Origin of the sequence: Actinacidiphila bryophytorum (genome assembly GCF_016916835.1) — a bacterium.
In the GTDB taxonomy this organism is placed as follows: Bacteria; Actinomycetota; Actinomycetes; order Streptomycetales; family Streptomycetaceae; genus Actinacidiphila; species Actinacidiphila bryophytorum.
In genome coordinates this window covers 1-115,343 of the sequence record NZ_JAFFIX010000012.1, presented here as the reverse complement: position 1 = coordinate 115,343, position 115,343 = coordinate 1, and the positions used below count along the sequence as shown (strand labels likewise).

The following is a 115,343-nucleotide window of genomic DNA, read 5'->3' as shown; positions in this document are numbered from 1 at the left end:
CGACGGCCAGGCGCGGATCGAACCGGTCGGCCAGCTCCGGGACTTCGCGGCCGACGGAGTCGGCCAGAAGGCTCAGCCGCTCCCGCATCTCGTCCTCCCGGTCGCGCAGTGCCTGCACGACGGCTGCCGTTCCACGAACTTCGGCGGGCCGCCGGACCGGGGGAACCGGTGCCTCCCGCAGCCGGTCCAGGCCGCTGTCGGCGATCAACCGCCGTACGAGCGCAGGCGTCGACTCCGCTGATGGCGTCGAGAGTTCTCTGAACGCCTCACCCATCAGCCGCTCGGTCATCAGGTCGGCCAGCGCCTCCACGGGGATGCTCAACGACGCCGACACGCTGGTGGTCAGGCCGCGCCGGCCCAGGCCCGACGGCGACGGAGCGGCGTGCCGTACGCCGTTGTCGAGGAAGGAGTCCGCGAAGGTCCGCCACGTGTCGTACGCGTCGTCGGGTGCCTCCCCGCCGATCAGTGACATGACCAGCGAGACCGCCGAGCGGCGTACGTCGGCACTCGTGCCGCCGGGCGGGCGGCCGAGCAGGAAGGCGGTGGGCATGGTGCCGACCCGCATACGGAGCGGGTGCCCTCCGGGGTGGCGGATGGTGAGCTGCTCGGGGTCGTCGTCGAGGTCGTCGGACGCGGGGGCGTTCTGCCAGTCGACCAGGTCGGCCAGGTCCAGCAGGGCGCGGGCGCCGTTGAGTTCTGCTTCGCGCCCGCCGCCCGCCTGCGGCGGGAAGGCGGACGGCATGACCACCAGCGGGTGGATGCGCAGACCGGGGAACCGGCGCTTCGCGAACTCCTCGCCGATCAGGTGCAGGTAGTCCACGAAGAGCCCGGCGCCCGTGCCGCCCGCGACGGAGAACGCGACGAAGACGTCGCACCCGGTGATGTGCCCGCCGCCGATCTCCCGCAACTCGGCTGCCGAGCGTGCGATCGCGTCCACGGCGGCGCCGAGCGCCTCAGCGACGGCCGTCGGGCTCTGCTGCATGGTCGAGAAGAGCGACGCCCGCGCCACGGTGGGAAGCTGTCCGGAACCGCGGGTCAGCGGCAGCACCCTCGGTTCGTCGTCGGCGGGAGGCAGCCAGCGGAGGTCCGCGTCAGGCAGCCGCCGGAGCCGGCGAGTGGTGTCCGACGAGTCGGAGTCCTCGGGAAAGCTGTCCGGGCTGATCCGGGACGTGGAGGCGTACGCCCCCCGCGGCACCGTGCCCGGGGTGACCAGCGGCAAGTCGGCCAGGCTGCCCTGGTCCAGGTCCGCGTAGACGAACTGGACGCAGTCCGGCAGCTGGTACGGCAGTCGGCCCCGCGACCCTGACAGGGCGCGGCCGTCGGGGCCGCACAGCTCGTCGCGCAGCCGACGCTCCACCTCCGCTCCGATGGCGACGCCCGTACCGCCCAGGCCGACGAACATCATCGGCTGGCTGAGGACGCGGCCCTGAACGGTGGGCAGTTGGCGAACGGAGACCGGCGGAGGCAGGGGCGGCTGCGGGACGGCGGGCGTGGACGACACGGGGCCGGCCGCCGTACCCTCCCGCGCCAGGCCCGCCGTGAGGGCCGCGGCCATCCGGCGGTACTCGCCGCCGAGCCCGGCCAGCGCGGTGGCGGCGATCCGGGCGAAGGGCAGGCTGCCCTCGGGCAGCCGCCAGTCGCCCTGCGCATCAGCCGCCGGGACGAGCGCCCGGAAATTGAGGCTCCCGCCGAAGCGCTCCGCGACCCGCCCCGACACCCGGCCGAGTACGTCGAGGACGCGCAGCGTCTCCCGCCGGGTGAGGGTGCCCATCAGCGCGTCGCGCACCCCCGGGAGCAGGTCGTACATCCGCAGGTCGTCGTGCACACCGGCCCGCGCCCGGCCGTGCGCGCTCTCGTACGCCGGCGGGTGCGGGTCCTGCTGCTCCTCCAGGAGCAGCCCTGACAGGAAGAACTCCGCGAGGTGCGCCCCCGTCGACGCCGGGAGCATGACCCGCTGGACGAGGCGGATCACCGGGAGGACGAGGGGCACCGCCGAGAGGTATCCCGCGAGCTCGAACGCCTCCGGGGACGCCTCGCCCCGGAAGCGCTCGACCAGGTCCGCTGCCGCGGGCGCGTGCCCGGCCGCCGGGCCGGGCGCCGCTGCCGCGAGTGCGGGCAGCTCGCCGCCGGTGGGAAAGGCGAGCAGCGGTGTCCAGCCGGGTGCGGTGCCCGCGAGCAGGCCCGCCCAGGGCGCGATCCAGTCGGCCCGCAGCTCCAGCATCGGCACCCAGCCGCCGTGGCGCGGGCCGCCCGCCCCGCCGGACAGGGTCTCCTGGCGGAAGCGCGGCACCGTGCGGCCCGCCGCCGGCGGCCGGGCCAGCACCCGGGAGGGCACCAAGGCGGTGCGGTGCCATAAGCGTTGCGGCAGGACCTGGAGCACGGCCACCGGCTGAGCCCGCGACCACCGGGTGATCGCCGCGTGCAGCGCCGCGTTCCGCCACAGCGGCCCGACGCCGTCGGTGAGCAGCAGCACGATGCGGCGGCCCGAGGGGTCCCGCAGCTGGTCGAGGGAGAAGGTCCGCGCCCCTGCCCGCGGCATGCGCGGGAAGGCTGCCAGGCGCGGCACTTGGGTTGCGGAGTCCAGCGACCACACGCGGGTCATCCGGAAGGCGCTCTGGCCCAGCAGGCTGTGCATCTCGGCGGCGAGCTGCTGCCACACTGCCATCGACGGTCCCGAGTCCACCACGAGGTCCACCGAGAACAGGCTCTCGGTGTGCGGCAGCCACGCGGGCGACAGCAGCGACGCCTCGCCGGACGCCCGGGCCGTCGCCTCCTCGTCGAGCCGGAGCGGCCCCGGCGCACCGACCCGCCGCCGCAGTGGGCGCAGGGCGCGCGAGATCGCCAGCCGGTCGTGCAGCGCGCCCTCCCGGGGCACGGGAACGACCCTGGCGGGGGTGCTCTTCGGCGTGCCGCCGAGGCGGGACCCGACGGGGTCCGGCTCGCCCTGGGCCGCGGCGGACACGGCGTGCAGCGGTACGCCGACCGGCCCGTCGCCGCCGGCGGGCGGCACCACCGGGGCCGGGGCCTCGCGGGCGGGGTCGCCCACGAGGCCGGGGGCTGCCGCCTGCGGCGGCTCAGGCTCCGCAGGCGGCCCGGCGGGCTCGGCGGCACCGTCGGGTGCCTGCGGGGCCAGACTCCGCCCGGCGAACCGCGCCACCCACAGCAGATCAGCCAGATCCGCGGCGGAAGCCCCACCCGGCCCGTCGAGCAACCGCCCGAGGCTGCGCTCCAGCCCATCGAAGTCCCCCTCCTGGGCGGGCGGTTGACCACTCCGGGGTTCCTCGTCCACGTCCTCCTCATCCTTCGCTTCTTGCTTGTTCGGTCTTCCTCCTCGCGGCCTGCGCGGACGGCCTCGTGCCTCGGCCGGCCAGTCGGGGTGCTTGCTCGTCAGCCCTCGCTTTTGTTGTTCGGTCTTCCTCCTCGCGGCCTGCGCGGACGGCCTCGTGCCTCGGTCGGCCACTCCGGCCGCTCGCTCGTCAGCCCTCGCTTTTGTTGTTCGGTCTTCCTCCTCGCGCCCTGCGTGGACGGCCTCGTGCCTCGGCCGGCCACTCCGGCCGCTCGCTCGTCAGCCCTCGTTGAGCGGGCGTAGGGCATGCTCCGATATCAGGTCGTAGCCCTCCGGGGTGTCCCATATCTGGCGGGCCAGTTGGACCGCGTTGAGGAGTTGGTCGTTGGCCAGGTCGGCGCCCTCCTCGTCCTGTTTGCGGAGGAAGGTCGTGATCAGGTCCTCGCGGACGGCGGAGGCCGCCGCGTCGGCCGGGGGGAGGTGGGCCGCCAGGAGGCGGGCGAGTTTGCGGCGGTCGGGGCGGCGGATCTCCAGCCGGATGCAGCGGCGAAGGAAGGCGGGCGGGAACTCGCGCTCCTCGTTGCTGGTCAGGATGACGAGCGGGAATTCGTGGCAGCTCACCCGCCCGTGCTCCAGGGTGACCCGGCCGCCGTCGTCGGCGGTCATCACCTCGGCGGTCGGCCGGTGCAGCCGGGCCAACTCCGGGACGGTGAACTCTCCTTCCTCGAAGACGTGCAGCAGGTCGCTGGGGAAGTCGACGTCGCTCTTGTCGATCTCGTCGATCAGCAGCACCCGCGGCACCCGCCATGGGAGCAGTGCGGTGCCGAGCGGCCCGAGCCGCAAGTAGCGTCCGATGTCCGGGAGTTCGGGGTGGGCGCCCTTGGTGGGCGGGTGGGCAGCGGCGGCCCGTTCGTGCAGGCCGACGTCCTGGAGGCGGCCGATCGCGTCGTACTGGTACTGCCCGTCCTGGAGGGTGGTGCGGCTGGTGACGGACCAGCGCAGCACCGGGCCGAGCCGGAGTTCGCGCGCGATGCTGTAGGCGAGCGTGGACTTGCCCAGGCCCGGGCGCCCGGTGACCAGCAGCGGGCGGCGCAGCAGCAGGGCCATGTTGACCAGGTGGATCTCCTCCCGGTCCGCCTGGTAGCGGGACGCGCGCACCGCCCGCCGCCGGTCCGCGGCCCCGGGGGCGGGGCGCTCCAGCAGCCCAGCGGGCGGTGTCCCGTCGGTGAACGAACGCCAGGGGGGTGCCTCGGGCAGCCGGTCGATACCGTCGTGCGGTTCCGCCGCCCCGCGGTAGATCCACCAACCGGGGACGTCCTGGGTCGAGTTCCCCGGCCCGTCACCGTCACCGCCCTCTGACGAGGGCCAGTCCCATGGAGCGACCCGCTCAGGACGGGGCACCCCGGGCGGGGGCCACGGGGAGTCGGGCGCCGGGGCCGCGTCGCCGTCCCCGGGGGCCGGCCACGCCGGGGGCGGCGTGGGGCGGGGCGTGGCGTCGTCGGGGGTTGTCACTGGTCACGGTCCTTCCGGCCGGGCGGGGTCATCGCCCGGGGGCTTCGGCGGTCGGTGCTGCCAGCGGGGTCTCCCGGAAGACGCATTCGGGGTCGTCCCAGAGCAGCGTGAGCTGGTTGTCCATGGCGGTGGCGTCGTCGCGGGCGGCGGCGCGGCGCCAGATGCGCAGCCGGGCCGGGAGTACCGCGAAGTCGTCGGGCACGTCGGCGAGTTCGGCGAGGCGGTGGGCGAGTTCCGCGGGGTCGCCGTCGTCGCGGCGCCATACGGCGACGGGTACGCCCTCGCAGATGGCCTCGCGCAGGCCGAGCGCGCGCCGGGGGTTGGCCGCATCGTAGGCGAAGGCGAGGCCCAGGCCGTGGGTGCCGGGGTTGCGGTCGAGCCAGGCGCGCACCTCGCCGTCCCGACCGCGCAGGTGCAGGACGCCGCCGTGCGGTGTGAAGGACGGGGGCGCGGCCTCCAGCGACAGCCAGCCGATGCCCTGCCGGGCGGCGGCAGGCCCGGTCCGGTGCAGGGACCGCCAGCGGTGCGCCCAGTCCCGGTGCCAGGCGGGCTGTTCGAGCCGGTCCAACGACCGTACGACGACGGGGTATTTGTGCCCGACGAGGTAGGCGTGGCCGTCGGTCAGCCAGCGTTCCACCGGGTGGTCGAGCAGGGACCAGGGGAGCAGGAACTCCACCCGCACCTGGTCCGCGTCGTCCAACCGGGCCGCCAGGTCGGCCCAGTCGACCAGGCAGGTGCGGCCGACGTCCCGCAACTGCCGCAGGGCGACCGGACTTCCGACGGCCCGGCGGCGGGGCCGGGCCAGCCCTGCCGCGGTCCGGTCGTAGAGGGTGCCGTCGAGGGCGTATTCGTGCTTGCCCGGCGCGGTCTCGCGCAGCCGTATCTGGAGCACCCGGCTGTCGGGCGGTGCCTCGGAGGCCTCTTCCGCCAGTTCGGCGCCGGGCTGTCCGCGGTGGGCGAGGGCTTCCCGCGTGGCGCCGTCGATGCCCAACTCCTCGGCGATCCGGGCGACATGGCCGCGCAGGACATCGCCTGCCTCCGGGGGCAGCACCGCTGCCAGCTCGGCCAGGAAGCGGAGCACCAGCGGGTCGGCGTCGGCCGGGTCCGCGCCAGCGCCGTCCTGGTCGCCGGGCGCGGGGGAGCGGGCGTCGCTGAGCCGGAGCACCATCTCCGCGACGGTCTCGGTGCCGCGCAGCGCGGCGGACTCGCCGGGTCGTACCGCCCGCCGCAGCGACTGGTCGGCCGCGGACACCGGCACCCGGGCGCGCATCCCGTCCAGGTCGCGCAGGACGGCGCGCAGCCGGGGGCCGGGCAGTCGGCCGGGGGGTGCCAGCCGGGCGGCCACGTCGAGGAAGGCCGCGACGGCCGCCTCGTCGCCGCGCAGCCCCGCCAGCGCGTCGGCCAGCGCCCGCAGCGCCGCGTCCGGGTCGCGGTGCCGGTCCACGGCTTCGACGAGCGCCCAGATCCTGGAGCGCGGGTGCGCGTGGTAGGCGACGGGGAGCGGCGTACCCGCGTCGTCCAACTGCCGCCCGGCGAAGGCCAGCACCTGGTCGAGGAATTCGGGACGGTGCAGGTCGGCGACGGCGGTGAGCGCCCGGAAGAGTTCGGCTGACTCCGCGGGCGTCCAGTTCCCCGGGGGCGGGGGCGGGGGCGGGGGCGGGGGCGGGGGAGCCGACCCGGCGGCGGGTGGTGCCGCCGCGGCGCCACGCCCGGACTGGCGCACCCGGCCGAGCAGCATCCGCACCACACCGCCGGGCGGCGGGGTGCGGCCGTGGCCGGCCTCCGGGGTCACCGTGGATCCCCGACGATCCGCCGCAGTTCGACCGTCGCGGCCTCGTCGGGGCGCAGCAGCACGACCGCGGCGAGGAAGGCGCCGAGTGCCGCGGGGGCCGCCGCGTGCGTACGGCAGCGCTCGACGATCTCCACCAGGTGATCGCGGGTGGTGGCCCGGTAGGCGGCGGAGAAGCCCCATTCCGGGGCGAGGCGCTGCCGCATCAGGTCCACGACCTGTAGCCGTACGTCCGGGTCGTCCATGCCGGTGATCCGCTCTGCGGCGGCGACGACCCGGAGGGTGTCGGGGAAGGAGTACGCGGCAGCGGGCCGCACCGCCTCCCGCGAAGGCGCGGGCGCGGGCACAGGCGCAGCCGCGGGCACGGCTGCGGGTGCCGACGCAGCCAGGGGCGCGGGCGCAGAAGCAGGCGTCACCGGAGCGGCAGGTGGCGGCACTTCCCGCACCTCCAGCTCCGCCCGGATCAGCCGCTTCAACGTCCGGTACACCCGATGGTCGGGCGAGTCGGGCCGGGCTATCGCCCTGTGGTCGCCCGGCAGGACGGCCGCGTCCGGGAAGACGCTGCGGGCGGAGGCGGGCGGCACGACGCGGTCTGTCTCGCCGGCGTAGACGGAGAAGGGGATCGGGCACGTGCGGTCGGTCACCGCCGTCGCGTTGACCACGTCGCGGATCACGATGCGCTGCGTGTCGGTCACCTGCTCGGTCAGCGGCCTCAGCTGCCGCTCCTGCGGATTGCGCCTCAGCAGGCCCCGGCGCAGGGACAGCGCGATCTGCGAGCCGTTGTTGGGGCAGGCCAGCAGCACCACCCGCGCGACCGCCGCCAGGTCGCGGCCCCGCCCCTCGGCGAGCATCCGGGCCAGCCAGCGCTGGACGACGAGGCCGCCCTGGCTGTGCGCGACCAGCACAAGGCGGCCGTACTCCGCCGCGTGCGTGTCGAGGTACTCCTTGAGGCTGTCCGCGACCGTGTCGAGGGTGGGCAGGGCGCGGTGCGGCGCCGGCATGAACAGGCCGGTGGCGTACCCGAAGGGCAGCGTGTCGACGCCGGCCAAGTCGCTGTCGGCGGTGATGAGATGCTGCAGCGGCTGCCACATCTGCGGCCCGGATATGAACCCGTGGACCAGCACGACGCCGAGCCGCGGCTGCGGTTGGGACGACACCAAGCCCCGCTCCTCCCCCGGAGAGTTCCCTCCCGGTTCACGCTACCGAACGCGACCTCACCGCGGACGCGGAATCGCGCGTCGGCGGATCCCGGCGAGCCCTCGTCTCAACTGCCGTACGCCGGCGGCGCATCCCCGGGCGAGGCGGCGACGACGTCCACATCCGTCCGCGCGGTCAGCGCGGCGAGGGCGGATGCGCCCGCCGCGATGCCCGCCCAGTGCGGGTCGACGTCGCTGGTGAAGCACCACCGGTGGTCCGCGGGCCATGCGAAGGCGGGCGGCGGGCAGGGCCGGCCGCCGCCGAAGTGCTGCTCCCAGCGGTCGATCTCCGCCAGCGCGCCGGCGAACAGCACGTACCGCCGGTGCGGCAGCACGACGAGCGGGCCGCGGGTCAGCTCCGGGTCGAGGAAGGAGCCTGAGTAGCCCTCCCACACGCAGAAGTAGCACGGCTCCGCCGGGTCGCCCAGCTCCCGCAGCACGGTCCGCGCCTGCGCGATGTCGGTGGGGTGCCCTTCGGGCAGGACGACGTCGGCCTCGGCCGTCCCCGGCCCTTGCGGGTCGGGGACGTACCGCAGCCTGCCGTAGGCGGCGAAGCCGGGCGGGCCGTACGTGATCAGGCGCATCGGCTCCGCGGGCGATCCGGTCAGCCAGTCCGCCGCCGACAACTCCGCCACGCGCTGCATCGGTTCCTCCCGGGAGAGCCCTGCGCCGTCCTGTCCGGGCAGGTCAGGCCGCCGAGGCCCACCACTGCTGCTCGGGGCCGCCGGAGGACGACCACTGGACGACCTGCGCGCCCGCGGTGGTGCTGCCGCCGCCGGAGACGGACAGGTACTTGCCGTTGCCGTTGGACCAGTTGCCGGTGTGGGGATGGTACGTCCACTGCTGCTCCGGACCGGTGTTGCAGGTCCACTGGATGATGTCGGCGCCGTCGGCGGTGCTGCCGCCGCCGGATACCGAAAGGCACTTGCCGCTCTTGGTGTTGACGAGCCGGCTGCCGTCCCACCTCCACTGCTGCTCGGGGCCGCCGTTGCAGGTCCACTGGATGATGTCGGCGCCGTCGGCGGTGCTGCCGCCGCCGGATACCGAAAGGCACATGTCGCTCTTGGCGTTGGCGTACTGCGGGTGGTCCAGGGCGTGGTTGTAGCGGTAGGGGGTGAAGCCGTTGGCCGTGAGGTAGCTGCGGGCGTACTGGGCCACGCGGGCGTCGGTGCCCGGGTGGGCCTCTTCGAGGACGGTCGCGGTGGTGTGGGAGGAGTCGGTCCACGCCTTGAAGAGCACCACGTGCTGCATGGTGGCGGTATTGGTGTCGATCATGTCGCCGGGCTGGAGCACGTCGAGGCTGCTCAGCCGGGTGGAGACCGCGGGCAGCGTGTAGGTGGTGCGGCTGGTGTCCAGGTGCCAGGCCATCGAGACGAAGCCGGAGCAGTCCTGCCGGTAGGTGCCGTTGGAGTCCGTCCAGTACGCGGTCTCGCTGTACGGCACGCCCTCGCTGATCCACTGCTGTGCCCGCGCGATCATCTCGGCGCGCGACAGGGCGCCGTTCGTGGCGCTCTGCGGCAGCACCGCACCCGCGGACGGCGCGGTGGTGTGCGCGGCCGGGGGCGCGTCGGAGGGCGGGGCGGCGGCCAGTTCTGCGGCGGTGGCCGTCGCCGGGTGGGGCACGGTCGGGGTGACGGCGGTGCTGTACGGGGTGCTGCCGCCGGGGTCGGACGCCGCGGCGGCAGCCGCTGTCGCACCGCCGAGTACGGCACCCAGGAGTGCGATCACGACCGCACCATTGCGGACGGCCGCACTGCGGCCCGTTGTCCTGCGCACGTGCATCTCCTCTTGTCGGACCAGCCCGGACGGACCCGTCCTGTGCGAACGGCGAGCCCACACCGGCGATATGACGGAGAAAATATATGCGCAGCATATGATGTGGGTGAACGGGAAGCGGCCGTCGGACGACGGGACGGCCGTACACCGGCTCGAAGCCGCCCCGAAGCCAGGGCAAAGCCGGCTCGAAGCCGCCCCGAACCTCAGAGCCGCCCGGACCGGGCCAGGACCGCACGGGCCAGCGAGACGCGGGAGCGGGCGGAGAGCTTGCGGTAGGCGCGGGTCAGCGCCGCCTCGACCGTCTTGACGCTGATCGTGAGGTGGGCGGCGATCTCCCGGTTGCTCGCGCCCTGCGCGACCAGCAGGGCGACGCGGTGCTCGGTGGGCGTGAGCGCGTCCAGGCCCGGCGCCGCCGCGGATGCGGGCGCGGGAACGTCGAGCCGGTCAAGGGCGCCGGTCGTGACGGCCAGCCAGGGGTGGGCGCCCGCACGGGTGAAGAGGCGTGCGGCCTCGGCCAGCGCGGTGCGGGCCGCCCCCGTCTCACCGCGGCGGGCCTGCACCTGGCCGAGCGCCAGGTGGGTGCGGGCCTCCTCCAGGCGGTAGGGGAGTGCCGCCAGCCTGGCCGCGGCCTGCCCGAGCCGGACGGCGGCCGCAGCCGGGTCGCCGTGCGCCTCGGTGACGAGGGCCGCCGCCCGGTCCAGCACGGCCAGCAGCCCGTTCCTGCCCAGCCTGGCCGCCTGCGCCCGGGTCTCCGCGAGGAGTTCCGCCGCCTCGTCCGCGCGGCCCGTGGCGACCAGCGCCTCGGCGAGGTCGGACTGCCAGCGGCGTACCGCGGGATCGCCCTGGCCCTGCCCGGTCTCCAGCAGGCGTACCCGCTGCAGCGCGTGCACCGCGGCGTCCGGCTCGCCGCGCAGCAGCCGCACGTGGCCCTCGGCGTGCAGGGCGCGCGGCAGGAACAGCTGGTCGTCGTCGTCCTCGCTGTGCCGCCTGGCACGGTCGGCGGCGGCCAGCGCCCGGTCCGCGGCGCCGCCGGCCGCCTCGGCGAGCGCGACCGCGTACCAGGCGGGACCCTGGCTGAGCCCGGCCTGCTCGGTGACGCGCAGCGCCTGGTGGGCCAGGTCCATCGCGGCCTCGCAGCGCCCGCGCAGGATCTCGACCTGCGCGAGGCCCGACAGGCAGTGGCACAGGCTCTCCGCGGAACCGCGGTGCCGCACGGTGTAGACCAGCGCCCGCAGTTCGGTCCTCGCGTCGTCCAGCCGGTCGTGCAGCAGGTGCCTGCGGTGCTTGAGGAAGACCGGCCCGTTGTGGTCGAAGAGCACCCGCGGGTCCTGCGGTGCGGCCAGTGCCCGCCGCAGTGTGCCCTCGGCCGCCGGGCGGCCGAGGTAGAACTCCAGGGCCGACTGCTGGGTGAGCGCCAGGAGTTCGGTCCGCCGGTCGCCGGCGTGCAGCGCCAGTACCGCCGAGCGGGCGGCGTGCGTCAGCGCGGCGGCTGCCGAGCCCTCCACCAACCAGGAGCGCCAGCTGAGCCGGTAGTGCAGCCGGGCCAGCAACTCCGGGTCGCCGCTGGCGTCTTCGAGCGCACGCGGGAAGACGTCCGTGACCTCGGCCATGGCCTGCCCGCTGGAGTCGAGCACCACGATCCAGGCGCGCACCCGGTCCGCGGGGCGGGCCGCCCCTGCCAGCACCTCGTGCGCGATGCCGCGGGCGAGCGGGTAGTCGCCCGCGGCCAGCGCGTCCTCGGCGGCGGTGAGCCGGAGTTCCGCGTCGGCGGCCGGGTCGCCCCACGGGGTGCGGTCGGCGGCGAGCTGGCCGAGCCGGGCGGCGACAGCGGGTGCGCCGCGGCGCCGGGCCGTGGCGGCTGCCGCGGTGAGCGCTGCGGCGGTCTCCGCGCTTCCGCCGGGCGACAACGACGCGAGGTGGTGGGCGCGTTCGACCGGGTCGTCGGCCGCCTCGGCCAAAGCGGTGTGCACGTGCCGCAGTTCTGCGCGGTCGGCCGCCTCGTACACCACCCGCGGGGTCAGCGGCTGCGTGAACCGTACGGTTCCGGCCGCCGACGGCTCCACCAGGCCCAGCCGCACCGCCTCGTGCACGTCGGCCTGCGCGGTGCCGCAGCCGGCCCTGCGCAGCAGCGCGACGGTGGGGCGGGCGGCGGCGCTCGCGGCGAGCAGGGTGCGGCGGGCCTGCGGGCTCAGCGGGGCGAGCCGGCCGAGCAGCAGCCGGCGCAGGGCGGGCGGGACCGGCAGCGGTCCGCCCGCGGGGTCGCGCCCGGTCCTGCGGACCTCGTCGGCGAGCGCACGGGAGAGGGCGACGGCGGTGTACGGATTCCCTCCGGACGCCGCCTGCAGCCTGGCAAGCACCGGCTGCGGCCACGCGGGACCAGGCTGCCCGGAGAGCAGAGCCGCGACCTCCCGCCCGGTCATCGGCGGTACGTCCAGGGCCAGTACGCGCCCGGGGCACAGCGCCTCGCCGCCCACCGGCTCGGCAGGGTCGTACGGAGTGCGCCAGGACACGGCCGCGGTGAGCGGCAGCCGCCGGACACGCCGGGCCACGAAGGCCAGCGCATCGGCGCTCGGGCGGTCGAGCCACTGGGCGTCGTCCAGCGCGAGCAGGACGGGGGAGCGCTCGCACAGCGCTGCCAGTGCCCCGAGCAGCGCGATCCGCAGGGCCAGGACGTCCGCGTGCGGGCTCCCGTACGCCGCCCGGCGGGCCTGGCCACCCGCGCCGGGGCGGTGCAAGGCGGCGCGGAGCACGGCCCGTTCGTGCGGCGGGAGTACGGCGAAGGCCGCGTCGTCCACCTCGGAGAACAGGTCGATGAGGCCGAGGAGCGGCAGGCGCCGGTCGGCCTCGGCGGGTGCGCAGCGCAGCACCAGGGTGCCCGGCCGCTCGGCGGCGAGGGCGGCCAGCACCGTGGAGCGGCCGATGCCCGGCTCGCCGGTGAGCAGGACGCTGCCGCCGGCGTCCAGCGCGGCCCCGGCGGTGGTGAGCAGCGCGCCCCGGCCGGTGTGCCGCGCGTCTGAGCGGGCCTTTCCCATCCCTCTGACCATGAACCTGCCAACCTTGGGGCGGAACCCCAGTGTCGGAACACCCGCCCCTGCGGTCAATCCCGCCTCCCGCCCGCCGGGATCCGCCCGGCGCCCGCGGAAAGCGAACGGCGGGGGCAGGCAGCGGAAGCGGCGGCGGGTGCGCCCCACCGCGAAGGGAGCGCACCCGCCGTTCTCCAGGCCCTGAGAAAGCCTGCAGCCGGACGGTTACCCGTCGATCCGGTGCGTACTCCAGAACGACGTGAGATCCGTCGACGTGGCCGCCTGCGCCGCCGCCTTGAACTCGGCGGTGGTGGAGACCCCGTACCAGTGGGCCTGCGCGTAACTGCGCATCAGGGACGTCATCGCGCTGTCGCCGATGAGCCGCCGCAGGTCGTGCAGCGCGCACTTGCCGTAGCCGTACACCACCGTGGAGTACCGCGACGAGTGCGCGTCCCAGTACGCCATCGAGTTGGTGATCTTCTCGGCCGACGACGCCCACGACACGCTGCTCCAGCAGTTGGTGCCGGTCTTGCCGAGCGCGAGGTCCGTGGAGTAGTCGGTGAAGGCCTCGTCCAGCCACGGGCTGTTGTACTCGTCGTCCCCGACGATGCCGTACCACCACTGGTGGCCCAGCTCATGGGTGAGCGCGGTCTTGTCCACCAGGTCGAGCACGAAGCCCGGGTACTCCATGCCGCCGAACCAGAAGTTGTTGTCCAGCACCGCGTCCACCTCGCCGTACGGGTAGGCGCCGAAGCGGCCCGCGTGCGCGTCGATCGCCGAGATCGACGTGGTCAGCATCGACTGGGCGCTGGTCGAACTGATCCCGCTGACCGCGTAGACGTTGACCTTCACGCCGGTCGCCGAGGTGCCCGAGACCTTGCTGAAGGCGCCCGCGCCCCACGCGAAGTCCCTGACCTTGGTGGCGGTCGCCGTCGTCACGGTGCGGCCCGAGGTCCCCGGGGTGTCCACCGACGTTCCGGTGGCGGGCACCAGCAGGCTCGTGGGGTGGTCGAGGGTGACGTGGAAGTCCGCGGCCAGGGAGTAGAAGGACTCGCCGTTGTTGGTGTACGGGTCCAGGTGCCAGCCCGCCGCGTCGCGTACGGCGAGCACCGGCAGCGCGTTGCCCACGAAGGAGAAGGCGCCGTCGTGCCCGAAGCGGTCGGCGCCGCTGGGCACCGCGATCCGCAGGTCGAACCCGACGGTGCCGGACTGCCCCTGGGCCAGTGACGCGGGCAGCGTGACCGGCAGGGCCGTGCAGCCGACCGACAGCGCGCCCGCGGTCCCGCCGGTCACGTTGCTGACGGTGATCGGCGTGGTCGGGCAGGAGCCGTGGTAGTTGTCCCACAGCCGCAGGTAGACCTCGTTCAGCGGGGTGGCCGAGGCGTTGGTGAAGGTCACGCTCTCGTGACCCGTCCAGGTCACTCCCGTCGCGTCACTGCTGAGGCTGACGGTGTACGCGGGCGAAGCCGGCGTCCGCGTGGAGTCGGCGGGCGGCGTGGTGGGAGGAGTCGTGGGCGGGGTCGTCGGGGGAGTGGTCGGCGGGGTGCCGTCACCGGAGGTGGTCAGGCTCACGTCGTCGATCACGAAGCTGGTCTGCAGCCCGGAGTCCTCGGCGCCGCTGAAGGCCAGGCTCACGTTCTGCCCGAGGAAGGACGACACGTCGAAGGTCCGCTGCACGTACCCCGTCGCCGCGTCGAGGTTGGAGTACGTGGCCAGGGTGCTGCCGCCGAGCTTCGCGGTGAGCTTGTCGTACGCGGTGGACGCCGTCGTCTCGGCGGTGTCGATGTGCAGCCAGAAGGTGAGCGTGGCCGTGCCGCAGCCCGCGGGTATCGCCAGCGACTGGCTGAGGGTGTCGGTGTGCGTGGAGCCGTAGCCGTCCAGCCAGGCGAAGCCGTTGCCGCCGTGGGCGCTCTGGCCGCCGCCGCTGGTGATCACGCCGCTGGAGGCCGTCCACGGCGACGTCCCGTTCTCGAAGTCGCCGTTGGCGACCACCTGGGTGGGCGTGCAGGCCGCGAGCGCCGCGCCGGGAGCGCCGGCGCCGGACCCGGGGGCCGCGGCCGCGGTCGCACCGGTCGCCCCGGCCACGCCGAGGCCCACCGCGGCGGCGAGCCCGGCCGCCCCGAAGCCGGCCATCAGGGAGAGCAGTCGTTTCCTCATCTACTCATCGGTCCTCTCGGAGGTGGGGGGATGAGCCGGCAAGTGGCGCTGCCGTAGGGGGAGTCTGAGCACGACCGCTCCCCGCGGGTAAGACCCGGCAGGCAGCGATAGGGATATCCCTATGCGCTGCCTGTGTGTCGCCGATGCCCGGCGCCGCTGCGGCAGTTCGTGCATCCGGTGCGGCGGCGGTGGGCATCCTGGACCTTGCGCGACCGCACGGGACCGCACCGGACCGCACAGCACCGCACGGAACCGCACAGCACCGCACCGCCCCACCCGTACGGGCGGCGGCCTCGCCATTCCCGCCGCCCGGGAGCACCGGCACGACCCCGTACGCCCGCACGACCCCGCGCCACCTCGACGTACGCACCTACTCGAAGGAGAAAGGGCCGACGATGACCGCACACCCTCCCAGGAGCCGGCCGACCTCCGCGCTGCGGCGCTGCCGCCGCGCCCTCACCGCCTTCGCCGGGACGCTCGCCCTGGCCGCGGGGCTGCTGCTCGGCTCCACCGGCCCCGTGCACGCGGCCGGTTCCCTGCCCTGCGACATCTACGGCGACACCGGCACCCCCTGCGTGGGCGCCTTCAGCACCGTACGCGCGCTGTACTCCGGCTACGGCGGCAGCCTCTACCAGGTCACCCGGGTCAGCGACGGCGCCGCCCGCGACATCGGCCTGCTCGCGACCGGCGGCTACGCGGACGCGTCGGGCCAGAACTCCTTCTGCACCGGCACAGCCTGCGTGATCACCCGGATCTACGACCAGTCGCCGCGGCACAACGACCTGGCCGTCGCCGGCGCCGGCACCGCGGGCGCCGCCGACGTCGGCGCACTGGCCAACGCGCTGCATGTCACCGTCGCGGGCCACCCGGTCTACGGGGTCTACGTCCAGCCCGGCATCGGCTACCGGCACGCGGTGGGCACGGGCGTCGCCACGGACGGCCGCCCCGAAGGCATGTACATGGTCACCAGCGGCACCCACACCATCCACGACTGCTGCTTCGACTTCGGCAACGTCGAGGCCAAGGAGGAGGACACCGGGGCCGGCCACATGGACGCGCTCAACATCTCCCCGGCGCGGGCCTGCGACCCCTGTACGGGCAACGGCCCGTGGGTGCAGGCCGACCTGGAGAACGGCATCTTCCAGGCCGACACCAACGCCCACAGCCGCAACGGCGGCAACAGCACGCCCTTCGTCACCGCACTGCTGAAGAACGACGGCCAGCACACCTTCGCCCTCAAGGGCGGCGACTCCCGCGGCGGCGGCCTGACCACGTGGTGGAACGGCGCCCTGCCGCCCGGCTACGCGCCCATGCAGCAGGAGGGCTCCATCGTCCTGGGCACCGGCGGCGACAACAGCAACCGCGCAGGCGGCTCCTTCTTCGAGGGCGCCATCACCGCCGGCTACCCCACCGACGCGGCCGACGACGCCGTGCAGGCCGGCATCGTGGCGGCCGGCTACGCGGGCGACACCGCGGGCGTCGCCCCCGCCACCGTCGGGGCGCCCGGCGGCAAGTGCGTCGACGTCTCGGGCGACGACGTCGGCGGCGACCGGGCCGCGGTGCAGATGTGGGACTGCCAGGGCGCCGCGGCCGACCAGCACTGGACGCACGAGCCGGACCGCTCGCTGCGCACCCTGGGCCGCTGCCTTGACGTCAACGGCAACGGCACGGCCCAGGACACCCAGGTGGAGCTGTGGGACTGCAACGGCGTCGGCGGCCAGAAGTGGGTGCAGCGCCCCGACGGCTCCCTGTTCAACCCGCAGTCCGGGCGCTGCCTGGACACCCCCAGCGGCGCCACGGCCAACGGCAGCCGCCTGCGCATCCACGACTGCAACGGCACCGCGGCCCAGAAGTTCACCGTGAACGGTGGCGGTGCCATCGCGGGCCCGGCAGGCAAGTGCGTCGACGTCTACGGCGACGACAACGCGGGCGACGGCGCTGCCGCCCAGCTCTACGACTGCCAGTCCTACGCCCTGGACCAGCACTGGGTCCACACCTCGGCCAACGCGCTGCGCACCCTGGGCCGCTGCCTTGACGTCAACGGCAACGGCACCGCCCAGAACACCCCCGTCGAGCTGTGGGACTGCAACGGCGTCGGTGGCCAGGTCTGGGTGCAGCAGGGCGACGGTTCGCTGCTCAACCCGCAGTCGGGCCGCTGCCTCGACGCCACGGACGGCGCCACCGCCAACGCCACCCGGCTGCAGATCCACGACTGCAACGGCACGGCGGCCCAGAAGTTCGCCCTGAGCTGACCCGCCCGGGCTCCGCGCCCGCGGTCTCCCCGCGTACCGTTCGCCGCTCGGACGGCGCCGTGCGCCAGGAGGCTGCGGACGCAAGTCCGGGACGGTCTCCGCGGCGGGCCGGGGCCGCCGGCCCAGCGCCTTGCGGGCATCTCGGCACCCAGCTGACGCCAGTCCACGCCCGCACGGGGGCGGGCGGCGACGGTGAACCAGCCGAGCAGTTCGGTGACCTGCGCCACGCCCCGCACGGGGGCGGGCGGCGAAGCCCGGCCGCGACGCCTGGTCGCCCTGACCCGGCGCCTCCCGCCCGGCGAACGCCGGAGGCGCCCCGCGGCAAGTAGTCGGTGAGGCCGCGTGAGCCGGCCGGGAATCGAGGGCCGATGGAGGGGATCCGCCATATGCGGTGGCGACGGGGCGGTGCGCCGGAAGGTCCGGGTGACGGGGACGAGGCGCTGGTGCGGTCCGCGAGGGACCCGGCGGCCTTCGAGCCGCTTGTCGCCCTGCACTCGGCAGCGCTGCACGGGTATCTGGCACGGCGGGCGCCGGCGGTCGCCGACGACCTGCTGAGCGAGGTCTGGCTGCGGGCCTTCGCCGGGCGTGCCGGGTTCGACCCGCGGCGGGGGACGGCACGGACATGGCTGTTCGGCGTCGCCCGCCATGTGCTGGCCGCGTACTGGCGCACGTCCGGCCCGGGCCCGGGCGGCAGCTTGCCGGAGGCGGGCGCGGCCGACCCGTGGCAGGCGGTGGACGAACGGCTCGACGCCGAGGCGGTCGCCCCGCTGATCCGCCGCACCTTGCAGCAACTCCCGCCGGGGGAGCGGGAGCTGCTGCTCCTGGTGGTGTGGGAGCAGCTCAGCCCCGCGGAGGCCGCGGCAGCCCTCGGGATACCCGCGGGCACCGCCCGCTCCCGGCTGCACCGCGCCCGCGCCGCCCTGCGCGAAGCGCTGACCCCGGTGGCCGCCCCGCAGCCCCGCACCGACGCCGTGACGGCAACGACATCAGGAGACACCGCATGAAGACGAGCAGCACCGGGCGGGGTACGTCCGGCACGGACCTGCAGGACCTCGGCCTCGACCTGCCGGGTATGGGCACCCTGGCCGCCGCCGGGCGCGTACCGCCGCCGGAGCAGCGGGTCGTCGCGGGAGCACTCGCCGCCGTACGCGCCGCGGGTGAGCGGGAGAAGGCCGCGCCCGGGGGAGTACGGGTGCGCCGCCCCCGCCGGCGTACGGTCGCGGTGGCGGTGGTCCTCGCAGGTGCCGCGGCGGCGGCCGTCCTGCCCACCGTCGACTTCGGCGGCGGCAGGCCCGGCGCCTCGGCGCAGGCGGCCGAGTTCCTGACCTCGATGGCGGCCAAGGGCGGCGCCCCCGGCCTGGGAGGCGCGCCCTACTGGAAGGTGGCCACCCTGGTGGGCGGCGACCAGCCGCCGAGCGCGGTGAACGCGTACTACAGCCGGACCACGTTCACCCTGGAGATGGCCACAGGTCTGGCCGCCAAGCCCTGGGCACGCAAGACCGCCCACGCTCAACCCGGCACGTCCACCCTGCTGTTCGGCGACGCGACCAACGCCGTCCACTGGGACGACCTGGCGGCTCTCCCCACCGACCCGGCGGAGCTGGCCCGGCGGCTGGAAGGCGACTGGTCCGACGGCATCGGCACCTTCCAGGTCGTCAGCGAGGCGCTGGGCAGCGCACCCGTCTCCCCGCAGGTCCGCAGCGCCCTCTTCCAGGTGCTCGCCCGCATGCCCGGCGTGCGGCTGGTCGGCACCGCGCACGACGCCACGGGCCGCACCGGCACCGAGCTGTCCCTGACGGCCCACGCCGGCACCGCGAACGCCGGCACGGTCACGATCGTCGTCGACCCGCGCACGGGCCGGCTGCTTCAGCAGGAGCTGGTGGACAGCCGGCAGGACCTGCGGGTCACCTACCTGTCCGCGGGGCCTGCGGCGCGTATCGGCTGACGCCCGGCGGGCGGCGGGTCAGCGGCCGGTGGCGGGGTCCGCGGCGAGCTGGACGGGGAGGGCGCCGCTGGAGATCGCCGCGGCGAGCTCCTGCGCCTGCTCCTTCGTGTAGCGCCCGGTGATCTGCGCCTTGCCGCCGGTGATGGCCGAGTTGACGGCGGGGGCCGACATCACGTGGTCGTCGATCACGATGGCGAACTGGTCGGCCGGCGGGGTGTTCTGCGACAGAGTGCCGGTGACCTTGGTGAAGGTGGCGCTGCCCGCCGGGCTGAAGTCCAGGTCGACCAGCCATCCGCTGCCGCTGACGGAGTCGAAGGCCGCCGTCGCGCTCTCCACGTCGGAGCCGCCGAGGCCGGTCGGCGCCAGCAGGTACTTCTGGCCGGTGGAGGGGTCGCATCCGACGGTGGGCCGGTCCGGCTGCGAGGGCGTCGCCCGGGTGGTCTTGTCGCAGACCATCGCGTCGTACTGCTGCCCGAGCCCGTACTTCGCGGCCTGCGCCGGGTCGAGCACCGGCCGGAACTCCAGCACGGCCGTGGCCGTCACGCGCTCCAGCCGCTCGGCGCTGCTCTGCGGCGCCACGACGGTGAGGACGGTGCCGGCGACCGTCACGTCGGTGTCCTTGAGCCCGAGGGCCGCGGCGCGCTTGCGCAGCCGGTCGGCGGTCACCTGCATGTCCACGGCGGTGGGCGTGCCGGAGTCCGCGAGGCTCGCGGTGTACGTCGTGGTGGTGCGCGCGGCGGCGTGCTTGTCCAGCGGCGAGGACCCGGCGAGGTCACCGGAGTCGGAACATCCGGAGACCGACGCCCCGAGGGCGAGCACGACGACGGTGAGCACGGTGGCGGACGCCTTGCGGTGAGGAAGCATGAACCCAGTGTGGCTGGTTGTCGCGGCCCGGGTGCGCATCCCCGGCAGCCCGCCGGGCTTCGGCGCATGCTCCCGGTGGAGTACCGGCCGGTGGGCCGGGGTCCACCGGGAGCATCCGGCGGTCCGGTCGGCGCGGCGGGCCGGACCGTCAGGCGGGTGGCGTCGCCGCCACCCGCACCTCTTCCGCCGTGCCGTCGGGGAAGACGACCGCGGGGCACGGTGGCCGCGGGCACCCCCTTCGCGCTGCGCGACAGCGGCGGCGACCAGGTGCCGCTGCAGTCCTGGCCGCTGGCCTACTGGCCCGACGGCGGGCACGAACTGCTCGCCGCGGCCTGGCTCGACCTGGTGCTGCCGGCGGGGGAGCCGCGGTGACCAGGACCGTGGTGCTCGCCGGCGCCTCCGGCCACGGCCGCACGCACCTGGCGGAGATCGCCGCGCTGGAGGCGGCCGGCCTGGTCAGGCTGGCCGGGGTGTGCGACGTCCGGCCGCTGGATCCGCAGGCTCTCGCACTCGTCGGCGACCGCCCCTTCGACACCGACCTCGGCAGGCTGCTCGACAGCACCGTCCGGACATCGGCATCGTCGCCACGCCCATCCACACCCATCTCCCGCTGGCCCGGCAGGTGCTGGCCGCCGGTGCGCACCTGCTGGTGGAGAAGCCGCCGCTGCCCACCGCGGACGACTGGCGCGAACTCCTGCGGCTCGCCCGGGCGGCGGGCCTGGTGGCCCAGACCGGCTTCCAGAGCCTCGGCTCGCACGCCGTCGTCCGGCTCGCCAAGCTGATGGCCGACGGGCGGCTCGGCCGTATCCGCGGCATCGGCGGATACGGCGCCTGGTCGCGCACCGACAGCTGCTACACCCGGTCCGACTGGGCCGGCCGGCGCGAGCTGCACGGTGTTCCGGTGGTGGACGGCGCCCTCACCAACCCCTTCGCGCACATGATCGCCACCGCCGTGCGGCTGGACGGCAGCACGGGCTGGGACGACGTGGGCGACATCGAGGTCGAGCTGCTGCACGCACGGGACATCGCGGCCGACGACACCTCCTGCATGCGCCTGCGCACCGCGAAGGGAACGGTCGTCACGACCGCGGTGACGCTGTGCGCCGAGACCCCGTCCGACCCGGTGCTGCTGGTCATCGGAACGTACGGCCACGCAAGGCTGCACTACGCCAGCGACGTGCTGCACATCGACGGGATGCGGGAACAGCACGGCAGGCTGCTGTCAGCCGATCACCTGGGTGATCCAGCCACGGAAGTGGCTGGCGCTGGTGATGATGTCGGGTCCCGCGCCGCAGACCTCCTCCGGGCCGCGGGAGTCGGCGCCGACGAGCACCCAGGCGCCGTCGACGAGCCGCACGATGGGCGAGCCGGAGTCGCCGTTGCAGGGGCCGTACGTGCCGGCCACGTTGTCGGCGCAGTCGTCGCCGGGCCGTATGCCCCAGGAGTCGTCGCCGTTGGCGGCGGTGACGCACTTGGGGGTGTCGGTCGGCAGCAGCTTGGTGTCGAGCTGCTGGAGGAAGGTCGTCACCGTCGTCGGGTCGGCGTCCACGGTGTAACCCCAGCCCAGCTCGCGGACCTTGGTGCCCGGCGCGGCCTCGCTGACGGGCAGCTTGACCGGCCGCTGCGACACCCGGGTGGCCAGGTGCAGCAGGGCCAGGTCGGAGCCGGAGGCGCGGGTGTCGGAGGCGACGTAGCCGGGGTTGACCACGATGCCGGTGAGCAGGGAGACGGTACCGCCGGTCGTGCGGTCGTCGGAGCCCACCCTGACGTGGAACTGCGCCGGGTCCTGCACCGCGAAGGGCGTCCCGTCCGTCGTCACGTCCGTGACGCAGTGCGCCGCGGTGAGCACCCAGTTGGGGCTGACCAGGGTGCCGCCGCAGCGGTTGTGGTCGGGGTCGCCGTTCTTCTCCACCTGCAGCGAGACGATGAAGGAGTAGTTCTGGTCCGCCGGGTGGCCGCCGATGATCGACGGTGTGACGGCCCCCGACGTACCGGGAGTTGCGGCCTGGGCGGTCCCCAGCCCCGCGGTCAGGCCGACCGCGGCCAGCGCCACGGCCCCGTAGGCCAGCCGCCGCAGCCAACCGCCTTGCACAATACGGTTCTTCGTGTCCATGGGACTCTGTTCCTCCACGCAGCCATTGTTGTTCCGCCACTGCGAAACAACTATGAGAACCGTACTATGTGCGGGGCTGGAGTGAACAGGGAGCCACTGTGGTGCGGAACCGCTCATGAGTGTGCGTCAGGACACGTAAGGCCAGCCTGCGGTGTCGTAGGTGAGGAAGTTGAGGCCGAGGTAGGACGCGCCGCTGTCGGCGTAGTAGTGGTAGTCGAGGATGTCGTGGTCGGTGTCCGCGAAGACGCCCTCTCCGCCCGGTCCGTGGATACTTCCGTGCCCCGCGAGGATTTCGGTGCCGCCGCCCGCGGTCATCGCCGTGCCGTTGCGGTCGGTGTAGGGGCCGGTGACGGAGGTGGAGCGGCCGACCATGATGCGGTAGGTGCTGGCGGCGCCGCGGCAGCAGTAGTCGAAGGACACGAAGAGGTAGTAGTAGCTGCCGTGGTGGAAGACGAACGGCGCCTCGATCGGGCCGCCGCCGCGCCCCGCGAGCGAGCGGATCGAGGAGTCCGCGCGCAGGCCGGTGGCGGGGTCGAGCGCGATCATCTTGATGCCCGACCAGAAGGACCCGAAGTCCAGCCACCAGCGGCCCTGCGCGTCCACCACGAGGTTGGGGTCGATGGCGTTGAAGTTGTCGGAGGACTGCGAGGCGACGACCAGCCCGCGGTTGGTCCAGCTGCCGGGGTCGCCGCTGGGGCTGGTGGCCAGGAAGATCGCCGAGTGGTTCGAGCCGAACGTCGAGGCGGCGTAGTACATGTAGTACTGGCCGTTGCGGTACGACAGGTCCGGCGCCCACAGGCTGCGCCCGTTGCCGGTGTAGGGGTACGTCCAGGACGCGCCGTTCGGGAAGGCCGTACCGGTGTTGCGGAAGGCGACACGGTCCTGCGACGTCTTCAGGCCGATGTCGTTGCCGGTGTACGCCACCAGGTAGCCGCCGCCCGGCCGTTTGACCGTCGACGGGTCGTGCACCCCGGTGTCACCGGTGACACGTCCGGGGTCGGGATAGGTGGCGGCGGCTGCCGACGGACCGGCCGCCGCGGTCGCGGACGTCGTCGCCGCCGGGTTCCAGCCGTCGCTTCCCGCGAGATAGGCGGCCGCGGTGTAGGAGGCGGCGTCCGCGGCGGTCAGTTGCGGGCGGCCCGAGGTGACGGTCGCGCCGGGGCCGGTGTTGGCGTACTCGCCGTAGCGTCCCGGCGTCCAGGTCGCGCCGGAGATCCCGGTCCACGGCCCCGCGGCCCTGATCGCCGCGGGCAGCGACGTCTCGCGCACCACCATCTGCGGCACCGCGTCGGCCGACGGCTTCCACGCGCGGCCCAGGTAGAGCCGGCCGGCGGCGAAGGTGCTGGTCACGGTGTCGCCGGTGAGCAGGATGCCGTACTTGTTGCTGCCGAAGGTCGCGGGCGCGGCCAGGTATCCGCTGGTGAAGCCGTCGTCGCTGAGCAGGTTGATGCGGGAGCGGTCCACGACCAGGGTGCCGTTGCCGAAGATGAAGTCGACGTCGCCGTCGATCTCGCCGCCCCGGACGTAGGAGCGCAGGCGCTTGGACGCGGTCGAGTTCCAGGACAGCAGGGTGTCCTGGTGGCCGTGGAAGTCGCAGTCCAGGTAGGTCTGCCGGTCGCCCTCCATGGCCAGCGCCACGGCCTGGGTGCCGGTCACCGAGGGGTTGGCCTGCCGGCTGAAGAGGTTGCGGAAGGTGAGGTGCTCCGCGGTGAAGCCGTCGGCCTTCACGTGGACGGTCGCGGAGCCCTCGGTGCCGTACGTGCCGCCGCCGGGCTTGGCCAGGCCGTTGTAGCGGGAGCCGTCGATGCGCACGTCGGCGGGGTTGCCGGTGGCGCCGAGCATCGTCAGGTGCAGCTTGGTCGCGGGGACGGTGAGGTACTCGGCGTATGTCCCGGCGGCGATCGAGATCGTGTACGGGGTCGCCGAGTTGTCCGGCACCGCGTCGACCGCGGACTGGATGGTGGAGAACTGCGCGCCGGAGTGGGCGACGGTGAGCGTGACGCCGGCGGCGGGGCCGGCGGCGTGCGCGGGGGTGGGGGCGGCGGCCAGTCCGGCGGCGCACAGCACGCCCGCCAGCACCGGGGTCAGGGTCGTCCTGCGGGGGAGGGGAAGCATCGGACCGTCCTCGGATGTGGGGGGTGAGGGCGAGTCAGCAAGGGCTCGTATGTGAGCGCTAACGCGCCCGGAGGATGCGGATGAAACGCTTCAGTGGACGGTAGGGCGCCCGCCTCGGGTCGGCAAGGCGTCGGACCGAATTTTCCGGGCACACCCGAGTGTTGGCCGGGTCTGAACCACTCAAGTACGGGCTGCTGCCTGGCTGTTGATGCGGACGGCCTTGGCTGGTAGGTCTGTTCGCGCTCACAGGCATGCGGACCACGGAAAGACCACGGAAAGGGGATCGGACATGCTGACGTACACACCCCGCCGCACAGCGGTGGCCGGGCTGCTGATCGCGGGCCTGGTACTGCCGGCGGCCATGCTCGGCGGCACCACCAGCGCGTCGGCCGCGAACTCGCTGAGCATGCGCGGTGCCGACATGTCGACAACGCAGCGCGCACTCGACCTCGGTGCGAAGTACTACGACGCGAGCGGCAACGCCAGGGACCCGCTGGACATCCTCAAGGACAGCGGCGCCGACTACGTCCGCCTGCGCGTCTGGAACAACCCGGCCAGCGGCTACAACAACAAGGCGAAGGTCCTGCAGTACGCGAGGTCGGTGAAGGCCAGGGGCATGAAGCTGCTCGTCGACTTCCACTACTCCGACAGCTGGGCCGACCCCGGTCAGCAGAACAAGCCCGCGGCATGGGCGGGCCACGGCATCGGCCAACTGCAGACGGACGTCTACGACTACACCTACGACGTGTGCAGCAGCCTCAAGGCGCAGGGGACCGCACCGGACAGCGTGCAGATCGGCAACGAGATCAACACCGGGATGCTGTGGAACGACGGCAAGGTGGTGAACAACGACTTCACCAACCTCAGCCTGCTGCTGAAGGCGGGCTACAACGCGACCAAGGCGTGCAACAGCGCCACCCAGGTCGTCATCCACACCGCCGACGCCGACAGCGACGCCCACGCCCGCTGGTTCTACGACGGGATCAGGGCCAAGGGCGTCACCTGGGACATCACCGGGCTCTCGTACTACTGCATGTGGCACGGCTCGCTGTCGACCATGGGCGGCGTCGTATCCGACATGAGGTCCCGCTACGGCAAGGACGTCGTCATCGCCGAGACCGCCTACCCCTTCACCGCGGCGAACGCCGACGGCACCGGCAACTCCGTCACCTCGGGATGCTCCGGCTACCCGCTCACCTGGCAGGGGCAGGCCGCCGAGTTCGACGCGGTGCAGAACACCGCCCGCAGCGCCGGGGCGATCGGCGTCTTCTACTGGGAGCCCACCTGGTACGCCGTCCCCGGCAACGGATGGGATCCGGCCGACATCAACGGCAGCGGCGACGGCTGGGACAACATGGCCCTCTTCGACTGGACGGGCCACATCAACCCCGGTGTCCGGTGGACCCCCTGACCGACCCGCCGCACAGGGCGGACGCGAGGGCGCCAGGCCGTGGCGGGAAAATCTGAATGGTGCTTCACTTCTTGTATGGCCTACCGCAAGACACCGGCGGAGCTGCGCCGGCTCGACGCCGTACGCGAGCACCTCGTCGCCCGGGCCACCTCGGTCGTCGCCGAGGTGGGCTGGGTGCAGACGTCGGTGACCGCGGTCGCCGACTCGGCCGGGATCGCGGCCGGCTCGGTCTACCAGCACTTCCCGTCCAAGGCCGCGCTCGCGGTGGAGGTCTTCCGGCGTGCCGCCGGACGCGAGGTCGAGGTGCTCGGGGAAGTGCTGCACGGACCCGGTGACCCCGTCGGGCGGCTGAGCCGGGGCGTCGAGGTCTTCGCCCGCCGCGCCCTGGAGAACCGGGGCCTTGCCTACGCGCTGCTCGTCGCGCCCGCCGAGCCCGCCGTCGGCGCCGAGCGGCTCGCCTTCCGGCGCCGCTACCGGGCGCTGTTCGCCGAGGTCGTGCGCGAGGGCACCGCGGCAGGACTGCTGCCCGAGCAGAACGGCGAGGTCACCGCCGCGGCCCTCACCGGCGCGGTCGGCGAGGTGCTGGTCGACCCGCTCGACCCGCTCGGCTCACCCGACCAGGCCGCGACCGACGTGCTCGTCGGGGAGCTGACCGCGATGGCCCTGCGCTGCGCCGGAGCCGACCCGGCCGCCTGACGTCCGGCCGCCTGACGTCCGGCCGCCTGGCGCCAGGCCACCCGGCGCCCGGCCGCCACCGCCCGCAGATTCGACCCGTCCGCCCGGAGGATCCCGTGTCCACGCCCGCCGCACCGCACAGCCACCCCACCGCCGTGACCCACCAGGTGACCAACCAGCCCCCGCCGCTGGCCGGCCACGACACCGCCGCCGACCCGGTGCTGCTGGAGGGAGTGCGGCGCGAGGGCGCCGGCCGGCACCTGGCCGACCTGCACCGGCTCGGCGTGCTCGCGGGCAGCGAGGAGGCGCAGCACTGGGCGGACCAGGCCAACCGCCACGAGCCGGAGCTGCGCACCCACGACCGCTACGGCAACCGCATCGACGAGGTCGAGTTCCACCCCGCCTACCACCGGCTGATGGACGCCTCGGTGAGCGCGGGCCTCGCCGGTGCGGCCTGGTCGGACCCGAGGCCCGGCGCCCACGTGGCACGCGCGGCCGGTTTCATGCTGGCCACCATGCTGGAGGCCGGCCACCTGTGCCCGGTGTCGATGACGTACGCGGTGGTGCCGGCGCTGCGCCAGTCGCCCGACCTCGCCAAGGTCTACGAACCGCTGCTCACCAGCCGCGTCTACGACCCCGGGCTGCGCGCCCCCGCGGACAAGCGCGGGCTGCTCGCCGGGATGGGCATGACGGAGAAGCAGGGCGGCACCGACGTGCGCGCCAACACGACAGCGGCCACCGGGCAGGCCGACGGGACCTGGCGGTTGCGCGGCCACAAGTGGTTCACCAGCGCCCCGATGAACGACCTCTTCCTGGTCCTCGCGCAGGCACCCGGGGGGCTGTCCTGCTTCCTGGTGCCGCGGGTGCTGCCCGACGGCAGCCGCAACACCTTCCGTATCCAGCGCCTGAAGGACAAGCTCGGCAACCGCTCCAACGCCAGCAGCGAGCCGGAGTTCGACGACACCGTCGCCTGGCTCGTCGGCGCCGAGGGCAGGGGGGTGCGGACCATCATCGAGATGGTCACCATGACGCGCCTGGACTGCGTCCTGGGCTCGGCCGCCGGCACCAGGGCCGCGCTGGCGCAGGCCGCCCACCACGTTCGGTACCGCACGGTGTTCGGCGCCAAGCTCGCCGACCAGCCGCTGATGCGCAACGTCGTCGCCGACCTGGCCCTGGAGTCGGAGGCGGCCACCACCCTGGCGCTGCGGCTGGCGGGCGCCGCCGACCGCGCCCAGCGCGGCGACGAGGCGGAGCGCGCCTTCCTGCGGCTGGCGACGGCCGTGGGCAAGTACTGGGTGTGCAAGCGGCAGCCCGCAGCGGTCGCCGAGGCGCTGGAGTGCCTGGGCGGCAACGGCTACGACGAGGCGTCCGGCATGCCGCGGCTCTACCGCGAGGCCCCGCTCAACGGCATCTGGGAGGGCTCGGGCAACGTCAACGCCCTCGACATGCTGCGCGCCCTGGAGCGCGAACCCGCCGCGCTGGACGCCTTCCGCACCGAGGTCCAGGCCGCCGCCGGTGCGGACGCCCGGCTGGACGCGGCCTGGCGGGAGCTACGGGCCGAACTGGCGAGCACCGAGGACGCGCCGCTGCGGGCCCGCCGGGTCATCGAGCGTGCCGCCCTGGTGCTCCAGGGCTCCCTGCTGGTGCGGCACGCACCGCCCGCGGTGGCCGACGCCTTCTGCGCCTCGCGGCTGGCAGGCGACCGCGGCCTCGCCTTCGGCACCCTCGCCCCGGGGACGGACTTCGCGGCCCTGCTGGACCGGCTGCCCGTCTGAGGCGCGGGCAAGGCGCGGGCGCGGCGGGCCTCAGGCGCCCAGGCCGTCGGCGAGCGCCGTGAGCGTCGGGCCGAGCGGCAGGTCCAGGCGCAGCGCGGCCAGGGAGTCGCCCCGGGTGCTGCCCTGGTTGACGATGGCCACCGCGATGCCGCGCCGGGCGGCCCTGCGCACGAAGCGCAGCCCGGACATCACGGTCAGGGAGGAGCCCAGGACCAGCAGCGCGAAGGACGCGTCGACCAGGTCGTAGCAGCGGTGGACGCGCTCGGCCGGTACGTTCTCGCCGAAGAAGACCACGTCAGGCTTGAGGGTGCCGGTCCCGCAGGCCTCGCAGGCGACCGTACGGAACTGCGCCGTGCGGTCCGCGGGCAGTTCGGCGTCGCCGTCCGCGTTGGCGGTGGCGGCCAGGTCGCGGAAACCGGGGTTGACCTGGTCCAGGCGGTCGTCCAGCCGGGTGCGGGGGCTGCGCTCGCCGCAGCCGAGGCACACGACGCGGTCGAGCCTGCCGTGCAGGTCGATGGTGCCGCCGGTGCCCGCGGCCGTGTGCAGGCCGTCGACGTTCTGCGTGATCACCCCGGAGACCAGGCCCGACCGCACCAGGCGGTCCACGGCCAGGTGCCCGGCGTTGGGCCTGGCCTGTGCGACGGCCCGCCAGCCCAGGTGGCTGCGCGCCCAGTAGCGGCGCCGGTTCGCCTCGTCCCCGGTGAACTCCTGGAAGGTCATCGGCGACGACCGCCGCAGGCTGCCGGTGACCCCGCGGTAGTCGGGGATGCCCGACTCGGTCGACAGGCCCGCCCCGCTCAGCACGGCCACCGGGCCGCGCCCCGCCAGGAAGCGGACCAGGGCCGCCGCGCCCCGGCCCGGCAGGTCCGCCGTGCTGTGCGGGGCCTGGCCGGCCGGATCGGCGGCGGCACGGATGTCCATACCGGCAGCGTACGCCGCCCGCCGGATCAGCCGCCGGGGTGTGGGGCCGCCGCGGGCAGCTCCACGGTCACGCGCAGCCCGCCGCCCGGGCGCGGGGCGAGGGTGAGCGTGCCGTCGTGCGCCTGGGTGATGGTCCTGGCGATGGCCAGGCCCAGGCCGACGCCGGTGTGGCCGCTGCGTGCGCGATCGCTGCCGCGCTGGAAGGGCTCGGTGAGCGTCGCGACCTGCTCCTCGGTGAGCTGCTCTCCGGTGTTCTCGACGGTGAGCAGCACGCTGCCGGGGCGCACCGCGGTGCCCAGCCGTACGGTGCCGTGCTCGGGGAGGTTGTGGACGATCGCGTTGTGCAGGAGGTTCGTGGCCAGTTGCAGCAGCAGCGCGGGCGACCCGCTCGCCGTGGCGACCTCCCCGCCGGTCTTGACGCCTACACCGTGCTTCTCGGCGAGCGGCAGCAGCGTCTCGGTGGCCTCCTCGGCCATCAGGGACAGGTCGACCGGCTCGCGCGTGAAGGTCCGCTGCTCGGCGCGGCTGAGCAGCAGCAGCGCCTCGGTGAGGTCGATCGCCCGGGTGTTGACGGCCTCCAGGCGGTCCAGGAGTTCGCCGGTGTCGGCGTCCGGGTCCCTGCGGGCCACCTCCAGCAGCGCCTTGGAGATCGCCAGCGGCGTCCGCAGCTCGTGCGAGGCGTTGGCGGCGAATCTGCGCTGCTCCGCGACATGCGCTTCGAGCTGTTCGAGCATGCCGTCGAAGACGTCGGCGAGGTCGCGGAACTCGTCGCTGCGGCCCGGCAGCCGGATGCGGTGCGCGAGCGAGCCCGCCGTGGCCAGCCGGGTGGCGTGGGTGATACGGGTCAGCGGCGCGAGCATCCGCCCCGCCAGGATCCACCCGCCCACCAGGCCGAAGAGCAGCAGGAAGGCCAGCACCGCGGCCGCCCGCGGGGCGAAGACGTGCAGCAGGTTGGACCGGACGGGGAAGACCCCCGTGGGGGTGCCGGTGGAGCCGGGGACGATCAGCGCGCGCTCGGGGACGTAGCGCAGCAGGAAGCCCCACACCGTCGCGAGCAGCAGGACACCGGCGACCATGAGGAAGCCGGCGTAGCTGAGGGTGAGTTTGAGCCGAACGCTCATCCCGGGCTGCCGGTCCGCCGTGCGGGGCTGCGGGCCGACCGCCTCGGGGCGGCTATCCACGGTCCTCTCCCGCGTGCGGGTCGATGCGGTAGCCGGCGCCCGGCACGGTCGCGATGACCCAGGGTTCGCCGAGGCGCTTGCGCAGCGCGGACACGGTGATGCGCACCGCGTTGGTGAAAGGGTCGGCGTTCTCGTCCCATGCGCGCTCCAGGACCTCCTCGGCGCTGACGACACCGCCCTCCGCGGCGACGAGGACTTCGAGCACCGCGAACTGCTTCCTGGTCAGCGCGACGAAGCGGCCGTCGCGGTGCACCTCCCTGCGGAAGGGGTCGAGCCGCAGCCCGGCGATCTCCCGCACCGGCGGGCGGCTGTGGGCGCGACGGCGGTCCAGCGCCCGCAGCCGCAGCACCAGTTCGCGCATCTCGAAGGGCTTGGTGAGGTAGTCGTCGGCGCCGAGCCCGAAGCCGCTCTCCTTGTCGTCGAGCCGGTCGGCCGCGGTGAGCATGAGGATCGGCATGCCGCTGCCCGACGCGACGATGCGCCGGGCGACCTCGTCACCCGAGGGACCGGGGATGTCGCGGTCCAGGACGGCGATGTCGTAGCTGTTGACGGCGAGCAGCTCCAGCGCGGTGCCGCCGTCGTACGCGGTGTCGGCGGCGATGGCCTCCAGGCGCAGACCGTCGCGGATGGCCTGCGCCATGAGGGTCTCGTCCTCGACGATCAGCACACGCATGCCAGCGAGGGTACAAGCCGCCACATATCGTCGGCGTATCGGAAAACGCATACGCCCCCGCAACACCGCACCGCCTTGACTGCCGGCATGCACCGAACCGCACCGCAGGCACGAACGGCGACCGACCGGGTCCGCCGGCTCCTCCCCGGGGGACTGTCCACCGCCGTCGCACGGCACGCAGGGACCTGGCGCGAGCGCGCCCGCAGGGCCGCAGCAGCCCTGGCCCGCCCCGGGACCTGGAAGCGCGGCCCGGTGCTCACGGCACTGGCGGTGCTGCTCGGGCTGCTCCTGCTGCTGCACGCGCACGTCCCGAACCGGATCGGGAACGCCGGCAGCCTGGTGGAGACCTTCCTGCCGTGGTTCGGCGCCTTCGTGCCGCTGCTGCTGGCCGGGGCGCTGTGGCGGCGCTCGCCGTCCGCGGTGGCCGCGCTGCTGCTGCCCGCCGTGGTGTGGCTGAACCTCTTCGGCGGGCTGCTCACCGACAAGTCGCACCCGGGCGCCGACCTCACCCTGGTCGAGCACAACGTCGGCGCGGGCAACCACGACCCGGCCGCCACCGCACGCGACCTGGCCGCGTCGGGCGCCGACGTCCTGGCCCTGGTGGAAGTCACCGAGCAGGCGCTCGGCACGTACGAGAAGGAGCTGGCGAGCGCGTACCCCTACCACGCGGTGGAGGGCACGGTCGGGGTGTGGAGCAGGCTCCCGCTGTCCGACACCCGGCCGGTCGACGCCGGCATGGACTACGGGCCGCTGGCAGCCACCAAGTCCGCGGCCGACAAGCTGCCCTACAACCGGGCGCTGCGCACCACGGTGACCACCGCCCGCGGCCCGCTCGCGGTGTACGTCGCCCACCTGGGCTCGGCGCGGGTGAACCCCCGGGCGGGCTTCTGGACGGCGCAGCGGGACCGGGGCGCGCAGGCGCTCGCCGAGGCCGTGGCCGCTGAGCGCAACCCGCACGTGGTGCTGCTCGGCGACCTCAACGGCAGCACGGACGACCGCGCCTTCTCCGGACTCACCTCGCAGCTGCGCTCGGCCCAGACCGTGGCGGGGAAGGGCTTCGGCTTCACCTGGCCCGCTGCCTTCCCCGTGCTGCGGATCGACCAGATCCTGGTCAGGGGGGTGCAGCCGAGGAGCGCCTGGGTGCTGCCCCGCACCGGCAGCGACCACCGGCCGGTGGCGGCAGGCGTCAGCTGGTGACCCGGGCGGCGTGACCACTCGGAGGAGCCCGGCGGCGGGGTCGGAGGGTGCAGCCCGGCCGCGGCCGGTTCAGTGCCGCCGGCCGCTGACCAGGAAGACCCGGTAGAGGTCCGGCAGGTCGCGCGGCGGCACCGGGTCGGGCCAGCGGCCGAAGTCCGCGCCCGGCTCACCGGGCTGCACCACGTCGGCCGCGAAGCCGTGCCGCGCGAACAGCTCCTCCGGCTCGTCGCAGCCGAACAGCCACGGGCACCCCCAGCTCGCGAACACCTCCAGCAGCGCCCGCTGGGCGGGCATCGTCAGCGCGGCGGCGTTCACCAGGTCGGCCGCGATCCGGCTGCCCGGTGCGGCCGACTCCGCGATCTGGCCGAGCACCCGGTGCACCGCGGACTCCGGGAGGTAGAACAGCAGGCCCTCAAGCAGCCAGGTCGAGGGGAGCGCCGGGTCGAAGCCCGCGTCCGCCAGGGCCTCGGGCCAGGACGGCTCCGCGAGGTCCACCGGGACCCACCGGTGGTCGGCCCGCGGGGACTCGGCGGCCAGGCACTCGCGCTTGTAGTCCAGCACGGGCGGCCGGTCGACCTCGAAGTAGCGCACGCCGTCCGGCCACTGCATGCGGTAGGCGCGGGAGTCCATGCCGGCGCCCGCGACCACCACCTGGCGCAGGCCCGCCTCGGTGACGGCGGCACGCAGGTAGTCGTCGAAGAAGCGGGTGCGGATCGCGTTGACGGCTCGCCTGCCGGAGCCGGCGGCGGTCGCACCCGGCGTACGCCCTGTGCGCGCGCCGGACGGCCCGGCCTCGGACACCGCGGCCAGCAGTTCGGCGAGCAGCTGCCGGCCGAGGTCGCCGGCCAGGGCCGCCGCGTACGGGTCCCGGTGGATCGCGTCGGGCCTGCTGGTCTCGGCCGCGCGCATCGCGGCGGTGACCAGTGCCGTGCGGCCGACCGCGTCCAGGTTCACCGCATGGGTCATCGAGGGGTCCCTTTCGAAGGCGTCGCCGTGCCCGGCCCGGGGCCCGGTCCAGGAGCCTGGCTCCGGGACCGGGCCGGGGAGGTCGTCAGACGGTGCGGGGCGCCGCGATCACGGCGGTGGTCTGGGCCGGCAGTTCCGCGACCCGCTCCACGTCGAAACCGGCCCGGTCGAGCATCGCGGTGAATGCGCCGAGGGTGCGGTGCCGGCCGCCGTTGGTCATCAGCAGGTGCAGGTCCCACAGCGCCGCCAGCACGGAGGAGTCCTCGTCTGCGACCACGCGCTCCAGGATCACCAGCCGCGCCGACGGATCGGCCATGGCCTTGCGGCAGTTCTCGAACAGTCCGACCACCGCGTCGTCGCTCCACCCCGCGAGCACCCGGCACAGCAGGTAGACGTCCCTGCCCTGCGGCACCGCCTGGAACATGTCCCCGCCGACGAGTTCGACCCGGTCGAGCCCCACCGAGCCCGCGAGGTTGCGGGCCGCGACGGGCACCACGTGCTCCCGGTCGAGCAGCGTGCCGTGCGTGTCCGGCACCGCTGCCAGGATCGCCGCGGTCAACTGGCCGATGCCGCCGCCGATGTCGGCGAAGGAGCGGCCGGCGAAGTCCACGGCCTGCGGGACGTGGTCGAAGAAGAGGTTGCCGGACTTCATGGCGAGCTGGAAGCGCTTGTTCGCGTCGTGGTCGTGGCTGAGGTAGCTGTACAGCGGTTCACCGTAGGCGAGTTCGAAGCCGGAGGTGAGGGTGCTGATCGCGGCGGGCGCGTGGCCCCATGCGGTGTAGAACTCCGCGCCGTAGAGCAGGCACATGTTCCGCAGCGAGTCCGGCCTGTCGAGCAGGACGCCGCTGACCGCCGTGTTGCGGTAGCCGCCCTCCCCGTCGCCCTCGAACACGCCCATCGCGACCAGCAGCCGCATCAGGCGGTGCACACCCTCCTGCAGGGCGCCGGTCGCCTCCGCGAGCTGGGCGTCGGTGGTCCGGCCGGCCGCGAGGTGGTCGGGGATGCCCATGGTGAGCGCGGTGTGCAGGCACTGGGCGCGCCAGCCGCCGGTGATCAGCTCGACGGCCTCCTGCGCCGCCTTCAGGTCGATCTTCGCCGCCGTACCGTCCATCGTCACTGCGGAACCTCCTGCCACACCGGTTCCTCCTCAGGTGGGGATGCCGCCGCGGTTGATGACCGGAATCTCGATGCCGAGCGCGCGCAGCTGGTTGAAAGGGTTCATGAACTCCCGCTGCGTCACGATCTTTCCGTCGGAGAGGTCGAAGGAATGAATGAAGTGATTCCTGTAGTGGCCAGGCGGGTAGGACGGGTAAAGAATGGCGCCCTCACCTTCGCATTCGGCCCAGAATCGGTTGGGGTCCTGGGTCTCGAAGATCGAGATGTCATACCACACCCAGTCGGGAAACATCTTCAGCGACCACTCGCCGTGCGCCTTGAGCTTCTCGTGACCGCGGGAGACGATCGGCTCCGTCTTGTCACCCGTATACAGTCCCGCGCTGCCGTCCTCGGTGAAGAGGAGATAGCGGGTCAGCCTGTTCTCGCCCTGCCTGCTGAGATAGTCCTCGACCACCGCGCGATGCCTGCGGCGTAACTCGGTGTTCTCGTCGAATTCACTCATCACGACCTCGCAATCCCGTGCTCGACCCGTGCCCGGCGCACGACGTTTTCGACCATCAGCGATCGGGGGCGCCGGTGTCAAGTCGGCACCGCGACGCGGGGAGCGGGGGCCGTTCGCGGGCAGCGGATATCGTTCTTTCGGCCAACGATTGGCTGATCCCCAAGGGGCTGCTGGACGTTTCGAGCGGGCCGTCGTTAGTCTGCAGAAGCTGCCGGCGAGTTGACTTGTGCGCTGCAATTGCAGGACGCATGAAGATGAAACCCGAACCAAATGCAGTCTCCGAACGTGCGGTACTGCCCGTCCACGCCCTCCCGACGTTCGAAGGGGTTCTCTCCGTATGAACGCGCCGGCCACGCAGCCCGACGGCGACCTGCTCGACCGGATCCTGGCCCAGGAACCGCCCTCCTTCGCACTGCTCCACCGGCTCGGGCCGGACGGCTCGCCCGGCACCGTCGACGTCCTGGTCGGGGACGTGTCCCCGTACGCGTCGCTGGCCGACCTCCCGCTCACCGACCTGCCCCCCGCGGGCGCCCGCCCCGAGGTGCTGGTCCTGGTGCCCTACCGGCAGCTCGCCGAGCGGGGGTTCGCGGCACCCGACGACGGGGAACCGCTGCTGGCGATGTCGGTGAGCGGGCACCAGCAGCTGCCCGTCTCCGAGGTCGCCGCCCGCGTGCCGCAGGCGCCGGCGGCCCTCAGCAACCGCCGCTTCGACGTGGAGGACGAGGAGTACGCCGACCTCGTCCGCCGGGTCGTCGCGGACGAGATCGGCACCGGCGAAGGCGCCAACTTCGTCATCAAGCGCTCCCTGCTGGTGGACATCGGCGACTACTCCGTACGCAACGCGCTGTCCTTCTTCCGCCGGCTGCTGACCGGGGAGCAGGGCGCGTACTGGACCTTCGTCATCCACACCGGCCGGCGCACCTTCGTCGGCGCCAGCCCCGAGCGGCACGTCTCGCTCAGCGGCGGCACCGCCGTGATGAACCCGATCAGCGGCACCTACCGCTACCCGCCCGGCGGTCCCACCCTCGCCGGCGTCACGGACTTCCTCGCCGACCGCAAGGAGACCGACGAGCTGTACATGGTGCTGGACGAGGAACTCAAGACCATGGCCAGGATCTGCGAGCGCGGCGCCCGCATCACCGGCCCGTATCTGCGGGAGATGTCGCGGCTCGCCCACACCGAGTACTTCGTGGAGGGCCGCTCCGACCGCGACCCGCGGGAGGTGCTGCGGGAGACGATGTTCGCCCCCACCGTCACCGGCAGCCCGGTGGAGAGCGCGGCCCGGGTGATCAGCCGGTACGAGCCCGCGGGCCGCGGCTACTACAGCGGGGTCGCCGCACTGATCGGCAGGGACGCCGGCGGGGAGCGCACCATGGACTCCGCCATCCTGATCCGCACCGCCGACATCGACGCCGAGGGCCGGGTGCGGATCGCGGCCGGCTCCACCCTCGTACGCCACTCGGACCCGGACGCCGAGGCGGCCGAGACCCGCGCCAAGGTCTCCGGGCTGCTGGCCGCGCTGGAGGCCGACGAGGGGCCGCGCTTCGCCCACCACCCCGACGTGCTCGCCACCCTGCGCCGGCGCAACACCGGCATAGGCGACTTCTGGCTCCGCGACCCCGACACCCGGCTGCAGGGGGCGCTCGCCGACCTCGCGGGGCTCAAGACCCTGGTCGTCGACGCCGAGGACTCCTTCACCGCGATGCTCGCCCTGCAGCTGGGCACCCTGGGCATGCAGGTGGAGATCCGCCGCTACGACGAGGCCGCCGCGGACGGCTACGACCTGGTGGTGATGGGGCCGGGGCCCGGCGACCCGCGCTCGGAGCGGGACCCGAAGATCGGCAGCCTGCGGGCGGCGACCGACGCCCTGCTGGCCGAGCGCCGCCCTTTCGTCGCGGTGTGCCTGAGCCACCAGGTGCTCAGCGCACGGCTGGGCCTGGACCTGACCCGGCTGAAAGCCCCCAACCAGGGGGTGCAGCGGGAGATCGAGCTGTTCGGCGCCCGCGAACGCGTCGGCTTCTACAACACCTTCGCCGCCCGCAGCGCCCGCGACACCCACCATGCCGAGGGCGTCGGGTCCGTGCGGGTCAGCCGCGACCCGCTCACCGGTGAGGTGCACGCCCTGCGCGGCCCGCACTTCGCCTCGCTGCAGTTCCACGCCGAGTCCGTGCTCACCGTGGGCGGGCCGCGCATCGTGGCCGAGACCATCAGGGGAGCGCTGCGCCATGCGCGTTGACATCGCCTGGTGGGACCTGGACGGCTCCGCCGCGACCGTCGACTCGCTGCGCGACCACCTGCGGGACGGCACGGCGGAGCAGTGGGGCGCCGTCGAGGGGCTGCGGCTGAAGTTCTGGATGGCCGACCGGGAGCACAACCGCTGGGGTGCGGTGATGCTCTGGGAGGCCGGCAGACCCGCCGCGATGCCGCCCAACCGCGCCGCGGAGATCATCGGCTACCCGCCCACCCACCGCTACGGCTTCGACGTCGAGGCCGTGGTGGAGGGCGCCTTCGAGACGGCGGCACTGCACGGGCTCGGCCCGGTGTTCGCCGCCTAGGACATGCCCTGGAGCGCAGACCCCCCACCCTGGAGTGATCCCATGCACGAGTACGCCGTCGTGGACGCCTTCGCCCGGGAACCGCTGGCCGGGAACCCGGTGGCCGTGTTCTTCGACGCCGCCGACCTGTCGGCCGATCTGATGCAGCGGATCGCCAAGGAGATGAACCTCTCCGAGGTCACCTTCGTCCTGCCGCCGGAGAGCGGCGGCGACGCCAGGATCCGGATCTTCACCCCCGTCAACGAACTGCCCTTCGCCGGCCATCCGCTGCTCGGCACCGCCGTCGCGGTGAGCCGGTCCCTGCACAAGGACCGGCTGCGGCTGGAGACCGCGATGGGCGTCATCCCCTTCGAGGTCACCGAGGACGGCGGGGCCGCGGCCGTGCGGATGCGCCAGCCGGTGCCCAACTGGCGGCCGTACGAGCACGCTTCGGAGCTGCTGGCGGCGCTCGGCGTCGAGTCGTCCACGGTGCCGGTCGACATCTACCGCAACGGCCCCCGGCACGTCTTCGTCGGGCTGCCCAGCGTGCGCGCCCTGTCGGCACTCGAACCCGACCACCGGGCGCTCGCCAGGTTCCCCGACATGGCCGCCAACTGCTTCGCCGGCGGCGGCACCCGGTGGCGTACCCGGATGTTCTCGCCCGCCTACGGTGTGGTCGAGGACGCGGCCACCGGCTCGGCCGCAGGACCGCTGGCCATCCACGCGGCCCGGCACGGGCTGGCCGGATACGGGGAGGAGCTGGAGATCTTCCAAGGGGTCGAACTGGGCCGCCCCTCCCGCATGCTGGCCACCGCCGAGGGGTCCGCCGAGCGCATCGACGAGGTCAGGGTCGGCGGCCACGGGGTAGTAGTCGCCCGCGGCACCATCTACGTGTGAGAGAGGACGCCAACGCATGAGTGACACCGGTACGGGCACCAGCAGGCTGGAGATCCTCAGCGGCGAGGTCGGCCTGGCCTTCCCCGAGTACGACGCGCCGCCGCCGGAACCCATGGGGCTGGTGCGCGCCTGGGTCGGGCAGGCCGCGGAGCGCGGCGTCCGCGAAGCGCTCGCCATGGCCCTGGCCACCGCCGATGCGCAGGGCCGGGTCTCCAACCGGATGGTCGCCGTCATCGAGGTGACCGACAGCGGGGCGCTGTTCACCACCCACTCCAGCAGCCGCAAGGGCCGCGACATGGCCGCGACCGGCTGGGCGTCGGGCGTCTTCTACTGGCGCGAGACCGGCCAGCAGCTCGTCCTGTCGGGCCCCGTCGAGCAGAGCGCCGAGGCCGAGTCCGACGCCCTGTGGTACGGCCGCCCGTACCCGCTGCACGCCATGACGGTCGCCTCCCGGCAGAGCGAACCGCTGCCCGACGTCTCCGCGCTGCGCGACGAGGCCGCGCGCCTGGCCGCCGTCGACGCCGCCCTGCCGCGCCCTGACCGCTACACCGGCTACCGGCTGCGCCCGTCGGTGGTGGAGTTCTGGTCCGCCGACCCCGACCGCCTCCACCGCAGGCTGCGCTACGAACTCCAGGACCAGGCCTGGCAGGTGACCCGCCTGCAGCCGTAGGGCCTGTCCGTTCCGGCGGCCGGCGGGTGATGGCGCCGGCCGCCGGTGGCCGGTCAGCTGTTCGCGGGCCAGTCGACCAGGGGCGAGCGGTAGAAGTCGATGCCGAGCGCCGCCATCCGCGGACCCTGGGCCGCCAGGCGCACCTTGTAGGCCGTCCAGTCGTGCGTGGACGCGGGCGACCAGCCGAGTTCCGCGATGCCCGGGAGGCGGGGGAAGGCCATGGCCTCGATGTCGTCGCTGCTGGTGATCGTCTCGGTCCACAGCGGCGCCTCGACGCCCAGCACCGCGCTCGCCGGCACCCCCGCATCCGCCAGGTAGGTGCCGGGGTCCCAGCCGTAGGAGCGGTCCACCTCGACGGTGCCCGCCCAGTCCTGGCCGAGCCGGGTGTCCTCGTCGTACTTCATGTCCAGGTAGGAGCGGTCGGCCGGTGCCAGCACCAGCCGGGTGCCCGCCTGGGCCGCCGCGGCGACCTGGGCGCGCTCGGCGGCGCCGGTCTCGTCGTAGCCCCAGTACTCGGCCACCGCGCCCGGGACGGGTGTCGCCGAGGTGATCTGGTGCCAGCCCATGACGGTCTTGCCGTACTTCTGGACGACGGCCTGCGCGCGGTTCATGAAGGCCACGTAGTCCGCCTGGCTGGTCGAGTGCGCCTCGTCGCCGCCGATGTGCAGGTAGCGGCCGGGGGTGATCGCGGCCAGCTCGCGGATCACGTCGTCCACGAAGGCGTACGTCACGTCCTTGGGCACGCACAGCGAGCTGAACCCCACCTCCGTGCCGGTGTAGAGGGGCGGTGCGACACCGTCGCAGTTGAGCTGCGCGTACGAGGCGAGCGCCGCGTCGGTGTGCGAGGGCATGTCGATCTCCGGCACGACCTCCAGGTGGCGGGACGCGGCATAGCCGACGATCTGCGCGTACTGCGCCTTGGTGTAGAAGCCGCCGGCGCCGCCGCCGACCGCGGTCGACCCGCCGTAGGCGGCCAGCCGAGGCCAGGAGTTGACCGCGATACGCCAGCCCTGGTCGTCCGACAGGTGCAGGTGCAGCTCGTTGATCTTGTACAGCGCCAGCTCGTCGATGTACTTCTCGACCTGCGCGACGGTGAAGAAGTGCCGGGAGACGTCGAGCATCGCCCCGCGGTAGGCGTAGCGCGGCACGTCCGTGACGGTGCCGCCCGCGACCTGCCACGGGCCGTGCTGCGGGGTGCGCTTCTCGACGGCGGCGGGCAGCAGCTGGCGCAGCGTCTGGACGCCGTGGAAGAGGCCCGCAGAGGTGCGGGCGGTCAGCGTGACGCCGCCGGGACCCGAGTCGAGGCGGTAGCCCTCGGCGCCGAGGGCGCTGTCCCCCGAGGTGAGGGCGAGCCGTACGTCGTGGCCGCCGCCGGGGCCGCCGTCCTGGACGACCGGCAGGGCGTAACCGGTGGACGGGCGCAGCAGCCCGGCCAGGTAGCTGCCGACGTCGCGGACGTCGCGCGCGTGCCCGGCGACCCGGATACGGGCCGACGGTGTGAGCGTGAAGGGGGCGCCCGCCGGGTGCACCTGGGCGGGCGCGGGCACGATCTGGCCGAGCGGCCGCACCGCGGCGCCGGGCGAGCCGGGGGAGTGGGGTCGGGAGTGGGCCGAGGCCACGCCGAGGGCGGAGGCGCCCGCCGCGAGCACCAGCAGCAGTGATCCGGCGAGCCGGGGAACCGTACCGAGCAGTCTCACAAGTCTCCCTCCGAACGGCCGCACGCAGTCATCCCATGGGACCCGCCCACCACATCGGCGTCAAGGTGTAGACCAATTCTGGCGGCCGGGATCAGCCCGCGGCAAGGAGCGCGCTCAGGGCGGAGGCCTGGGTGCGCCAGTCCCTGGCGTTCGGGTGGGCCGTGGTGCCGGCGCCCGACCAGCGCTCGCCGAGCCGGTTGAGGCTGTCGCGGTCGTGGTTCCAGATGCTGTCCGCCTGGGTCTGGGCGAAGGCGTGGTAGGCGTTGCCGGTGACCGCGTCCAGGTCCTGGAGGTAGCGCATGAAGACGCCCTTGAACTGCTTGCCGTTGTCGTCGCATTCGGCGGTGGGCGCGTCGCAGGACTCGGTCAGCAGCCCCGAGGCCACCAGGGCGGGCGAGGCGACCGCCGCGTCGGCGAGCCGGCGGGCGGTGCTCAGCGCCGCGGGGTCCCCGGTGGCGCGGTAGACCTCCACCCCGGCGCCGATGGCCAGGCCCTGGTTGTAGCTCCACACGGTCTGGCCGTTGTTGCCGCACGAGGCGGTGAGGCCGTCGTTGACCAGCCCGGAGGAGTTGATCAGGCCGCTGCGGGTGAACCACGTCCAGGCGGTGGTCGCCCGCCCGAGCCAGAGGCTGTCGCCCGCCAGCCGGTTGTGCAGCTCGGCGGTCAGCCGCACCCACAGCCCGTTGGTCACCGCGTTCTTGTACGTGCGCTCGCGGTCCCACCACACCCCGCCGCCGCAGGTGGAGGTGTCCCAGAGCCCGTTGACGTAGGAGGCGATGGTCACCGCCTCGTGCAGGTACCGGCTGTCGTGCGTGAGGTCGTAGGCGTCGATCCAGGCCAGCGCCCACCACTCGGCGTCGTCGGTGGCGCGGCTGACGAAGTCGCCCTCGATCGGGTCGGAGCTGCGGGCGCCGGCGGGGAAGGTCCCCTTGTTCACCTGGAAGGTGCGGTCGACGATCCAGGTGTAGCGGGTGTCGCCGGTCTGCCGCGCGTAGTCCACCACGGTGGCGACCGCGACCGCGGAGTTCCACCAACTCGACGGCCAGTAGGCCTGGTTGGGGTCGTAGGAGTACATCAGCGCGTCGGCGGCGGCCGCCGTGCGCGAGCCAGTGGGACGCGCCCACGCGGTGCAGCTGCCGTTCTGGCCCTCCACCGCCCGCCCGCAGGCGCGCACCGCGCCCCCGTACAGCCGGCCCAGCGGATCACTGGTGTTGAACCGCGCGGTCCCCGTCCCGGTCGCGCCTGCGGGCACGCTGGTGCGGCCCTTGCCCGACCCGTCTGGCCAGCTCGCGCCGCCGTCCCACGACCGGTCGAGCCAGACCTCGTCGCCGGCGGTGCCGCCGGAGACCGTGCCCCAGGCCATGCCGGAGCCGTCGATGTGCAGGGCGATCGTGCGGCCGTTCAACGTGGTGGGCGCGACCGGCTGGGTGTCGCCCGCCGCCTGGCCCGCGCCGTCGCAGGCCGCCGCGCACACGCTCTGCCGCGCCCACTGCGTGCACGTGACGCCCTGGGCGTCGCCGCACGCCCGCAGGACCGCGCGGCGGTGGCCGACCGGGTCGTACAGGTTGTACATGAGGGTCCTGGTGCCGGTCCACGTGGCCGGGATCGACGCCTTGCCGAGCAGGCCGTCCCAGGTGGCGCCGCCGTCCCAGGAGCGGTCCAGCCACACCGAGTCGCCGGTGGCGCCCTGGTCGATGCTGGCCCAGGCCATGCCGTCGGCGTCGTCCACGTGCAGTTCGAGCAGGCGGCCGTTGAGGTTCACGTTCGGCACCGGGAAGGTCTCGGCGGGCGCGCGCGAGGGGTCGAGGGTGTCGCAGGCCAGCGCGCACACCGCGGGGGCGGCGGTGGCGTTGCCCGCCAGCGGGAGGAGCAGGGCGGCGACCGTGGCCAGGGCGGTGGCCAGGGCGGCCGCGGCCGCGAGCAGGGTGGCGGCGGCCCGTCGCGGGCCGGGTGGCGACCAGGGTGTGGGCACGGGGGGTCCCTTCTCGCGGCCGGGTGCGCCGGCGGGCGGCGCTTGTACAACGTTGGAAGGACGTTGTCTTAATGGGCATGACAACACGTCAGGTCGTCGGTGTCCAGGAGGCGGGAGCGGATTCCTGTGGCCCTGGAGGTTCCGCCGGAGGCTTGCCCGGGCGGTTCCGCCGGGTTCGGGGGAGAGTCGCCCCTCAGGGGAGAGCCGGCTGGCGGTGGCGGCCGGGTGTCGTGCCGAAAGCGTGCCGGAAGGCCTCGATGAAGGCGCTGGTGTGCGTGTAGCCGCACGCCGTGGCCGTCGCGGTCACCGTCGTCCCCGCGGCCAGCAGGATCAGCGAGTGGTGCAGCCGCAGTTGGGTGCGCCACTGCGGGAAGCTCATGCCCATCTCGCGGCGGAAGAGCCGGCTCAGCGTCCGCTCGCTCGCCCCCACCGCGGCACCCAGCTCGGCGAGCGTGCGCGGGTCGGCCGGGTCCTCGTGCAGCAGTGCCGCCACGGACCGCAGCCGGTCGTCGGCGGGAGCCGGCAGCAGCAGCGGCAGGTCGTCGGCCTGCCGCAGCTCGTCGATCGCCACCTGTTCAAGCGTCCTGCGCTGCCGGGCGGTGCGGCCGGGAGCCGCCGTGTCGTCGCTGAGGCTGACGATCACCTCGCGCAGCAGCGGCCCCACCGCCAGGACCGTCGGCCGGTCGGTGCGCAGCGGTGCCGCTTTCGCGGGGAAGGACAGCGTACGCATACGGGTGTGGCCGTGCGCCTGGTGGGCGTGCGCGATTCCGGCCGGTACCCAGACCGCCCGGTGCGGCGGCACGACCCAGGCGCCGGCGGCGGTGAAGACCCGCAGGACGCCGTGGCTGGGGTGGATGAGCTGGTGTTCGCGGTGGAAGTGCCAGTGGATGCGTTCGCGGTGGGTCAGGGTGCGGTCGGTCGGACCGGGGAGTGGCTCGTGCGGGACGGGGCCGGCGGGGGCCGGTTCGGGCCGGGCGGCCTCGGTCTCGGCCGGCGTCCGGGAAGGCTGGTCGGGGCCTTGGCGGGCAGGTTGGCGGGTTGGCGACACAAACAGGCAGAGTACTGATGGCCCCCGCTGCGGCGCATTGGCGAGGCTGTTGCCATGACCCAGCTCACCGGCCCCGCGTCGGCCTCGGCAACGTCCGGCTCACCCCCCGGTCCCGGCATCTGGCGGCGGATGCGCCTGTGGGGCGTCGCGCACGCCGTCGACGACCTCTACCAGGGCCTGGTGCCGGCCAGCGTGCCGTACTTCGTCCTCGACCGGCACTACAGCTACGTCGCCGCCTCCGGCCTCACCCTGGCCGCCACGCTGGGCAGTTCGGTGCCGCAGCCCTTCGTCGGGGTGGCCGTCGACCGGCTGCGGCTGGGCTGGCTCGCGGCGGCGGGCGTGGCGCTCGCCGGGCTCGGCCTCGGGCTGTCCGGGCTCGTGCCCTCCTACGCGGCGGTGTGGTCGCTGATCCTGCTGTCCGGCCTCGGCGTGGCCATGTTCCACCCGGCGGCCGGCAAGGCGGCCCGCGAGTCCGCGGGCGACAGTGCGGCGGCGATGAGCGTCTTCGCGGCCGGCGGCAGCGTCGGCTTCTTCCTGGCGCCAGCGCTCGCCACCCCCGCCCTGATCGCCTGGGGCGTGGGGGCCACCGCGCTGTTCATCCCGCCCGCCGTGCTCACCGCCTTCGCGCTGCTGCGGCACCAGCGCAGGCGGCAGGCCGCCGCACCGCCGCGGGCCGCGCAGGGCGGGACCGACCGGTGGCGGCCCTTCGCGGTGCTGACCTGTGTCGAAGTGGTGCGGTCCGTGGCCTTCTTCGGCGTCAACACCTTCATCGAGCTGTACTGGATCCGCCACCTCGACGCCTCCCGCGGTCTGGCCGGCGCCGCCCTCACCCTCTTCCTGGCCGGCGGTGTCGGCGGCACCCTGCTGGGCGGGCGGCTCGCCGACCGGCTGGGCATGGTGCGGACCGTGCAGATCGGCGGCGGGCTGGTACTGCCGATGCTGGCGGGTCTTCTGCTGACGCCCGGCCGCTTCGTGCCGCTGCTTTTCGCGGTGCTGACCGGAGTGGCGCTGAACCTGCCCTTCGCGGTGCTGGTCAAGCTGGGCCAGGACTACCTGCCGACCAGGCCCGGCACGGCCGCCGGCGTCACACTGGGCCTGGCCGTCAGCGTCGGCGGCCTGCTCTCCCCGGTCCTGGGCCTGGTGGCCGACGCGCACGGACCCCGCGGGGCACTGGCGGTGCTGTGCACCATCCCCCCGGTCGCGCTGGCGCTGGGCCTCCTGCTGCCCGAGCCGCAGCGCTGACGCGGTTCACCTTCCGCGGGCCGCGGCGCACCGTACGCAGGTCGCCGCGGCCGGCAGCACTTCCAGGCGTTCCGCCGCGATCGGCTCGCCGCACACCTCGCACCGCCCGTACTCCCCCTGCTCCAGCCGCTCCGCCGCCCGCTCCAGGGCGCCTTCCTGCTCCCGCGCCTGTTCCAGCAGCGCCCCCACGTGCGCCCGCTCGAAGGCGGTGCTCGCCCCCTCGGGGTCGTGCTCGTCGTCCACGGCGACCAGCTCGTTGGCGGCGACGATCCCCTCGTACTCCCGCGCCAGCGCGGCCATCCGCCCCCGCACCTCCTCCCGGGCGGCGTCCAGCCGCTCCCGGACGTCGGCGGCATCCTCCCCGTAGCCGCCAAATCCTCCTGAAACGCTCATTCCGGCGTCAACGCGGCCACCGTCCCGCTCATTCCGCCACGCCACCGGGCAGGGCGCCGGACCTGGCGCGGGGGCACCCCGCAGGACTCGCATCGGGCGGTCCGGTCGCACAGGCGTCGGTCGCGGTGGGCGACGAGGCTGCCCCAGGGGACTGCGATCCGGGATGTCAGGTGCCCGCGGCGGGGTGCGCGGGTCCCTTGCCGGAATCGGAACAAGCTCCCCGCCTGCAACCGGGCTCCCAGACGTACCGGTCCATAATTCTGTGAGCGCACGATCACTGCGGGCGTACGCACCGTGGAGGGCTGTGGGAGGGGCAGGATGACGCGCGTCGTCGATGGCCGTTTCGAGCTTGTGGACCGGCTCGGCGGCGGTGGCATGGGATGGGTCTGGCGGGCACGGGACATGCTCCTGGACCGGGAGGTGGCGCTGAAGGAAGTACGCCCCCGCGACCCCCGGTTCGGGGAACACGACGCCAGGACGGCCATGACGATGCGGTCGCGCGTGCTGCGCGAGGCGCAGGCGCTGGGGCGTGTCGAGCACCCGAACGTGGTGACCGTCCACGAGGTCATCGACCGCGACGACTTCCCCTTCCCGTGGATCGTGATGGAACTGGTCGAGGGCCGGTCGCTCCAGGACCGGCTGGCTGCCGGGCCGCTCCGGCCGGAGGAGGCGGCGGCGCTCGGCCGCGGGGTGCTGGCGGGCCTGCGGGCCGCGCATGCCGCCGGGATCCAGCACCGGGACATCAAGCCCGGCAACATCCTGCTGCGAGGCGACGGTACGCCGGTGCTGACCGACTTCGGTATCGCGGCAATCCAGGGGATGTCCCCGCTGACCACCGAGGGGTCCATGATCGGGACCCCCGACTACATGGCGCCCGAGCGGGCGCGCGGCGGGGAGGGAGGGCCGGCTGCCGACCTGTGGTCGCTGGCGCTGACGCTGTACGTCGCGGTCGAGGGCCACCACCCGCTGCGCAGGGCCAACGCCCTCGCGACGCTCGCCGCCGTACTCGGCGAGGACATCCCGCCACCGCGCCACGCGGGCCGGCTGGCGCCCGCGCTGATACAGACGCTGGTGCGCGCGTCCGGGGCGCGTCCGGGTGCCGCCGCCCTGGACGGGCTGCTGGCCCAGGCGCTGGAGCCGCCCCCCGCCCCGCCGGTGCCTGCGTCCGCCACCACCGTGCGGCTGAACCGCCCTGCTGCCGCGCCCGCGCCGGTAGGTGGTCCGGCTCGCCCCGGCCCGCCCCGCCCCGGTCAGCCGACGCGTTGGCGTCCCAGCGGCAGGCGTGCCCGACTGCTGGCCGTCGCCCTCACCGTCGCAGCTCTCGGCTCGGCGCTCTGGGCCTTTCTTCCCGATGACGCTCCGAAGCACGGAGCGGCCGCGGGCCCGTCGGGCACGCCGGCCTCCGCCCCTGCGGCCACGGGCGCCACCACGGCCGCAAAGACGATCACCATCGGCCTGACGACCGGTCACCCGGGTCTCGCCGCGCGGAATCCCGACGGCACGTATGCGGGGGTCGAGGTGGACACTGCCGTCTACATAGCCCGCGAACTCGGCTACCGGCCCGGCGACATCCGCTGGACGGAGGTGACGGCCGGCGGGCGTGAAGACCTCCTGGAGAACAAGAAGGCCGACTTCCTCATCGGCAGCTACCTCATCACCCAGGACCGCGCGAAACGCGTCGACTTCGTCGGCCCCTACCTGACCGCCCACCTCGACGTCCTGCTCCGTGACGACACGACCGACATCCGCAGCAGCGGCGACCTGGACGGCAAGAAGATCTGCACGGTGGCGGGCAGCAGCACCACCATCACCGTCAGCACCACCGTGGCCACCCGTGCGGACGTCACGGAGCGCCCCGGCCTCGACGCCTGCATCGCCGCCCTGACGAGCGGAGAGGTCGACGCGGTCGCCGGAGACGACGTGGACCTGGCCGGGCACGCCAACCAGCAGGCCGGCAGCCTCAGACTCGCCGGGTTCAGGCTGAGCAACGAGGACTACGGGATCGGTCTGCCGAAGCTCAGCCCGATCGAGGACGACGTGCGGAAGGCCCTGCAGAAGATGTCCCACGACGGCACGTGGGACAGGTCCATGACCAAGAACCTCCCCCTCCTGACAGAACGGGACGCCCCAGGCGCCACCCCGTAGTCGCAACCGGCGCGTCCTGGCCAGGAGGCGGACGCCGCCAGGAGTTTCGGTACTGGACATAAGTAAGGAACAGTCCATGGTGGTGCCTTGAACCGCCCATGGGTATTGACACTCACCCCTGACAAGCGCAGACTCCAGGGCAATTAAGGTCCAGGCTGAAATGGTTGACCTGATGAGAGCTGCGCTCATAACGGGCCGGAAGGCAGCTGTCCCAGCGGTCGGGCGTCTCGGGGTCACGGCAGGAGAGGACGAGGAAGCGCAGATGAGACACAGAAGCGCGATAGCCGCCACCGCGCTGGCGGTTGCCGGTGCACTGCTGGCAGGGTGCGGCGGGTCGGGGGACTCCGGGAGCGGGAAGTCCACGGTGACGATGTGGACGTATCCGGTGATCGCGGACGACAAGCAGAACCACGCGTACTGGGACGAGCAGGTCGCGGCCTTCGAGAAGGCGAACCCGAAGAACGACGTCAAGGTCGAGATCTTCCCCTGGGCCAACCGCGACGAGGCCCTGACCACCGCGCTCGCGGGCGGCAAGGGGCCGGACGTGGCCTATCTGATCCCCGACCAGGTCCCGAAGTACGCACCGAACATCGAGCCCTTCGACCGCTACATGACCCCCGCGGCCAAGCAGGCGTACCGCCCCGCCGCGATCCAGGCGGCCACCGTGGACGGCAAGCTCATGGACGCCCCGCTGCTGATGAGCACCGAGCCGCTGGTCTGCAACAAGAAGGTGTTCGACGCGGTGGGGGAGACCCGCTACCCCACCACCTGGGACGAACTGCTTGCGATGGCCCCGGAGTTCAAGGCCAAGGGCTACGACATCACCACCTACAACGGCGACGCCACCGGCAGCCTGAACATCAGCTTCTACCCGCTGCTGTGGGAGGCCGGCGGTGACGTGTTCAGCAAGGACGGCAAGTCCGTCACCTTCGACAGCCCGGCGGGCGTCAAGGCGCTGACCTTCCTCAAGAAGCTCGTCGACGGCGGCTACGTCGAGAAGGCGCCGATCACCAAGACCAGCCCCAACATCGAGCAGACCCGCATCGCGCAGAACAAGGTGGCGTGCAGCTGGCAGCACCTGCCGGGCGACGTCCAGCAGTACTGGGGCAAGGAGAACGTCCACGTCGTCGGGCAGTTCAAGGACGTCAAGCAGGTGGGCTACGGAACCGTCGGCGGGCTGTCGATCTTCAAGAAGGCCGGCGACAAGGACGCGGCGGCCAAGTGGATCAACTTCGTGACGGCCAAGGCGCAGATGGACGCCTACGACAAGAAGGCCGGCTTCTTCTCCCCGCTGGCAGGCAACGACCTCTACGCCGACGACCCGGTGATGAGCGCGATGGAGAAGACGCTGGACCAGGTCGACGTGGGTCCGCTGGTGCCGAAGGCGCGTGACGTGATGGGTGTGCTGGCCCCGGAGATCCAGGCCGCGCTGATCGGCAAGAAGTCCCCAGAGGACGCGCTCAGGGACGCGGCCAAGGAAGCCAAGTTCATGACGGGCTGACCCCCGGCGAGTCCCGGCCGGCCCGTCGGCCGGCGTCCCGGCCCGCGCCCTCACCGGCGCGGGCCGGACCTGCCGCCCCGCCGTCGGCGCCGCGCCCCGCAGGAAGAACCGAGCCAAGAACCGAGCTAGGAGGAACCGGGTGGCCACCCAACTGACCGTCCGCAAGCGGGGACTCGCCCCGCCCGAGGGCCGCCGCCGCTCGCCGCTGGCGCGGCGCGACGCGGTGGCGGGCATGCTGTTCGTGCTGCCGTGCTTCGCGCTCTTCCTGGTCTTCCGCTTCGGCCCCGCAGTGGCCGGCTCGCTGCTCGGCTTCTTCGACTACCAGGTGGGCGGCTCCGCCAAGTGGCGGGGCCTGGCCAACTTCCGGCGCCTGTGGCACGACCCGGTGTTCTGGTCGGCGCTCAAAGTCACCCTGCTCTACGCCCTGTTCGCGGTGCCGACCACGATCGCCGCGTCGCTGGGGATGGCGCTGCTGACCCGGCGGGGCTTCCGCGGGGTGCGCTTCTTCCGCTCGATCTTCTTCCTCCCGGTGATCACCAGCCTGGTCCTGACCGGTGCGATCTTCCGCTGGGTCTTCTCGGCCGGCGGCCCCTGGTCGACGGTCATGGGCTGGGTGGGCCTGGGGCACACCGCCTGGCTCGAGGACACCACGATGGTCATCCCGGCGCTCGCGCTGGTCGGGGTGTGGTCCCGGTTCGGCTACGGCATGCTCATCCTGCTGGCCGCGCTGCAGAACGTGCCGCGCGAGCTGGAGGAGGCGGCCACCATGGACGGCGCGGGACCCTGGCAGCGCTTCCGCTACATCGTCTTCCCGCAGTTGCGGCCCGCACTGTTCTTCCTCGCCGTCATCGAGACGACGATGTCCTTCCAGGCCTTCGACTCCGTCTACATGATGACGAGCGGCGGCCCCGCGCACGCCAGCTACACTCTCGTATTCGATCTGTACGAACAGGGCTTCAAATACATGGACTTCGGCTATTCCGGTGCCATCGGCCTCGCCCTGTTCGTCATGACCCTCGTCGTGGCGCTCATCCAGCGGCTGATCCTGGGGAGGGACACATGACCGTCGTCACCGAGTCCCGCCCCCGCAGGACCGGCCCGGGCGTGCAGGCCTCCGCCGACGCCGCCCGCCGCCGCGCCGACCGCGGCAGGCTGCTGCGCAGGACCGGGCGCGGCCTGGTGCTCGCCGTCATGTCGGTGGTCGCGCTCTTCCCCTTCTACGCACTGGTGATCCTGTCCCTCAAGCCCGCCGAGGCGATCCACTTCCCCGGCAGCCTGACGCCCTGGCACCTCGACGGGGGCGCGTACTCGACGATCCTCGGCGCGCAGGACGTACTGCGCTGGACGCTGAACACCGGCGTGTACTCGATCGTCTCCGTCGTCATGGTGCTGCTGCTGTCCTCGATGGCCGGCTACGCCTTCGCCAAGAAGCGCTTCCCCGGCAAGGAGCCGATCTTCTGGTCCTTCGTCGCGATGGTGATGGTGCCCTACCACGTCACGCTGGTGCCCACCTTCATCCTGATCGCCGAGACCAACGGCGTGGACACCTACTGGGGACTGATCCTGCCGACGCTGGCGAACGCCCAGGCGGTGTTCCTGATGCGGCAGTTCATCAAGTCGCTGCCCGACGAGCTGTTCGAGGCGGCCCGGCTGGACGGCTGCTCCGAGTGGCGGGTCTTCGTGTCCATCGTGCTGCCGCTGACCAAACCGGTCCTCGCGACGCTCGGCATCTTCGTCTTCCTGTGGCACTGGAACGACTTCCTGTGGCCGCTGGTGATCGGGCAGAGCCCGGACATGCGGACGCTCACCACCGGCATCGCCTCGCTGAACCAGCAGAACGTGCCGCTCAACCAGGTGCTGGCCGGCTCGGTCGTCGCCCTCGTACCGATCTTCCTGGCCTACCTGGTCGGGCAGCGGTACGTGCAGGAGAGCGTCGCCATGACCGGAATCAAGGGGTGAACATGCTCTCGGTCGCGGTGATCGGCCCCGAGGACCTGGTCCAGAAGGTGCTGGCCGTCGGGCGCGGCTCCGGCACCGTACGCCTGGTGCCCCGGCCCTACGGGCACGAGGACGACGCCCTCGACGTGGTGCGCAGCGCCAGGTCCGACGTCGACGGCCTGCTCTTCACCGGTGTGGTGCCGCACGCACTGGCCCACGCGGAAGGGCTGCTGGACCGCCCGGCGATGTATGTGCCGTACAACGGGGCGACGTTGCTGCGGGCACTGGTGGAACTGCTGCGGCTCGGGCACGACGTGTCCCGTATCTCCATCGACACCCTCCAGCGGGCGGAGGTCCTGGAGACGCTGACCGAGGCGAAGCTGCCCACCGAGCACGTGCACGTGCTGCCCTACCGGCCGGGCCTGACCGGCCAGGACCTGGTGGACTTCCACCTGAACGCCCGCAGCAGGAAGGGCACCCGGGTGGCCATCACCTGCCTGGGCTCGGCCTTCAACGCCCTCGACAGCGAGATGCACGCGGTGCGCCTGGCGCCCTCCCGGCACTCCATCCGCGACACCCTGCAGGCGCTGGTGCTGGCGACGGCGGCGGCGCACAGCGGAGACGCCCAGGTGGCGCTGGGCATCGTTGACCTGCCGGCCGACGACGACGACCTCGCCGCGGACCTCGCGGTGCTCGGCGGCGCGCTGGCCCATCTGCCCGACGGGCGGCGGCTGGTGGTCACCACCCGGGGGGTGCTGGAGAAGGCCAGCGAGCACTTCACCCGGCTCCCGCTGCTCGACGCGCTGGCCGCCCGGCACGCCACGGCCCACGTCGGCTTCGGCCTCGGGCGTACGGCCGCGGAGGCGGAGTCGCTTGCCCGGCGGGCGGTGAACCGGGCGGCCTCGCTCGGCGGGGTCGCCGGCGTGGTGTCGATGCGGGACGACGTGGACATCGTCATCGAGGCGGCCGCGGGGGACGACGGCCAGGACCTTCCGGTGCCCTCGGGGCCCGAGAGCCTGGCGCTGCTGGCCCGCCGGGTCGGGCTGAACGTGCAGACGCTCAGCAGGTTGCGCGAACTGGTCGACGTACGCCCCGATGAGGGTGTGACGGCCCAGGCGGTCGCCGACCACCTGGCCGTACAGCAGCGCACCGCCCGCCGCGTGCTCAAGCGCCTGGAACGCGCGGGCCTGGCCGTACCCATCGGCAGCCAGCGCGAGGAGTCCGCGGTGGGCCGCCCGCGCACCCTCTTCCGCGTACGCCTCTGAGGCCGGGTACGCCTCCGGGGCCGCACCTCGACTCCGGTTCCGCGCAGAGGTCCTGGACCCTCTCGCGCCCGGCAGCTGTTCCGGCCGCGGGCTCCTACTGCCCTCACCCCAGTTCGTGCCCCAGCCCCGCCCCCGTCGGCACCTTCACCCAGCCCCCCGACGCGGACGCGAAGGCCGACGGCGCCAGCGGCTCCTCGTGCACCAGCAGCGGGCCGACCAGGTCGGCCGGGACCGTGGCATGCGGGAGGGCGGCTGCCAGGTGCACCGCCGCCAGCGTCGCCACACCCAGCTCGGGCATCGTGCCGATCTTCACCGCGAGGCCCGCGGCCTCGGCGAGCGCCGCGATCTGGCGGGCCCGGTAGAGCCCCCCCACCTTGAGGATCTTGATGTTCAGCACGTCCACCGCGCCCCTGCGGATCAGGTCGAGCGCTCCGTGCAGGGACTGCATGCTCTCGTCGGCCATCAGCCGTACGCCGACCTGTCCGCGCAGCGCCGCGAGGCCCGCCACGTCCCAGTGCGGCAGCGGCTGTTCGACCAGGTCGAGCCCCGCGTCGGCCATCGCGCGCAGGGTGCGGGCGGCACTGTTGCCGTCGTAGCCCTCGTTGGCGTCCAGCGACAGTTCCACCCCCGCGGGCAGCGCCGAACGCACGGCACGTACCAGCTCCACGTCAAGGGCGGGGTTCACACCGCCCTTGACCTTGATGTGGGTGAAGCCGCGGCCCGCGTAGTCGACGGCTTCCGCCGCCATCTCGTCCAGGGTGCCCAGGCCCACGACCCACGCGGTGGGCACGCTCTCGCGGATCCGCCCGCCCAGCAGCAGGTGCACCGGCCAGCCCGCGCTGCGGCCCGCCAGGTCGTGCAGGGCCATGTCCAGCGCCGCCTTGGCCAGGTGCTGGCCGCGTATCGCGGTGTCCATCGCCTGGTGCGCGCCTGCCAGGTCGAGCGGGTCGCGGCCGGCCAGCGCCGGGGCCAGGTGCCCGTCGATCGCCGCCTGGAGGCCGGCCATCGTGTCGCCGGTGAAGGCGGTCATGGGGGAGGCCTCGCCGTAGCCCGTGAGCCCGTCGGAGCACTCCACCTCGGCCACGAGGCTGACCAGTTGCGGGCTGCTGCCGCTGCTGATGACGAAGGGACGCACGTACGGGGCGCTGACGACACGCGTACGGACGGAGGCGATTCTCAAGCGCGGCTCCTGACGCTTCGGCCGGAGGCTGGAGGCGATCCGGCCAGGACATCCAGTTACGGTCTAGACCGTAACTCCCCGGGCCTGCGGTGACAAGGATCTCGGGGCGGCATATCAGGCCCGGCGGTGCAGAGTTGGCCGGGCGGTGCCCGCCGGAGCGGTCGGCGGGTGCGCGGAGGTGTCTTGACGCCCCGTCGCCGTGCGACGTAACTTCCGGTCCAGGCCATAATCGCACCGCGCAGAAAGGACACGCCGTCATGCCCGTACGCGACAGGCCCCTTCCCTCCGTCCTCGATCCGCACGGCAGGACGATCGGCGCCGAGGAGCGCGAGGCGGTGCTGCGGGTGCTCGACTCCGGCGTGCTGTGCAGCACGTTCGGCCCCGAGGGCCGGGCGCTGGAAGCCGAGATGGCGCAGCTGTACGGGCGGCGGGCCGCGGTGGCGTGCAGCTCGGGGACGGCTGCGCTGCACCTGGCCGTCGCGGCGGCCGGGATCCGGCCGGGCGACGAGGTGATCACCACCCCCATCTCGGACTTCGGCACGGTCGCACCCGTGCTGGCCCAGGGCGGCCGGGTCGTCTTCGCCGACGTCCTGCCCGGCGACGGCAACCTCGACCCGGACGCCGTCGAGGCGGCCATCACCCCGCGCACCCGCGCCGTCATCGCGGTGCACCTCTTCGGCGGCGCGGCCGACACGGGGCGGCTGCGCCGTATCTGCGACGAGCACGGGCTGCTGCTCATCGAGGACTGCGCGCAGGCCTGGCTGGGCGAGGACGCCGACGGCCGGCTGCTCGGCACCCTGGGCGACATCGCCTGCTTCAGCCTCCAGCAGTTCAAGCACATCACCGCGGGCGACGGCGGCCTCGCGACCACCGACGATCCCGAACTCGCCCGCCGGATGCGGCTGTTCGCCGACAAGGGCTGGGACCGCACCGAGGGCCGCGTGCATCGGGAGATGGGCCTCAACTACCGGATCACCGAACTCGCCGCGGCCGTGGCCAGGGCGCAGCTCGGCAAGGTCGCCGAGGTCGTCCGGCTGCGCCGAGCGCACGCCGAGCAGCTGGTCGCCGCCATCGGCGGCCTGGACGGTGTCAGGGTGCCGCAGCAGCGGGCCGGGCACGCCTGGTGGCTCTTCCCGCTGCTGGTCGAGGACAACGACCGCTGGGCCAAGGCGCTCACCGCGGAGGGCGTGCCCGCGATGGCCGGCTACCTGGAGCGCACGCTGTACGCGAACCCCGTCTTCACCGGCTACCCCGCGGGCCTGTGCCCCGAGGCCGAGCGGATGGTCGACAGCACCCTGCTCGCGCTGCCGTGGAACGAGGCCTACACGCCCGCCGACGTCGACGACATCGCCCGCGCCATCCGCCTGGTCCACGCCGCATGAGCCGCTACGCATGGCTGGAGCCGAGCCCGCTGGAGCGCGTCGGCTGGGACGTCGACGTGCTCTACGGCCCCTGGCCCAGCCGCCACGCCGACGTCGGCCTGGCCGCGGTGCGCGAGCGGCTGCACGGCTCGCCCGTCCAACGCGGCCTCGCACTCAGCTCCCGCGGCGCCCTCTTCGACGCCGCCGCGGGCAACGCCCAGACCGTCGAGGACCTCGCCGGCTGCCCCGAGCTGCTGCCCGTCGGCACCGTCGACCTGCGCGACGCGCTGGCCGCAGAACCGCAACTGGACGCGCTCACCGCGGCCGGGGTGCGCTTCCTGCGGCTCTTCACCGTCGAGCAGGGCGCCGAGCCCGGCTTCCCCGGCTACCGGCACGTCGTGGACCTCGCCCTCGCCCGCGGCCTGGTGCTGCTGCACGACGGCGACGTGCGCCGCTTCGGCCCCGCACTGGCGGGCCGCGGCGCCCAGGTGGTCTTCCTCGACCTGCACGCCTACTTCCTCGCCGACTTCCTGCTGCTGGCCCGCGCGGAGCCGGGCTTCCGCGCCACCACCCGGATGCTGTCCGCGCCGGACTCGGTCGAGCGGGTCGTGGAGAGCGTGGGCGCGCGCCACCTGGTGTTCGGGTCGCGCACCCCCTTCATGGACATCTCGCCGCAGACCTTGCGGCTGCGGTACGCCCGCATCTCCGCACAGGACCGTGCGGCCGTCGCGGGCGGCAACGTCGAGGAGCTGGTGCGCTGATGCCGATCATCGATGTGCACGCGCACTGGGGGCCGTGGCCCTTCCACATGGACGTCGGCAGCACCCGGCTCAACCTGGAGCTGATGGACCGCTACGGCATCGACCTGCAGATCGTGTCGGCCGCCGAGGCGGTCACCTACGACGCGGTCGGCGGCAACGCGGCGCTGCGCGAGGTGCTCGGGGCCGAGCCGCGGCTGCGCGGCTACGCCGTCGTCAACCCCAACCGGGTCGAGGACAGCGCCGCCGACCTGCGCCGCTGCATGGACACCGGCCGCTTCGTCGGGGCGAAGATCCACACGACGTACCCGGGCCGGTCGATCGGCTCGCCGCAGATGCGCGAGACGTTCGCGATGCTGGACGAGGCCGGGGTGCCGCTGCTGCTGCACACCTGGGGGCCCGACGTGGCCCTGCTGCCCGGGCTGCTCGCCGGCCTCCCGCGGCTCCGCGTCATCGTCGGCCACGCGGGCGGCGACGCGTGGCAGGAGGCCGCCCACGCGGCGGCCTCCTGCGACCGGCTCTACCTGGAACACTGCCGCACGGTCGCGGACGCCGGCAGGATCCCCTACGCCCGCCAGGCCGGCGTCCCGGTCGAACGCCTGCTCTTCGGCACCGACTCCACCCTGGTCGACCCGTGCGTGGCCCTGGGCGTGATCAGGGACGCCGCCTTCACCCCTGACGAACTGGAACGGGTGCTGTGGCGCAACGCCACGGAGCTGTTCGCCCTGCCCTCGCCGACATGAGCCACCGCGGCGGGTGCCGCGAGCGCCCCGGGCCGCGGCTGCGATGTCGCGTCGGGCGGGGGGTGCCGAGTTGCGGCTGCGGCGGGGGCCGCGGGTGCCCCGGGTTCCATGGGGCGCGGCCGCGGTGTCACGTCCGGCGGACGGCGGCGGCGAGTCGCGGCTGCGGCGGGGCCGCGAGCGCTCTGGGGGGGTGGCTGGGAAGTCGCGTCCGGCGGACGGCGGCGAGTCGCGGCTGCGGCGGGTGCCGCGGGTGCCCCGGGTTCCATGGGGTGTGGCCGCGATGTCGCGTCGGGCGGGGGGTGCCGAGTTGCGGCTGCGGCGGGGGCCGCGGGTGCCCCGGGTTCCATGGGGCGCGGCCGCGGTGTCACGTCCGGCGGACGGCGCCGGGTCGCCGCGGCTGCGGTGCGGGGGGTGAGTGCTTCCGGGGTTCGGCGGTGTGGCCGCGATGTCCCGTCCGGCGGACGGCGGCGAGTCGCGGCTGCTGCGGCGGGTGCCGCGGGTGCCCCGGGCGCACTGGGGCGCGGCCGCGATGTCCCGTCCGGCGGACGGCGCCTGGCGTGCAGGATGCCTTCGGCTTCGGGCACCTCCGGGTGGGCACCCTGCAAGGGCGGCCTCCGCCGCGGGCGCCTCCCGGCGGAGGCGGGGGGACGGCGCACGCACCCGCCCTTCGGGCAGACGGGGCGACGTCGGGCGCGCCCAGCGCCGCTAGGCCGTGTTGTGGAAGTCCCGCCTGCCCCGCGACGCCTGGCACGCACGCTCGCTGCGTTGTCGGAGTCGTCCGAGTAGGCCCACTACGAGGACGACCCTCCGCCTTGCGATCGCACGCACCAGACGCCGCGGGGCCCGCCCTGTGGGCGGACGGTGCTACTTCCAAAACACGGCCTAGGCCTCCGTCGCCAGTTCCTCCAGGCAGCGCACCACGCGGTCGCGTTCCTGGGCGGGCAGCCGCGGGCCGTACGGGTCGTGGGCCGCGGACTCCGGCAGGAGGCCTTCCCACACCGCTGCCCACATCATGCGCTGCACATAGCCTTCGATCGGGGCGTAGAAGGTGGCCTCGGCGAAGTGGTCGAGGCGGTTCGACGCTCGGACGAAGGCGGCCTGGTCGCCGGCCTTCCAGGCGTCGAGGACCGCCGCGGTCAGCTCCACCTGGGCGGCGGCGATGCCGACCAGCGCGGTGTCCGCGCCCCACATCAGGGACGGGCCGAACATCCGGTCCTCGCCGGTCACCACCAGGCGCCCGCTGGGCTGGGCGGCCCGGATCGCGTCCTGGCAGGCCATCGCCCGGTCCAGGGTGGCGAGCTTGACGCCCAGGCACGCCGGCAGGGCGAGGAGGTCGCGGATCAGGTCGGGCGGGTAGGCGTAGCCGCCGGCCTCACCGTGCAGGTAGAAGCCGAGCACCGGCAGGCCGCTCTCGGCGGCGACCCGCTCGTGCATCGCCACCGCCCGGGCGTGGCCGTCCGGCAGGGCGGCGAGAGAGGCCAGCGGGTAGACCATCACGGCGTCCGCGCCGAGACCAGCGGCTGCCACCGCCATCCGCACCGCCGCGTCGACCGCCTCGTCGGGCGATTCCGGCTGCTCGCCGCGCGGCACCCCGACGCCGGCGACGACCGGCGTCGTCGTCGCGGCCCGCCAGGTGCGCAGTACCGCGGCCCGGTCGTCCTCGCCGAGGTGGAGGCCGCGTCCGGTGTGCGCCCAGACCGCGACTCCGCCGATGGGGCGGGCGGCTATACGGGCTGCGTAGCCGTCCAGGGCGTCGAAGTCGATCGTGCCGTCGTCCCGCATGGGCGTGAGCACGGCGGGCAGCGCGGTGCCGCGCAGCCGCTCGATCAATTCCTCTGCCATGGATCATCCCTTTCCCGCTGATGCTTTCTCATCCGCTCCCCGCACGCTAGCCTTTTCGGTCCAGACCGTAAAGACCGAACCTCGGAACCCGGCCGCCGCGGATCCGCAGCGGCACGAGGCCGGACCGCCACCCACCCAACCCCCGCCACAGAGAAGGGCGCCGACCGATGCGACTCGGCCTGTATGTCAACCTGTACGCCGACCGGGCCGACCGGCCCGGCCTCGCCGACGCCGTCGAGCAGGCCCGGCTCGCCGAGGAGGCCGGCTTCGACTGGGTGGTGCTCGGCGAGCGCCATCTGCACCGCCCCGGCTACCACGAGGCGCTGACCTCGCTGACGTGGCTGGCGGCGCACACCGACCGGATCGGCCTGGCGACAGCCGGCCTGATCGCCCCGGTCTACCACCCGGCCTGGCTCGCCGAGACCCTCGCGCACATCGACGTGCTGTCCGGCGGCCGGCTGACCGCCGGCTTCGTCCTCGGCTACCGGCCCGAGGAGTTCGCGCTGTACGGCACCGAGCCGCGCGACCGGGTGGCCCGCTTCACCGAATGCCTCGACCTGGTCAAACGGCTGTGGACCGAGGACTCGGTGAGCCACAAGGGCCGCTTCACCACGCTCGACGGGGCCTTCCTCTCGCCCCGCCCCGCCCAGCGCCCCCGCCCGCGGATCTGGAACGGCGGCCGGGTCCCGGCCGCCCTGGAGCGCACCGCCCTGATGTGCGACGGCTGGACGACGTCCTTCAACGAGACCGACGCGGAACTCCCGGCGAAGATCGCCGCCTACCGCGGCTACGAGCGCGGCCCGGACACCCTCGGCGCCGAGGTGATCGTCTGCCGCGAGGGCTACTGCGCCCCCACGGGTCAGCAGGCCCGCGCGGCGCTCGAGGAGCCGCTGCGCGGCCTGTACGACGCCTACGGCGACTGGAAGCGCACCTCGATGGACGCCGCCCGCTACGCCCAGGAGTGGGACGACATCGCAGCCCGCAGCGTCATCGGCTCCCCCCAGGAGTGCGCGGAACGCCTGGACGCGTACGCGAAGATGGGTGCCGACGGCGTCATCCTGCGCATCCAGCCGCCCGGCATGCCGCAGGCCGACGCGCTGCGGGCGATCGAGGCCTTCGGCAAGGACGTACTGCCGCGCCTGGCGGGTTGAGCCCGCGAGCCCGCCTTGGCATCCGCTGATCCCGGCACGGCCCGGCGTCTTGACGCCGGGCCGTGGGCGTCTCTATGTTCATGGCAATTACGGTCCGGTCCGTAAATGGTGGACGCGAGGAGCGAACCACATGAAGACGGCACTCAGCAGAAGCTTCGCAGTCGGACTGCTCGCACTGGCCTTCGCCGCCGCCGGCGCGGGAGGTGACGCCCGGGCCGCCACGGCCGTGCCGATCTCGGCGCCGGGCACCTACGCGAGCGACCCGTCCAGCACACCGTCAGGAGCCAAGACCACCCGGAGCCTGGGCGGCACGGTCCAGGTGCCGGCGGGCTCCACCCGCTACCTCAGCAGCAAGCTGTACGTCGACGACGCCGCGCAGGTCACCGAGGTGTCGCACATGATCTACTGCAAGCGGCCCGGCGAGAGCGCCGTCTACGCCCAGCTCGTCAGCGGCCAGAACGCGCTGGCGAACACCCCGACGACCATGCTCACCCGCGGCTTCGTCACCGCACCCGCCGACACGGCGCTGACCTGCTCGGTCTACGCCCAGTTCGTCAACCACGCGGCAGACTCGGCAGGTTCGATCGCCGTGCTCGCCTCGTCGTATCTCCAGGACGTCGACGGCGACATCGGCGCCGTCCGGCAGGCTTTCAGCACCAGCATGCTGGTCAACTCCTCGGCGAACGTGGACACCGTCGCCTTCACCGCACCCGCGGCCGCGACCGCGGTCCAGGCGATCGGCGACGTCAGCGTGACCGTCTGCTACGGCGCCGACGGCGGCCTGTGCCAGCGCTCGTCCGGTGCGCGGATGGACGGCACCAGCTCCTACGTCGGCACCCAACTGGTCCTCAACCAGCTGAACTCCGACGGGTCGGTCTGCCGCACCACGACGAACGGCGCGCTCAAGGGCACCACCGTCACCACCACCGTGCACCACTACCGCATCAGCACCTGGCTGACCGACGTGCCCGTCGACCCGGCGTGCACCTCACGCGACTTCGTCTCCTACACCCGGACGACCGCGAACGCGAACGCCAACTCCTTCAAGATCGAGGCCAACAACCAGACCGTAGGCGCAGTATTCGTTCCGTATATGGAGGAATCATGACCGAACGCTCCCGGTGGAGGCGTCTTCTCGTCCCCACGGCCATCGCCGCCACCGCACTGGCCGGCGTCATCGCCGACACGGGCACGGCGAGCGCGGCGACCTCGCAGGACTTCGGCCCGACCGTCGTCACCGGCATCCCCGCGGCCCCGCCGGTCGGCACCCCGGCGACCCAGCTGGTGGTGCCGATGGCGACCGTCTCGACCCCGGTCACCGCGGGCCGGACCGCCTACGTCTACTCGGAGTTGCGCGCCTACGACGCCGACCAGGTCAACCTGGTCGACAACGAGGTCCGCTGCTCGGGCGCCGGCGCCTCCAACGTCGTCATGGGGGAGAACGTGCTGCCCCCGACCGGCGACCCGGCCCACCGCGACATCACCGTCGTCACCCGCTTCCTGGTCTCCGCGACCAGCACCGGCACCCTGAACTGCACCCTCTACCTGCGCACCGCCTCGACCTCCAGTTCTGTAGCCCAGGAGACCGTCTCCGGCACCCTGCGCTTCGCCTCCACCTCCGTCGGCGAGGACACCAACGGGCTGGCCATGCAGCAGTCGCTGCCGGTGGGCGAACTCCCCGTCACCACCGCGGTGACCGCGCCCGTCGTGGACCGGACGCTGCCGCCCGGCTACAGCCAGCTGGCCGTCATCGCCGACGTCGAATACCACCGGTGCGCCGGCACGGACCCGTGCACCGCCAACTACTCCACGGCGTCCTTCACGCTCACCGCGACCACCTCGGGCGGCTCCTCGTGCGCGAGCGCACCGCCCGCCACCACGCAGGAGTCCGTGCCGCGCGGCGTCAACCACGCGGCCATCCCGCTCTACACCATCGTGACGCTGGCCCCGGGCTGCACCCATGTCCACGCCCAGGTGACGACCACCCATGTCGCGGGCGACACCGGCTCCGTCGGCGCCGCGGCGGCCGGTCTCACCGACTCCACCGGGCAGGCCGGATCCACCCCCAACCACACCTCGGCGATGACGCACCTCTTCGTCGTCCCCAGCTGAGAGAGGAAGACCTGTGCGGCATCCGAGAACGACGCTCCTCGCGGTGACCGCGGCGCTGCTCGCCGCCCTCACCGCGGGGGGCCTGCCCTCCGCCGCCGCCGCGGCACCCCCGGCCGGCCCCGCCCCAGTGGGGCCGCGGTCGCTGGGGGTGCCGCTGGAGGACACCCTCCTGATAGGCGGCACGGCCGGGACCATGGCCGACGGCCGCCACGTCATGTGGTCGGCGTCCTCCGGCACCCCGGCCGTACTGAACGCGGTCGACCCCACGAGCGGCGCACCGCTGCTGAGCGTCCCCCTCACCGGCGCGAGCGGCGCCTACGGGGTCGAGCAGGCCGCGGACGGCACCGTCTACGCGGGCACCTACGGCGACGGCAAGCTCTTCCGGCTGGCTCCCGGGGCGACCTCGGCCGAGGACCTCGGGGTGCCGATCCCGGGCGAGACCTACGTGTGGGGCATCGTCGTCGCCCCTGACGGCACCGTCTACGGCGGCACCTCGCCCGGCGGCAAGGTCTTCAGCTGGAACCCGCAGACCCGGGCCTTCCACGACTTCGGCGCCATGGCGGCGGGCGAGACCTACGTCAAGAGCATCGCCTACGCCGACGGCAAGGTCTACGCGGGCGCGTACGCGTCCTGGAAGATCACCGAACTCGACCCGGCCACCGGCGCCAAACGGCAGCTGCCAGCCCCGCCCGGTATGACCGACCCGGCCGGCAGGGTCGTCAACGACCTGCGCGCGTACGGCCACTTCCTCTACGCCCGCGAAGGCACCTTCCCAGGCCCGCTGAGGGTCTACGACCTGGCCACCGGCGCCTGGACCGACACCGTGGACGGCGCCGCGGGCCTGGACGTCTCACCGCCGGGGCCCGACGGCCGGGTCTGGTTCTTCCGGCAGTACGCGGCGGGCTCCGCGGAACTCGTCGGCTACGACCCGCAGACGCACGCGGTGCAGCGCACCGGCCTGATGTCGTACGGCCGCATCGTCAACACCCGCGGCATCGGATGGGCGCCGGTGGACGCCGACGGCTACCCCGGTGACAGCATCGTCGCCCTCGGCTGGCGCGGCCTGATGTTCCGCTACAACCCCACGACAGGGCAGTCCTCGACGGTGCGCACCAGCGTCGCGGGGCAGCCGACGCAGATCCTCGCGCTCGCCTCGGGACCCAGCGGCCAGGTGTACGCGGGCGGCTTCCTGCAGGGCGGGCTCGCGACCGTCTCGACGGCCGACGGCTCGGCGCAGTACCAGCGCTTCAGCCAGATCGAGTCGCTCCTGCCGACCCCGCAGGGCCTGCTCATCGGCGCCTACCCCGACGCCCGCGTCTACCGCTACGACCCGGCGCAGCCGTGGTACAGCTCCGAATACTCCGACGAGGCGCCGAGCGGCACCGAGAACCCGGTCAAGCTCCTCGACCTCCACTCGCACGTCCAGAGCAGGCTGCAGGGCCTGGCGACCACGGCGGGCCGCGTCGTCACCGGCTCCACGCCCTCGGGCGACACGCTGGGCGGGACCCTGTCCGTCCTGGACGCGAAGACCGGCGCCGTCGAGAAGGTCCTCGACAACTTCGTCACCGACGAGGGCATCACCTCGCTGACCGCTCGCGACGGCGTCGTCTACGGCACCACCACCGTCGCAGGCGGCCTGTCCACCACCCCGACCACCCAGGACCGGGCCACCGTCTTCGCCTACGACGTGGTGACCGGCCGCAAGCTGTGGGAGGTCAACCCCTCGGCGAGCGCGGCGTCGATCAACGCCATCACCTTCGACGCGCGCGGCCGGCTCTGGACGGTCGTCGACGGCGACGTCCTGCGGCTCGACCCCGCGACCGGCCGCACCCTGCACCGGCTGGACACCACCGCGGGCAGCGGCGGCGCAGCAGCCGCCCAACTCGCCCTCGGCGCCGGCGGCACCACGCTCTACGCGCTCGTCGGCGGGCAGCACGTGGTCGCGGTCGACACCAACTCAGGGAAGTGGCGCCCGTTGCTGGACCAGCCCGCCCTGCGGATGGTCTACAACGCGGGCCGGCTGGTCTTCGCCGACGACGCGGAACTCGTCTCCTGGAAGGTGGGGTAGCACACCGTGCCGGTTGTCGACCTGCCCCCGACCGAACTCGACCGCTACAAGCCGGACCTCACCCACGAGCCCGACTTCGACGCCTTCTGGCGGGACACCCTGGACGCGGCCCGCGGCGCGGGCGGCCGTCCCGCGGCCGGGCGGGTCGACACCGGCGTGCGCGCCGTGGACACCTACGACGTGACCTTCCCCGGATGGGCCGGCGAGCCCGTCCGGGGGTGGCTCGTCGTCCCGAAGGGGCGCACCGCCCGCTGGTGCGTCGTGGAGTTCCAGGGCTACGGGGTCGGGCGCGGGCGGGCACACGAGCACCTGCTGTACGCGGCCTGCGGGATCGCGCACTTCGTGGTCGACGCGCGGGGCCACTCGCGCGGCGACACCGGCGACGTGTCCGCGCTCTCCAGCGGGCCGCACGAGCCCGGCTTCATGACGCAGGGCGCGCACGACCCGCACGCGCACTACCTGCGGCGCCTGATCACCGACGCCGTCCGGGCGGTGGACGCCGCCCGCGAACTGGTCGGCGCGGAACTGCTCGCCGCAGCAGGGCCGAGCCAGGGCGGCGGGCTGGCACTCGCCGCGTCCGGGCTCGCCACGGGCCTGGACGCGGTGCTGCCCGACGTGCCCTTCCTGTGCGACCACCGACGCGGCGCCCTCGTCTCGGACCGGGTGCCCTTCCGGGAGGTCGCCCAGTTCCTGCGCAAGCGGCCCGAGCTGGCCGAGCAGACCTTCAGGACGCTCAGCTACTTCGACGGCATGAACTTCGCCGCCCGGGCGAGCGCGCCCGCGCTGTTCTCGGTGGCCCTGATGGACCCGGTCTGCCCGCCGTCCACGGTGTACGCGGCCTACCACCACTACGCGGGCGAGAAGGAGATCCGGGTGTACCCCTTCAACGAGCACGAAGGGGGCGGCGCACTGCACGCCATGGCCCGGGTCGAATTCCTGCGCGGTCTGGGCGACTTCTGAACACGCGGGGCCCGGCCGAGGGGGCCGGCCCCGCGACCGATCCCACGGGAGACCTCTTGACCACGACCGCATGGGTGGCCGTCGACGGCGGCCAGTCCGGCACCCGCCTGGCGGCCTCCGACGGCCGCCGCGGCGCCGGCCCCGGATTCACCCACGGCGGCGACCCGGTCGCCACCAACCTCAGGATCGTCGCCCGGGCCGCCGCGGACGCGGGGCTCACCGGCCCGGTCGGCACGGTGTGCCTCGGCCTGACCGGGCTGCCCGCGGACCCGGCGGCGCGGGCCGAACTGGCGGCCAGGATCGCCGAGTTGCTGGACGTCAGCGGGGAGGTCAGGCTCTGCGACGACAGCGTCACCGCGCACGGCGGCGCGCTCCCGGAAGGCCGCGGTGTCGTCCTCGCCGCGGGAACCGGCGTCATCGCCCTGGCCGTGGGCGACGGCGTCGCCCGCCGCTTCGACGGCCACGGCTACCTCTTCGGCGACTGCGGCGGCTCCTTCGCCATCGGCCGCGCCGCCATGGCCGCGATCCTGCGCGCCCGCGACGGCCGCGGCCCCGCGACCGCCCTGGCAGGCGCCGACCCCGGCGTCCTGTACGCCTCACCCACCGTCGTGGACGACGTCGCCCACCTCGCCCCGCAGGTCTTCGCCGCTGCGGCCCAGGGCGACCGCGTGGCCCGGCAGATCGTCGAAGCGGCAGCGGCGGATCTGGCGGACACGGTCACCGCTGCCGTCCACGCGTTCCCCGGTACGTCCGAGGTCCCCGTCGCCTTCACCGGCGGCCTCTTCGCCGCCGGCCCGCAACTGCTCACCCCGCTCCGCGCGGGCCTCCCGCCCCGCGCCAGCCTCCACCCGGCCCCCGGCCCCCCGCTGACCGGCGCCATCCGCCTGGCGTCGGCCCCGCTGGGCCCGTACGCGAGCCTGGTCTCCCGCCACGGCCAGGACGCACCGGCGGGCGTACCGTCCGGTGCGTAGTTCGGCGACTCCCGCCGCCCACGACCTTGTTGCCGGGCGGCCGGCTTTCCCGCCGTCGTGGCTGGGCGCGCAGTTCCCCGCGCCCCTGGGGGGTGCCCCTTGCGGTGCGTTGCTTTCTTTCCGCCCGTTCGGGCTGGGCGCGCAGTTCCCCGCGCCCCTGAAAAACGCGCACCCTCCTGCGCAGAGGGCGCCGCCTGAAAGCGCCCTGCGGGAAGAGGGCACCCCCAGGGGCGCGGAGGAGCAGACGCACGTGAGCACGCCCGACCAGCCGTCCCGCCCGGGTGTCGGATCCGCACATCACCCCGTTGCCGGGCGGCAGGCGGGATCGACGACTCAGGAGATGACGCACGTGAGCACGCCGGATCTGCTGGTGGCCGCCGCCACCGCCGACATCACGCCGCCCGCCGGGCACCTCCTCGGCGGGTACGCCGATCGCACCGCACCCGCCACCGGGACGGCGGACCCGTTGCAGGCCACGCTCATCTGGCTCTCGGGTCCCGCGGACCCGGGTGTGCTGTGGCTGACGCTGGACGCCGTCGCCGTCGACACCGTCCTCGCGTCCGCGCTGGCCGCCGCGGTGGGGTCGGCCGTCGGCATACCGGCCGACCGGGTGCTGGTGTGCGCCTCGCACACCCATGCGGCGCCGGTCGGCTGGGCGGGGGAGATCTCGCCCGCGGTGCCGGGCGTGCGGGAGCCCGCGTTGGAAGCGGCGCTGGTGGCCGCTGCTGCCGCGGCGGCCCGCCCGCTGCGGGAGGGCCGGCGGGCGGGGCGGCTGGCCTGGGCCGGAGCCGACGCACCCGGCGTGGGCGCCAACCGGCACCGCCCGGACGGGCCGCACGACACCAGCTCCGGCGTCCTGGCCGTGCACACCGCCGACGGGCTGCTCGCCCTGCTGCTCGACCACGCGAGCCATCCCACCGTCCTCGGCCCCGGCAACCTCCGGTACTCCGCGGACTGGCCCGGCGCCACCCGCAGGGCGCTGGCGGCGGCCCTCGGCCCCGGCGTGGCCGTCGGCTTCCTCCAGGGCGCGGCCGGCGACGTGAGCCCGCGCTTCGTCCGGCGCGGCAGGCAGGCGTCGGAGGTCGACCGGCTCGGCGGCCTCCTGGCCGGCCCGGTGCTGCGCGCCCTGGCGGACGCGAGCCCGCTCCCCGCCGACATCCCCCGGTTGCGCCGGAGCCGGGCGCAGGTGCCGGTGCGCCGCCTGCCGTCGGCCGCCGAGTCGGCGCGTACCCTCGCCGAGGCCAGGTCGGTGGTGGCGGCCCTGCCCGGGCAGGACACGCCCGCCGCACGCCTGGCGCAGACCCGGTTGCAGGGCGCCGAGACCGCGGAACGCCTGCGCGCCGCAGGCCTCCCGGCGTCGCTGAGCCTCCCGATCGGCGTGGTCACCCTGGGCGCGGACCACGCCTGGCTGCACCTGCCGGTGGAGCTCTTCGCGTCGCTGGGCCTGCGCCTGAGGGCGGCGAGCCCCCGCCCCGAGACCCGGGTCGTCGGCTACACCGACGGCTACTTCGGCTACGTCCCGGACCGCGAGGGTGTGGAGTCCGCCTGCTACGAGGCCCTGACGAGCTACGTGACGACGGAAGGCGCCGAAGTCCTGGTCGCCGCCGCCGGGTCGGCACTCCGGCACGCGGCCGGAAGGTGAGCGGCCGGCTCAGCGCCGGGTGAGCAGGGGGAGCAGGAGGTCGTCGACGATGCCGGTGAGCACCTCGTCGGGGACGGGCGCTCCGTAGATGATGAAGTGGTGGTCGACCAGCGCGGGTGCGAAGCCGATCACCGGCGGTCTGACCGCCTCTGCGGGAATCTCGCCGCGCGCCGCGGCACGTTCCAGGATCTCCCGCATCAGCTTGTCGCGGCTGGTGAACATCTGGGCTCGTAGGTTCGCGGTGTCCTCAGGGTTGGTGAGGTTCTCGGCCATCAGCCCGCGGGCGGCCTCGCCGAAGAGCCCGTTGAGGCTGTCAGCGCCCCGGCGCAGCACGGCGAGGACGTCCCCGCGCAGGCTGCCGGTGTCCGGGACCGCCATGGGTCCGCCGCCGCGGTGGCGCAGCGCGGCGACGACCATCTCAGCCCGGTTGGGCCAGCGCTTGTAGAGCGAGGCCTTGCTGGTGCGGGCACGGGTGGCGACGCTCTGCATGGTCATCCGCCAGTAGCCGACCTCCGCGAGTTCGGCGAGGGTCGCGTCCAGGATCGCCGCCTGCAGGACCTCGCCGCGGCGCCGCGGCCCCTTGCGGTGGTCGACCGCCTCCCCGGGTTCTCCGGCGGGAGTGGTCACCGGCCGCACCTCCCGGACGCCGACTTTGTGCTGCGAAGCATGTCGAGCACCGTAGCAAGCACCCTGCGTCCTTCGTGGCACCGCACACCCACGGGAGCACACCCACGGGAGCACACCCACGGGAGCACACGCAGGGGAGCGCGCCCCCACAGGCAGAGAACCGCCAGTTCTCAAAATATGTTAGCGTCCCGATAGAGAACGCGGCGTCTAGTTAGGTTGGGGTGTGGCTGATGCGGGCCTTCGCACGATGGTCGGTACAGCGGCGGGGACGGGTCATCGGCGTGTGGGCGGCGCTGATCGTGCTGCTGGCGGGCGGGGCGGCGCTGTCGGGCGGTGCGGACTACCGGAACGGCTTCAGCTTCCCCAGGTCGGACTCCCAGGCGGCCCAGGCCCTCGCCCGGGACGCCTTCCCCGCGGTCTCGGGCGACGTGGACAGGATCGTGTGGCACTCCTCCGCCGGCCCCGTCACCGACCCTGCGGTACGCGAGCAGGTGCAGCCGATGCTGCAGCAGGTCGCGGCGCTGCCCCACGTCGCGAGTGTCGCCGGCCCTTACACCGCCGGATCTCCCGCGGTCTCGCAGGACGGGCGGACGGCCTTCGCCACCGTCACCTTCGACGCCCCGGCCGCCGAGGTGCCCAAGGCGGCCGTCGCCGAGGTGATCGACACCGCGCAGGCCGCCCGCACCGCAGACCTGCAGGTGGAACTGGGCGGGCAGGCGATCGAGCAGTCCGCCTCCTCCGGCCCCGGCCCGCTGCTGGCGATCGGGCTGGCCGCCTCGGCGCTGGTGCTGCTGGTGCTGTTCGGCTCGGTCACCGCCATGCTGATGCCCCTGCTCACCGCCCTGGTGGCGCTCGGCGCAGGCGTCAGCGTGAACGCCCTGGTCACCCATGTCATGGACCTGGGAACCTCGAGCGAGGCGATCGCCTCCATGATCGCGCTGGGCGTCGGCGTCGACTACTCGCTCTTCATCGTCTCCCGCTTCCGCGCCCTGCTCGCCGAGGGCCGCACCCCGCGGCAGGCAGCCGCCGGGGCGGTGAACACCTCCGGGCGGGCCGTGCTGTTCGCCGGCGGCATCGTGGTCCTCGCACTGCTGGTCCTGCTGCTGTTCGGGGTGAGCATCACCAGCGGCATCGCGGTCGCGGCCGCGGTCGAGGTGTTCTTCACCATGGCCGCCGCGCTCACCCTGCTGCCCGCGGTGCTGTCCCTGCTGGGACACCGGGTGAACAGCCTGCGCGTACCCGGACGGCGCCTGACCGGCAGCGGCGGCGTCTCACCGCGGATGGCCGCCTGGGCACGCCTGGTGCAGCGCCACCGGTGGCTCGCCGCGAGCGGGGTGGCCGCCGTGATGCTCGTGCTCGCGCTGCCGGTGCTGACGCTCCACCAGGGCAACCCGGACGCCGGCACCGACCCGCCCGCCTCCACCACCCACAAGGCCTACCACCTGCTGGCCGACGGCTTCGGCCCCGGCTTCAACGGCCCCCTCCAGCTCGTCGCCACCCTCCCCGAGCCGTCGGACGCCGCCGTCCTGACCGACCTGGCGAAGACGATCGGCAACGATCCCGCGGTGGCCTCGGTCAGCCCGCCGCGGACCAACCCGGCACGCACCGCCGCCGTGCTGTCGGTCACCCCCGCCACCTCGCCGCAGGCCACGGCCACTGCCGACCTGGTGCACCGGCTGCGCGACGCGGTCATTCCCCGTGCCACCGCCGGCAGCGGTGTCGCCGTCCACGTCGGCGGCCCCACCGCCTCCTTCATCGACCTGTCCTCGCTGCTGGGCAGCCGGCTGCTGCCCTTCGTCGCGGTCGTCCTGGCGATCGGCTTCGTGCTGCTGCTCGTCCTCTTCCGCTCCCTGGCCATTCCGCTGACCGCGGCCGTGGTGAACCTGCTGTCCATCGGTGCCGCGCTCGGCGTGGTCGGCTTCGTCTTCCAGCACGGCTGGACCGGGCTGCCGCCGGCCCCCGTCTCGTTCGCCGTGCCGGTCATGATGTTCGCGATCGTCTTCGGCCTGTCCACCGACTACCAGGTCTTCCTGCTCACCCGCGTACAGGAGGAGTACCTCGGCCACCGCGACAACTCCCGGGCGGTGCGCGAGGGGACGGGCCGGGTCAGCGGGGTCATCACCGGCGCCGCGGTCATCATGATCGCCGTCTTCGGGTCCTTCGCCCTGGGCGGTCAGCTGCTCTTCCAGCAGATCGGCATCGGCTTCGCCGTCGCCGTGGCGCTCGACGCCTTCCTGCTGCGCCTCGTCCTCGTGCCCGCGGTCATGCACATCCTCGGCGACCGCAACTGGCGCCTGCCAGGCGTCCTGAACCGGCTGCCCCGCATCCACCTGGAGGAGGCCCCTGCCGCGCGGCCCGCCGCAGGGCCGGACGCGAAAGCCCGCGCTGACGCCGACGTCTGACGGGCCGTTCGCGTCCGGCCTCAGGCCTCGACCGGCCGCAGCCGGCCCGCCCAGGCCTGCTCGGCCTCGGCGTTCGGGGCGTCCGCCCCCGCGGTGTTCATCGAGCGGTACACCGGGACGTGCACCCCGCGCCGGCCGAGTTCGCCGATCGCGTGGGCGACCAGCAACTGCGCGATGAGCACCGCGCTCAGCGTGGACGTACCGCATGCGGAGCCGCCGGTTGGCAGCGGTACGACGGCGTCGCCCAGCGGCGTCATCGTGTCCACCACGACGTCGGCGTTGTCGAAGAGGGTCGTCGCCGATGCGTCGCGGCTGGGCACCGCGCGGCTGTGGGTCAGCGAGCCGACCGCGATCACCGGGACCGAGCGGGCGCGCACCAGGCGGGCCATCTCCACGACGGCCGGGTTGACCCCGGAGTTGGACGCGATGACCATGACGTCGCCCGCCCGGACGTCGTGCAGCGCGAGCACCGACCCGGCGACGCCCGGCTCGCGTTCCAGCTTCGGGTCGCGGATGGTCTCGGGCGGCAGGCCGCCCCACAGCACGAGGTCCTTGATCGCCAGCAGGTTCGTGGGGATGAACCCCCCTGCCCGGGCGACGAGTTCGAGCGCCACGCTGCGCGAGTGGCCGGTCCCGTAGGCGTGCAGGATGCCGCCGGAGGCGAGCGCGCCGGCGATGAGGGCGCCGCCCGCGGCCACGGCCGGGCGCTGCTCGGTGGCGACCCGGCCGAGCTGGGCCAGGGCGGTCGCGGCGAAGGTGTCGGCGAAGCCGGCGGCTCCGGCCGTCGTCTCCGCCTCGGTCGTCGGGCGATCTGCACTCACGGCGGCACCTCTCGCGGTGAATTATGGCTAGGACCGTAATGAGCCAACACCGAGTGCGGGGGATAGTCAACCCCGCCGCGTACGACAACGGCGGGTGGCCGCACGGCCACCCGCCGCACGGCAGGACCTCCCGGCGCGACCGGGCTTCGGTGCCGCGGTCGCGCCGGGCGGTCCTGGCCGTACAGGTCACGTCACGTCACGCCACGGCGTGCTCAGTAGTGCGTGCCGTTCCAGGTCCAGCGCCCCACCTCGATGCCGGACTGGCCCCAGGGCGTGGAGTAGACGGCGTCACCGTTGGCGGAGGTGCGCAGGTCGTTCTCGCCGCTGTAGGTCGACAGTTCGCTGTAGTCGCCGTTCCACAGCTGCCCGGCGTTGAGGCCGCTGTCGCAGGCGCTCAGCCACACTGCGTTCGTGCTGGTCTTGTCGTCGGTGGTGAGGCACTTGCCGGTGGCCGCGCTCTTCAGCTGGCGGTAGGTGATGCCACTGGGGTAGGCGGTGTAGGAGCTGCCCCAGTTCCAGTACGTGCCGATCGACTGGTCGCAGGGGCCGGACCAGACGTTGCTGGTCGTGGTGGAGCCGGTGAGGCAGTTGCCCTCGTAGGCGTTCTTGTACACCCAGTCGGTCGCGGCGAAGGCGCTGGACATCGAGCCCGTCACGGTGAGCATGACGGCGGCGAACAGCATGGGCAGGGTCAGGTGCAGGGTCTTGCGAGATTTCATGATCGCGAGGATTGGGGGCGCGGATGTTGATCACGTGAATCGAACATGAACATGCCGTGTCGCGGCGGTCACGCTCTCGGCATGCACGCGTCAGTAATCCCGGCTCCCGGCGAACCGGGCTCTCGGTGACACGCGCTCAGCGGCGCGCGCTCTCACAGATGCAGGCGGTAGGTGACGAGCGGCCGTCCGCTGCCTTCGAGGCCCTGCAGCCCGGTGGGCTGCGCGGCGCCCGCCCGCTCAAGGCGGTTGAGCACGCGCCGGGCCGTCCGCTGCTGCACGCCGAGCGCGGCGGCGACCGAGCGGGTGGTCACCGTCGCGTCGTCCTGCTCGGCGAGCATCTCCTGCAGCCGGACCAGGGTGGTCTTGGCCAGCCCCGCGCGCTGGCTGAGCAGCGACAGCGACGGGCGGCGCGGCGGGCGCGCCGAGGTGCCGGAAAGGGTGAGGTCGATCTCGTTGCGCAGCGAGACGACCGCCGCGACCTTGCCCAGGTGCCCGGCCCGGGTGAGTGCGCGCCGGGCCAGCGCCTCGGCCTCGGCCGCGGTGGCGCCGATCCCGAAGCCCACCCGTGCGCTGCCGTGGCTGGCGCCGAGCTTCTCGACCAGGGGGAGTTGGGTGAAGCCGGAGGTCGCCGCCTCCAGCGGCCCCCGGGTGGTGAAGACGATGAAGCGGCCGTCGTCCTGCATGACGGCCGTGCCGCCCAGGCTCCTGGACTCGCGGCGCAGCTCCGCCCCGGCCTCCGCGGGGACCTCGCAGATGCCGACCGCGACCTGCGCCTCGTCCGAGCGCGCCTCGCCGAGTGCGACCAGGAGCTGCTGCATGGCGTAGCGGGCCGAGTGGATGGACGGCGCGAGCCGGATGGCGGTGGTCTCCTGCGCGAGCACGGTGTAGGCCGAGCGCAGGCATGTGATGGCGGCGCCGGTGCCGGCCGCGGCCCGCTCCCGGTGGAAGGCGACGATGTCCTGCGAGGTCAGCCCGCGGCGGTAGGGCAGGACGTGCACCCGGGAGGTGGCGACACCCGCCTCTTTCAGCGTCTCCTCCACCTGTCCCGCGTCGAGGATGTCGATGCTGAAACTGGCCGGGTCGTGGCCGTCGCGCATCAGCTGGATGAGCGCGGTCAGCAGCGGCGCCCCGGTGTAGTTGACGAAGCTCGCCGGCTGGTCGAGCACGCCGGCCGCGGACGCGACCTCGTAGGGCATCACGCCGGTGAAGAGCCACGCGTCCACCTCGCCCGGCGCCCCGCGCACCACCTCGGCGGTCTGCGTCTCGGTGCGGTAGGGGAGCGGGACGGTCGTGACGCCCGCCATGTCCTCGACGATCCTGCAGGTCGACGTCACCAGATCCCGCGGCCCGACGACACCCACGGTGACCATGCGCGACCTTCTTCCGCCCTGCGTTGCGCCCCTGCGTGCCGGATGGCGCTGCTGCCGATCATCCTACGGCTGCGGCCACCGGCCAGGACTGCCCGGCGTGCACGGGCCTTGACCCGCTGCGGCGCGCAACCCTAGGGTCGTAATTACGGTCGGGTCCGTAATTACGAACGGAGTCATCCATGGTCTGGTGGCGGCGCGCGATCACCGCACTGACGGCTCTTGCATCCCTGCTCGCCGTGGGCGGTACGGCGGTTCCCGCGGCCACGGCGGCCACGGCGGCCTCGGCCGCCTCCGCCTCTGCGGCGCCGCAGACGTGGGACCGGGGCACCATCCCGCTGTACTCCACGACCTCCGCGGGCGGCGAGACCGCGCGCATGCCGGACGGGTCGGTGCGCACCTACCTGGCGGTCAGCGGCAAGCCCGCCTACCTCGCCGAGGTCGACACGTTCTCCGGCAAGGTCCTGCGGATGATCCCGCTGTACGTGCCCGGCTCCTCGGCGGAGGACCCGCCGGACACCGGCGCCCAGGGCGCGTGGGGCGTCTCGGTCGACAAGCGCGGCACCGTCTTCGTCAGCACGTACGGCTTCGGCCACGTCTACCGGCTGCCGTGGAAGGCCGCCGCGGTCGAGGACCTGGGCCGGCCGTCGCCCCGGACCAGCTTCACCTGGGAGGGCGACACCGACAACCAGGGCGTCTTCTACTTCGGCACCAGCCAGTTCTTCGGCCCGGCCCCGCTGCCGGGCGGACGGCTCTTCTCCTGGGACCCGGCCACGCGCAAGTACCGCGACTACGGGGACTTCGGCGCGGCCTACGGCTACGTGAGGTCCGTCGAGTACGCCGACGGCAAGATCTACGCGGGCCTCGGCCCGAGCACCGCGCTGTGGCAGGTGGACCCCAGGAGCGGCCGGCGCGTGGAGATCCCGCCGCCCGCGGGGATGCCCACCGACAAGTACGCCTACCAGCTGGAGGACGAGGGCGGCTACCTCTACGTCCTCTTCGCCGGCGGCACCACCGCCCAGGTCGGATGGGTGCTCGACCTGAGGACGCTGCGCTGGACGCACGAGATCCCCGGGTACGCGGGCCAGACCGTCACCGGCGCCGACGCGCGCGGCCGGGTCTACCTCGTGGACTCCGGCGAGCTGAAGCGGTACGACCCCAGGCGCGGCGTCCTGACGCCGACCGGTTTCGCCGGCGGCAGCGAGCAGGCCGACAAGGGCGGCCTCGGCGCGGGCAAGGGCCTGGCCCGGGCCACCGACCCGGCGACCGGCCACGAGACGATCGTCGGCGCCACCTCGGGCGGCGACCTCTGGCGCTACGACACGGTCACCGGGACCGGCACCTTCGGCCACCTCGACGGACTCCGCGGCACCCCGACGGCCCCCCGCTCCCTGGCCACGGGACCCGACGGGCGGGTCTACGCCGGCGGCTACTTCCAGGGGGGCCTGGCCGTCTACGACCCGGCGACCACGACCTGGACCTCCCACCCCTTCCCGCACCAGATCGAGGGCATGAGCGCCCACGCGGGGAAGATGTACTTCGGGGTCTATCCCAACGCGCAGCTGTGGGAGTACGACCCCGCGCAGCCCTGGGGCGACGCCAACCCCCGCCTGCTGTTCGACCTCAAGCAGGAGGGCCAGGAGCGGCCCTGGACGGTCGTGAGCGCCGGCCCCTACCTGGCGGTCGGCACCTCGCCGAAGAACAGCAGGACCGACGGCGCGGTCACCCTCTACGACCCGTCCACCGGGCAGCGCAGGACGTACACGTCCGGCCTGGTCACCGGGGCCAACCAGATCTCCGCGCTGGCCTACCGCGACGGTGTGCTCTACGGCGGCTCGCTCGGCTGCTGCAACTTCGACGGGTCCAAGCACCCGGGCCAGGTCTTCGCCCTCGACGCCGCGTCGGGCGACGTGCTGTGGCGCTCCACACCGCTCCCGCAGGAGCAGGGCGTCGCGGGCCTGACCTTCGACGGCCGGGGGCGGCTCTTCGGCCAGACCTACGGGACGGTCTTCGAACTCGACCCGGCCACCGGCGCCCTGGTCCGCTCGGTGCAGGAGTTCGCCTACGACTGGAGCGTCGTGGCGAACTTCCAGCCGCGGGCGGTGAACATGGCCTGGGACGCAGGCGACGACAGCATCTACACCACGAACGGCGTGACGAGGCGCATCTCGCCCGACACCCTGGCGGACGCCGGCCCGAACTTCCGCACCAGCTTCGCCTCGGTGGCGCCGGGGCCGAGCAAGTTCTACGTGCAGGGCGGGAACCTGCTCGAAGTGCGCTGGTACTGACGACCGCACGCACCGGCCGCCCGCCGTTGGCACCGATAACATCGATGCCCGGCGGGCGGCTCAGCGGTCGAGCAGCCTGGCGGGACCCGTACTGGCCCTGACGACAAGGGCCGGCTCGATCGAGGCGGGCGCGGAGGCCGCGGCGGGGTCGGCCAGATGGCGCATCAGGTGGGCGACCGCGAGCGCCCCCAGCTCCGCGAAGGGCTGGGAGACCGTGGTCAGCGGCGGCGAGCAGAACCCGGCGAGCGCGATGTCGTCCACGCCCACCACCGAGATGTCCTCCGGCACCCTGCGGCCCAGTTCGTGCAGGGCGCGGATCAGGCCGAAGGCCATCTCGTCGCTGGCCGCGAAGACCGCGGTGACGTCCGGGATGCGGCCCAGGATCAGCCCCGCCCGGTAGCCGGACGCGGGCGACCAGTCGCCGTCGATCTGCGGCGGCACGGTGCGGCCCTCCGCCTCCAGCGTGTCGCGCCAGCCGCGCAGCCGGCTGGCGGCGTCCAGCCACTCGCCGGGCCCGGCCAGGTGCCAGACGGTCTCGTGGCCGAGGTCGAGCAGGTGCCGGGTGGCCAGCCGGGCGGCCAGCGTCTGGTCGACGGCGACGACCTCGGTGGCGGGTGTGCGCGAGCCGTCGATGGTGACGGTGGGCAGCGCGGCGGTGAGCTGCTCGATCCGCCGGCTGACATGGATGAGCGGCACCGCGAGCACGAACCCCTCGACGCCCTGGTCGGCCAGCCGGGACATGGCGGCCTCGATGGCGGAGGTGTCCAGGGAGGGCGTGGTGGCCGCGGCCACCGAGAAGCCCGCCTCCGCGGCGGCGCGCTCGATGCCGTACATCAGGCTGGTGCGCGAGTAGTAGCCGGTCTGCAGGGAGACCACGCCGATGGTCAGGCTGCGGCCCGAGGACAGCACGCGGGCCGCGTCGTTCTTGCGGTAGCCCAGCTGCTCGACGGCGGCGAGCACCTTGGCCCGCGTGCTGTCGTGCACGTTGGGGTGCCCGCGCAGCGCCCGCGACACCGTCTGCGGCGAGACGCCCGCGACCCGGGCGACGTCGGCCATCGCCACGCGGCCGTCCCGCGCCGCCGCTCTGCTGTGTTCCATCGGCAACCCCCTGTCTTCCGCCGTGATGGTAACGCGCTACATCAACCCGCCGTCGCGGACCGCCCGACGGACCGTCGGCAGATGTATTGGCATCGGTATCAGGCTGTGCCATAGTTCCCGGGCACCGCCGCCCCCGCCCGGCAATCTGCGTACCCCCCAGCCAAGGAGCCGTCCATGGCCGCCCTACGCCCGCCGTTCGCCGCAGGGATCGCCGCCGCGATCCTGGTGCTGGCCTGTGCCACCACCGCGTCGTCCCGACCGGCCCCGGCATCCGCCCCGGTCCGAGCCCAAGCCGCCGGCTACACCGTCAGCGTGGGCGCCCCGGTGCCCTTCACCCACCCCACCGACACGCCCGCCTCGGTCTACACCGACAAGGACGGCACCTTCCACTACCAGCAGTCGGCCGCCCTCTACGGCGCCGACGACCCCCGCAGCTGGGACTTCTACACCGGCACCGACTTCGACAGCGCCTCCTTCGACCGCCCGCTGAGCACGGCGGTGAACCCGGCCAACCCCGCGGACAGCAACGGCGACACGACCTGGCGCTGCAACAACGGCCCGACCGGCCTGGCCGCGACGAGCGCACCCGCGGGGTCCGGCTACGCGCAGCGCGACTACTGCGACCTGTCAGGGGTGTGGGTGGACCCCGACACCGGCGACTGGTACGGCCTGGTGCACAACGAGTTCACCCCGCAGCCCTTCGGCGACGGCATCCACTACGACGCCATCGACTACGCCGTCTCCCGCGACCAGGGCAGGACCTGGACCATCCGCGGCCACGCGCTGACCTCCCCGTACAGCACGAAGCGCAACGACACCGCGGCCTTCCCCAACCAGACGTACTACTACGGCGACGGGGACCAGCGGCTGTTCACCGACACCGCGTCCGGCTACTTCTACGTCTACTACGGCTCGCGGGTGGTGGAGAAGGGCGGCAGCTGGTCGGCCTTCCAGGAGCATGTGGCACGCGCGCCGATCTCGGCCAAGATGGCGCCCGGCTCGTGGCAGAAGTGGTACGACGGCGCATGGTCGCAGCCGGGCACGGGCGGCCGGGAGAGCAACATGGTGCCGGTCGACGCATCCGGCGCCGGCACCGGCTACACCCCGGTCACCGCGGACTACGACCCGGCGAACACCGGCACCGCCGCCCAGCAGATCGCGGCGGGGAAGATGCCGCCGACCTCGCCGCTGTTCGTCATGAACATCGCCTACGACGCCCACCTGCGGCTGTACGTCGGCGAGCCGCAGGCGGTGAACCAGGACGGCACCGAGCCCCAGCACCTCTACGCCACCGACGACCTGAGCACCCAGAAGTGGCGCCCGATCGGCGACACCGGCAGCTACACCACCGCCTCCTGGTACCGCTGGTTCCTCGACGGCGCCAACCGCACCAGCTCCACGATCGTCGGCAGGACCTTCCGCTCCTACTGCTCCTTCGGCTGCTCGGGCGGCTCGTCCGGCGAGTACGTGAACGTCACCGTCGACCCCGCCACCCCCGCCGCGCCGCCGGTCGACACCTCCAGGGCCTACCGGATCACCGCCGCGGGCGGCCGGGTCCTCGCCCAGGCCTCCGGCGGTTCCGCCGCCACCTCGGTTGCCGCGCCCACGGGTTCCGCCCTGGAGTCGTGGACCTTCACCCCGGGCGGCGACGGCTCGTACCGCATCGCCAACACCGCCACCGGCGGCCTGCTCGGCGTCGACTCGGCCGCCACGGCAGGCCGCGCCTGGGGCGCCCGGCCCACCGTCGGCGCGGCTCCCGCGGGCGGCCCCGGCGTCGGGCAGCAGTGGTTCGTCGTCGCCGACACCTCGGCGGCCGGCGCACCCACCGGCACCTACCGGCTCGTCAACCGCTACAGCGGCCTGGTCCTCGCCCTGTCCGCGGACTCCGGGCGGCTCGCCGAGACCACCCCGGCCCGCAGCTGGACCGACACCACCGGCAGCGCCGTCGGCGGCTCCCGCACCGCCGCGCAGCAGACCCTCTCGCTGGTGGCGACCGGCTCCGCGCCGGTGGTCTCCGGTACGCACACCGCCGTCGCCTCGGGCAAGGCGCTGGACGACCCCGACCGCTCCACCGCCCCCGGCACCCAGCTGATCACCTGGTCGCCGAACGGGGCGAAGAACCAGAACTGGGTCTTCGCCCGCCAGCCTGACGGCTCCTACCAGATCACCAGCAGCCGGTCGGCGCTGTGCATGGACGTCGACGGCGGCTCCACCGCCCCCGGTACCGCGGTGATCCAGTGGACCTGCACCGGCGGTTCCAACCAGCGCTGGACCCTCATCCCGGCCGGCGGGGGCACGTACACCGTCCGTTCTGTCAGCAGCGGCCTGCTGCTGACCACCGCCTCCACCGCGGACGGGGCCCACGTCACCCAGCAGCCGGACACCGGCTCGGCCTTGCAGCGCTGGACCATCGGCTGACGGGGCGGCCCACCGGCCGCGAGCCAGGGGGGAGCTGACCGCGTCGGCGCCTGTTGGCATGGGCATGCTCACCTATGCGTTACCCCCACCCTCCTGAGAGGAGCGCACCAGCGTGAGAAGTCCCAGGACCACAGCGGCCGTCCTCGCCGCGACCGCTGCCATGCTGCTGGGCGGCGGCACGGGTGTCGCCGCCGCACGTCCCGCAGCGCCGTCGGCCGCGGCACCGTCCGCCGTCACCTCCGCCGCAAGTGCCGCGGCCCCCGCGGCCGTCGGCGTCTGCAGCTCGACCGCCCTGGCCGGCGGCTCCGTGCAGGGCGCCCTGGCGCCCGCGGAAGTGCAGCGGCAGCTCTCGTCGCTGACCGCGCAGCACCGCGCGCAGTACGGCATCCCCGACAAGGGTCCGCTCGGCACGGGCAGCAGCGCGGGCGCCGGCGCCGGAAGCACCGCCGTCCGGCCGCTGGTCAGCATCCACCCGGCCCAGGGCACCGCCTTCAAGTCACAGTCCGGCGCCGACGGTTCCTGCGCCACCCAGTCGGTCACCACCCAGCTCACCGTGAAGAACAGCGCCACCACCATCTACACCCCGACCATGTACCCGCCCGGCGGCTCCTGCGTCGAGCTGGTCACCGTCTACACCACGTCCGTACGCGCGGTCTCCGCGTGGGACTGGTGCAGGAGCGTCAGCTTCGCCGCCTCCGTACCGATCAACAGCTCCTTCCTGAGCACGTACACCAACGGCTCCAGCGCCTACACCGGGCGGGTCGTCAGGACGTCCGCCGCCTCCAACACCTGGACGGCGGCGCTCTACAACTACGCGGCCGGCCGCTGGGACACCCTCTTCACCCAGTCGGGGACCAACCAGTCAGGGCGCACCGACGGCTGGGACATCGAGGAGCTGTACTCGGCCACCGGCTCCTCGGGCCGGGCCTACTCCTGCGACGACATGGCGGGCCTGACCTTCGAGTCGAGCAGCATCTCGGTGCGCAACAACGGCACCTGGTCCGTCGCGACCTCCGCGAACTCCGACACCCACTACGACCAGCCCAACAGCGCCTTCTACTGCCCGACCCGCAGCTACCAGATGCTCAGCACCTACGACCACTGGAGGGCGGTGGGCTGACAGAACCCACTCCCGGTGCGCCCCCGGCGGGGCGCACCGGGCCGGGTGGACCGCGGTGCCATCGTGGGGGGATGACGCTTCAGGGCACCGCCACAGGCCCGCTGGGTGTGCCGTGGCAGCGGCTGCTGTTCGGCGGTGTGTACGGGACCGTGCTCGCCAGCTCGCTGGCCTCCGCCCTCGACTCCGACAGCGGCGAGCCCAACGCGGGCTACGACGCGCTGTGGATCCTGGTGGCGGCACTGGCCGCCGCCGCGGCCCACGGCTACGCCCACGCCATCTCCCACTGGACGGCCGACGGGAAGAAGGCCACCGCAGAGAGCGTCCGCGCGGTGCTCGCCGAATGGCCGCTCGTGGCCTCCGCCCTCCCGACGGTGGCCGCAGTGGCGGGCGCCGCCGCCGGGTGGTGGGGCGAGCAGGCCGCGGTCGACGTGATCCTCACCGTCAACACCGTCACCCTCTTCGGCTGGGGGCTGCTGGCGGCCCGGACGGCCGGGCAGGGCTGGGCTGCGTCCTGCCGGGTCGGCGCCGTCGACGTGCTGCTCGGCCTCTTCATCGTCAGCGCCAACGCCCTGACCCACTGAGCCCGGCTACCGCGGGCCGGGAAGCGCCATCGGGAATCCGGAGGCCGGAAGACCGCCGCCCGGGAAAACCGCGTGCCCCACCGCGGCCGGTCTCCGAGAATCCCCCTGTGGCCATCCTGAACGCCGACGGGGCCGATGCCGCCTCGGTCCCGCGCACCTCCCCGACCGTGCTCGCCGGTCGTGCCTTCGGCGCGATCCCGCCGCCCGCCCTCGTCCTGGTGGGCATCCTCAGCGTCCAGGTCGGCTCGGCTGTGGCCAAGCAGCTGTTCGGCGAGGTGGGCAGCTTCGGGACGGTCGCGCTGCGGCTCTTCTTCGCCGCCGCGGTGCTGATGCTCTTCTGGCGGCCGTCGCTGCGCATGGACCGCAGAGCGTGGACCGTGGTGGTCGGCTACGGCCTGGTCCTGGGCGTGATGAACCTCTGCTTCTACCTGGCCCTCGACCGGCTCCCGCTGGGCATCGCGGTGACCACCGAATTCCTCGGCCCGCTGGCGGTGGCCCTGGGCGGGTCGAGACGCTGGCTCGACGTGCTGTGGGCGCTGCTGGCCGGGGGAGGCGTGGCTCTGCTGGTGGAGGGGCGCGGCGAACTCGACCTCGTCGGCCTGCTGTTCGCCCTGGCGGCGGGCATCTGCTGGGGCCTGTACATCCTGCTCGGCGCGGCGCTGGGCCGCCGCACCACCGAGGGCAACGGCCTGGCCGTGGGCATGGCCGTCGCCGCCCTGGTCGCCGTCCCCTTCGGAGTGGTCGACAGCGGCACCGCCCTGGTCCGGCCCTGGGTGCTGCTCGCGGGCCTCGGCGTGGCACTGCTGTCCTCCGTGGTCCCCTACTCCCTGGAGCTGGAAGCCCTCCGCAAGATCCCGCCGCATGTCTTCGGCATCCTGATGAGTCTGGAACCCGCCATGGCGGCGCTGATCGGCCTGGTCGTCCTCGGCGAGTCCCTGCACTGGTCGCAGTGGGCCGCGGTGCTCTGCGTGATGGCGGCGTCGGCGGGTGCCACCCGCGGCGCCCGACCCGAGGCCTGAGGGTCCCGCTCTGCCGGTGGCGAATCTGCGGCGGGCAGAGACCGGGCCTGCGGGGGTCCTGCGAGGTCAACAGTGGGGTGGACGGCAAGTCCTGATCCGACAAGGAGACCCGGATGACTCCACTGACCGCCCTTTCGCCGCCCCGCGCGGAGGAGGGGGACACGCCTCCCAGCCGCTTCGACGACCATCTCGCCGCCCAGCTGCTCGCCCAGCGCATCGTCCTGCTCGGCACGCAGGTCGACGACGTGTCGGCCAACCGGGTGTGCGCGCAGCTGCTGATCCTGTCGGCTGAGGACCCGCGCACCGACATCTGCCTGTACATCAACAGCCCCGGCGGCTCGGTGACCGCGGGGCTTGCCATCTACGACACGCTGCGGCTCATCCCCAACGACGTCTCGACGCTGGCGATGGGGTTCGCCGCCAGCATGGGGCAGTTCCTGCTCACCGTGGGGGCGCCGGGCAAGCGCTTCGCGCTGCCGAACGCGCGGATCATGATGCACCAGCCGTCCGCCGGCATCGGCGGCACCGCGGCGGACATCGAGATCCAGGCGGAGAACCTGGAGTTCACCAAGAAGGCCATCGAGCGGATCACCGCGGAGCACACCGGGCAGAGCCAGGAGACGATCGCCAGGGACGGCGACCGGGACCGCTGGTTCACCGCCGAGCAGGCCAGGGAGTACGGGATCGTGGACCGGGTGGTGGAGACGCTCGCCGACATCCGCCCGGACGCGTCCCGCCGACGGATGGGGCTGTGACATGGGGTCCTACACCGTTCCTTACGTCGTCGAGCGGACCGCGCAGGGCGAGCGGTCCTACGACGTGTTCAGCCGGCTGCTGAACGAGCGCATCATCTTCCTGGGCACCGAGATCGACGACGGGGTCGCCAACGTCGTCATCGCGCAGCTGCTGCACCTGGAGTCGGCGAGCCCGGAGCAGGAGATCTCGATCTACCTCAACTCACCGGGCGGATCGTTCACCTCGCTGATGGCGATCTACGACACGATGACCTTCGTGCAGGCGCCGATCTCCACCTTCTGCGTCGGCCAGGCGGCGTCCACGGCCGCGGTGCTGCTGGCCGGCGGGGATCCCGGGCGGCGGTTCGTGCTGCAGCACTCCCGGGTGCTGCTCGGCCAGCCGGCCAGCGGCGGCCGGCAGGGGACGGTCTCCGACCTCACCCTCGCGGCCAAGGAGATGGGCCGTATCCGCTCGCAGGTCGAGGAGGTCCTGTCGCGGCACACCCACCACGACGTGGCGACGCTGCGGGCGGACATGGACCGGGACAAGGTCCTCACCGCGGAGGAGGCGGTGGCCTACGGGGTCGCCGACGAGGTGCTCAGCCGCCGGCTCGCCTTCGCCTGACGGCCGCAGGACCCGCGACCCGCCGCCCGCGTCTGATGCGGGCGGCGGGTCCGGGTCGGGGCAGGTCGGGGCAGGTCAGGTCAGGTCGGGTCAGGCGACCAGGCACAGCCCGTTGTGGTGCGCGGAGGGCGAGGACGTACGGCCGCGTGCCACCCGGCTGCGGGCGTGCCTGGCCAGCTCGTCCTGGGCGAGCGAGAGCAGGTCGGCGAGGCCGAGGCCTAGGGCGTGGGCGGCCGCCGCGATCACCTCGGACGAGCCCTCCTTGCGCCCGCGCTCCAGCTCCGACAGGTACGGCACCGAGATGCGTGCCTGCTCGGCGACGTCCTTGAGGGTGCGCTCCTGCGCGAGCCGCTCGCGCCGCAGCGCGTCGCCCACCAGGTCCCGCCACAGCGGCTCCCTGGGCGCGGGCGCCTGCCGGACCGGGAGGGGACCGGTCACGGGACCCGGCGCCGCCGCCGGGGTCACGCGGCCGGCTCCCGGCTGCGAGGTCTGCGGCGCGGCCTGCGGGCGGCGCAGCGGGATGACGCGGGCTTCGTTCGGCGCATGAGTGCTCACCTCTTCAGCCTAGGGACCCGCGGCCCCGGCGGAAGGGAGCGGCGTTCTGCCCTGGGTGAAGCGCCGCCGCCCGGCTGCGGGTCGGCGGCCGCAGCCAGGGGCGGTTTGCGGCGCTCTGTACGGGTTATCCGACACTCATGGCGCCGGTCCCGACCGTTTCCGCGCCATGAGCGAAGGAGGCCGCCGTGACCACAGTCGGTAACCACCGCCCGGGCCCGGGCCACGACCTGCGTCTTCTGGTGTCGGCGATCTCCGCGCCGGTCCTGCTGGCCATCGCCGGCCTGCTGTGCTGGTGGGCGGTGAACTCGGGACCGGATGGCAGGGCCGCGCTGCTGATCGTCGCCACGGTGTGCGCGGTGCTCTTCTTCGTCGTGTCGGCCGACGCCGTCAAGGCCTGGCGCCACGCCCACCACTGACCCGCGGGTCAGGTGGCGATGCCCAGGGCGTGCCCGACGGTCGCCTGGTCCTGCACGCAGTGCAGCATGAGGTGGGCGACGTCGGCGCGCGGCACGCTGGTGCCGCCCCTGAGGTTGCGGTCGACCGCCGTGCGGTAGGTCGCGGTCAGCGGCTTGCCGGTGAGCCGGGGCGGCCGGACCACCGTCCAGTCCAGCCCGCCGGCGCGCAGCACGTCCTCCATGGCCGCGAGGTCCGCGAAGACCTTGCCCAGGAAGAGCCGGCCCAGCGGCGCGGCGACGTAGCGCATCGCCAGGGTGTCGCCGGGGTCGTGCCGCGGCGGGTGCGGCCGGCCGGGGGAGGGGAGCGTCGAGACGGGCGCCGCGCTGACCGCGACGATCCGCCGCACCCCTGTCGCGCGCATCGCCTCGACGACTGCCTGCGTCCCAGAAGCGGTGTGCCCGGCGTCGGCCTGCCCGTGCGGGCCGAAGCCGGACAGTACGGCGTCGGCGCCGTCGACGGCGCTCCGCAGCGCCTCCGGGTCGGGTGCGGACAGGTCCGCGGTGACGACCCGCACTTTGGGTCCTGCCCGCTCGCCGAGCTTGGCCGGGTCGCGGACCACGGCGGTCACCTGGTGCCCGGCCGAGAGCGCCTGCCCGAGCAGGTGCCTGCCGACGCCGCCCGTCGCGGCCACAACGGTGAGGTTCATGCCCTCCGCCTCTCGTTCACGGCCCGCTGCCGGGGCCTCTCCCACCGGGAGGGCCCCGCTGCCGGAACTGTGACATACGGTGCGTCCGGAAGGGCGTACGCACCGCGGTGCCGTGTCGGCTGCCTCGGCCCGGGCGGCGGACGGCCCGGTACGCACCCGCTGCGTACCGGGCCGTCAACCGTCGTCCGCGGGCCGGGTCAGGCGCGTACCAGGGGCAGTTCGGTCAGCGCGTGGAAGATGAAGCCGCCCGGCAGGTACTGCGCTTCGAAGTCCTCGGGCAGCGCCAGGTCGGGGATCAGCTCCGCGAGGGTCTCCACGGCGATCCGGGTCTCCAGGCGTGCCAGCGCGGCACCGGCGCAGAAGTGGACGCCGACGCCGAACCCCAGGTGCTGGGGCGGCCCCTGCCGGTCCAGCCGGAAGGTGTCGGCGTCCTCGACCCAGCCGGGGTCGCGGCCGACCGCCGCGAACATCACCCGCAGCCGGGCTCCCGCGGACAGCTCGGTGGCGCCGACTCTGGTGTCCTCGGTGGCGACCCGCAGCGCGCCCTGCACGGAGGAGTCGTACCGCAGCGTCTCCTCGACGGCCGCCCCGGCCAGGGTGCGGTCGGCGACCACCGCCTGCCACAGCTCCGGCTGCTGCAGCAGCTGGTGGACGGTGTTGGCGATCAGGTTGGTCGTGGTCTCGTGGCCTGCCGCGATCATGAACCGCAGCGCCACCACGGCCTGGTCCTCGCTGCACACCGGGTCCTCGGCGCGTGCGGCCCGTGCCAGGCCGCCGGCCAGGTCGTCGGTGGGCTGCTCGCCGCGCCGGTGCAGCAGGTCCCGCAGGTAGGCCTCGTAGACGGGCACGGTCTTCGCGGCCTGCAACTGCTGCTCGGGCGGCAGCGGTACGACCTGCAGGGCCAGCCACATGTCGTTCCACGCCTTGACGGTCTCGCGGTCCTGCTCGGGTATCCCGATCAGCTCGCAGATCACCGTGTACGGCAGCGGGTAGGCCACCTGCTTGAGCAGGTCGCCCCGGCCCGCCGCCGCGAAGTCCGCGATCAGGGTCCGGGAGATCCGCTCGATGCCGGGCGTGAGCCGGCGCAGGCTGCGCGGGGTGAAGTACTCGCTGATCAGCGTGCGGAAGCGGGTGTGGGCGGGGCCTTCGACGTTGTAGATGGCGTTCTGGAAGAAGAGGGTGCCGTCCAGGACCTCGCGGCTCTCCGGGGTGAAGGGGTAGGAGCCTTCGAGGTTGTAGCGGCTGGTGAAGCCCGGGTCGCGCAGGACCGCGTCCAGCTCCTCGCGGCCGGTGACGATCCACTCGTCGAACTTCTCGTGGTGCGCGACCGGAATGCTGGTGCGGCCGGTCGCGTAGGCGTCGTAGGGGCACTTGCGGTAATCGGCAGAGCCCGGGTCGAAGATCTCGTGGACCGGCCTGTCCTGAGCGGTGTCTGTCATGCCGAACTCCCTTGTGTGGGGCTGGTTCAGTGCGAGCGGTCGGCGATGAAGCGCGCCAGCTCGGTGAGTTCCGCTGCCGCGCCGCGGTTGACGGCGACGTCGTCGATGACCTCCAGGGCCTGGGCCAGCTGCAGTTCGGCCCGGCCCTCGGTGAAGGACCTGCCGCCCACCCGCTCGATCAGCTCGGCCGCCTGACGTACGGCCAGGTCGACATCGAAGGCGTCCGGGTCGGCCTCCAGCAGCTCGGCGAGGGCGGGCGCGTGCGCGGCGTCGTCAACCCCAAGGGCGAAGACCACCGGCAGCGTCTTCTTGCGCCGGCGCAGGTCGCTGAAGACCGGCTTCCCGGTCACCGCCGGGTCGCCCCAGATCCCCAGCAGGTCGTCGATCGCCTGGAAGCCGGCGCCCAGCCGGCTGCCCGCGGTGGCCAGCGCGGCCGTCGCGGTCGGGCTGCCGCCGCCGAAGAGGGCGCCCAGGCCCGCGGAACAGGCCAGCAGCGAGCCCGTCTTGTTCGCGGCCATCCGCGTGTACTGGTCGACGGTCACCGCGTCGGCACCGGTCCACGGGCGGTCCTCGAAGGCGATGTCCTCGGACTGCCCGTCGACCAGTTCGATGAGCGTCGTGGACAGCATGGCGGCCGCCTCGGCCGCTGCGGTCCCGCTGACGGTGGCGAAGGCGAGCGAGAGCAGCGCGTCGCCCGCGAGCATGGCGGGGCCGACGCCGAAGGCCTTCCACAGCGTCTCCTGGTGCCGCCGCAGCTCGTCGCCGTCCATGATGTCGTCGTGGATGAGGGAGAAGGCGTGCACCAGCTCCACCGCGACGGCACCCGCCACGGCGTCCTGCGCCGACCCGCCGACGGCCTCGGCCGACAGCATCGTCAGCGCGGGCCGCAGCCCCTTGCCCCGGCCGCCGCCGCGTGCGGCACCGGCGGAGTCGCTCCAGCCGAAGGCGAAGGAGGCCATGTGCCGCACCCCCGGGGGAAGCCGGTCGACCGTGTCGCGCAGCGCGGGCAGCACCATCCGGCCGCAGCGCTCCAGGGACTCCTGCGCGCTCGGGGCCGTCGGCTGACCGAGACGCGTCCGATTCGTCATGGTGTACGACCCCGTCTCAGCTGATCTCGGAGGGCGTGGGGCTGCCCGTTCGTACGCGCCGGCGGCGCGGTGTCGGGATCATGTCCAGCGGGCCCGTCCCCAGCGAGGCCTTGGGCACGGCCACGTTGGGCTTGGCGCCGGGCGCGGGCCGCAGCTGCCAGCGGGTGGCGATGGTGGCGAGCGTCAGCGTGGTCTCGGCCTGCCCGAAGGCGTCGCCGATGCACTTGCGGTTGCCCGCGCTGAAGGGCACCATCGCGCCGCGCGGCACGCCGGCGGACCGGTCGGGCAGCCAGCGGTCCGGGTCGAAGCGCTCGGGGTTCTCGAAGTGCGCGGCCTGCCGGCCGAGCGCGTAGGGGCTGTACATGACGATGGTGCCGGGTTCGAGCACCTTGCCGGCCAGCTCGGTGCGCTTGGTGGTGGTGCGGGTGAGCAGCCAGGCCGGCGGGTACATCCGCAGCGTCTCGTTCAGGACCCGCCAGGTGTAGTCCAGCCGCGGCAGGTCCGCGAACTCCGGTGCGCGGCCGTCGGGCAGCACCTCGTCCAGCTCGGCGTGCAGCCGCCGCTCGATCTCCGGGTGTTCGGCGAGCACGTGGAAGACCCACGCCATGGTGTTGCCCGTGGTCTCGGTGCCGCCGATCAGCAGCGTCATGACCTGGTCGTAGATCTCCGCGTCGGTCAGCCCTGCGCCGGTGTCCTCGTCACGCGCGTTGACCAGGATGGACAGCAGGTCGCCCCGGTCGGTGCCGGCCCTGCGCTGGTCCTCGATGGTCTCGCCGATGACCGCGTGCATACGGGCACGCAGCGCGTCGAACCTGCGGTTGCCGGGTGTCGGCATCCGCTCCTGCCAGCCGGTCGGTGCGACCATCCGCTGGTAGACCCCGCGCATGATCAGCGGCATGCAGTACGCCACTTCCGGGATGGCCCGCTCGCCGACGCTGGTGGAGAACATGGTGCGGGCGGTGATGCGCAGCGTCAGCGCGTGCATGGCGTCGCTGACATCGAAGGCCCTGCCCTCCTGCCAGTCGGCGAGCACCCCTTCGACCTCCTCGCGCATCAGCGAGACGTAGCCGGGCATCCGCGAGGGGTGGAAGGCGGGCTGCAGCATCCTGCGCTGGGTGCGGTGGTCCTCCCACTCGGAGCTGACCAGGCCGTTGCCGACCAGCAGCCGCGCCTTCTCGAACAGCGGCCCGCCCTTGTCGAAGGTGCGCGCCTCCAGCAGCACCTGCATGACCAGGTCCGGGTGGCAGGCGAGGTAGGCCTTCTTCGGGCCGAGCCGGATCTCGACCAGGTCGCCCTGCCCGGGCAGCCCGGCGAGGAACTCCAGCGGCCTGCGCCACAGGTGCAGCGCGTGCCCGAGGACCGGCACGGCGCCGTTCGCGACGGCCACCCGCCACGTGCGGGGGGCGGGCCTGGTGCGCGGTGCCGCGGGGGCGGTCGCGGGGGAGCGGTCGGCGGCGGGCGCGGCTGCCGGAGCCGGGGCGGGCGCGGAGCCGAGGGCGCGGCCGTGGTCCACCGGGCAGCGGGCCGCCGCCCCGGCCGCCGGGCCGCCCGCGGGCTCGCGCGCCGCGGAGGACGGCTGGGACCGGAAGCGTACGACGGGCGCGTCGAGGTCCAGCCACCCCGAGGTGGACCCGTCCCACACCGAGCCGTCGCCGTAGTAGCGGGGCGTCAGGTACTCGAACTCCTGGCTGCCGCCCATCATGTGGTCCAGGGCGCGCAGATACGCCACCACGTCGGGGCGCTCGCCCAGCGGCCCGGCGAGCAGTTCGTCGCGCAGCGCGATGTAGGTGCGCTCGTGGTGCTCGACCAGCTCGCACAGCCGGTTGACCGCGTCCTGGATGCCGCGGCCCTCGCGCTCGGTGAGCACCCGGACGACGGTCATCTTGTCGTCCTGCGCCTGCTCCTTGCGCCACGACAGGAGGTCGTTGATGATGATCATCTGCCGTCGGCAGTGGTCGTGGACCTCGGCCAGCTCGGGCAGCACGTCGCTCATGTCGACGGCGGCGCCGTACTCGGTCATCAGTTCGATGAAGTCGCAGCCGAAACTGTCCAGCCGCACCTGGATGCACGTCTCGAAGTCCGGTACGTCGTCGGTCAGTTTGGCCCTGATCTCGCTGGCGCAGCCGCGCAGGAAGGCCGCCAGGCTCGCACCGAAGCGCCGCTTCTGGGCGGGGGACAGGCCGGGGCTGATGCGCCGCCAGAGGTCCTTGGCCGCGTTGCCGTACGCTGCCTCGGTCGCGCTGCGTGCGCCGGCGTCCGCCGCGGTGTCCGTCACGCGGCCCGCCGCGGCCTCGGCCGCGCCGCCGTCCGCGGTGAAGTCGGCGACGATGTCGGCGAAGACCCGCCGGGCCGCCCCGTCGTCGGCGCCCAGCCCGGAGCGGTCGGACACCGAGCTGTCGATGACCGTGACGTACTGGTACCAGTCGGCGATGTCGAGCGCCCGCTGGGCGTCGGCCTCCGGCACGGTCAGCGGGCCGTAGATGCCGTTGCGCTGCCGCAGGAAGAAGAGCAGCTCCGCCTCGCTCGCGAAGCATGCGCCGAGCTGCCGGCGGATCCAGCCGTTCGACGCAATCTCGATTTGTGCGGCTCTGGGATGGTAGGCGTAGGGGAGCAGCCGGGGCAGTTCCGGGTAGAAGACTTCGCGCACCGGTGCGGTGGATAATTCGGGCGATATTGCCTCGAAAATTTGCGACATGACCTAACCTTTACTTTTACGCTGCCGATTCGATCGAATCATCCGACGTCGGCGCGAGGAAGGTCAACATGGCTGGTATCGTTTGGCCAAAAACAGGGCGGCATTTTTCGGCAAAATGAGGCGCGAATATTCCGTTTCGTCTTTCGTTGATTGCAGGGCGCATTTTTTTCCGTGCCGGGAGATCGATAAACCAGCGGGCGCCCATTTTTATCCACCGGGAATGTGCACTTAACGTGGACTTGGAACCGGCTTGGCAGCCGCCGTGCCGGGCGTCGGAGGGGGTCCGCGGCGGCAGCGCTTTTCGGCCAGCGGAACCGCGGTGCGCGGGCGGTGCAGTCCTACCCGCGTGGCTTGGACTTGATCGCGGCCACCGCCAGGACCAGCGCGACCACGACGAAGCCGGTGCCGACCAGCAGTGCGTCGCCGATGCCGTCGGCCATGGCGGCCCGCCCCGCCGGGGCGCCGCCCGCGCCCGCGTCGTACACGGTCACCAGCACGGCCAGGCCCAGGGCGCCGCCGATCTGCTGCATCGTCTGCAGGATGCCCGAGGCGATACCGGAGTCGCGCGGCTCGACGCCGCCCAGGATCAGCGCGGTCAGCGGCATCAGGAAGGTCCCGATCCCGACACCGACCAGGATCAGCGGGAAGAGCGGGCCGGTCGCGTAGGAGGTGCCCGCGCCCAGCTGCGCAAGCCAGGCCACACCCGCCAGGATCAGTGCGATCCCGCTGATGATCAGCCGCCGCGGCCCGAACCTGGGCAGCAGTCGCGGTGTGGTGCGCGACATCGCGAACATGGCCGCGCCCATCGGCAGGAATCCGAGCCCGGCCCGCAGCGCGCTGAATCCCAGCACCTCCTGCAGGAACTGCGGGGTGAAATAGAAGACGCTGAAATTGCAGGCGAGCACAAGGAGCATCGCCGCGTATCCGGCGCTGCGGACCGGGTCGGCGAACAACCGCATCGGCATGATGGGATTGGCGACCCGGAATTGCGTGAAGAGGAACAGGCTGAGCAGCAGCACCGCACCGGCGAGCGATCCGACGGCCACACCGTCGGTCCATCCCGCCGACTCGCCGCGGATGAGCCCGTACACCAGCGCGGTCACCCCGGCCGTGGCGGTGAAGGCGCCGATGGTGTCCACGCGGCCCGGGCGCTTCTCGGGCGCCGCGATGTACTTCGGGGTGAGGACCACCGCGGTCAGGCCGATCGGCACGTTGACGAAGAGGACCCAGCGCCAGGACGCCCACTCGGTGAAGATGCCGCTGAGGATCATCCCGAGGGCCATGCCGAGACCGGCCAGCGTGGAGTAGACCGCCAGCGCCTTGTTGCGTGCGGTGCCCTCGGCGAAGTTGGTCACGAGCAGCGACATCGCACCCGGCGCGGCGAAGGCCGCCCCGACGCCCTGGGCCGCCCGGGCCGCAAGCAACTGCCAGTCGTCCACCGCGAATCCGCCGAGCAGCGAGCACACCGTGAACAGCAGCACACCGGCCATGAAGGTGTTGCGGCGCCCGAAGATGTCACCGGTGCGCCCGCCGAGCAGCAGCAGACCGCCGTAGGCGAGCACGTACGCGTTGAGCACCCAGGACAGGCCGGTGGCAGAGAAGCCCAGGTCGGACTGGATCTGCGGGAGTGCCACGGTCATCGCGGTGGTGTCGACGACGACCATCATCTGACAGGAGACGATGATGGCCAGGACGATGCCGGGGGCGTGGGCTAAGTGCCCTGTGGTGCCCGCTGCCGAGGTGCCGGACGTGGTCGAAGTCATGCGCGTTCCTCTGCGGTCGCGGGTATGAAGTTGTCAGAAGTGATGAGTTGTCAGAAGAGGTTAGCAGCGGCCTCCGGCCGTGTCCGGGCCGCCTCCCGCCGCCCGGTCACGCCCCGCGGGCGGCAGGTCGGCGGGTGGCGGGGTCAGCCGGCGGCCGGCTCAGGGCCGAAGCGGATCGCGTGCAGGGAGGCGGCACACCGCCGGTCGAGCAGCACGGCCGAGGCGTAACCGGGCGGCGGGGCGCCCGATGTGGCCAACTCCCTTTCCAGCGACAGCGACGCGCGCACATGCCGGCCGAGGGCGTACGGCGTGACCCCGCGGCCCCTGGCCTGCTGGCCCGCCACCGCCTCGCCCTCGCTGACCACCAACGTGATCAGGTGCACGGGACGTCGGCGGCGCCGGCTGGTGCGGGCGAGCCAACTGCGCACCCAGGCCTGCGAACCGCTGTCGTGCACCACCAGCGGCTCGGCCCGCCGCAGCGCGGTGCGCAGCCGCGCGTAGTGCTCGACCCGGACCAGCGGCCGGTAGACCCCGTAGGCCACCCACCCCGGCACGCGGGCCGCCCAGCGCTCCCTGACCGTCTGCGAGTCGGCGAAGGCGGCCCGCGCCGCCCGTGCGATCAGCGTGCTCTTGCCCGCCCCCGGCAGCCCGGTCACCACCACGACGGCCCCTGCCGCGTACTCCAGTTCCGCGACCCCCGGGCGGCACCGCAGATCCAGCAGCCCGCGCGGCCGCACCACCCGCCACCCCTGCGTGCTCGGGGCGCCGGGGGCGGGGAGGTCGGGGGAGGAGGCCACAACCGATGTGTAAAGGACTGGCAATCCCCAGGTCAAGTGGCCGCGGCCGGTGGCCCGGTGTACCGGGTGCGGGAGCTGTCAGAGCCGCACGGTCCTGCGGCTCACCGGCTGCGCCACAGGTCGGGGCCGAACACCTCGTAGTGGACGGCGGACGGGTGGACGCCGAGGGCAAGCAGGTCCCCGCGGACCGCGCGCATGAAGGGCAGCGGGCCGCACAGGTACGCGGTGCTGTCCGGGCGGGGGCGCAGGTGGCCGAGCGCGGGTCGCCCACTGCGCGCACCGGTGTGCGCGGACAGGTGCGCGTCCGTCTCGTACCACAGCTGCAGTTCGGCGCCCGCGAGCCGGGCGACCAGCTCCGCCTGCTCCTCCCGGTGCGGGTGGTCGCGCGGGCTGCGGGCGGCGTGGACGACGGTGACCTGGCGTACGCACGAGGTACGGGCGAGGTGGTCGAGCATGGCCAGCATGGGGGTGATGCCCATCCCCGCTGTCAATCTTGCATTTCATATGCGTATTCAGCTCGGGGTGAGCTGCGTCATGCCCGCGGCGGGCCACGGGGCTACTTGTGGGAGTTGGCTCCCAGGTAGAAGAGCAGCCACAGGAAGCCGGCGAAGAAATGGCCGGCGATGACGTAGACGACCACGCGCAGGGCGACGCCCCTCGCCTTGTACTTCTCGCTGCCCGCGCCGGGGTCCCTCGGGAGGGCTTCCGGCTGGGTGGCGGGGTCCTGGGCGGCGGGGGTGGGTGCGTCGGGCATGGCGGGCTTCCGTTCGGGTGTGCGCGGCTGGACGCTCGGACGCGACCAATGAATCATGTGCTCAATTGACGAATCATGCAACTGTGCAGGTGGGCGGCGTGCGGGCCGCGCCGCGGCCGTCGGGAGGCCGCCCCGGGTCGCCGCCATGGACTTGCCGTGGCGACGAATTGCAGAAATTGGCAATTCGTGATGTCATCACTGCTGCCATGGGGCGCGAGGATGGCGTCATGGCGACTGGATCTGTGTGCATGCGACGAGTGGCGGACCGGCCTTCCGGGCCGTCGACGGCCGGGGCCGGCGGGAGGGCAGGGCGATGAGCGCGCCTCTCTACCAGCTCAAGGCCGAGTTCTTCAAGACGCTCGGGCACCCCGTGCGCATCCGGGTGCTCGAACTGCTCAGCGAGCGCGAGCACTCGGTGGCCGAGATGCTGGCCGAGGTGGGCATCGAGCCGTCCCACCTCTCGCAGCAGCTGGCCGTGCTGCGCCGGGCGAACCTCGTCGTGACCCGCAAAGAGGGCTCGAACGTCTACTACTCGCTGACCAGCCCGCACGTGGCGGAGCTGCTGCGGGTGGCGCGCACGATCCTGTCCGGGGTCCTGGCCGGCCAGGCCGAGCTGCTCGCCGACCTGCGGGCGGCCTCGTCCGAGGGCGGCGCGACCGGGCGGACCCCGACGTAGCCCGCCGGGAGTGACCATGAGGAGTGGGGATGGGCGGCCTGTTGCGCAAGATCCGGCGGACCGGGCGGGTGGCGGAGGCCGCGCCGCCGCGGCCTGAGCCGGGTCCGCTGCCCGCCGCCCGGGAGCTGGGCGGCTCGGCACAGGTGCGCTGCATCGACGCGGGCTCCTGCAACGGGTGCGAGATCGAGATCGGCAACGCCTTCGGCCCCGTGTACGACGCCGAGCGTTACGGCGCCCGGCTGGTGGCCTCGCCCCGGCACGCCGACGTCGCCCTGGTCACCGGCCCCGTCACCCGCAACATGGCCGAGCCGCTGCGGCGCACGGTCGCGGCGATGCCGCAGCCGGCCCTGGTCGTCGCGGTCGGCGACTGCGCCCTGGACTGCGGCGAGTTCGCAGGCGGCTACGGGGTCGAGGGCGCCGTCGCCGACGTCGTGCCCGTCGACGTCAGGGTGCCCGGCTGCCCGCCGGAGCCGGCTGCGATCGTGGCGGCGCTGCGTACGGTCACCGGCCGGTGAACGCGATCGGTCCCGCTCTCGCGGTCGCCGCGGGCCTGGGCGGTGCCGGTTCGCTGGCCGGCGCCCTCGCCCCGGCCAGGGTCCGCCCGCTGGCCGCCGGGGTGTGCACCGCGGGCCTCGGCGCCGCCGGTGTCGTGGCGGGCGCGGCGGCGCTGGGCGGCAGCCGCTACGGCGTGTGGCTGCCGGGGCTGCTGCCGCTGGCCGGGGTGCGGCTCGCGGTCGACGCCCTGTCAGGGCTCTTCCTGGCGGTCGCCGGCGCGGTCACCGTGGCCGCGGCCGTCTACGGCATCGGGTACGCCTCCCCGGGCGGCACCCACGACCAGCCCCCGCCGGGCGCCGGCCCCGACGGCGCATCCCCGGGCGGTCACGACATGGCGGCCGCCTCGCCCAGCGGTGGCGGTCACGACGACGGGGTGGGCGGTTCGTTCGGTGTGGGGCACGCCTCGCCCGGCGGTGGCGGTCGCGGTGACGCGGTGGGCGGTTCGTTCCGTGGGCACCCGTCGCGCGGCGGTGGGGGTCGCCGTGACGCGGGGGCCGGTTCGTTCGGTGTGGGGGACGCGTCGCCTGGTGGTGGTCGCGGTGACGGGGCGGGCGGTTCGTTCGGTGGGCACCCGTCGCCCGGCGGTGGCGGTCACGACGACGGGGCGGGCGGTTCGTTCGGTGTGCGGGACGCCTCGCCCGGCGGTGGGGGTCGCCGTGACGGGGCGGGCGGCACATACGGCACCGCGTACCCGGGAGGCCGCCCCGCGCAGGGGATCCGCTCGCGCGGCGCGCAGGCCGTACTGCCGCTGTTCGCGCTCGCGCTGCTCCTCGTGCCCGCGGCGGCGTCCGTCTCGACCTTCCTGCTCCTGTGGGAGCTGATGGCCCTCACCTCCCTGCTGCTGGTGCTGGCCGAGCACCGCGAGCGGCCGTCGGTGGGCCAAGCGGGGCTCTGGTACGCGGTGATGACGCAGCTGGGCTTCGTCCTGCTGCTGGCCGGGCTCGGCCTCTTCGCCGCGCGGGCCGGCGGCGAGTCCTTCGCCGACCTGCGCGCGGGCGCGGCCGGGATGTCGCCCGCCGTCAGGGGCACGGTCTTCGTCGCCACGGCGGCGGCCTTCACCTCCAAGGCCGGCCTCGCGCCGCTGCACGCCTGGCTGCCCCGGGCGCACCCCGAAGCCCCCAGCCACGTCTCGGCGTTGATGAGCGCGGCCATGGTCAACCTCGGTGTCTACGGTGTGCTGCGCGTCGGCTTCGACCTGCTCGGCGGCGGCCCCGCCTGGTGGTGGCTGCTGCTGACCGCCGCGGGCGGGCTCTCCGCGGTGTACGGCATCCTCCAGGCGGCCATGGCCTCCGACCTCAAGCGGCTGCTGGCGTACTCGACGTCGGAGAACATGGGACTGGTCGTGGTCGGCGCCGGGGCGGCCGGACTCTTCCGGGCCGCGGGCGACGAGCCGCTGGCCGCGCTCGCGCTGGCCGCGGCACTGCTGCACGTGGTCAACCACTCAGCTTTCAAGGCCCTGTTGTTCTGCGCCGCCGGTTCGGTCCTGCGAGCCACCGGGCTGCGCGACCTCGACCGGCTGGGCGGCCTGCGCGCCCGGATGCCCGCCACCGCAGGCCTGTTCGCGGTCGGGGCGCTCGGGGCGGTGGCGCTGCCGCCGGGCAACGGCTTCGTCAGCGAGTGGCTGCTGCTCCAGGCGCTCGTGCACGGCTTCGCGGTGCCGGGTGCGGCCACCGCGGTCGTCCTGCCGCTGGCCGTCGCGGTGATCGCGCTGTCGGCGGGCCTGGCCGCGGCGGTGTTCGTGAAGGCGCTCGGCGTGGGCTTCTTCGCCCGCCCGCGCAGCGAACCGGCGGCGCGGGCCGCCGAGAGCCCGCCCGCCATGCTGGCCGGCATGGGGCTGCTGGCCGCCGGCTGCGCGGTCCTCGCCCTGGCCCCGGGGCTGCTCGGCGGCCCCCTGGCACGGGCCGCGGCGGCGGCCGGGCCGGCCGGCGGTACGTCACTCGCCGGTGCCGGGCTGAGCGTCCGGCTGCACCACACCTCGGCCTCGCTGTACCCGCTGTGGGTCGCGCTCGCCCTGGTCGCGGGCGTCGCCGCCGCCGCGGGGCTCGCCCGGCTGCCCGCCCGCCGCGGGCGGCGCCGCGACGCGCGGCTGTGGGACTGCGGGGGCGGTGCCCCCACCCCGCGCATGGCGTATACGGCGACGTCGTTCGCCGAGCCGCTGCAGCGGGTCTTCGACGACGTGCTGGCACCGGAACAGGACGTGCATGTCACCCCGGTCCGCGAATCGGCCTACCTCGTCCGCCGCGTCCGCTTCCAACGCCTGGTCCCCGACCGCATCGAACACCGCCTCTACCTCCCGGTCCTGACCGCCCTCTCCCGCACGGCAGCCCGAGCCCGCCACCTCGCCACCGGCAGCGTCCACCTCTACCTGGCCTACGGCCTCTTCGGCCTGGTCACGGTCCTGGCGGTCCTGGTGGTGGGCTGGTGAGCGGCGTCGGGTACGTGGCCGTGGGGGCGCAGGTCGTGGTCGTCGTCGGTGGGGCGCCGGTGCTGGGCGGGTGGATGCGGCAGGTGCGGGCGCGGCTGGAAGGGCGGGCGGGGGCCGGGGTCGGGCAGCCGTGGCGGGATGTGCGCAAGCTGCTGCGCAAGGAGGCGGTCACCCCGGTCGGCACCGGGCCGGCCTTCCGGCTCGCGCCCCTGCTGCTCGTCGCCACCACGGCGGTGGTCGCGGCCCTCATGCCGCTCGCCTCCACCCGGACGCCGGTCAGCGGCAGCGCCGACCTGATCCTGGTGGTCGCGCTCCTGGCGCTCGGCACGGTGGCGCTGGCGCTCGCCGGCCTGGACACCGGCACGGCCTTCGGCGGCATGGGCGCCTCGCGCGAGATGACGATCGCCGCCCTGGTCGAACCGACCATCCTGCTCGCGGTGTTCGCCGTGTCGATCCCGGTCGGCTCGACCAACCTCGCCGCGATCATCGCCGGCACGATCCACCACCCGGCCCGCCCCGCCTCGCCCGCCGGGCTGCTCGCGGTCGCGGCGCTCGCGGTGGCGGTCCTGGCCGAGGCCGGCCGCATCCCCGTCGACAACCCGGCCACCCACCTGGAACTGACCATGGTCCACGAGGCGATGGTCCTGGAGTACGCGGGCCCCGACCTGGCCCTGGTCGAACTCGGCTCGCAGATGCGGCTGGCCGTCCTGCTCGGGCTGCTCGGCTCGCTCGCCGCGCCCTGGGGCACCGCCACCGGCGGTTCGCTGCCGCTGCTGGGCCTGGCACTGGTCCTGCTGGTGGTCAAGACCGCGCTGCTCGGCACCCTGCTGGCCGCGGCCGAGGTCTTCTGGGCCAAGGTGCGGCTGTTCAAGGTGCCGGAACTGCTCGCCGGCTCCTTCCTGCTGGCGCTGCTCGCGGTGGTGGCCTCGTACTTCCTGACGGGGGAGGCGGTCCGTTGACCTCCGGTGCGTACACGCAGCTGCTCGACCTGGCCTGCGGTGTGCTCCTGCTGTGTGCGGTGGTCGTGCTGTGGCAGCGGGAACTGGCCGTGCTGGTGCGGGTCCTGGCCGTGCAGGGTGCGGCGCTTGCCGCGATCGCCGCGGTGCTGGGCGTGCACGAGCGGCGCTGGGGGCTGCTCGTGGTCGCCGCGGGAGTCGGGGTGCTGCGGGCCGGCGTCCTGCCGTACCTGCTGCGGCGGGCGCTCGGCGCGCGGACCGGCGGCGCGGCGGACCCGCCGCCCCCGGCCGCGTACCGCTCGCCCTACCGCGAGGACGTCAGCGAGGCACGCGAGACCCGGCCGGTGGTGAACGTCGCCGCCTCGCTGGTGACGGCCGCGCTGCTCACGCTGCTCGCCTACGCCGCCGCCCGGCCGCTGGTCGCCCTGCACCCCACGCCCGCGACCAGGGCGCTCCCGGTGGGGCTGGCCGTCGTGCTCGTCGGCTTCTTCGTGCTGGTCGCACGGCGTAGGGCGATCGCCCAGGTCGTCGGCTTCCTCACCCTCGACAACGGCATCACCGCGACCGCCTTCCTCGCCGCTTCCGGGGTGCCGCCGATCGTGGAGCTGGGGGTGTCCTTCGACGTGCTGCTCGCCGTCCTGGTGCTGCACGTGCTGACCACCCGGATGCGGGCCGCCTTCGGCGGCACGGACCTGGACGACCTGCGGGAGCTGAGCGACCGATGACCCCCACCGACTCGGCCCTGCTGCTGACCGCGCCGGTCGCCGTACCGCTGGCGGCCGCTGCCGCCCACGCCGTCGCCTGGCGCCGTGCCGCCGCGTCCGGCGGCACCGCACCCGGGCACCGGCTGACGCAGTGGGCGGGGCTGCTCGCGCCCGCCGCGATCCTGGTGTCCGCGGTGGTGCTGGCCGCGTCCGTGCCCTCCCACGGACCGGTCACCGCGTACGGCAGGCTGCTGCGCGCCGACGGGCTCAGCGTGTGGATGCTGCTGGTGGTCGGGGCCGTCGCCCTGCTGGCGCTGGCCGCGAGCCCCGGCTATCTCGCGGGCGAACGCGCCGCCGGGCACACCGACGAGGCCGGCGCCCAGCGCTACCACGCCCTCGTCCCCGCCTTCCTCGCCGCGATGTGCCTGGCCCTGCTGGCCGCGAATCTCGGCGTCGTGTGGGTCGCCATCGAGGCGACGACCATCGTCACCGCCTTCCTCGTCGGCCACCGGCACACCCGCACCTCGGTCGAGGCGGCCTGGAAGTACGTGGTGATCTGCTCGGCCGGTATCGCGCTGGCCTTCCTGGGGACCGTGCTCGTCTACTACGCCGCACGCCAGGCCGGGGTCTCCGAGGCGTCCGCGCTGGACTGGCCCACGCTCGCCGCCCGCGCCGACCGCCTGGACCCGGCGGTGACCCGGCTCGGCATGGCCCTCGTCGTCCTCGGCTTCGGCGCCAAGGCCGGGCTCGTACCGCTGCACGCCTGGCTGCCCGACGCCCACAGCCAGGCGCCCGCACCGGTGTCCGCGCTGATGTCGGGGGTGCTGCCGGCGGTGTCCTTCACCGCGCTGCTGCGCTTCAAGGTCATCGCCGACACCGCGCTGGGCACCGGCTACACCCGCGCGCTGCTGGCAGCCGTCGCCCTGCTCACGCTGTGCCTGTCGGCGGCGCTGCTGCTCGCGCAGCGCGACTACAAGCGGATGCTCGCCTACTCCAGCATGGAGCACATGAGCGTGATCGCCCTGGGCGCGGCGATCGGCAGCCCCGCGGTGATGTCGGCGGCTTTGCTGCACATCGCGGGCCACGGCCTGGCCAAGACCGTGGCCTTCTGCTCCTCCGGGCACATCCTGCGGCTGCGCGGAACCACCCGGATCGGCCGGGTGCGCGGACTGCTGGCCCAGTCGCCCGCGCTGGGCGCGGTGTTCGGCCTCGCGGTGGTCGCCCTGCTGGGGATGCCGCCCTTCTCGCTGTTCGCCTCCGAGGTCGGCATCGTCCGCGGCGGCTACGCGGGCGGGCTCGGCTGGGCGGTGTCGCCCGCCCTGGCGCTGGTGCTGCTGGCCTTCGCCGCGCTCGGCTACCGCACCGGCCGGATGGTGCTCGGGCCGCCGCAGCCCGCGGGCCGCCCCGGGGATGCGCCGCACGCGCTGGGGGCGGTGGCGGCGGCGCCGCTGGTCGCGGGGCTGGTCGCCTGCGCCGCACTCGGCACGGCGCTCGGCCCGCTGTCCGACCTGCTCTCCGCCGCCGCCGCGATCACCGCGGGACGCTGACGATGCCCACCGCGACCACCGGAGGACGCTGACATGCCCGCCGCCACCCGTACGGTCCACGACGTCGGTACGGGGGAACTCCCGCGCCGCGCACAGGAGTTGCTGGCGGCCGGGCACCGGCTGGCACTGGTCGCCGCGCACCACGACGGCGAGGGCGCCCCCGGCGGGCGGGCGCTGCGCGTGGTCTACCTCTTCCTCGCGGGGCCGCCCGACACCCGCACCGAACTGCACGTACGCCTCGACGCCGACCGCCCGCGCGTCCCCTCGCTGGCCGGGCTGTCCTTCCCCGCGGGCCGGTTCGAGCGCGAGATGCACGACCTGCACGGCGTGGAGCCGCTGGACCACCCGCTGCCGCGCCGCCTGGTACGCCACTTCCACTGGCCCCGCGGCTGGTATCCGCTGCGCCCCGACGCGGGTCCGCCGCCGCCGTTCGGCGAACCGGAAGGCCCCTACCCCTTCCTGCAGGTCGAGGGTGACGGCGTCTACGAGATCCCGGTCGGCCCCGTGCACGCCGGGCTCATCGAGCCGGGGCACTTCCGCTTCTCCGTCGTCGGCGAGACGATCATCAAGCTCAAGGCGCGGCTGTGGTTCGTCCACAAGGGCGTCGAACGGCTCTTCCAGGGCCGCGACACCGACGCGGGTCTGCGGCTGGCAGAGCGCGTCAGCGGCGACACCGCCGTGGGCCACGCCCTCGCCTACTGCCTGGCCGTCGAGGAGGCGACCGGCACCGAGGTGCCCGAGCCCGCCCGGCAGGCGCGCGCCCTGCTGCTGGAGATGGAGCGGGTCCACAACCACGTCGCCGACCTCGGGGCGCTGTGCAACGATGTCGGCCACTCCGTGCTCAACGCCCACGCCCAGCGCATCCGCGAGCAGCTGCTGCGGCTGAACCAGCAGACGACGGGCCACCGGCTGCTGCGCGGCGGTGTGCACCCCGGCGGCGCCGCCCTGCTCGCTCTGCCGAGCCCCGCCACCGTGCAGGCCCTGCGCGCCGACATCCGCGAGGTCGCCCACCTGGCGCTCGGCCACAGCACCGTACGCGACCGCTTCACCGGCACCGCACGGCTGTCGACGCGGGCCGCACGCGACCTGGGGTGCCTGGGCTACGTGGCCCGCGCCAGCGGTGTCGCCGCCGACGCGCGCCTCGCCCACCCCTTCCACGAGGCGGCGGCCCCGAAGACCGTGCCCGTACGCACCACCGGCGACGTCCTGGCCCGCTTCCTGGTGCGGGCCGAGGAGATCGACCTCTCGCTCGACCTGATCGACGACCTGGCCGCGGCCCTGGGCGCCCCCGGCACCTACGCGGTGCCGCTGGCGGAGGTGCGGCGCCCCGCGTCGGGAACCGGTGTGGCCGAGGGCTGGCGCGGCACCGTGGCCACCCGGGTGGAGACCGCCGCCGACGGCACCCTGACCCGGGTCAAGCCCGTGGACCCGTCCTTCTTCAACTGGCCCGCCCTGCCGGTCGCCTTGAGGTCGACGATCGTCCCGGACTTCCCGCTGGCCAACAAGAGCTTCAACCTCTCCTACGCGGGCAACGACCTGTGACCTACCGCAGTCTGCCCAGCCACATCAGCAGCAGCGCCGTCTCCTCCGGGCGCAGCGCCGCGGCCGGCTGCTGCTGCAGCAGCGCCGCGAGGCGGAGCGCCGCCAGTGCGACGGGGTCGCCGGGGGCGGGCCGCACCGCGGCGGTCTCGTCCAGGCAGGAGGCGAAGACCGCGTCGCGCACCCGGGTCGACAACTGCGGGTCACCGAAGCGCCCGGGCTGGGCGAGGATGCTCAGGGCGACCCCGACGTTCGCCGACAGGATCGCCTGCGCGGCCTCGTCCGAGGGGATGCGCAGGGCGCCGACCGCCGCGCACCGGTCCAGGGTCTTCTTCAGCAGCTCGAAGATCCGGTTCGCGGGCTCTGGCACCTCCCGCAGCACGGGCGAGAACATCAGCCGGTAGAGCGCCCGGTTGGTCAGGGCGAAGTCGGTGTGGTCGTCCCAGCCCGCCCGCAGGTCGGCGACCGGGTCGTCGGTCGTGGCCAGCGACTGCTTGCGCGAGATGTAGCGCTCGAAGCCGTTCTCGACCAGGGCCGTGAGCAGGCCGTTCTTGTCGCCGAAGAGGCGGTAGAGGATGGGCTGGGTGACACCGACCGCGTCGCAGACGGCCCGGGTGGAGATGTCGTTGTCCTGGGAGGTGCTCAGCAGCTCCTCCGCCGCGTCGAGCATGCGGGCGCGTATGTCGCCGGCTTTGGCGGCCCTGCCGGTGGCGTCGGTCGTGCCGGGCACGGGTCTCCTTCCTGCCGCCGGCCGGGGCCGGGGCGATGTCGTCGTCAGCGCTCGCGACCGAGCGGGTCTCAGAGCGCGGCGTTCTGCGGCAAGAGCTCCTCGATGCCGATGCGATGGTAGAACTCCTGCCGGATGCGGTCGCTCACCGCCGAGACCACCTCGCTGCCGTCCCTGCTGGGGTCGACGTGCGTCCTGAACGGCCGGGTGCCGTGCGGGAGGCCGACGACCCGGACGATCTCGTCCGCGACCTCGTCCACCGTCCGCCCCTCGGGGAAGAGGCCGGTGAGCGCCTCTTCCATGGAGTTGCGCAGGGTGCCGTACTCCTGGTCGTAGGCGCCGGTCCGCCGGACGTCGGCGGGCCGCGTGGCGTGGGCGAAGTGGTTGGTGCCCGTGGGGTAGGCGCCGGGCACCACGATGACGGTGTCGATGCCGAACTTGATGACCTCGGCCGCGTAGCTCTCGGCGAGGGCGTCCATGCCGGCCTTCGCCGCGAAGTAGGGGGCGAGGAAGGGCGGGTGGCCGCCGCGGGTGGAGCTGGACCCGACCCACACCAGCAGGCCGCGGCCCTGGGCGCGCAGGTGCGGCAGGGCGGCGCGGTTGACCCGCTGGGTGGACAGGACGTTGATGTCGTAGAGGTCGGCGAGCTGCTCGGGGGTGAAGGCCTCGGCGGGGCCGAGGGTCATGTGCCCGGCGTTGTGGACGACCACGTCCAGCCGGCCCTGCTCCTGGACGATCCGGGCGACGGCCGCGTCCACGGACGCCTGGTCCTGTACGTCCATCTCGACCCCGCGGACGTCCACGCCCTCGGCCGCGGACAGGTCGGCGAGTTCGGCGACGCGGGGCGCGTTGCGGCCTTCGGTGGCGCGCATGCCGGCGTACACGATGTGCCCGGCCCTGGCCAGGGCGCGGGCGGCGAGGTTGCCGAAGCCGCTGGACGCGCCGGTGACGACGATGACGTGCGAGTCGGTGCTGTGTGCCATGGTGATCGTGTCTCCCTCAGACGATTCCGCCGTTGTCCCGGATGGTCTGGCCGTTGACCCAGTGGCCCGCGGGACCGGCCAGGAAGGCGGCCAGTTCGGCGATGTCCTCGGGGGTGCCGAGCCGCTCCAGGGGCGACTGCGCCGCCAGGCGGTCCACGGTCTCCTGGTCCTTGCCGTCCAGGAACAGCGGTGTGGCGGTGGGGCCGGGGGCGATGGCGTTCACCGTGACGTCCCGGCCGCGCAGCTCGCGGGCCAGGACCAGGGTCAGGGCCTCGACGGCGCCCTTGCTGGCCACGTAGGCGCCGTAGCCGGGGAACTGCAGGCCCATGACCGAGGTCGAGAAGTTGACGAGGGCGCCGCCGGGGCGCAGCCGGCGGGCGGCCTGCTGGTTGACGACGAAGGTGCCGCGGATGTTGGTCCTGTGCATCGCGTCCAGCTCGTCCAGGTCCAGCTCGGCGATGGGCTTGAGCTTCATGACGCCGGCGGTGTGGACGACGGCGTCCAGGCCGCCGAAGGCGGACTCCACGGCGTCGAAGGCCGCGGCCATCGCGGTCTCGTCCGCGACGTCGCCGCCGACGGCCAGGGCCTTGCCGCCTGCCGCGGTGATCTCCTCGGCCAGGGCCTCTGCCGTGGCCTTGTTGCCCGCGTAGTGGACGCCGACCGCGTAGCCCTCGCGAGCCAGGCGCTGGACGACGGCCTTGCCTATGCCGCCGGAGCCGCCGGTGACCAGGGCGACGCGGTCCGCGGTGTCAGTTCGGGTGGGCATGGTGCCCCTCCTTCATTTCGTTGCTTACCTGCTGGCGCTATCAACGATAACACAACATTGGAGCATCGATACGTCTTCGGTGTTATCGATGAAATGAAGGAGGTGGCAGGCGCCGGGCTACCGCAGCCGCACCGACCGGGAGACCTCGTCGAGCCAGCCGCACAGCAGCGCGCTGACCTCGGCGGGGCGCTCCTGCTGGATCCAGTGGCCGCAGCCGTCCAGCAGGTGGGAGGACACCAGCCCGGGCAGGGTCGCGGGGAAGGCGTCGATCGCGTCGGCCATCCAGGTCGTGGAGGCGTCCCTGCTGCCGCCCGCGAAGAAGGACGGCTGCGCGATGGCGGCGCCGTTCAGCTCGGCGAGGTCCTCCCAGTCGCGGTCCATGTTCCGGTAGCGGTTGAGCGCACCCGTCAGGCCGGTGCGCTCGAACTCGCCCGCGTAGACGTCGAGCACGTCGTCGGTCAGCCAGCCGGGCCTGCGGTCGCGGGGGAAGCGCTCGCGCAGCGTGCCGCCCGCGCTGACGAAGTGCGGGTCCGGCTCACCCTGTGCCGGCATGGTGTCGGCGGACAGGGCCGCGTAGAAGCCGGCCAGCCAGCCGCGCACGTCGGGCTCGATCTCGGCCTCCGCCCGGCCCGGCTGCTGGAAGTACGAGACGTAGAACTCCTCGTCGCCGGCCAGCTGCGCGAAGACGTCGGTGGGGCGGGGGCCGCCGGGCGGTGCGTAGGGGACGCTCAGCAGGCCCACCGCACGGAAGACCTCGGGGTGCAGCAGCGCGGAGGCCGCCGCGATGTTCGCGCCCCAGTCGTGCCCGACGACCACCGCGGACTCCGCCCCGAGGGCGTGTACGAGGGCGGCGTTGTCGGCGGCGAGCGCCCGCATCCGGTACTCCTCGGCCGACGCGGGGCGCGAGGACCTGCCGTAGCCGCGTACGTCGAGTGCGACCGCGCGGTATCCGGCCGCCGCGAGCGCGGGGAGCTGGTGGCGCCAGGAGTACCAGGACTCGGGGAAGCCGTGGACGAGCAGCACCAGCGGCCCCTCGCCCTGCTCGACGCAGTGCAGCCGCCCTGCGGGCGCCTGCACGGTGCGGTGGCGCGGCTGGGCGGTGTCGGGGTTCGTGTTCTTCGGCTGCTGCATGGCTGCTCCTGGGTGTGCGGGGCGGCTGCCGTGGCTTTCCTGATCATGCGGGGCGGGCGCGCGGCGAGGCGAGCGTCGTTGCCGCTCCGGCAACTCGGGTACGCCGGCCGGGTAGGCGGCGGCGCCCTTGGCATGGCACGCTGAACTGACGAATCATCAGCACCATGCGCCCCGGCACTGCTCGGCGCCGGGAGCGGGTGGGCGGCCGAGGGGGAGGAAGGCCATGGGAGACGACAGGCAGCGCATCGCACGGCGGACCGTTCTGACGGGTACGGCCCTGGGGGCGGCGGCCCTGGCGGTGGCTCCCGCCCAGGCCGCCCCCTCCGCCCGGGAAACCGGAGCCGCCCGGCCCCGCGGCGCCCGCCCCCGCCCCCGCAGCCAGGTGACCGCCAGGCCGCTGGCGAACACCGACGGGTCGCACCCCCTGGTGCTGCTCCGGGACGTGAGCCGCAGCGGCCAGGTCCTGGGCATGCTCGACCTCGGCGACGGCGCGGCCGACCGCTGGCCCGAGGCGGTGTGGGCCGACGGCAGGGTCACCGTGCTGCAGTCGCCGGTGGCCGGCGCCTCCTGCAACGCCGTCAGCGTCAACGACCTCGGCCAGGCGGCCGGCGACCATGTCGTCGCGGGCCGGCAGACCGCCACCGTGTGGACCGGCGGCGAGCCGCGGGTCCTGGACATCGGCACCCTCTACAGCACCGCCACCGCCGTCAACAACCTCGGCCAGGTCGCCGTCCGCGGCTGGAACGAGCCGGGCGGGGAGACCGCCACCTGGAACACGGTGTGCCTGGTCGACGGCGACACCGTCACGACCGTCACACCCCCGGCGTCGGCGAACGGCATGGGGCTGCACGCGCAAGGCGTGGACGACAGCGGCGGCGTCCTGGTCGTCGGCTTCCGGCCGCAGAGCGGCGACCGGGCCGCCTTCCTGTGGCGCGACGGGGCGGTGGTCGCCGACTTCAGCCACATCGACGGCTACCCGACCTACTTCGGCCTCCAGGGCGTCGCCGGCCCGAACGCGCGTGGCGACGTCGCCGGCGACTACTACCCCGCGGTCTCCGGGGGCGGCCCGCTGCCGCGCGGCTTCCTGTGGTCGGCCGGCGCGCTGCACGACGTCCCCGGCCTCGGCGGCGGCAACGCCATGGTCACCCTCTTCGGCCGGCGGCCGCTCAACGACCTCGGCGACGTCGTCGGATGCACCGACCTCGGCTCAGGGGTGCGCCACCCCTTCCTGTTCAGCGGCGGCAGTTCCACCGACCTCGGCACCCTCGGCGGCACCAGCGCGCACCCCGTCGCGGTGAACAACCGCCGCGAGGTCGCGGGCGACTCGACCCTGCCCGACGGCACGACCCGCGCCTTCCTGTGGCGCAGCGGCGGGACGACCGCGATCACCCCGCCGCAGGGGTACGCCACCACGTCGGCGTTCGGCCTCACCGAGCAGGGCCAGGTGATCGGCCAGGCCGTGACCGCCGACGGCAGCGCCGCCGGGTACTTCGCCTGGACGGTGGCCTGACCGCCGCCGGGCCGCGCCATCAGGCCATGCCGAGTTCGTAGCTGCTCTGCACCCACTGGCTCAGGTCGGCGAGGTCGGTCTGCACCTCGGCCCAGGACTTCATCCGCTTGCCGAAGGTGCGGATCTCGAACGGCACCATCATCGCCTCCTCCTCGGCGTGCGGGGCGATCTGCCGCATGCCGCCGAAGACGTCCTGCTGCGGGATGGACGTGCCGCCGGTGAAGGCCGCCGTGGTGTAGTCGAGCAGGACGACGGGGTCCTCGTCGATCTTGCGGACGGCCGTCTCGTAGAAGCTCCGCTTGTCCTTCAGGCCCGCCTCCTGGTAGTCGTCCGCGAGCAGCGTGGTCAGGATCTCGTGGTTGTTGCGCAGGTAGGTCTGCACCATGGGGTCGAGGCGGCTGTGGACGTCGGCGAGCGGCGCGCGGCTCAGCACCACGGTCCGGTTCTTGATGTTGGACTCCGGACGCTTCTGTTCGACCTCGTCCGCGTGGTCGGCGAAGGCGACGACGTTCATGAACAGCAGTTGCAGGTAGCCCAGCACCTGGCGCCTGCGCTTGGCCTGGGCGCTGAGGTCGCGGTCCTTGGACCGCCCGACGTCCGCGGTGCCGCGGGGCACGAACTGCTCGGCGGCCTGCTCGGCGAAGTGGTGCGCCTGGTGCAGCCGGTGCCGGGCCTCCGGCAGGTACTGGCCCTCGCGCGCCGGGGCGGCCGAGCGCAGCCGGTCGAAGAAGGTCGCCATGCCGCCGAGCGGCACGCCCACGGAGTAGTGGACGAAGAGCCCGTCGCCGTTGCCGGGCGTCCCGGCCTGCTCCAGGTAGCCGTTCCCCGGGTCGAGCAGGGCGCCCTGGCCGGCCGGCAGCATCGTCAGGAGCGCCCCGGAGGCGTGGCTCAGCGTCACGCTCCCCGCGGTGTAGAGGGCGTCACGGACCGCCCGGATGCGCTGGAGCGTGTCCGTCAGCGCGAGGGGTCCGCTGGTGAAGCCGTCGCCGACGACGGACCAGGGCTTGGTGACGAACTCCAGGTTGGAGTAGTTGCCGCGGAAGCCCGGCAGGCTCCGGCTGTCCGAGACCACCCGGAAGAGCGGCTTTCCCAGAGCCCCCGCCGGCTGCCGGGTGGGACACGCCGCCAGCTTGGTGTCGCCGGGGATCTTCTTCCCCGCCGCGTCGGTGACGGGAAGGCTGATCTCGATCTCGAACCCGATCATGGATGGCTCCTTCGCCCTGCGCCGTCCCGCACGCTCGCGACGGCCGCCTCGGGCACCATCGTGGTCCGCCCGGATATACGCCCGATAAGCGGGCAGTTCAGACCTTCCGTGCGATCGCGGAGGAGCCGTCCGCGGGGTCGCCCGAGCAGGCTCCGGGGGGCTCGCGTCAGCCGGTCGGCTTCCTGACCGGCGGGCAGGCCGCCGAGGGTGCGCTGCCGCAGCGCAGCCGGGCCTTGGCGCTCGCCCCGCAGTAGTCCTTGCGCTGCGGCTTGTGTACGCCGAAGCCCGTGGCGACCGCACCGGCGGGCAACTGCCCCGCCGGGCCGCCGGCCAGCGTCAGGCGGGCCACCCCGTCGGGTCCCGAGGACTTCGTGCCGACGTAGACCCCGGCTCCGGCCGGCTGCCCCGCGCCCTCGTCGTAGAGCCAGAAGTCGAGCGGCCGGCCCGGCAGGGGTCTGCCGTCCGCCGTGAGCGTCGCGGTCAGCGGCAGGTCGTCGGTGATCGCCGCGACCGGCGTGTCGCGCACCGACAGGGACACGGCGGTGCACCCGTAGGCCTGCGACGGCGAGCAGCCGGTCAGCGGGGCCGCGAGGAGCAGCCCGGCAAGCCAGAACAGTCGTCGTCGCATCGCAATCGTCCCCCAGTCCCTGCCCCCGCGGGGCGCCTCCCGGCCCCCGCTCACATGCTGTGACGGTAACGCGGGCCATCGCTTGACAGTGCGTCAGGAGCGGCGGGTTCTGTGCGGAACTTGTGCGGACGGACCCGCCAGGCGGCGAGGTCGGCCGCCTGGGCGGCGCGCGGCGAACCGGGGGAATCCCTGCATCTCGCCATAATTCGTGGTGATGTCAGATGCGGTGCCGCGGGAGGTCCCGCGGCCCGCCGAGCAGCCGGCCCCGTGTCCGGGAGGTCCCGCCATGCCCCAAGCCCGCCCCGAGGAAGGACCGCGCGGCGGCGGAGCGGGCTCCGGCGCGTCCCCGCCCGCCGGCGGCCCGACGGGCTCACCGTCGGCTGCGCGCTGGCCTTCTACGACCCGGTGGCCGGCACCTGCACCGTGGCCCGTGCCGGGGGACCCGCGCCGACGGTGGTCTTCCCCGACGGGACCACCACCGTCCTGGACGCCCCCTCGTGCCCCGCGCTCGGGGCGCAGGGCGAGCCGCGGCCACCCTCCCCCAGAGCCTTGCCCGGGGGTACCCCCAGGCTGCTTCGACCTGCCCGACGGCAGTGTGCTGGCCCTGCACACCAGGAGCGTGGCAGAACCGGGACCCGCGCTGGTGCGCGCGCTGGCGACCTCCGACGGCGACCTCCAGAAGGCCTCGGACGACGCGCTGACGGAGGCCTTCCCCGACGGGCCGGGAGACGACGCCATCCTCTTCCTGGCCCGCACGCGCGTCCTCGGCCCCGACCGCACCCGCTCGTGGCAGCTGCGCAACCGCCCCGAGAGCGCCGCCGAAGCCCGCCGCGAGGTGTCCCGGCAGCTCGCGGAATGGGGCCTGCACGAGCTGGTGCCCAGCACCGCACTGCTCGTCAGCGAGCTGATCACCAACGGCCTGCGCTACTCCACCGGCGAGATCGGGCTGCGGGTGATCCGCCGGGAGAACACCCTGGCCTGCGAGGTCACCGACACCAGCAGGACCGCGACCACCTTGCGCCGCGCCCACGACGACGACGAGGGCGGCCGCGGCCTTTTCCTCGCCGCCCAGCTCACCCACGACTGGGGAGTGCGCCCCACCACGGGCGGCAAGAAGGTCTGGGCGGAACAGCTCCTGCCGGGCCACGACTCCGGCGCACCCGGTGCCGGATGACCGCGTTCACGGAGGTCAGGCGATGAAGCAGCCCGGCGGGGACATGGGAGGCGCTGGCGTGGGCAGCGGGGACGCGGCCGGCGGGCGCTACGGGGAGGCAGTCTTCCCGCCCGGGCAGGCCGGCGAGGGCGAGCGCATCGACTTCGGCGCGCTCGCCTACGACGACACCACGATGGCCCGCCTGCACGCGCTCGGCGCCGGCCCCGGGTGGCACTGCCTCGACGTGGGCGCCGGTACGGGGACGGTCGCCCGCCGGCTGCTGCGCGAGGCCCGGGTGGAGAGCGTGGTCGCCGTCGACCGCGACGTGCGCTTCCTGCGCGAGCGGCCCGCGCCCGGACTCGACGTGCTGGAGGCCGACATCACCGCACCCGGCACGGTGCCCGGCCGCTACCGGCTGGTCCACGCGCGCTTCGTGCTGATGCACCTCCAGAAGCGCGAACAGCTGATCGCCGCACTGGCCGAGCGCGTCGCACCCGGCGGTGTGCTGGTGCTCAGCGACGCGGTCGACCTGACCAGCGACCGTACGCCCGCCACCCCCTACACCGCGGTGATGCGGGCGATGTGGCAGGGGCTGCGGGAGAGCATCGGCACGGACGTCTCGTGGGTGCCGTCCTACCCGCAGCTGCTGCGCCAGGCGGGGCTGGGCTCGGTGGGGGCCGAGATCCATGTGCCGCCGCTGCTGCCCGGCAGCCCCATCAGCCGCTTCTGGGCCGACACATGGCAGCGCAGCAGGCCCGCGATGCTCGCCACGGGCCAGGTCGACGACGCGTCCGTGGACGCCGCCGTCCGCTACCTGGACTCCGACCGGTGCGCTGCGCTGTCGGCCGGCATGCTCACCGCCTGGGGGTGGAAGCCCGTGCGGTGAGGCGGGCCTGCCTATGTCGACCGCCAGCACACCGTGTAGGCGAGCGCCGGGTAGTCGGTGGGCTCCCAGGTGGTCCAGCCGTCGTTGCCGCAGAAGGACGCGGCCCGGTACCGGCTGGTGCGCCCGGTGACCACCACGTTCGAGGCGGCGCAGGAGCCGACGTTGGTGAAGGTCGCCTGCCCGCCGCTGCCGGACTTCAGCAGGCATTCGCGCTGCGTGGCGTATCCGGCGTCGTCGGGGTAGTTCATGGACAGGCACAGCAGCACGTCCAGGCCCGAGTCGTGGGAGACGGTGAAGGTCTTCCACTCGTTGTAGTGCGGCCAGGACGTGCACTTGGTGTGGTCGCCGGTGCCCCGGTAGGCGGCCAGGACCTTGAAGTTCCCGGTGCCGCAGCTCACCGTGCCCCAGGAGCCGCCGGGGGTGCCGTAGACGCAGTCGCCCTGGTCCGCGTGGTAGGCGGTGCCGCCCGAGCTCTGGTAACTCAGGCACAGCACGCGGTCGTTGCGCGACGACGACACGCTCTCGTCGTTGTCGTCGACGTCGTCGCAGGCGTCCAGGTCGGTCGTGCCGCGGAAGATGTCCACCACCTTGAAGGCCCCGTCGGTGCAGTCGGTCGCCTCCAGGTCGGCGTGGCCCGAGGTGCCGCGGTCGTAGAAGCACGAGCCGACCTCGGCGTCGGCGACCGGGTCGTCGGGGGTCGGCGGGTCCTCAGGGGTGTCGCTCGCCGGGGGCTCCGCCGGGTCCGGGTCGCCGGTGTCGTCGGGGTCCGGCAGGCCCGGGTCAGCGGGGTCGGCGTCCGGGTCCGCGGGGTCGGTGAACCCGGTGTCCTCCGGGGCGGGTTCTGCCGTGGCGGAGGTCGCCGCGGCGGCGGAGCCGGAGCCGGAGTGGCCGGAGTGCGTGGTGGCGACACCCGCGATCGCGACGACCACGACCGCGACACTCGCGGCCAGCGCGGACCAGCCCCTGGCCCTGGCCGTGCTGCCGCTGGTCGCGGCGGCGGGGGCGGTGGCCGTGGCGGTGGGTCCTCCCGGGCGGGGGCTGCCAGGCCCCCGCCCGGTCTGCAGGACCGGCCCCGTGCCCGGTCCTGCCGTCGTCGGCGCCGCCGCAGGGACGGTCGAGGCCGTCGCGACGGCGGCGGCCAGATGCTCCGCCCACAGGGCGGGCGTCGGGCGCCGCTTGCGGTCGGTGTCGAGGCTGCAGCGCGCCAGGTCGGCGAGCGCCGGGGCGACCGCGGACAGCACGTCGGGGTCCGCCGCGGTCTGGTCGCGGGCGATCAGGCGGACGGCGAGCAGCGCCAGCTTGTAGACGTCGCCGGCCCCGGTCGCCTTCTCCTCGCCGTCGGGGACCTGCCAGTCGGGGGTCTCGGCCTGCGGGAGCACGGTGGTGCCCCGCAGCCGCATGGCGTCGGCGTCGATCAGGAAGCACTCGGCCTGCGGGGAGGTGCTGAACAGCAGGTTCTTGGGGGAGAGGTCCCCGACGGTGATGCCCAGGCGGTGCAGCCGGCTCAGCGTCGCGGCCAGGTCGCCCAGCACGGCCAGCCGGTCCCGGGTGCTGACGGTCAGTCCGACACCGGCCACGTAGGCGTCGTCGTTGAGGAGGTACTCCATGGTGGCGAGCCGCCGGGTGCTCCCGGTCCCGTGCAGGGTCCTGAAGTCGAAGCGGAAGCGGTCGGGGACCGCGCGCATCAGGAAGCCGCAGGTCTTCCCCTGGCGCTGGACCACGGCCGCGGGCCACGCTGTCTTCTCGCACAGCCACGCGGCGTCCGCGGCGTTCAGCTCGCCGACGAGTTCGGCCCGTGCCAGCAGGGCGTCCGGCTGCAGGGAGGGCAGGACGGCGGCGGCGTACTCCTTGTAGACCACGTCCCAGCCGCCGCCCGCCGCCCGGTTGATCCTCCGGTTGGCGACCTCGTGGACGGTGCCCTGCCCGCCCTGCCCCAACTGCCCGCCCAGGGTGAGCCTGTGGTGCTCGACCACCGGGACCCGCGGCGGGTTCACCGCCGGCCCCCCGGCGCCGAGGGCCACACGGCCAGCAGGGTGCGGTCGTCGTCGAAGGTCTCCCGGGAGAAGTCCAGCAGGTGGGCGAGCCACAGCGGCGGCAGCGGGCGTGCGAGGTGGGCGGCGAAGAGCGAGCCGACCTGGCCGTCACCGTCGCCGAGCGGGTCGGCGAACCCGTCCGTGCCCACCAGCAGCACCTCGCCGGGGGACAGCCGCCTGCCGGTCTGCTCCAGCGGGTCGGGCACGTGCGGCAGCGGCGTCACCGTACTGGACACCAGCAGCACGTCCGTGCCGGTCTTGGTCGGGAAGAGCTGCTGGTACCGCCCGCTCGCGCGGTCCAGCGCCCACGCCCCCGAGTCCCCGACGCGGCACACCTCCACCACGGGACCCTCCGGGTGCGGCCGGACCACACCTGCCACCAGCGTCGTCGCGTACAGCCCGGCCACCTCGCTGAACTCGGGGTCCTTCCCGCCGAGCCGCCAGCGCGTCAACTCCCCCAACCGGTCGGCCGCCCGGCACGCCACGTCCCGCAGGTCGACCCGGCCGCCCGCACCGTCGAGCAGGTCGAGCATCCGCTCCACGGCGGCCCGGCAGGCCGCGACCGCGCCCTGTTCCGCCTCCGACGCGCTGGAGACGCCGTCGGCGACGGCGAAGACGACGCTGCCGCTGGCCGCATGGACCGCCGCGCGAGCCGCGTCCTGCCGCGGCTGCCGGTAGTAGCGGTGCTTGGCACCGCGAACGGACGCGAAGCGCATGGCCAGTTCACCGGTCGACCAGCCGTCGCACTCGGTGTCGGGGACGTCGTAGGCGTACTCGCCGGGCGGCAGCGCCTCGAACTCCGGCCCCGGGGTGCCGACGGTGATCCGCTGCCAGGGCTGCACCGACTGCCAGGGCGGGGGCGGCGGAGCGGCCGGCGGCGGCACGTCACGCGGGCCTGCGGGCACTGGTGCGTTGTCGGTGTCCACGCTCACACCTCGTCGATCGCCATGGTGAACTGCTCGGGACGGTTGACCACGAGCTGCGGGCTCGCGGAGTTCAGGGCGTGCCCCGAGGCCACCAGGCTGGACGTCAGCGAGTGGAAGAACTCCGAGATCGCCTGGCCGAGGTCCGTCCCGGACTTCGCGACGAAGGCGAACTCGGGGCGGGTGGCGACCTCCAGCATGGTGTCGGCCCGCGCGTCGCCGATGCCGCAGGCGATGATGTTCGGCGCCGTCGGGGTCTGCGACCTGTCGGTCAGCTGCGCATGCGGGCTGCGCCACGACCTGCCGTCGGTGGGCTGCCCGTCACTGAGCAGGAACACCACGGGGCGGTGCACCTTGTAGCCCTCGCCGCGCAGCCACTGCACGTCGGCGGGGATCCGCTGCAACAGGTCCTCGAACACCGCCTTGTAGCTGGTCAGTCCGCGGATCACCATCTGCGGAAGTGTGCTCTCGGTACGCATGTCGGCCACCGCGAGCCGCACTTGGACGTCGTCGGAGAAGCCCAGCACCGCCAGCCGCAGCTTCGCCGCGACCATCGGCTCGGCGCGCAGCCCCTCGCACAGCGACGTCAACCCGTCGGACAGGTCCCCCAGATAGGGACTCATCGACCCCGACTCGTCCGCCAGCACATAGGCCGGCAGCAGCACACCCCTTGTTTCCGACATGCGGATCCTCTCCCGTGGTGGTCTTCTTGTGGTTTCTGCGGCCAGGGCCTGCTGCCCCGGCCGCACCTCGTCCTGCGGTGGGTCTCAGGACCCGTCCTCGCAGTGGCTTCCGGCGCCGGTGGGGTTGTTCACCACCACGCACTCCTCGTCGACGTCGCCGTGCGTGACGTAGTCGACCGTCGTCGGCACCGCCGAGTCCGGGTCGTCGTAGTGCGGGTACGCCTCGACGTACACGTGCCCGCCGGACTTGATCGCGCCCACCACCGGCTTCTCGGCGTGGTCGAACATCCACTGGTTGGCGGCCCCGTACAGCGGGACGAAGTTGCGGGTGTCCTTGTTCGAGCCGCCCATGGCGTAGCCGATGAGGTGCCCCCGGGACCGGTTCTTCTCCGGCAGGGTCGTCAGGCCCGGCAGCGCGAAGCGGAGACCGGGCCGGCCGGGCGGCGTGTAGTTCGCCGGGCCGAGCTGTCCGAAGGCGCCGGTGGCCACGCACGCCCCCGCGTGCTTGTGGCGGGGCAGGTAGACGATGGTGCTGCCGGTGAATCCTGCGCCGGTGTTGCAGGGGTCGCCGGCCCGGTCGTCGTCGGGGACGGTCACGGTCCCGTCGACCACGGCCGGGCGGCCGTCGACGGTCGCGGTGCCCTGCCCGCCGTGGGCCAGGACACCGTCGAAGGCACGCCCCGCCCCGTCGGTCCCCGCCCGGCTGCTCCGCAGGGCGACGGCCAGGTAGTGCCCGTTCTCCTCGGGCACGAGGCCGTCGTAGACCGCCGACAGCGGCAACTGCGCCGCGTCCGCCGCCCGCACCCCCGCCGTCGCGCCCGGCAGCAGCCGCACCGCGACGGGTTGGAAGCGCATGGGGACGTGCTGGGCCACCGCGTAGCCGGCGAGCGAGGCGACCTGGCCGGAACGCGAGACCGGGTCGCCGCCGGGCGCCTGGGCCGGCTGCGCGCCGGCCGGTGCCGGCGGTTGCGCGGCATCCGCACCCTCGGCCATCGCGGCGGCCTGCGCGGGCGGCGCGTCGAGCAGCTCCTGCAATGCCGCCACCATCTGCGCGAGCAGCTGCCGCCTGGTCGACTCCGCCTGCTGCTCGTCGGAGGTCCAGGCCGCGGCCCGCGCATTGTGGTCGGCCAGGTCCGCCGCCAACTGCGTCTTTTGCTCGGTGAGTTGTGCTTCCTCGGTGTCGAGCTGCCCGCGCTCGGCGGTGATCGACGCGGACTCCTCGTCCAGCGCGGCGCCTTCCGCGTCGAGTTGCTGCTTCTCGGCCTGGGCCGCGTCGTAGCCGGCCTGCTCGGCGGGCAGCACATAGGTGTGCGTGGCAGCGTTGAAGGCGTCCACTTTCGCGTTGTGGGCGTCGAGCTTCTGGTTGTGGGCGGTCACCCGGGCCGCGCACGCGGCGTCCTTGGCGTTGTACGTGTCCCTGGCCGAGTCGAACGTCGCGGCCGCCCGGGTGAGCGAGGCCTTGTCGGTGGTCAGCGCGGTCTTGCGCTGCTGCAGCGCGGTGACCTGGGTGTTGTAGATGACCGTCTTCATCGTCAGGCCCGCGGGGAAGCTGCCGTTCACCGGCAGGGCGGCCGGCACCTCGGCGGTCGCCGGCGCCGCGGCCGAGGCGGTGGCTGACGCGGTGTCTGCGGCGGGGCCGGCCTGGAGTATCGGCACGAGCAGCGCCGTCAGTGCGGGGACGAGGGCGCCCCGGCCGTGCGTGCGGCGGGCTGCGCCGCGAGGTGCGCTCATCGGGTCACCCCGGCGGCGATCCGCGGGGTGTTTGCG

At 73.7% G+C, this 115,343-nt stretch carries 94 protein-coding genes and 3 pseudogenes (1 of these 97 running past the window's edge); 49 read left to right on the top strand and 48 right to left on the bottom strand.

Annotated elements, in window-relative coordinates; translation table 11 throughout:
* The 8 genes from JT723_RS35830 to JT723_RS19275 all read right to left on the bottom strand — a co-directional run.
* Positions 1–3,289 carry the 5' portion of an SAV_2336 N-terminal domain-related protein gene (locus JT723_RS35830; RefSeq protein ID WP_205045932.1) on the bottom strand. The gene continues 1,667 nt to the left of window position 1, outside the view, so 3,289 of the gene's 4,956 nt are visible here — the first part of the coding sequence; the start codon lies at positions 3,287–3,289; the stop codon falls past the left edge of the window.
* A gap of 276 nt (positions 3,290–3,565) precedes the next feature.
* Positions 3,566–4,798: an AAA family ATPase gene (locus JT723_RS19305; RefSeq protein ID WP_251512624.1), complete on the bottom strand. Its 1,233-nt coding sequence runs from the start codon at positions 4,796–4,798 to the stop codon at positions 3,566–3,568.
* Between the two features lie 28 nt (positions 4,799–4,826).
* Positions 4,827–6,590: a VMAP-C domain-containing protein gene (locus tag JT723_RS36175; protein ID WP_205045931.1), complete on the bottom strand. Its 1,764-nt coding sequence runs from the start codon at positions 6,588–6,590 to the stop codon at positions 4,827–4,829.
* Complete coding sequence (locus tag JT723_RS35825; protein ID WP_205045930.1) at positions 6,587–7,744, bottom strand: esterase/lipase family protein; 1,158 nt, start codon at positions 7,742–7,744, stop codon at positions 6,587–6,589. The genes JT723_RS36175 and JT723_RS35825 overlap by 4 nt, the downstream gene beginning before the upstream one ends.
* Positions 7,745–7,851: 107 nt before the next feature.
* On the bottom strand, positions 7,852–8,427 hold the full coding sequence (locus JT723_RS19290; RefSeq protein ID WP_205045929.1) for a hypothetical protein: 576 nt from the start codon (positions 8,425–8,427) through the stop codon (positions 7,852–7,854).
* Between the two features lie 43 nt (positions 8,428–8,470).
* Positions 8,471–9,559 (bottom strand): RICIN domain-containing protein, encoded by a 1,089-nt coding sequence (locus JT723_RS36170; protein ID WP_205045928.1) that lies wholly within the window; start codon positions 9,557–9,559, stop codon positions 8,471–8,473.
* A gap of 203 nt (positions 9,560–9,762) precedes the next feature.
* Positions 9,763–12,591: a helix-turn-helix transcriptional regulator gene (locus JT723_RS19280; RefSeq protein ID WP_240165854.1), complete on the bottom strand. Its 2,829-nt coding sequence runs from the start codon at positions 12,589–12,591 to the stop codon at positions 9,763–9,765.
* 216 nt (positions 12,592–12,807) lie between these two features.
* Positions 12,808–14,739, bottom strand: coding sequence for a M1 family aminopeptidase (locus JT723_RS19275; RefSeq protein ID WP_240165853.1), 1,932 nt, complete (start codon positions 14,737–14,739; stop codon positions 12,808–12,810).
* A 395-nt stretch (positions 14,740–15,134) separates the two neighbouring features.
* Here JT723_RS19275 and JT723_RS19270 point away from each other — a divergent pair, with 395 nt between their 5' ends.
* The 3 genes from JT723_RS19270 (at position 15,135) to JT723_RS19260 (ending at position 18,936) form a co-directional block, all read left to right on the top strand.
* On the top strand, positions 15,135–16,991 hold the full coding sequence (locus tag JT723_RS19270; protein WP_205045926.1) for an arabinofuranosidase catalytic domain-containing protein: 1,857 nt from the start codon (positions 15,135–15,137) through the stop codon (positions 16,989–16,991).
* 443 nt (positions 16,992–17,434) lie between these two features.
* The gene (locus tag JT723_RS19265; protein ID WP_251512622.1) at positions 17,435–17,995 is read left to right on the top strand and encodes an RNA polymerase sigma factor; all 561 of its coding nucleotides are present in this window, start codon (positions 17,435–17,437) and stop codon (positions 17,993–17,995) included.
* Positions 17,992–18,936 (top strand): hypothetical protein, encoded by a 945-nt coding sequence (locus JT723_RS19260; RefSeq protein WP_205045924.1) that lies wholly within the window; start codon positions 17,992–17,994, stop codon positions 18,934–18,936. Before JT723_RS19265 ends, JT723_RS19260 begins: the two co-directional genes overlap by 4 nt.
* A gap of 18 nt (positions 18,937–18,954) precedes the next feature.
* On the opposite strand, the gene JT723_RS19255 is transcribed toward JT723_RS19260, so the two are convergent.
* On the bottom strand, positions 18,955–19,800 hold the full coding sequence (locus JT723_RS19255) for a SecDF P1 head subdomain-containing protein (protein ID WP_205045923.1): 846 nt from the start codon (positions 19,798–19,800) through the stop codon (positions 18,955–18,957).
* A 219-nt stretch (positions 19,801–20,019) separates the two neighbouring features.
* Here JT723_RS19255 and JT723_RS36165 point away from each other — a divergent pair, with 219 nt between their 5' ends.
* Both JT723_RS36165 and JT723_RS36455 read left to right on the top strand, forming a co-directional pair.
* Positions 20,020–20,172, top strand: a complete 153-nt coding sequence (locus JT723_RS36165) for an RIFT barrel domain-containing protein (protein ID WP_205045922.1) — start codon at positions 20,020–20,022, stop codon at positions 20,170–20,172.
* A 100-nt stretch (positions 20,173–20,272) separates the two neighbouring features.
* Positions 20,273–20,527 (top strand): annotated as a pseudogene (locus JT723_RS36455) (Gfo/Idh/MocA family oxidoreductase); the annotation flags it as partial.
* Positions 20,528–20,652: 125 nt separating this feature from the next.
* Here JT723_RS36455 and JT723_RS19240 read toward each other — a convergent pair.
* From JT723_RS19240 to JT723_RS35205, 3 genes are all read right to left on the bottom strand, one after another.
* Complete coding sequence (locus JT723_RS19240; RefSeq protein ID WP_205045921.1) at positions 20,653–20,937, bottom strand: hypothetical protein; 285 nt, start codon at positions 20,935–20,937, stop codon at positions 20,653–20,655.
* 85 nt (positions 20,938–21,022) lie between these two features.
* The gene (locus JT723_RS19235) at positions 21,023–21,913 is read right to left on the bottom strand and encodes a S1 family peptidase (RefSeq protein WP_240165852.1); all 891 of its coding nucleotides are present in this window, start codon (positions 21,911–21,913) and stop codon (positions 21,023–21,025) included.
* 126 nt (positions 21,914–22,039) lie between these two features.
* Positions 22,040–24,028: a pectinesterase family protein gene (locus tag JT723_RS35205; protein WP_240165851.1), complete on the bottom strand. Its 1,989-nt coding sequence runs from the start codon at positions 24,026–24,028 to the stop codon at positions 22,040–22,042.
* Between the two features lie 289 nt (positions 24,029–24,317).
* On the opposite strand from JT723_RS35205, the gene JT723_RS19225 reads away from it, so the two are divergent.
* The 3 genes from JT723_RS19225 (at position 24,318) to JT723_RS19215 (ending at position 27,889) form a co-directional block, all read left to right on the top strand.
* Positions 24,318–25,439, top strand: a complete 1,122-nt coding sequence (locus JT723_RS19225; RefSeq protein WP_205045920.1) for a glycoside hydrolase family 53 protein — start codon at positions 24,318–24,320, stop codon at positions 25,437–25,439.
* Positions 25,440–25,514: 75 nt separating this feature from the next.
* Positions 25,515–26,135 carry a TetR/AcrR family transcriptional regulator gene (locus JT723_RS19220; RefSeq protein WP_205045919.1) on the top strand — a complete coding sequence of 207 codons (621 nt, stop codon included), beginning with the start codon at positions 25,515–25,517 and terminating at the stop codon, positions 26,133–26,135.
* A gap of 95 nt (positions 26,136–26,230) precedes the next feature.
* The gene (locus tag JT723_RS19215; RefSeq protein WP_205045918.1) at positions 26,231–27,889 is read left to right on the top strand and encodes an acyl-CoA dehydrogenase family protein; all 1,659 of its coding nucleotides are present in this window, start codon (positions 26,231–26,233) and stop codon (positions 27,887–27,889) included.
* Between the two features lie 30 nt (positions 27,890–27,919).
* Here the strand turns inward: JT723_RS19215 and JT723_RS19210 are convergent, their stop codons facing one another.
* The 3 genes from JT723_RS19210 to JT723_RS19200 are packed head-to-tail and all read right to left on the bottom strand — an operon-like array spanning position 27,920 to position 30,664.
* Positions 27,920–28,810 (bottom strand): NAD-dependent protein deacetylase, encoded by an 891-nt coding sequence (locus JT723_RS19210; protein WP_205045917.1) that lies wholly within the window; start codon positions 28,808–28,810, stop codon positions 27,920–27,922.
* A gap of 26 nt (positions 28,811–28,836) precedes the next feature.
* The gene (locus JT723_RS19205; RefSeq protein ID WP_205046009.1) at positions 28,837–29,931 is read right to left on the bottom strand and encodes a sensor histidine kinase; all 1,095 of its coding nucleotides are present in this window, start codon (positions 29,929–29,931) and stop codon (positions 28,837–28,839) included.
* 52 nt (positions 29,932–29,983) lie between these two features.
* The gene (locus JT723_RS19200; RefSeq protein WP_205045916.1) at positions 29,984–30,664 is read right to left on the bottom strand and encodes a response regulator transcription factor; all 681 of its coding nucleotides are present in this window, start codon (positions 30,662–30,664) and stop codon (positions 29,984–29,986) included.
* Positions 30,665–30,751: 87 nt separating this feature from the next.
* On the opposite strand from JT723_RS19200, the gene JT723_RS19195 reads away from it, so the two are divergent.
* A complete protein-coding gene (locus tag JT723_RS19195; protein WP_205045915.1) occupies positions 30,752–31,861 on the top strand; it encodes an endonuclease/exonuclease/phosphatase family protein in 1,110 nt (369 codons plus the stop codon).
* A gap of 69 nt (positions 31,862–31,930) precedes the next feature.
* On the opposite strand, the gene JT723_RS19190 is transcribed toward JT723_RS19195, so the two are convergent.
* The 3 genes from JT723_RS19190 to JT723_RS19180 form a co-directional block, all read right to left on the bottom strand.
* Positions 31,931–32,827: an SAM-dependent methyltransferase gene (locus JT723_RS19190; protein WP_205045914.1), complete on the bottom strand. Its 897-nt coding sequence runs from the start codon at positions 32,825–32,827 to the stop codon at positions 31,931–31,933.
* Between the two features lie 85 nt (positions 32,828–32,912).
* The gene (locus tag JT723_RS19185) at positions 32,913–33,938 is read right to left on the bottom strand and encodes a methyltransferase (protein WP_205046008.1); all 1,026 of its coding nucleotides are present in this window, start codon (positions 33,936–33,938) and stop codon (positions 32,913–32,915) included.
* A gap of 36 nt (positions 33,939–33,974) precedes the next feature.
* Entirely contained in the window at positions 33,975–34,445 is a 471-nt protein-coding gene (locus JT723_RS19180) for a PhzA/PhzB family protein (RefSeq protein WP_205045913.1), read from the bottom strand.
* 337 nt (positions 34,446–34,782) lie between these two features.
* Between JT723_RS19180 and JT723_RS19175 the strand changes: the two genes are divergently transcribed.
* Genes JT723_RS19175 through phzG form a run of 4 tightly spaced genes read left to right on the top strand, consistent with a single transcriptional unit; the run spans position 34,783 to position 38,546 of the window.
* A complete protein-coding gene (locus tag JT723_RS19175; RefSeq protein WP_205045912.1) occupies positions 34,783–36,681 on the top strand; it encodes an anthranilate synthase family protein in 1,899 nt (632 codons plus the stop codon).
* Positions 36,671–37,000: a hypothetical protein gene (locus tag JT723_RS19170; protein WP_205045911.1), complete on the top strand. Its 330-nt coding sequence runs from the start codon at positions 36,671–36,673 to the stop codon at positions 36,998–37,000. The genes JT723_RS19175 and JT723_RS19170 overlap by 11 nt, the downstream gene beginning before the upstream one ends.
* Positions 37,001–37,042: 42 nt before the next feature.
* On the top strand, positions 37,043–37,876 hold the full coding sequence (locus JT723_RS19165; RefSeq protein WP_205045910.1) for a PhzF family phenazine biosynthesis protein: 834 nt from the start codon (positions 37,043–37,045) through the stop codon (positions 37,874–37,876).
* 16 nt (positions 37,877–37,892) lie between these two features.
* Positions 37,893–38,546 carry a phenazine biosynthesis FMN-dependent oxidase PhzG gene (gene phzG / locus JT723_RS19160; protein ID WP_205045909.1) on the top strand — a complete coding sequence of 218 codons (654 nt, stop codon included), beginning with the start codon at positions 37,893–37,895 and terminating at the stop codon, positions 38,544–38,546.
* A gap of 53 nt (positions 38,547–38,599) precedes the next feature.
* On the opposite strand, the gene JT723_RS19155 is transcribed toward phzG, so the two are convergent.
* From JT723_RS19155 to JT723_RS19145, 3 genes are all read right to left on the bottom strand, one after another.
* A complete protein-coding gene (locus JT723_RS19155) occupies positions 38,600–40,243 on the bottom strand; it encodes a beta-N-acetylhexosaminidase (RefSeq protein WP_205045908.1) in 1,644 nt (547 codons plus the stop codon).
* Between the two features lie 91 nt (positions 40,244–40,334).
* On the bottom strand, positions 40,335–42,215 hold the full coding sequence (locus JT723_RS19150; RefSeq protein ID WP_307794018.1) for a glycoside hydrolase family 76 protein: 1,881 nt from the start codon (positions 42,213–42,215) through the stop codon (positions 40,335–40,337).
* Between the two features lie 193 nt (positions 42,216–42,408).
* Entirely contained in the window at positions 42,409–43,263 is an 855-nt protein-coding gene (locus JT723_RS19145) for an AraC family transcriptional regulator (protein WP_251512620.1), read from the bottom strand.
* Between the two features lie 54 nt (positions 43,264–43,317).
* Here JT723_RS19145 and JT723_RS19140 point away from each other — a divergent pair, with 54 nt between their 5' ends.
* On the top strand, positions 43,318–44,505 hold the full coding sequence (locus tag JT723_RS19140; RefSeq protein WP_307794017.1) for an MFS transporter: 1,188 nt from the start codon (positions 43,318–43,320) through the stop codon (positions 44,503–44,505).
* Positions 44,506–44,511: 6 nt separating this feature from the next.
* Here JT723_RS19140 and JT723_RS19135 read toward each other — a convergent pair whose 3' ends face one another.
* Positions 44,512–44,898, bottom strand: a complete 387-nt coding sequence (locus JT723_RS19135) for a TraR/DksA family transcriptional regulator (RefSeq protein WP_205045907.1) — start codon at positions 44,896–44,898, stop codon at positions 44,512–44,514.
* A gap of 318 nt (positions 44,899–45,216) precedes the next feature.
* On the opposite strand from JT723_RS19135, the gene JT723_RS19130 reads away from it, so the two are divergent.
* The 5 genes from JT723_RS19130 to JT723_RS19110 all read left to right on the top strand — a co-directional run bounded on the left by JT723_RS19130 (position 45,217) and on the right by JT723_RS19110 (position 51,747).
* On the top strand, positions 45,217–47,043 hold the full coding sequence (locus tag JT723_RS19130; protein ID WP_205045906.1) for a serine/threonine-protein kinase: 1,827 nt from the start codon (positions 45,217–45,219) through the stop codon (positions 47,041–47,043).
* A gap of 262 nt (positions 47,044–47,305) precedes the next feature.
* Positions 47,306–48,544, top strand: a complete 1,239-nt coding sequence (locus tag JT723_RS19125) for an ABC transporter substrate-binding protein (RefSeq protein WP_205045905.1) — start codon at positions 47,306–47,308, stop codon at positions 48,542–48,544.
* A gap of 139 nt (positions 48,545–48,683) precedes the next feature.
* Positions 48,684–49,607: a carbohydrate ABC transporter permease gene (locus tag JT723_RS19120; protein ID WP_251512619.1), complete on the top strand. Its 924-nt coding sequence runs from the start codon at positions 48,684–48,686 to the stop codon at positions 49,605–49,607.
* 128 nt (positions 49,608–49,735) lie between these two features.
* Positions 49,736–50,503 carry a carbohydrate ABC transporter permease gene (locus tag JT723_RS19115; protein ID WP_259442917.1) on the top strand — a complete coding sequence of 256 codons (768 nt, stop codon included), beginning with the start codon at positions 49,736–49,738 and terminating at the stop codon, positions 50,501–50,503.
* Between the two features lie 2 nt (positions 50,504–50,505).
* On the top strand, positions 50,506–51,747 hold the full coding sequence (locus JT723_RS19110) for a hypothetical protein (RefSeq protein ID WP_205046003.1): 1,242 nt from the start codon (positions 50,506–50,508) through the stop codon (positions 51,745–51,747).
* 103 nt (positions 51,748–51,850) lie between these two features.
* Here the strand turns inward: JT723_RS19110 and JT723_RS19105 are convergent, their stop codons facing one another.
* Positions 51,851–52,927, bottom strand: a complete 1,077-nt coding sequence (locus JT723_RS19105; protein ID WP_205045903.1) for a mandelate racemase/muconate lactonizing enzyme family protein — start codon at positions 52,925–52,927, stop codon at positions 51,851–51,853.
* A 257-nt stretch (positions 52,928–53,184) separates the two neighbouring features.
* On the opposite strand from JT723_RS19105, the gene JT723_RS19100 reads away from it, so the two are divergent.
* Genes JT723_RS19100 through JT723_RS19090 form a run of 3 tightly spaced genes read left to right on the top strand, consistent with a single transcriptional unit; the run spans position 53,185 to position 55,789 of the window.
* Positions 53,185–54,309: a DegT/DnrJ/EryC1/StrS family aminotransferase gene (locus tag JT723_RS19100; RefSeq protein ID WP_205045902.1), complete on the top strand. Its 1,125-nt coding sequence runs from the start codon at positions 53,185–53,187 to the stop codon at positions 54,307–54,309.
* Entirely contained in the window at positions 54,306–55,049 is a 744-nt protein-coding gene (locus JT723_RS19095) for a hypothetical protein (protein WP_205045901.1), read from the top strand. The genes JT723_RS19100 and JT723_RS19095 overlap by 4 nt, the downstream gene beginning before the upstream one ends.
* Complete coding sequence (locus tag JT723_RS19090) at positions 55,049–55,789, top strand: amidohydrolase family protein (RefSeq protein ID WP_205045900.1); 741 nt, start codon at positions 55,049–55,051, stop codon at positions 55,787–55,789. The genes JT723_RS19095 and JT723_RS19090 overlap by 1 nt, the downstream gene beginning before the upstream one ends.
* An 882-nt stretch (positions 55,790–56,671) precedes the next feature.
* Here JT723_RS19090 and JT723_RS19085 read toward each other — a convergent pair.
* Positions 56,672–57,631, bottom strand: coding sequence for a dihydrodipicolinate synthase family protein (locus JT723_RS19085; RefSeq protein WP_205045899.1), 960 nt, complete (start codon positions 57,629–57,631; stop codon positions 56,672–56,674).
* 167 nt (positions 57,632–57,798) lie between these two features.
* On the opposite strand from JT723_RS19085, the gene JT723_RS19080 reads away from it, so the two are divergent.
* From JT723_RS19080 to JT723_RS19050, 7 genes are all read left to right on the top strand, one after another.
* Complete coding sequence (locus tag JT723_RS19080; protein WP_205045898.1) at positions 57,799–58,782, top strand: LLM class flavin-dependent oxidoreductase; 984 nt, start codon at positions 57,799–57,801, stop codon at positions 58,780–58,782.
* A gap of 130 nt (positions 58,783–58,912) precedes the next feature.
* Positions 58,913–59,890, top strand: coding sequence for a hypothetical protein (locus tag JT723_RS19075; RefSeq protein ID WP_205045897.1), 978 nt, complete (start codon positions 58,913–58,915; stop codon positions 59,888–59,890).
* The gene (locus JT723_RS19070; protein WP_205045896.1) at positions 59,887–60,894 is read left to right on the top strand and encodes a hypothetical protein; all 1,008 of its coding nucleotides are present in this window, start codon (positions 59,887–59,889) and stop codon (positions 60,892–60,894) included. Before JT723_RS19075 ends, JT723_RS19070 begins: the two co-directional genes overlap by 4 nt.
* A gap of 13 nt (positions 60,895–60,907) precedes the next feature.
* Positions 60,908–62,962, top strand: a complete 2,055-nt coding sequence (locus JT723_RS19065; RefSeq protein ID WP_205045895.1) for an outer membrane protein assembly factor BamB family protein — start codon at positions 60,908–60,910, stop codon at positions 62,960–62,962.
* A gap of 6 nt (positions 62,963–62,968) precedes the next feature.
* Positions 62,969–63,922: an acetylxylan esterase gene (locus tag JT723_RS19060; protein WP_205045894.1), complete on the top strand. Its 954-nt coding sequence runs from the start codon at positions 62,969–62,971 to the stop codon at positions 63,920–63,922.
* A 56-nt stretch (positions 63,923–63,978) separates the two neighbouring features.
* Complete coding sequence (locus tag JT723_RS19055; RefSeq protein WP_205045893.1) at positions 63,979–64,893, top strand: N-acetylglucosamine kinase; 915 nt, start codon at positions 63,979–63,981, stop codon at positions 64,891–64,893.
* Positions 64,894–65,242: 349 nt separating this feature from the next.
* Positions 65,243–66,535 (top strand): hypothetical protein, encoded by a 1,293-nt coding sequence (locus JT723_RS19050; protein WP_205045892.1) that lies wholly within the window; start codon positions 65,243–65,245, stop codon positions 66,533–66,535.
* Positions 66,536–66,544: 9 nt separating this feature from the next.
* On the opposite strand, the gene JT723_RS19045 is transcribed toward JT723_RS19050, so the two are convergent.
* A complete protein-coding gene (locus JT723_RS19045; RefSeq protein ID WP_205045891.1) occupies positions 66,545–67,162 on the bottom strand; it encodes a TetR/AcrR family transcriptional regulator in 618 nt (205 codons plus the stop codon).
* A 230-nt stretch (positions 67,163–67,392) separates the two neighbouring features.
* Between JT723_RS19045 and JT723_RS19040 the strand changes: the two genes are divergently transcribed.
* Entirely contained in the window at positions 67,393–69,564 is a 2,172-nt protein-coding gene (locus JT723_RS19040) for an MMPL family transporter (protein ID WP_205045890.1), read from the top strand.
* A gap of 20 nt (positions 69,565–69,584) precedes the next feature.
* Here the strand turns inward: JT723_RS19040 and JT723_RS19035 are convergent, their stop codons facing one another.
* The 3 genes from JT723_RS19035 to JT723_RS19025 form a co-directional block, all read right to left on the bottom strand.
* Positions 69,585–70,385, bottom strand: a complete 801-nt coding sequence (locus tag JT723_RS19035; RefSeq protein WP_205045889.1) for a sugar isomerase domain-containing protein — start codon at positions 70,383–70,385, stop codon at positions 69,585–69,587.
* A gap of 212 nt (positions 70,386–70,597) precedes the next feature.
* Positions 70,598–71,104, bottom strand: coding sequence for a ricin-type beta-trefoil lectin domain protein (locus tag JT723_RS19030; RefSeq protein ID WP_205045888.1), 507 nt, complete (start codon positions 71,102–71,104; stop codon positions 70,598–70,600).
* Positions 71,105–71,256: 152 nt separating this feature from the next.
* On the bottom strand, positions 71,257–72,474 hold the full coding sequence (locus JT723_RS19025) for a hypothetical protein (protein ID WP_205045887.1): 1,218 nt from the start codon (positions 72,472–72,474) through the stop codon (positions 71,257–71,259).
* A 179-nt stretch (positions 72,475–72,653) separates the two neighbouring features.
* On the opposite strand from JT723_RS19025, the gene JT723_RS19020 reads away from it, so the two are divergent.
* Positions 72,654–74,759, top strand: coding sequence for an outer membrane protein assembly factor BamB family protein (locus JT723_RS19020; protein WP_205045886.1), 2,106 nt, complete (start codon positions 72,654–72,656; stop codon positions 74,757–74,759).
* A gap of 60 nt (positions 74,760–74,819) precedes the next feature.
* Here JT723_RS19020 and JT723_RS19015 read toward each other — a convergent pair whose 3' ends face one another.
* Positions 74,820–75,857 (bottom strand): LacI family DNA-binding transcriptional regulator, encoded by a 1,038-nt coding sequence (locus JT723_RS19015; RefSeq protein WP_240165850.1) that lies wholly within the window; start codon positions 75,855–75,857, stop codon positions 74,820–74,822.
* Positions 75,858–76,031: 174 nt separating this feature from the next.
* Between JT723_RS19015 and JT723_RS19010 the strand changes: the two genes are divergently transcribed.
* The 6 genes from JT723_RS19010 (at position 76,032) to JT723_RS18985 (ending at position 82,354) form a co-directional block, all read left to right on the top strand.
* Positions 76,032–78,275, top strand: coding sequence for an RICIN domain-containing protein (locus JT723_RS19010; protein WP_205045885.1), 2,244 nt, complete (start codon positions 76,032–76,034; stop codon positions 78,273–78,275).
* A 112-nt stretch (positions 78,276–78,387) separates the two neighbouring features.
* Positions 78,388–79,395 (top strand): carbohydrate-binding protein, encoded by a 1,008-nt coding sequence (locus JT723_RS19005; protein WP_205045884.1) that lies wholly within the window; start codon positions 78,388–78,390, stop codon positions 79,393–79,395.
* Between the two features lie 71 nt (positions 79,396–79,466).
* A complete protein-coding gene (locus JT723_RS19000; RefSeq protein WP_205045883.1) occupies positions 79,467–79,976 on the top strand; it encodes a hypothetical protein in 510 nt (169 codons plus the stop codon).
* 107 nt (positions 79,977–80,083) lie between these two features.
* The gene (locus tag JT723_RS18995) at positions 80,084–80,995 is read left to right on the top strand and encodes an EamA family transporter (protein WP_205045882.1); all 912 of its coding nucleotides are present in this window, start codon (positions 80,084–80,086) and stop codon (positions 80,993–80,995) included.
* 113 nt (positions 80,996–81,108) lie between these two features.
* Complete coding sequence (locus tag JT723_RS18990) at positions 81,109–81,750, top strand: ATP-dependent Clp protease proteolytic subunit (protein WP_205045881.1); 642 nt, start codon at positions 81,109–81,111, stop codon at positions 81,748–81,750.
* Between the two features lies 1 nt (position 81,751).
* Positions 81,752–82,354, top strand: a complete 603-nt coding sequence (locus JT723_RS18985; protein WP_205045880.1) for a ClpP family protease — start codon at positions 81,752–81,754, stop codon at positions 82,352–82,354.
* Positions 82,355–82,444: 90 nt separating this feature from the next.
* Here JT723_RS18985 and JT723_RS18980 read toward each other — a convergent pair whose 3' ends face one another.
* Positions 82,445–82,909 carry a helix-turn-helix domain-containing protein gene (locus JT723_RS18980; protein WP_251512686.1) on the bottom strand — a complete coding sequence of 155 codons (465 nt, stop codon included), beginning with the start codon at positions 82,907–82,909 and terminating at the stop codon, positions 82,445–82,447.
* Between the two features lie 185 nt (positions 82,910–83,094).
* Between JT723_RS18980 and JT723_RS18975 the strand changes: the two genes are divergently transcribed.
* A complete protein-coding gene (locus tag JT723_RS18975) occupies positions 83,095–83,325 on the top strand; it encodes a hypothetical protein (protein ID WP_205045879.1) in 231 nt (76 codons plus the stop codon).
* A gap of 8 nt (positions 83,326–83,333) precedes the next feature.
* On the opposite strand, the gene JT723_RS18970 is transcribed toward JT723_RS18975, so the two are convergent.
* The 8 genes and pseudogenes from JT723_RS18970 to JT723_RS18935 all read right to left on the bottom strand — a co-directional run bounded on the left by JT723_RS18970 (position 83,334) and on the right by JT723_RS18935 (position 92,547).
* The gene (locus JT723_RS18970) at positions 83,334–84,011 is read right to left on the bottom strand and encodes an NAD(P)-dependent oxidoreductase (protein WP_205045878.1); all 678 of its coding nucleotides are present in this window, start codon (positions 84,009–84,011) and stop codon (positions 83,334–83,336) included.
* 197 nt (positions 84,012–84,208) lie between these two features.
* Entirely contained in the window at positions 84,209–85,450 is a 1,242-nt protein-coding gene (locus JT723_RS18965) for a cytochrome P450 (protein ID WP_205045877.1), read from the bottom strand.
* Between the two features lie 26 nt (positions 85,451–85,476).
* A complete protein-coding gene (locus JT723_RS18960) occupies positions 85,477–86,538 on the bottom strand; it encodes a polyprenyl synthetase family protein (protein ID WP_205045876.1) in 1,062 nt (353 codons plus the stop codon).
* 16 nt (positions 86,539–86,554) lie between these two features.
* Positions 86,555–89,233 carry a cytochrome P450 gene (locus JT723_RS35200; RefSeq protein ID WP_240165849.1) on the bottom strand — a complete coding sequence of 893 codons (2,679 nt, stop codon included), beginning with the start codon at positions 89,231–89,233 and terminating at the stop codon, positions 86,555–86,557.
* 338 nt (positions 89,234–89,571) lie between these two features.
* Positions 89,572–90,996, bottom strand: coding sequence for an MFS transporter (locus JT723_RS18950; RefSeq protein ID WP_205045875.1), 1,425 nt, complete (start codon positions 90,994–90,996; stop codon positions 89,572–89,574).
* 143 nt (positions 90,997–91,139) lie between these two features.
* Positions 91,140–91,793: an AAA family ATPase gene (locus JT723_RS18945; RefSeq protein WP_240165848.1), complete on the bottom strand. Its 654-nt coding sequence runs from the start codon at positions 91,791–91,793 to the stop codon at positions 91,140–91,142.
* 101 nt (positions 91,794–91,894) lie between these two features.
* Positions 91,895–92,281, bottom strand: a pseudogene (locus JT723_RS18940) (ferredoxin reductase domain-containing protein); the annotation flags it as partial.
* A 68-nt stretch (positions 92,282–92,349) separates the two neighbouring features.
* The gene (locus JT723_RS18935) at positions 92,350–92,547 is read right to left on the bottom strand and encodes a DUF6126 family protein (protein ID WP_205046026.1); all 198 of its coding nucleotides are present in this window, start codon (positions 92,545–92,547) and stop codon (positions 92,350–92,352) included.
* A 313-nt stretch (positions 92,548–92,860) separates the two neighbouring features.
* Here JT723_RS18935 and JT723_RS18930 point away from each other — a divergent pair, with 313 nt between their 5' ends.
* The 7 genes from JT723_RS18930 to JT723_RS18900 are packed head-to-tail and all read left to right on the top strand — an operon-like array spanning position 92,861 to position 100,952.
* A complete protein-coding gene (locus JT723_RS18930) occupies positions 92,861–93,223 on the top strand; it encodes an ArsR/SmtB family transcription factor (protein WP_205045872.1) in 363 nt (120 codons plus the stop codon).
* A gap of 29 nt (positions 93,224–93,252) precedes the next feature.
* Positions 93,253–93,738: an NADH-quinone oxidoreductase subunit B family protein gene (locus JT723_RS18925; protein WP_205045871.1), complete on the top strand. Its 486-nt coding sequence runs from the start codon at positions 93,253–93,255 to the stop codon at positions 93,736–93,738.
* Positions 93,735–96,203, top strand: coding sequence for a proton-conducting transporter transmembrane domain-containing protein (locus JT723_RS18920; protein WP_251512685.1), 2,469 nt, complete (start codon positions 93,735–93,737; stop codon positions 96,201–96,203). The genes JT723_RS18925 and JT723_RS18920 overlap by 4 nt, the downstream gene beginning before the upstream one ends.
* The gene (locus JT723_RS18915) at positions 96,200–97,162 is read left to right on the top strand and encodes a respiratory chain complex I subunit 1 family protein (RefSeq protein ID WP_205045870.1); all 963 of its coding nucleotides are present in this window, start codon (positions 96,200–96,202) and stop codon (positions 97,160–97,162) included. The genes JT723_RS18920 and JT723_RS18915 overlap by 4 nt, the downstream gene beginning before the upstream one ends.
* Entirely contained in the window at positions 97,159–97,884 is a 726-nt protein-coding gene (locus tag JT723_RS18910) for a hypothetical protein (protein ID WP_205045869.1), read from the top strand. The genes JT723_RS18915 and JT723_RS18910 overlap by 4 nt, the downstream gene beginning before the upstream one ends.
* Positions 97,881–99,410, top strand: coding sequence for a proton-conducting transporter transmembrane domain-containing protein (locus tag JT723_RS18905; protein WP_205045868.1), 1,530 nt, complete (start codon positions 97,881–97,883; stop codon positions 99,408–99,410). Before JT723_RS18910 ends, JT723_RS18905 begins: the two co-directional genes overlap by 4 nt.
* A 33-nt stretch (positions 99,411–99,443) precedes the next feature.
* Complete coding sequence (locus tag JT723_RS18900) at positions 99,444–100,952, top strand: hydrogenase large subunit (protein WP_205045867.1); 1,509 nt, start codon at positions 99,444–99,446, stop codon at positions 100,950–100,952.
* A gap of 1 nt (position 100,953) precedes the next feature.
* Here JT723_RS18900 and JT723_RS18895 read toward each other — a convergent pair whose 3' ends face one another.
* From JT723_RS18895 to JT723_RS18880, 4 genes are all read right to left on the bottom strand, one after another.
* The gene (locus tag JT723_RS18895) at positions 100,954–101,679 is read right to left on the bottom strand and encodes a TetR/AcrR family transcriptional regulator (RefSeq protein WP_251512683.1); all 726 of its coding nucleotides are present in this window, start codon (positions 101,677–101,679) and stop codon (positions 100,954–100,956) included.
* A 68-nt stretch (positions 101,680–101,747) separates the two neighbouring features.
* Entirely contained in the window at positions 101,748–102,659 is a 912-nt protein-coding gene (locus JT723_RS18890; RefSeq protein ID WP_205045866.1) for an SDR family oxidoreductase, read from the bottom strand.
* 16 nt (positions 102,660–102,675) lie between these two features.
* The gene (locus JT723_RS18885) at positions 102,676–103,425 is read right to left on the bottom strand and encodes an SDR family oxidoreductase (protein WP_205045865.1); all 750 of its coding nucleotides are present in this window, start codon (positions 103,423–103,425) and stop codon (positions 102,676–102,678) included.
* A 117-nt stretch (positions 103,426–103,542) separates the two neighbouring features.
* Positions 103,543–104,556, bottom strand: coding sequence for an alpha/beta fold hydrolase (locus JT723_RS18880; RefSeq protein ID WP_205045864.1), 1,014 nt, complete (start codon positions 104,554–104,556; stop codon positions 103,543–103,545).
* Between the two features lie 223 nt (positions 104,557–104,779).
* On the opposite strand from JT723_RS18880, the gene JT723_RS18875 reads away from it, so the two are divergent.
* Positions 104,780–106,066, top strand: coding sequence for a hypothetical protein (locus JT723_RS18875; RefSeq protein WP_205045863.1), 1,287 nt, complete (start codon positions 104,780–104,782; stop codon positions 106,064–106,066).
* Positions 106,067–106,085: 19 nt separating this feature from the next.
* Here JT723_RS18875 and JT723_RS18870 read toward each other — a convergent pair whose 3' ends face one another.
* Positions 106,086–107,270 carry a hypothetical protein gene (locus JT723_RS18870; protein ID WP_205045862.1) on the bottom strand — a complete coding sequence of 395 codons (1,185 nt, stop codon included), beginning with the start codon at positions 107,268–107,270 and terminating at the stop codon, positions 106,086–106,088.
* 166 nt (positions 107,271–107,436) lie between these two features.
* Positions 107,437–107,898, bottom strand: a complete 462-nt coding sequence (locus JT723_RS18865) for a hypothetical protein (RefSeq protein ID WP_205045861.1) — start codon at positions 107,896–107,898, stop codon at positions 107,437–107,439.
* A gap of 111 nt (positions 107,899–108,009) precedes the next feature.
* Here JT723_RS18865 and JT723_RS36450 point away from each other — a divergent pair.
* The 3 genes and pseudogenes from JT723_RS36450 to JT723_RS18850 form a co-directional block, all read left to right on the top strand.
* A pseudogene (locus tag JT723_RS36450) lies at positions 108,010–108,417 on the top strand (SpoIIE family protein phosphatase); the annotation flags it as partial.
* Positions 108,418–108,517: 100 nt separating this feature from the next.
* The gene (locus JT723_RS36160; RefSeq protein WP_205045860.1) at positions 108,518–109,072 is read left to right on the top strand and encodes an ATP-binding protein; all 555 of its coding nucleotides are present in this window, start codon (positions 108,518–108,520) and stop codon (positions 109,070–109,072) included.
* A gap of 22 nt (positions 109,073–109,094) precedes the next feature.
* The gene (locus JT723_RS18850; protein ID WP_372441337.1) at positions 109,095–109,937 is read left to right on the top strand and encodes a class I SAM-dependent methyltransferase; all 843 of its coding nucleotides are present in this window, start codon (positions 109,095–109,097) and stop codon (positions 109,935–109,937) included.
* Between the two features lie 11 nt (positions 109,938–109,948).
* Here JT723_RS18850 and JT723_RS18845 read toward each other — a convergent pair whose 3' ends face one another.
* The 4 genes from JT723_RS18845 to JT723_RS18830 all read right to left on the bottom strand — a co-directional run bounded on the left by JT723_RS18845 (position 109,949) and on the right by JT723_RS18830 (position 115,307).
* Positions 109,949–111,931, bottom strand: a complete 1,983-nt coding sequence (locus JT723_RS18845; protein ID WP_205045859.1) for an LppU/SCO3897 family protein — start codon at positions 111,929–111,931, stop codon at positions 109,949–109,951.
* Positions 111,928–112,896: a protein phosphatase 2C domain-containing protein gene (locus JT723_RS18840; RefSeq protein WP_205045858.1), complete on the bottom strand. Its 969-nt coding sequence runs from the start codon at positions 112,894–112,896 to the stop codon at positions 111,928–111,930. Before JT723_RS18840 ends, JT723_RS18845 begins: the two co-directional genes overlap by 4 nt.
* Positions 112,897–112,898: 2 nt before the next feature.
* Positions 112,899–113,576: a vWA domain-containing protein gene (locus JT723_RS18835; protein WP_205045857.1), complete on the bottom strand. Its 678-nt coding sequence runs from the start codon at positions 113,574–113,576 to the stop codon at positions 112,899–112,901.
* An 84-nt stretch (positions 113,577–113,660) separates the two neighbouring features.
* Positions 113,661–115,307 (bottom strand): DNA/RNA non-specific endonuclease, encoded by a 1,647-nt coding sequence (locus JT723_RS18830; protein WP_205045856.1) that lies wholly within the window; start codon positions 115,305–115,307, stop codon positions 113,661–113,663.
* Between the last annotated feature and the right edge of the window lie 36 nt (positions 115,308–115,343).

Coding starts and splice junctions, on each gene's coding strand:
- JT723_RS19290 (WP_205045929.1), bottom strand. CDS start 8,427: ATGCAGCGCGTGGCGGAGTTGTCGGCGGCGGACTGGCTGACCGGATCG.
- JT723_RS19280 (WP_240165854.1), bottom strand. CDS start 12,591: ATGGGAAAGGCCCGCTCAGACGCGCGGCACACCGGCCGGGGCGCGCTG.
- JT723_RS19275 (WP_240165853.1), bottom strand. CDS start 14,739: ATGAGGAAACGACTGCTCTCCCTGATGGCCGGCTTCGGGGCGGCCGGG.
- JT723_RS19270 (WP_205045926.1), top strand. CDS start 15,135: ATGACCGCACACCCTCCCAGGAGCCGGCCGACCTCCGCGCTGCGGCGC.
- JT723_RS19260 (WP_205045924.1), top strand. CDS start 17,992: ATGAAGACGAGCAGCACCGGGCGGGGTACGTCCGGCACGGACCTGCAG.
- JT723_RS19255 (WP_205045923.1), bottom strand. CDS start 19,800: ATGCTTCCTCACCGCAAGGCGTCCGCCACCGTGCTCACCGTCGTCGTG.
- JT723_RS19240 (WP_205045921.1), bottom strand. CDS start 20,937: ATGACCAGCAGCACCGGGTCGGACGGGGTCTCGGCGCACAGCGTCACC.
- JT723_RS19235 (WP_240165852.1), bottom strand. CDS start 21,913: ATGGACACGAAGAACCGTATTGTGCAAGGCGGTTGGCTGCGGCGGCTG.
- JT723_RS35205 (WP_240165851.1), bottom strand. CDS start 24,028: ATGCTTCCCCTCCCCCGCAGGACGACCCTGACCCCGGTGCTGGCGGGC.
- JT723_RS19225 (WP_205045920.1), top strand. CDS start 24,318: ATGCTGACGTACACACCCCGCCGCACAGCGGTGGCCGGGCTGCTGATC.
- JT723_RS19220 (WP_205045919.1), top strand. CDS start 25,515: ATGGCCTACCGCAAGACACCGGCGGAGCTGCGCCGGCTCGACGCCGTA.
- JT723_RS19210 (WP_205045917.1), bottom strand. CDS start 28,810: ATGGACATCCGTGCCGCCGCCGATCCGGCCGGCCAGGCCCCGCACAGC.
- JT723_RS19205 (WP_205046009.1), bottom strand. CDS start 29,931: ATGAGCGTTCGGCTCAAACTCACCCTCAGCTACGCCGGCTTCCTCATG.
- JT723_RS19200 (WP_205045916.1), bottom strand. CDS start 30,664: ATGCGTGTGCTGATCGTCGAGGACGAGACCCTCATGGCGCAGGCCATC.
- JT723_RS19195 (WP_205045915.1), top strand. CDS start 30,752: ATGCACCGAACCGCACCGCAGGCACGAACGGCGACCGACCGGGTCCGC.
- JT723_RS19190 (WP_205045914.1), bottom strand. CDS start 32,827: ATGACCCATGCGGTGAACCTGGACGCGGTCGGCCGCACGGCACTGGTC.
- JT723_RS19185 (WP_205046008.1), bottom strand. CDS start 33,938: ATGGACGGTACGGCGGCGAAGATCGACCTGAAGGCGGCGCAGGAGGCC.
- JT723_RS19180 (WP_205045913.1), bottom strand. CDS start 34,445: ATGAGTGAATTCGACGAGAACACCGAGTTACGCCGCAGGCATCGCGCG.
- JT723_RS19175 (WP_205045912.1), top strand. CDS start 34,783: ATGAACGCGCCGGCCACGCAGCCCGACGGCGACCTGCTCGACCGGATC.
- JT723_RS19170 (WP_205045911.1), top strand. CDS start 36,671: ATGCGCGTTGACATCGCCTGGTGGGACCTGGACGGCTCCGCCGCGACC.
- JT723_RS19165 (WP_205045910.1), top strand. CDS start 37,043: ATGCACGAGTACGCCGTCGTGGACGCCTTCGCCCGGGAACCGCTGGCC.
- phzG (WP_205045909.1), top strand. CDS start 37,893: ATGAGTGACACCGGTACGGGCACCAGCAGGCTGGAGATCCTCAGCGGC.
- JT723_RS19140 (WP_307794017.1), top strand. CDS start 43,318: ATGACCCAGCTCACCGGCCCCGCGTCGGCCTCGGCAACGTCCGGCTCA.
- JT723_RS19135 (WP_205045907.1), bottom strand. CDS start 44,898: ATGAGCGTTTCAGGAGGATTTGGCGGCTACGGGGAGGATGCCGCCGAC.
- JT723_RS19130 (WP_205045906.1), top strand. CDS start 45,217: ATGACGCGCGTCGTCGATGGCCGTTTCGAGCTTGTGGACCGGCTCGGC.
- JT723_RS19125 (WP_205045905.1), top strand. CDS start 47,306: ATGAGACACAGAAGCGCGATAGCCGCCACCGCGCTGGCGGTTGCCGGT.
- JT723_RS19115 (WP_259442917.1), top strand. CDS start 49,736: ATGTCGGTGGTCGCGCTCTTCCCCTTCTACGCACTGGTGATCCTGTCC.
- JT723_RS19110 (WP_205046003.1), top strand. CDS start 50,506: ATGCTCTCGGTCGCGGTGATCGGCCCCGAGGACCTGGTCCAGAAGGTG.
- JT723_RS19100 (WP_205045902.1), top strand. CDS start 53,185: ATGCCCGTACGCGACAGGCCCCTTCCCTCCGTCCTCGATCCGCACGGC.
- JT723_RS19095 (WP_205045901.1), top strand. CDS start 54,306: ATGAGCCGCTACGCATGGCTGGAGCCGAGCCCGCTGGAGCGCGTCGGC.
- JT723_RS19090 (WP_205045900.1), top strand. CDS start 55,049: ATGCCGATCATCGATGTGCACGCGCACTGGGGGCCGTGGCCCTTCCAC.
- JT723_RS19085 (WP_205045899.1), bottom strand. CDS start 57,631: ATGGCAGAGGAATTGATCGAGCGGCTGCGCGGCACCGCGCTGCCCGCC.
- JT723_RS19080 (WP_205045898.1), top strand. CDS start 57,799: ATGCGACTCGGCCTGTATGTCAACCTGTACGCCGACCGGGCCGACCGG.
- JT723_RS19075 (WP_205045897.1), top strand. CDS start 58,913: ATGAAGACGGCACTCAGCAGAAGCTTCGCAGTCGGACTGCTCGCACTG.
- JT723_RS19070 (WP_205045896.1), top strand. CDS start 59,887: ATGACCGAACGCTCCCGGTGGAGGCGTCTTCTCGTCCCCACGGCCATC.
- JT723_RS19040 (WP_205045890.1), top strand. CDS start 67,393: ATGCGGGCCTTCGCACGATGGTCGGTACAGCGGCGGGGACGGGTCATC.
- JT723_RS19030 (WP_205045888.1), bottom strand. CDS start 71,104: ATGAAATCTCGCAAGACCCTGCACCTGACCCTGCCCATGCTGTTCGCC.
- JT723_RS19025 (WP_205045887.1), bottom strand. CDS start 72,474: ATGGTCACCGTGGGTGTCGTCGGGCCGCGGGATCTGGTGACGTCGACC.
- JT723_RS19020 (WP_205045886.1), top strand. CDS start 72,654: ATGGTCTGGTGGCGGCGCGCGATCACCGCACTGACGGCTCTTGCATCC.
- JT723_RS19015 (WP_240165850.1), bottom strand. CDS start 75,857: ATGGAACACAGCAGAGCGGCGGCGCGGGACGGCCGCGTGGCGATGGCC.
- JT723_RS19010 (WP_205045885.1), top strand. CDS start 76,032: ATGGCCGCCCTACGCCCGCCGTTCGCCGCAGGGATCGCCGCCGCGATC.
- JT723_RS19000 (WP_205045883.1), top strand. CDS start 79,467: ATGACGCTTCAGGGCACCGCCACAGGCCCGCTGGGTGTGCCGTGGCAG.
- JT723_RS18990 (WP_205045881.1), top strand. CDS start 81,109: ATGACTCCACTGACCGCCCTTTCGCCGCCCCGCGCGGAGGAGGGGGAC.
- JT723_RS18985 (WP_205045880.1), top strand. CDS start 81,752: ATGGGGTCCTACACCGTTCCTTACGTCGTCGAGCGGACCGCGCAGGGC.
- JT723_RS18970 (WP_205045878.1), bottom strand. CDS start 84,011: ATGAACCTCACCGTTGTGGCCGCGACGGGCGGCGTCGGCAGGCACCTG.
- JT723_RS18965 (WP_205045877.1), bottom strand. CDS start 85,450: ATGACAGACACCGCTCAGGACAGGCCGGTCCACGAGATCTTCGACCCG.
- JT723_RS18960 (WP_205045876.1), bottom strand. CDS start 86,538: ATGACGAATCGGACGCGTCTCGGTCAGCCGACGGCCCCGAGCGCGCAG.
- JT723_RS35200 (WP_240165849.1), bottom strand. CDS start 89,233: ATGTCGCAAATTTTCGAGGCAATATCGCCCGAATTATCCACCGCACCG.
- JT723_RS18950 (WP_205045875.1), bottom strand. CDS start 90,996: ATGACTTCGACCACGTCCGGCACCTCGGCAGCGGGCACCACAGGGCAC.
- JT723_RS18935 (WP_205046026.1), bottom strand. CDS start 92,547: ATGCCCGACGCACCCACCCCCGCCGCCCAGGACCCCGCCACCCAGCCG.
- JT723_RS18930 (WP_205045872.1), top strand. CDS start 92,861: ATGAGCGCGCCTCTCTACCAGCTCAAGGCCGAGTTCTTCAAGACGCTC.
- JT723_RS18925 (WP_205045871.1), top strand. CDS start 93,253: ATGGGCGGCCTGTTGCGCAAGATCCGGCGGACCGGGCGGGTGGCGGAG.
- JT723_RS18905 (WP_205045868.1), top strand. CDS start 97,881: ATGACCCCCACCGACTCGGCCCTGCTGCTGACCGCGCCGGTCGCCGTA.
- JT723_RS18900 (WP_205045867.1), top strand. CDS start 99,444: ATGCCCGCCGCCACCCGTACGGTCCACGACGTCGGTACGGGGGAACTC.
- JT723_RS18890 (WP_205045866.1), bottom strand. CDS start 102,659: ATGGCACACAGCACCGACTCGCACGTCATCGTCGTCACCGGCGCGTCC.
- JT723_RS18885 (WP_205045865.1), bottom strand. CDS start 103,425: ATGCCCACCCGAACTGACACCGCGGACCGCGTCGCCCTGGTCACCGGC.
- JT723_RS18880 (WP_205045864.1), bottom strand. CDS start 104,556: ATGCAGCAGCCGAAGAACACGAACCCCGACACCGCCCAGCCGCGCCAC.
- JT723_RS18875 (WP_205045863.1), top strand. CDS start 104,780: ATGGGAGACGACAGGCAGCGCATCGCACGGCGGACCGTTCTGACGGGT.
- JT723_RS18870 (WP_205045862.1), bottom strand. CDS start 107,270: ATGATCGGGTTCGAGATCGAGATCAGCCTTCCCGTCACCGACGCGGCG.
- JT723_RS18865 (WP_205045861.1), bottom strand. CDS start 107,898: ATGCGACGACGACTGTTCTGGCTTGCCGGGCTGCTCCTCGCGGCCCCG.
- JT723_RS18850 (WP_372441337.1), top strand. CDS start 109,095: ATGAAGCAGCCCGGCGGGGACATGGGAGGCGCTGGCGTGGGCAGCGGG.
- JT723_RS18835 (WP_205045857.1), bottom strand. CDS start 113,576: ATGTCGGAAACAAGGGGTGTGCTGCTGCCGGCCTATGTGCTGGCGGAC.
- JT723_RS18830 (WP_205045856.1), bottom strand. CDS start 115,307: ATGAGCGCACCTCGCGGCGCAGCCCGCCGCACGCACGGCCGGGGCGCC.